The organism is Pseudomonas sp. Z2-11, from assembly GCF_054161305.1.
Genome location: NZ_CP096395.1, coordinates 750,001 through 865,343 on the forward strand (window position 1 = coordinate 750,001; position 115,343 = coordinate 865,343).

The window sequence follows — 115,343 nt, forward strand, 5'->3', positions numbered from 1 at the left end:
GAGACAGACACGTCGAGCAGGTACGAAAGTAGGTCTTAGTGATCCGGTGGTTCTGTATGGAAGGGCCATCGCTCAACGGATAAAAGGTACTCCGGGGATAACAGGCTGATACCGCCCAAGAGTTCATATCGACGGCGGTGTTTGGCACCTCGATGTCGGCTCATCACATCCTGGGGCTGAAGCCGGTCCCAAGGGTATGGCTGTTCGCCATTTAAAGTGGTACGCGAGCTGGGTTTAGAACGTCGTGAGACAGTTCGGTCCCTATCTGCCGTGGACGTTTGAGATTTGAGAGGGGCTGCTCCTAGTACGAGAGGACCGGAGTGGACGAACCTCTGGTGTTCCGGTTGTCACGCCAGTGGCATTGCCGGGTAGCTATGTTCGGAAAAGATAACCGCTGAAAGCATCTAAGCGGGAAACTTGCCTCAAGATGAGATCTCACTGGGACCTTGAGTCCCCTGAAGGGCCGTCGAAGACTACGACGTTGATAGGCAGGGTGTGTAAGCGCTGTGAGGCGTTGAGCTAACCTGTACTAATTGCCCGTGAGGCTTGACCATATAACACCCAAGCAATCTGTAGACTCGAAAGAGGCCAGATTGCGGTGTGTGAAGACGAAATGAACCGAAAGTTCGAGTCAAAACCCACAAACTATCACATACCCATTCGCTGGAACGTGACCGCAAGGTACGCGCTGGCTACCGAATTTCTTGACGACCATAGAGCATTGGAACCACCTGATCCCATCCCGAACTCAGAAGTGAAACGATGCATCGCCGATGGTAGTGTGGGGTTTCCCCATGTGAGAGTAGGTCATCGTCAAGATTAAATTCCGAAACCCCTATCTGCTGACGCAGGTAGGGGTTTTGTTTTGCCCGCAATAAAATTCTTACGACAAGCGCAGAAAGCTCCCGGCTGTCACGGCCCCGCGACAGTGCTAAGGTTCCGCCCTGGCTTTTGCATTTTTCAAGGACGCCTTTATGCCGGACGCTAAGTCCCTCAGCCCTGCTTTCATGGTGGTCCACGGGAACCGCCTTGATGAGCTGCGCAGCCTGGTGATAAGCCTCATGCGGCGCTATCCGCTGGCCCCTCTTGAAAATGAAATCGCGCTCGTACAAAGCAACGGCATCGCACAATGGCTGAAGCTGGCACTGGCTGAGGATCCCCTTGACGACGACATGGGCGGCTGCGGCATCGCGGCTGCGATTGATGTGCAGTTGCCCGGCAGTTTCATGTGGCAGCTCTATCGAATGGTGCTCGGGCGTGACGAGATTCCAGCCAAGTCCTTGCTGGACAAGGCCCCGCTTACATGGCGGCTGATGCGCCTCCTGCCGCAATTGATTGAACAGCCCCATTTCGAGCCCCTGCGGCGTTTTCTGACCCATGACACGGACTTGCGCAAGCGGTACCAGTTGTCTGAGCGCCTTGCAGATTTGTTCGACCAATATCAGGTGTACCGAGCCGATTGGCTCGAAGACTGGGCCCAGGGGCGCCATCAGACCCGCAACGTCCGGGGTGAAATCAAGCCGCTCGCGCCGGCGAATTGCTGGCAAGCGGAATTGTGGCGGGCGTTATTGCTGGATGTGGGAGAGCAGGGCATGGCTCAAAGTCGTGCGGGTGTTCATCAGCGCTACATCGAGCGCATCAATAGTCTGGAAGCCGCTCCAAAAGGTCTGCCTGCGCGGGTAATAGTCTTCGGTATTTCCTCACTGCCCGCCCAAGCGCTCGAAGCCCTGGCCGGGCTGTCACGGTTCAGTCAGGTTCTGCTGTGCGTCCATAACCCATGCCGTCACCATTGGGCAGATATCGTGGCCGACAAGGATCTGCTTCGCCACCAATACAAGCGGCAGGCACGCAAGAGCGGCATGCCGGACGTCCTGGACCCGCAAACCTTGCATCAGCATGCTCATCCATTGCTGGCTGCCTGGGGGAAGCAGGGGCGCGACTATATCAACTTGCTCGACAGCTATGACGAGCCAAACACCTATCGCTCGGTATTTCGCGAAGGGCGGATCGACCTGTTCAGCGAAGGCAATCCCACTACGCTCCTCAGCCAGTTGCAGGATGACATTCTTGAGCTGCGGCCGCTTAGCGAAACCCGGGAAAAGTGGCCCGCGGTCGATACCTCGCGAGACGGATCGATCCGTTTTCATATCGCCCACAGCGCCCAGCGTGAAGTCGAGATTCTTCACGATCAGTTGCTTGCCCATTTCAGCAATGACCCGGCTTTACGCCCTCGGGATATCATCGTCATGGTCCCGGACATCGACAGTTATGCGCCGCATATTCGCGCGGTATTCGGTCAACTCGACCGGGTCGATCCGCGTTTCATCCCATTCACACTGACGGACCAAGGTCAGCGTGGACGCGATCCGCTGCTGATTGCCGTCGAGCATTTGCTGAAACTTCCCGATAGCCGTTTCCCCGTCAGCGAAATCCTTGATTTGCTGGACGTCCCGGCATTGCGTGAGCGATTTGGCATTGATGAGGCCGATTTACCGACACTGCACCGTTGGATCGAGGGCGCAGGCATCCGTTGGGGGATAAGCGCCGAGCACCGAGCCGGGTTGGGCTTGCCCGCGGAGCTGGAGCAGAACAGTTGGCGTTTCGGCCTGCGTCGCATGTTGTTGGGGTATGCCGTTGGTGATTCGCAAGCCTATGAAGGCATAGAACCCTATGACGAAATCGGCGGTCTGGATGCCGCATTGATCGGTCCGTTGGTTGCATTGCTCGATGCCCTAGAGGTTGCTTACCAGGCGCTCAGTCAACCCGCCTCACCTCAGGACTGGGGGACGCGCCTGCATGATCTGATGCAGTTGTTCTTTCTGGCGAGCAACGAGCATGACGATTATCTGCTGGCCCAGCTCGAGGACTTGCGTGAAAACTGGTTGGAAACCTGCGAGTCGGTCGGCCTGCACGACGAGCTGCCGTTGACGGTTGTCAGAGAGGCCTGGCTGGCGGGGCTGGATCAAGGGCGACTGTCCCAGCGGTTCCTCGCCGGTGCGGTCAATTTTTGTACCCTGATGCCGATGCGGGCGATCCCCTTCAAGCTGGTCTGCCTGTTGGGCATGAACGATGGTGATTACCCGCGGGCCCAACCGCCATTGGATTTCGATCTCATGGGCAGTGATTATCGACCGGGGGATCGCTCTCGACGCGAGGACGATCGCTACCTGCTGTTGGAGGCGCTGCTTTCTGCGCGGGAAAAACTCTACATCAGTTGGGTCGGGCGCAGCATCCGCGACAACAGCGAGCGGCCTGCCTCAGTCCTGGTCGGACAGTTGCGCGATCATCTCGCAAATGGCTGGCAGTCGGCGGATGTCCATGGCGACCTTCTTGAAGCGCTGACCCAGGAGCACCCCCTGCAACCGTTCAGCGCTCGTTATTTCTACCAGGGCGATGAGCTGTTCAGCTATGCCAGCGAATGGCGAGGACTTCATGAGATTCATGAGCACGCTGGCAAGCCTGGGGCCTTGGAGCCCTACGTTCAGGAGGAACCCCTGGGGCTTGGTCAGTTGCAGGATTTCCTGCGTAATCCTGTCCGGCACTTTTTCAGCCAGCGACTCAAGGTGTTCTTCGAGCCTCTCGAAGCCCCATTGGCGGACGACGAACCTTTCATCCTGGATGCCTTGCAGCGCTATAGCCTGAGCGACAGCCTGCTTGAGGCTGCCCTTGTTCGCCTTGACCAAGCGGACCTTGCATTGGAAGCCCATGCCAGGAGGCTTCAGAACAGCGGCCTGTTACCCATGGCTGGCTTTGGCCAATGTATGCAGCGTGAATTGATCGAGCCGCTGCCTGATCTACTGCAACGCTACCAGCAACTTCTGGCGCTATGGCCGACTCCGCTGGCCAGTGCCGTGCCCGTCAGCCTGCAATTACACGGTGTGAACATTGAAGGTTGGCTCAGCGGTCTGCACCAGCGCTCCGATGGTGCGGTCCTCGCCATCACTGCCATTCCCAACAGTATCGGTTCTACCAGGACCCGGAAATGGCACCGCTTGATACGACCCTGGGTGAACCATCTCGTGGCTTGCGCCAACGGTCTGTCGATGACGACGGCATTGGTCGCCAGCGATGACAGCTTGCTGCTGAATCCTTTTGACGAGTCGGTAGCCCGCAAGCTGCTCGGCGATTTGTTGCAAGCCTGGCAGGCTGGCATGCGCCAACCGCTGCCAATCGCAGTGAAGACCGCCTTCGCCTGGCTCGGCCAGAGTGATCCGGACAAAGCCGAATCGGCCGCTCGAAAAGCCTACGAAGGCGATGGGCTGACGTCTGAAGGCGAGCGGCGCGAAAGCCCCGCCCTGGCTCGGCAATATGCCGACTTCGATGCGCTTATCGCTGACGAAACATTCCCCGACTGGTGTGACGCGCTCTATCGACCGCTTCTGGAAGCACCGTGGCGTTCGTTGGCGGGTGAGGAAGCGCATTCATGAGTCGACAAACACCCTTGGCGCTGGCTTTCCCACTACGCGGCAGTCAATTGATCGAAGCCAGCGCAGGAACTGGCAAGACCTTTACCATCTCGGCGTTGTACTTGCGCCTGGTGCTGGGACATGGCGGCTCAACGGCCGGCTTTGGCCGTGAGCTGCTTCCTCCGCAGATACTGGTGGTGACTTTCACCGACGCTGCCACCAAGGAATTGCGCGAACGCATCCGCACCCGCCTCGCGGAGGCGGCGCGTTTTTTTCGTGACGAGATTCCCGCTCCCGACGCGTTGATAAACGCATTGCGTGATGAGTTTGATAAAGGGCAATGGCCTGGCTGTGCGAATCGGCTGGATATCGCCGCGCAATGGATGGATGAAGCCGCCGTTTCGACGATCCACAGCTGGTGCCAGCGGATGCTTCGTGAGCATGCCTTTGACAGTGGCAGCCTGTTCACCCAGACCCTGGAAACCGACCACAGCGAATTGCTCGGCGAGGTGCTGCGCGATTATTGGCGATTGTTCTGCTACTCGATGGAGGGTGAGGCACTGGATTGGGTGCGAGCGCACTGGGGCGGTCCTGCTGCGTTGTTGCCACGGGTGAGGGGGTTGTTTGCCAACTCGCGAGGTGGTGACGATGGGCTTGAACCGACGGAACTCATCACCGCGTCCCTGCGCGAGCGCAGCGCAGCCTTGCTCGATCTCAAGGCGCCCTGGCGGCAGTGGGCGGTGGAGTTGCTGGAGATCTGCCAGCAAGGCGTAGCCAATAAAACCGTCGACGGGCGCAAGATGCAGGCTCGTTACTTCGAGCCATGGTTTCAGAAGCTATCTGCATGGGTTGAAGACGAGAGCCTGGAGTTGCTCGACATCGGCACCGGCTTCACGCGCTTGACGCCCGAAGGCATGGCCGAGGCCTGGAAGGGCGACGTGCCCAACCATCCAGGGCTGGACGCCATGGCAGGCCTGAAGGCCGGCCTGGATGCCTTGCCCACGCCTGACGCTGCGGTGCTGCAGCATGCTGCACAGTGGGTCGGGGCGCGCTTCGAGGCGGAGAAGCGGCGCCGGGCGGAAATGGGATTCGACGACATGCTGCTGCGCCTGGACGCAGCTTTGCAGGCTGAAGGTGGGGAGCGCCTGGCGAGCCTGATTCGCGAGCAGTTTCCGGTTGCGCTGATTGACGAGTTCCAGGACACCGACCCGGTCCAGTACCGCATCTTCGAGAGCATCTATCGCATTGGCGACAACGATCCTGAAACGGGGCTGTTCCTGATCGGGGATCCGAAACAGGCTATTTATGCGTTTCGCGGCGCCGACATCTACACCTATCTGCGCGCCCGCGAAGCCACTGCCGGCAGGTTGCATACACTGGGGACCAATTTCCGTTCCAGCCATGCCATGGTCGGCGCTGTGAACCATATTTTTCAGTACGCCGAATCGCGGCTGAATGGGCGCGGGGCTTTTCTGTTCCGCGAGCCATCGGGTGAGAATCCGGTGCCATTCCTGCCGGTCGACTCCCAAGGCCGCAAGGAGTCCTTGCAGCTTGCGGGGCGGACGGTCGCGGCCTTGAATATCTGGCATCTGGCCTCGGACCAGCCGCTCTCCGGAGCGGTGTACCGACAGCAAATGGCCGTGGCCTGCGCCAGTGAAATCACGGCGCTGCTCAATGGCGGCCAGTCAGGGCACGATGGTTTCGTTGGTGATGGGGAAATGTTACGGGGGCTTCGACCGGCGGATATCGCCATCCTGGTGCGTGATGGCAAGGAAGCGCAGGCCGTGCGAAACGAGTTGTCGGCACGGGGTGTGCGCAGCGTGTATCTATCCGATAAGGACTCGGTCTTCGCTTCGCAGGAGGCAAGGGATTTGCTGGCCTGGCTCAAGGCTTGCGCCGAGCCGGACGTCGAGCGGCCGCTGCGAGCTGCGCTGGCCAGCGTCACCCTGAATCTGCCGCTTGCAGAACTGGAACGCCTCAACCAGGACGAGTTGGCCTGGGAACGTCGAGTCATGCAGTTCCGTAGCTATTGGGTGGTCTGGCGCACCCAGGGCGTGCTGCCCATGCTGAGGCGCCTGCTGCATGACTTCAAGCTGCCCCAGGCCTTGATGATGCGTGGCGATGGCGAGCGGGTGCTGACCAACCTGTTGCATCTGTGCGAGCTGTTGCAGCAGGCCGCCGTCGAGCTGGATGGCGAGCAGGCCTTGATTCGCTATCTGTCCGAACACCTTGCATTGACCGGGCAGGCGGGAGAAGAACAGATCCTGCGCCTGGAAAGCGACGAGCAACTGGTCAAGGTGGTCACGATCCATAAATCCAAGGGGCTTGAGTATCCGTTGGTCTTCCTGCCGTTCATATGCTCGACGAAACCGGTGGACGGCACTCGATTGCCGTTGCATTACCACGATGAAGCCGGTCATGCGCAGATCAGTCTTACGCCCAGCCCCGAGTTGATCGCCAAGGCCGACGACGAGCGCCTGGCCGAGGATCTTCGGCTTCTATACGTGGCGCTCACCCGTGCGCAGCATGCCTGCTGGTTAGGTGTGGCCGATCTCAAGCGAGGCAGTAACAGCCGCTCGACCCTGCATCTGTCTGCGCTGGGGTATCTGTTGGGCAATGGTGCGCCGTTGACCGAGTCGGTGGCGTTGAGACGTTGGCTGGAAGATCTGCAGCAGGGTAGCGAGGCGGTGAGCTGCCAGGATATGCCGGAGGCCAACGATCAGCACTATCGACCCCCACGTAATGATGCGGTGTTGCTTGAACCCTTGCTTCCGGTACGTAAAGCCAGCGAGAACTGGTGGATCGCTTCGTACAGCGCGCTGCGCTTTGGAGAAAGTCTCAGCGCCGGCACCGATTCCGCGCCGGAAAACCCGCAGGCGCAAAAGATGTTCGACGACGAACGGCTTGATCCCGACGCTCCCAGGGAAGTCATCGCCGTCGGCGGTGATATCCATCGTTTCCCGCGCGGTCCCAACCCCGGTACGTTTCTCCATGGTCTCTTGGAATGGGCTGCCGGAGAAGGATTTACCGCCTCGCCAATGGCCATCGAAGATGCCATCGCGCGACGTTGCAACCGCCGCGGTTGGAAAGGCTGGATCAGCACCCTTGGAGACTGGTTGCAGCACCTGGTCACGACGCCCTTGCAGATTGGTGGCGGACAGCCTCCGGTGGTACTGGCTCGGTTGAGCCAATTTCAGGTCGAGATGGAGTTCTGGTTCTCCAGTCACAAGGTTGATGTGCTCAAGCTTGATGAGCTGGTTTGCCAGTCAACCCACGGTGGCGCGGCTCGTGTCGCCGCAGAACCGGCACTGCTCAACGGAATGTTCAAGGGCTTCATCGACCTGACCTTCGAGCATGACGGCCGGTATTACGTGGCTGACTACAAATCCAACTGGCTGGGCGCCGATGACATGGCCTATACCGCTCAAGCCATGGAGCAATCGATTCTGGATAATCGTTACGACCTGCAATACACGCTGTACCTGTTGGCCCTGCATCGCCAGCTCAAGGCGCGCCTGCCAGACTATGACTACGACCGGCATGTCGGTGGCGCGTTGTATCTTTTCCTGCGCGGCACACGTTCAGCCAGCCAGGGCGTGTTTTTCACCAAGCCCCCTCGGGCATTGATCGAACAGCTTGACCGCCTGTTCCAGGGAGCACCCGCGCCCAAGGCCGAGCCGGCATGGGTGCAAGGAGAATTGTTATGAGTCGCTCCTTTGCCGACCTGCTGCCTCAATCGCTCGATGACGAAGGGCTGGTCGACCTGGCGCCCCTGAGTCGTGCAGAGGACCTGCTGCTGTTGCTCACGCGCTGGGTGGAACGTGGCTGGTTGCGGGCCCTGGACAAGGCATTCGTGGTGTTCCTGCATGAATTGTCGCCTGGCGATGATCCGCTGGTATTGCTGGCGGCTGCGCTGACCAGCCACCAACTGGGCCATGGGCATGTTTGCCTGGACCTGTTCGAGACACTCAAGGAACCTGATTTCGCCCTGTCACTGCCCCCCGAGGGCGACCTGCAGACGGGCGTGATGCTGTTGCCTTCGCAGATCCTGAGAACGCTGGACGGTGCCCATTGGTGCAAGGTCCTGGCGTCCAGCCGCCTCGTGGCCCTGGCGGTCGATGACAGCGAAGAGGCGCAGCAGCGGCCACTGGTATTGTCCGGCAAACGGCTTTACCTGCGTCGTTACTGGGGCTATGAACGACGGATCGACGCGGCGTTGCGTCAACGCCTGGCCGAACAGGAAAGCGCCCCTGATGACCTGCGCGAGCGGCTGGACGGACTGTTCGGGCCGGCCAGCACGACCGGCCCGATCGACTGGCAGAAGCTGGCTTGCGCGCTGGCGACGCGGAGCGCTTTCAGCATCGTTACCGGCGGCCCGGGCACGGGTAAGACCACCACGGTCGTGCGCTTGCTTGCCTTGCTGCAGGCACCTGCCGTCGAGGCGGGGAAACCGCTGCGGATTCGCCTGGCCGCACCCACCGGCAAAGCCGCTGCGCGGCTGACCGAGTCGATCAGCCAGCAAGTCCGGACGCTGGATGTGATCGACTCCGTACGCGAGCGAATTCCCTGCGACGTCACCACGGTGCATCGCCTGCTCGGCAGTCGTCCCGGCACCAGACATTTTCGCCACCATCGTGGCAATCGATTGCCGTTGGATGTCCTGGTGGTCGATGAGGCGTCCATGATCGATCTGGAGATGATGGCCAATCTGCTGGACGCGCTGCCGTCCCATGCGCGGTTGATTCTGTTGGGCGACAAGGACCAGCTGGCTTCCGTGGAGGCCGGCGCGGTATTGGGGGATCTGTGTCGAGACGCCGAGGACGGCTGGTATAGCCCACAGACGCGCGCCTGGCTCGAGTCCGTCAGCGGCGAGAGCCTGGCGGCGAGCGATCTGAAACAGGACCTCGACGACACTCATCCCCTCGCGCAGCAAGTGGTGATGCTCAGGCATTCCCGGCGCTTTGGCGAAGGCAGCGGTATCGGCCAACTGGCCCGACGGGTCAATCGGCAACAGCCTGAAGAAGCCCGTCAATTGCTGGAGGAGGGCCAATATTCCGACCTGCTCTCCCTGGCGCTAAAGAGCCAGCACGACGGGACGCTTGAGCGCTGGTTGCTCGATGGTCGACCCGGTGGTCCGCAGGGCTATCGGCATTATCTGAGCCTGCTGCGACAGCGACGTCCGGACATTTCTCGCCCGCTGGAAGACAGTTGCTGGACTGATTGGGCGCGTGAGGTCTTGTCGGCCTTTGACGAGTTTCAATTGCTCTGTGCCGTACGCAAGGGGCCGTGGGGCGTCGAGGGCCTGAACCCGAGAATCACCGCCGCGCTGCTCAAGGCTCGCCTGATCGATAGCGATCACCAGTGGTACGAGGGGCGTCCGGTACTGATGACTCGCAACGACTACGGGCTGGGATTGATGAACGGTGATATCGGGATCGCCCTAAGGTTGCCCGAGCGTGACGGTCCTGACGTTGGCAAGCAGGTCCTGCGTGTCGCCTTTCCTCGTAACGATGGCCGGGGTGGTGTGCGTTTCGTCCTGCCCAGCCGCCTGAATGACGTGGAAACCGTTTACGCCATGACGGTGCACAAGTCCCAGGGGTCGGAATTCACCCACACGGCCCTGATTCTTCCGGATGCCTTGAACCCCGTTTTGACCAAGGAACTGGTGTATACCGCCATTACCCGAGGCAAGCAGTGGTTCAGCCTGATAGAGCCGCGCACGGGAATATTCGAAGAAGCGGTTCGGCGCAAGGTCAAGCGGTTGAGCGGGTTGATGCTGGAATTGGATGGAAACGACTGAAGCTCGGGTTTGCCTGTTTGTTCAAAGGTTATGATTAGTCTGTTTTCTGACGGAAATTTGCGTAGGACTCTGTCTCGCTGGCTTTTTGACACTGTGCTATCGTTTCGCACTTATCCACACCAAGAGATTCTCCATGGAAGCGGCGGTTCGGGGGGCGGCGCGCGGAAACGGCCGGAGGCATTATGTGCTCGCCGGTCTGCTGTGCTTGCTGTCGCCTGCAATTGCCGCCCAGGAGCCGACCTCTACCACTCGGGCCGAACAGCGAGCCGAAGCGGTCACCCAGGTCGTGTTGGGGATCCTCAGCTACGCTCGCTGGCCTGTTGAACCGACGCAATTGCAGCTGTGCATCGTCGGTCCGACCCAATACACCGACGACCTGGTCAAAGGCACGGCCCAGGCCACCGGCAGGCCTGTGACGGTACAGCGCTTGCTGGCCGACCATCCCGGCATCGCGAGCGATTGCAATGCCGTCTACATCGGCAGGCTGACCAACGACGAACGTTCCCGATTGTTTGCGTCCCTGATCGGCAAACCGGTGTTGAGCATCAGCGAAGGCGGCGACCAATGCACCGTGGGCAGCCTGTTCTGCCTGCGGGTCGGAGATGAACAGGTGTCGTTCGAGGTCAACCTCGACTCGGTGGCACGCAGCGGTGTACGCATCCATCCGAGCGTCCTCCAGCTGTCACGCCGTAGGCCCGCCGCGCCATGAATTCGTCCAGATCACGAATTCGTCCCACGTTGGGCTCGGTCATCGGTCGCGGTCACCTGATCGTTGCGCTGGTGGCGATCACCATGGCCAGCGTCTCCCTGACCTTGTTGGGCGTGCTTGCCTTACGGGTCTATGCCGATCACAACTTGCATCTTATTGCCCGTTCGATCAGCTACACCGTGGAGGCGGCCGTGGTCTTCGATGACGCTGCGGCGGCCACCGAAGCGCTGGCCCTTATTGCTTCCACTGAAGAAGTCGCCGATGCCCAGGTCTTCAATGAAAGTGGCCGTCTGTTGGCTCATTGGCGGCGACCGGAAACCGGTCTCCTGTCGGAGCTGGAAATGCACATCGCCAAGGCATTCCTGGAAAAGCCCATCAGCCTGCCAATCATCCACCAGGAACAGAACATTGGCAGGATCCTGCTGGCAGGACACGGCGGTAGCTTGTTGCGCTTTCTGCTCAGCGGCCTGGCCGGGATCATCCTGTGCACGGCGGTCAGTGCCTGGGTTGCCCTGTATCTGGCGCGCCGTCAGTTGCGGGCGATTACCGGACCTTTGCGTAGCCTTGCTGAAGTAGCCCATGCCGCCCGTTGCGAGCGCGCCCTGGATCGCCGAGTGCCACCGGCCGATATCGCTGAACTGGATAATCTGGGCAACGACTTTAACGCACTGCTTGCCGAGCTGGAATCCTGGCAGACCCATCTGCAAAGTGAAAACGAGACCCTGGCTCACCAGGCCAGCCACGATAGTCTGACCGGGCTGCCGAACCGGGCCTTTTTCGAAGGTCGGCTGATCCGTGCCTTGCGCAATGCCAACAAGCTCGACGAGCAAGTGGCCGTCCTCTACCTGGACAGCGATCGCTTCAAGGGCATCAACGACAACTTTGGTCATGCCGCCGGTGACGCGGTGTTGACCGCCGTGGCGACCCGGGTCCGGGCGCAGTTGCGTGAGGATGACTTGGTCGCGCGTCTGGGCGGTGACGAGTTTGCCGTGCTGCTGGCGCCGTTGCACAAGACCGAGGATGCCGAACGGATCGCTGAAAAAATCATCGCCAGCATGGAGATGCCGATTCAATTGCCCGGCAATGCCTCGGTCCTGACGTCCCTCAGCATCGGCATCGCCGTTTACCCCGATCATGGCGCCACGCCCGGCGCCTTGCTCAGCGCCGCCGATGCGGCGATGTACCAGGCCAAACGCCTCGCCCGAGGCGGCCAACACACGGCGGGGTCGGAGCACCCGGTCGCGGATCTTCAAACCAGGAGCTGATTTGCATGTTTTTCAATTCGCGTTTTTCTCTGCTGCGTTATGCAGCATTTTTGTTCATAGCCATTTTTGCCCTCAGCGGATGCCAGACGACGCCGCAAAAAGGACTGAGCCCAGCGCAGATCGCTGTTCTCAAGGAGCAGGGGTTCAAACTGACAGACGACGGCTGGGCCTTCGGACTTTCGGGCAAAGTGCTGTTTGGCAGTGACGTGGAAAGCCTCAACCCGGCCAGTACCGAGATCGTCGAGCGGATCGGCAAGGCACTGCTGGGTGCGGGAATCGAGCGGGTACGTATCGACGGTCACACCGATGCATCGGGCTCCCAGGCCTATAACGAACAACTGTCGATACGTCGGGCCGAAAGCGTTGGCAAAGTCTTGAGAGGCGTGGGCATGCGCGAAGAGAACGTCCAGTTGCGCGGCCTTGGCAGCAGCCAACCCGTCGCCCCCAACGACACCGCCAGCGGGCGCACCGAAAATCGTCGCGTGGCCATCGTGGTCATCGCCGACTAATCGGCAAACACCATCTCCCGGCTGTCGCCCATGAGTAGTGGCTGGTTCTGTTCGGTGACTTCGCGGATGTAATCCCACAACAACGTGATCCGCTTGAGCTTGCGCAGATCCTCCCGGCAGTACATCCAGAATTGCCGGGTGACCGTGATTTCCTCCGGCAGCACCGGCAGCAGGCGTGGGTCTTGGGCGGCCAAAAAGCACGGCAGGATCGCCAGTGACCGGCCTTGCTGCGCCGCGACGAATTGGGCGATCACGCTGGTGCTGCGCAGATGAGCGTGGGCGCCGGGCAATACGTTGGCCAGGTAGAGCAGCTCGGAACTGAACGCCAGGTCATCCACGTAGCTGATGAACGAGTGCTTGTTCAAGTCTGCCGGGCGGTGGATCGGTGGGTGATTGTCCAGGTATTGCCGGGTTGCATAAAGCTGCAACCGGTAGTCGCAGAGTTTGCAGCACACGTACGGTCCGTGTTCCGGGCGCTCGAGGGCGATGACGATATCGGCTTCGCGCTTGGAGAGGCTGATGAAGTGCGGCAGCGGCAGGATGTCCACCGAGATCGCCGGGTAGGCGTCGACGAAGTGGCTCAACTGCGGGGTGATGAAAAAGCTGCCGAAGCCTTCGGTGCAGCCCATGCGCACATGCCCGGACAGCGCGACGCCTGAGCCTGAAACCTGTTCGCAAGCCATGTGCAGCGTGCTTTCGATCGACTCGGCATAGCCCAGCAAACGTTGACCTTCAGCCGTCAGGACAAAACCGTTGGTCCGGGATTTTTCGAACAGTAGCGTACCCAAAGAAGCTTCCAGCGAGCTGATGCGTCGCGACACCGTGGTGTAGTCGACGGCCAGACGCTTGGCGGCCGTGCTGGCCTTGCGGGTGCGGGCCACTTCGAGGAAAAACTTGAGGTCGTCCCAATTCAGCGACCCGAGGGATGTAATGTTTTTTTGCATGATGGACCGGTTTTTATGTGCGTTCTTATTAGAAGTTTGCACATCTATACTCCAAAAACCGTCTCATCACCAAGGTGCCTGTTGACCTTGGTCGTTGCTGAACCAGCGCGCCCTTATAAGAACAATCCCGGAGGCCAGCATGAACGTTTCCCTTACGCCCAGCGACACAGCCCTGCAAACCGTCAGATTGCTGATCGATGGCGAGTGGGTCGAGTCCCAGTCCAGCGAATGGCACGACATCGTCAACCCGGCCACCCAACAAGTGTTGGCGAAGGTACCGTTTGCCACCGCGTCGGAAGTCGATGCCGCCATCGCTGCTGCCCAGCGTGCTTTCCAGACCTGGAAGCTGACACCGATTGGTGCGCGGATGCGCATCATGCTCAAGCTCCAGGCGCTGATCCGCGAGCATTCCAAGCGCATCGCCGCGGTGCTCAGTGCCGAACAGGGCAAGACCATCGCCGACGCCGAAGGCGATATTTTCCGCGGCCTGGAAGTGGTCGAGCACGCCTGTTCCATCGGCACCCTGCAAATGGGCGAGTTTGCCGAGAATGTCGCCGGTGGGGTGGATACCTATACCTTGCGCCAGCCGATTGGTGTGTGCGCGGGCATTACCCCGTTCAATTTTCCGGCGATGATCCCGCTGTGGATGTTCCCGATGGCCATCGCCTGCGGCAATACGTTCGTCCTCAAGCCGTCGGAGCAGGATCCACTGTCGACCATGCTGCTGGTGGAACTGGCCATCGAGGCCGGTGTTCCGCCGGGCGTGTTGAACGTGGTGCACGGCGGCAAGGATGTGGTGGATGCGCTTTGCACTCACAAGGACATCAAGGCCGTTTCCTTCGTCGGCTCAACGGCGGTCGGCACCCATGTGTATGACCTGGCGGGTCGCCATGGCAAACGCGTGCAATCGATGATGGGCGCCAAGAACCACGCCGTGGTGCTGCCCGACGCCAATCGCGAGCAAACCCTGAACGCCCTGGTCGGTGCCGGTTTCGGCGCGGCGGGCCAGCGTTGCATGGCGACTTCGGTGGTGGTGATGGTGGGCGCGGCCAGGCAATGGTTGCCGGAGCTGAAGGCGCTGGCGCAGAAACTCAAGGTCAATGCCGGCAGCGAGCCGGGCACGGATGTCGGCCCGGTGATTTCCAAGCGAGCCAAGGCGCGCATCCTTGAACTGATCGAGAGCGGCGTGCAGCAAGGCGCAAAACTTGAACTGGATGGCCGCGACATCAGCGTGCCGGGCTTCGAGCAGGGCAACTTCGTCGGTCCGACCCTGTTTTCCGGCGTAACCACCGACATGCGCATCTACACCGAGGAAATTTTCGGCCCGGTGCTGGTGGTGCTGGAGGTCGATACCCTCGATCAAGCGATCGCCCTGGTCAACGCCAATCCGTTTGGCAACGGCACTGGCCTGTTCACCCAGAGCGGTGCGGCGGCGCGCAAATTCCAGAGCGAAATCGACGTCGGCCAAGTCGGTATTAACATCCCGATCCCGGTGCCGGTGCCGTTTTTCAGCTTCACTGGCTCCCGCGGCTCGAAACTCGGCGACCTCGGCCCTTACGGCAAACAAGTGGTGCAGTTCTACACTCAGACCAAGACCGTCACCGCGCGCTGGTTCGACGATGACAGCGTCAACGACGGTGTGAACACCACCATCAACTTGCGTTAAGGAGCCGGACATGAACATCGCATTTATCGGCCTCGGCAACATGGGCGCCCCGATGGCGCGCAATCTGCTCAAGGCCGGCCATTCGTTGAACCTGTTCGACCTGAACCAGACGGTGCTGGCCGAACTGGCGGCGCTCGGCGGCACCATCAGCGCCTCGCCTCGCGATGCGGCCCAGGGCGCGGCGCTGGTGATCACCATGCTGCCGGCCGCTGCCCATGTGCGCAGTGTCTGGCTGGGCGAAGACGGCGTGCTGGCAGGTATCGCCGCCGGTACGCCGGCGGTGGATTGCAGCACCATCGATCCACAAACCGCCCGTGACGTGGCGGCTGCCGCTGCCAGGCAGGGAGTGGCAATGGCCGATGCGCCTGTCTCGGGCGGCACCGGCGGCGCGGCGGCGGGCACCCTGACCTTCATGGTCGGCGCCACGCCTGAGCTGTTCGCCACCTTGCAACCGGTACTGGCGCAAATGGGCCGCAACATCGTGCACTGCGGCGAAGTCGGCACCGGGCAGATCGCCAAGATCTGCAACAACCTGCTCTTGGGGATTTCCATGGTCGGCGTCAGCGAGGCCATGGCTTTGGGCGATGCCTTGGGGATCGACACTCAGGTCCTGGCCGGCATCATCAACAGTTCGACCGGCCGATGCTGGAGTTCCGATACCTACAACCCATGGCCCGGCGTGATCGAAACGGCTCCGGCGGCGCGTGGATATACCGGCGGGTTTGGCGCGGACCTGATGCTCAAGGATTTGGGCCTGGCCACCGAAGCCGCGCGGCAGGCCCGCCAGCCGGTGATACTGGGGGCGGTGGCGCAGCAGTTGTACCAGGCGATGAGCCAGCGGGGCGAGGGCGGCAAGGATTTCTCGGCGATTGTGAACAGCTATCGCAAGCCGCAGTGAACCTGTGATATCGAGAGGCTTTTGTGGCGAGGGAGCTTGCTCCCGCTTGGGTGCGAAGCGCCCATCAAAATTGGGGTTGCTGCGCAACCCAGCGGGAGCAAGCTCCCTCGCCACAGGTGGTCCCTCGGCTTTTTTGTTTCAGGCAAACACGAAATATTTACGCACGGTCTCGACCACTTCCCACGTGCCTTTCATGCCTGGCTCGACGACAAAAATATCACCGGCGCGCAGATGAATCGGCGCCATGCCGTCCGGGGTGATCACGCAGTAGCCTTCCTGGAAATGGCAGTATTCCCACTTCACGTAGTCCACCCGCCACTTGCCGGGCGTGCAGATCCAGGTCCCCATGATCTTGCTGCCATCCTCGCTGGTATAAGCGTTGAGGTTGACGGTGTGCGGGTCGCCTTCGAGTTTTTCCCATTTGCAGGCATCGAGTACGGGCAGCGGATGGGTATCGCGCAGGACGGTGATGGGGGCGGTCATGTGAGCTCCGAGGGGCAGAAAAGAACCTGCACCCTAGCGTGGAGAAAGGCCACGCGGATGCCTGAACTCGACACCGGGCTGCCCAGAAGCGCGCATTACTCGGCCAGATGGCGAGCCAGGGCCTTGGCATAGGCTGGTAAACGCTCGAAATTCCGCGCGCAAAGCAACAAGGCACGGTGTGCCCAGGCCTCCTGCAGCGGCACGTAGTGATATGAGGATTGGGATGGACGGCGTTCGATAGCGGCCTTCGGCACGACGGCAATACCCGCGCCATGGGCAACCATGCGGATCACCCCGTCAAAGCCCTCGGCGCGAATGCGAATCTGCATGCGCATACCGGTGTGCAGCGCCTGTTCCTCCAGGTAAATCGCCAGCGCGCTGGTGGCGTTCAGGCCGACATAGTCGTGGTTAAGGGTCTCGCTGAAACTCGGCGTGCGGCCGTCAGCCAAGGGATGCCCGGACGGTAGGACCAGGACCAGCGGATCGTCACGAAAAGGCCAGGTCTGAAGGCCAGCGGTGTCCACCGCGTCGGAAACGATACCCAGGTCTGCGGCGCCCTGGCGCAACGCATGGGTGATCCGTGAGCTGGGCAATTCCTGCTGGTCGATGTCCAGGTTGGGGTGGCTGTTGAGGAAACTGGCGAGTAATTCGGGCAGGTATTCGGTCATCGCGCTGGTGTTGCACAGCAGCCGCACCTGGCCTTTGACGCCTTTGGCGTATTCGGCCAGGTCCTGTTGCAGATGTTCGGCGTGCTGCAGCAAGACCCGGGCGTGCTGGGCCAAGGCTTTGCCGGCCGGCGTCGGAGTGACGCCGCGCCGCCCGCGTTCGAGCAGGTCGATGCCCAGGGACGCCTCCATGGCACGCACCCGGGCGCTTGCCGCTGCCAGGGAAAGATGGCTGCGAGCGGCGCCGGCGGTGATGTTGCCGGTGTCGAGGATGTTCAGGTAGAGGCGCAGGTCGGTGAGATCGAAGTGCATGGGCTGCTCTTGGGGGCTGCGGTGTCTGGTTTATTGCTTTCGCGAGCAGGCTCGCTCCCACAGGGTTCTGTATTTCGACTGTGGGAGCGAGCCTGCTCGCGAAAGCGGCAATGTAATTTTTTTGCCTATCGCCAGACAAGAGGCACCCTCAGTATATGGCACATTTTCAAACCCGGGCGCGGACCTTACGATAACCCCATGAACACACTCCTCGCCTTCTATCAAAACCTCGGCCTGGCCCTTTGCTTGCTGGTCATCGGTACCTTTCTGCTGGCCGGTACCATCAAGGGCGTCATAGGCCTCGGCCTGCCAACCATCTCGATGGGCCTTCTCGGCCTGGCTATGGCTCCGGCACAGGCTGCGGCACTGTTGCTGATTCCGGCCACGCTGACCAACGTCTGGCAACTGGCATCTGGTGGGCATCTTCAAGCATTGATCCGGCGCTTGTGGCCGCTGCTGCTGGCGATTTTCATCGGCACCGGCCTTGGCACTTTGTGGATCGGCATGGTGGGCGGCGCCTGGGCAGTACGGGCGCTCGGCGCGGCGCTGGTGTTGTATGCGCTGAGCGGGTTGTTGCTGCCGACGTTGCGAGTGAGCGCCCGGGATGAACACTGGCTCGCGCCACTCTGTGGCGTGTTGACCGGTGTGATCACCTCGGCCACAGGCGTGTTCGTCATCCCGGCGGTGCCTTATCTGCAAGCGCTGGGCTTAAGCAAGGATGAGTTGGTGCAGGCCCTCGGCCTGTCATTCACCGTCTCGACACTAGCGTTGGCGGCCGGCCTGCTGTGGCGCGGTGCGCTGGGGGGCGGTGAACTGAGCGCTTCGCTGCTGGCGCTGGTGCCGGCGCTGCTGGGGATGTGGCTGGGGCAATGGCTGCGCCAGCGGATCAGCGCCGTATTGTTCAAGCGGGTGTTTTTTATTGGCCTTGGCGTGCTCGGCGGCCACCTGTTGATCAGCGGCTAGCCGAGGATCGACTGAGCATGTCGACGCGGCGAATCTCGAAGTCGCGTTCCAGATAGTCCATGCGCTGCTCGAAGAACTGCTTCATGTGCGGCAGGTTCGAATGCACTTCCAGGTCAGCCTGGGATGCCCAGATCTCATAGAAGATGAACAACGTCGGGTCCTGCTGGTCGCGCAGCATGTGATATTCGATGCAGCCAGGCTCGGCACGACTCGGTTCGACGTAGGCGCGAAACAGCGTTTCGAAGGCTTCGGCTTTTTCCGGGCGGGTCTTGGCGTGCAGGATGAAACCGTGCAATTCACTCATCAGGTGGGCTCCTGGTCAAAGGGTCCGGCGAATTTTACGGCAACAATCCAGTTGCGATTCGTGCGTATAGGTCAAAACAGTTTTGTCGTTTCGCTGCTTATTCCGCGCGAAGCTCATCGGTACTCTGCCGCCATCATTTTCAATCTTTCCCTTCGGCGTCCGTCCAGCGGTCTACGCCGTGGAACCAATGAGGCTCCGATGAAAAAAATCCTGTTGCTCAATGGCGGTAAACAATTCGCTCACTCCGACGGTCGCTATAACGCAACCCTGCACGACACTGCTCTCAGCGTGCTCGATCGTGGCGGTCTGGATGTAAAAACCACGTTCATCGACGGCGGCTACGACATCAAGGAAGAAGTCGCGAAATTCCTTTGGGCCGACGTGATCATTTACCAGATGCCCGGCTGGTGGATGGGGGCGCCATGGACGGTAAAAAAATACATCGACGAGGTCTTCACCGAAGGCCACGGCAGCCTCTATGCCAGCGACGGCCGCACCCGTTCCGATGCTTCGCAGAAATATGGCAGCGGTGGCCTGGTGCAGGGCAAGCAGTACATGCTGTCGCTGACCTGGAACGCCCCGCAGCAAGCCTTCGACGACCCGACTGATTTCTTCGAAGCCAAGGGCGTGGACGCGGTGTATTTCCCGTTCCACAAGGCCAATCAGTTCCTCGGCATGGCCGGTCTGCCAACGTTTCTCTGCGTGGACGTGATGAAGCGTCCGAACATCGAAGAAGATGTGGCGCGGTATGAGCGGCATTTGATTGAGGTGTTCGGTCTTTCGCGGTAATCGGGCTAGTATCCGGCTGACTTGAAGCGAAGGTGTCGTGGCGAGGAGCTTGCTCCCGCTGAGGTGCGAAGCGCCTCCAAAAAGCGGTCGCTACGCGCCCAGCGGGAGCAAGCTCCCTCGCCACAAAGGCGATCGTTACATCGGTATATGCATTCCACGAGAGGATGTCTGTGAAAGCCAGATCCGACGAGTTGCAGATTTTTGTCTGCGTGATCGAATGCGGATCGATTTCCGCCGCCGCCGAGCAGGTCGGGCAGACGCCGTCGGCGGTCAGCCGGACGTTGTCGCGCCTGGAGGCCAAGCTCGACACCACGCTGATCAACCGCACCACGCGGCGCATGGACTTGACTGAAGAGGGCAAGTATTTTTTCGAGCAGGCCAAGGGCATTCTCGACCAGATGGACGAGCTGGAAGAGCGCCTGTCTTCCCGCCAGAAGAACCCCGCCGGGCGCTTGCGGATCAACGCCGCATCGCCGTTCATGCTGCACGCCATCGTTCCTCATATCGAAGAATTCCGTACGCTCTTCCCGGACATCCAGCTCGAGCTCAACAGCAACGACTTGATCATCGATCTGCTCGAGCAAAGCACAGACGTCGCCATCCGCATCGGCACCCTGACCGACTCGACGCTTCATGCACGGTCGCTCGGATGCAGTCCGTTGCACATCCTCGCCAGCCCGGCCTATCTCAAGCGACATGGCACACCTTCAAGCGTGGCCGAGTTGGCGGAGCATTCGCTGCTGGGGTTTGCCCAGAACGACGGGCTCAACCAATGGCCGCTGCGTCACATCCACGGTGATCGTTGGCCGATCCAGCCGGCCATCAGCGCGTCCAGCGGCGAAACGGTGCGTCACCTGGCGCTGCAAGGGCAGGGCATCGCTTGCCTGTCGGATTTCATGACGCGCGACGATATCAGCGCCGGTCGCCTCAAGTTGCTGCTGGCCGATGCCAACAGCGGCTACCGCCAGCCGATCAACGCGGTGTACTACCGCAACTCCCAGCTGGCGTTGCGGATCCAGTGTTTCCTGGACTTCATCCAAGGCAAGCTCGCCGGGTACGCCTCGCGCGAATTCAAGGGCTGATTCGTGACTTCAAGGCAAGAGTGATTTGGGCAATGTGGACTGTTTCGGCAAGGAACGCTCCTCGATACTCGTCCCATCACTTATTTCGCCAAGGAGTTACTCCATGAAAGTATTTGTTACCGGCGCTGCCGGCTTCATCGGCGGTTCCATTGCTACCGGTCTCGTGCGGGCCGGCCATCAGGTCACTGGCCTGGTGCGCAACGCCGAACAAGCCGACGAGTTGAGCGCGCTGGGCATCACGCCGGTGATCGGCACCCTTGAAGACAGCGCGCTGCTGATCAAACAGGCACGAGCCGCCGACGCGGTGATCAACGCCGCCAGCAGCGATCATCGTGGCGCGGCCGACGCGTTGGTCGAGGCGCTCAAGGGCTCGAACAAGGTGTTGCTGCATACCAGCGGCTCGAGCATCGTCGGCGACGCATCGGGCGGTCGTGCCAGCGATGACATCTACTACGAAGACTCCCTGCCGCAACCTACCGCCGACAAGGCGCCCCGTGTCGCGATCGACAACCTGATTCTCGACGCGGCAAAGCACGGCGTGAATTCGGCGGTGATCTGCAACACGCTGATCTACGGCCACAGCCTGGGCGTCAAGCGTGACAGCGTGCAACTGCCGCGCCTGCTCAAGCAGGCACACAAAAGCGGCGTGGTGCGGCATGTCGGACCGGGGCAGAACATCTGGTCCAATGTGCACATCGAGGACGTGGTCGAGTTGTACTCGCTGGCCCTGACCCGCAACCAGCCTGGCACGTTCTACTTTGTCGAAAGCGGTGAAGCTTCGTTCATCGAGATGACCACCGCGATGGCTCAGGCGCTGAACCTGGGCGAACCGCAGGATTGGCCGCTGGCGGATGCCGAAGCCGAGTGGGGTTATGAAATGGCCAATTACGGCCTGGGCTCCAACAGTCGCGTGCGCGGCAAGAATGCCCGCGAGCTGTTGGGGTGGACACCGAAGCGCACATCGGTGGTGGCTTGGATTCTTGATGAGATGGTGTGAGTCACGCCGGTCGAGCCGTAAGAGTAAACACCCTTGTGGGAGCGAGCCTGCTCGCGAAGGCGGTCTGTCAGTCGAAGCACATGTTGCCTGGTCTTCCGCATTCGCGAGCAGGCTCGCTCCCACAAGGCTCCATGTTGGCATTCGTCAGTCGTGATGCACACCCGCGCGCTTGAGCATCTGCTTGCAACGCTCGGACAGATGAAACACCCGCAGATGCTTGCCCGCCTTGCTGTAGCGCTCGCGCAGGGTCATCAGCGCGGCGATGGCCGAGTAGTCGACGAAGCTCAAGTGGCGGCAGTCCAGGGTCACCAGGTCGGGGTCGTTGGCCGTGTCGAACTGGTTGAGGAACGGCGTGGTCGAGGCGAAGAACAACGTGCCGTGCAGCCGATAAAGCTTGCTGCCATCGGCTTCCAGGTGCGTGTCGGCGTACAACTCCCGGGCCTGTTGCCAGGCGAAGTTGAGCGCCGCGACGATAATCCCGCAAAGGACCGCGACGGCCAGGTCGGTAAACACCGTGATGACGGTGACCGCGATGATTACCAGCACATCATTGGCCGGTACCTTGTTGATGACCCGCAACGAGGCCCAGGCAAAGGTCTGCTGAGCGACCACGAACATCACGCCCACCAGCGCGGCCAGCGGAATGCGCTCGATCAGTGGCGACAGGAACAGCACGAACAGCAACACCATCACCCCAGCCACCACTCCGGACAACCGGCCGCGCCCGCCGGAGCTTAGGTTGATCACCGTCTGGCCGATCATGGCGCAACCGCCCATGCCGCCTAACAGGCCGGACGCCATGTTTGCCGCGCCCAATGCCACGCACTCACGGTCCGGATAACCACGGCTCTCAGTAATTTCGTCGGTGAGGTTAAGGGTCAGCAGCGTTTCCAGCAGGCCGACCATCGCCATGACCACCGCATAGGGCGCGATTATCAGCAGGGTTTCCAGGTTCCAGGGGATATCTGGCAGGGTAAAGACCGGCAAGCCACCGGCGATGTGCGCCATGTCGCCCAGCGTCCGGGTCGGCAGGCCAAGCAAGTAGACCGCCAGGCCAATCCCGAGGATTGCCACCAGGGCCGGCGGTACGCTACGGGTCAGGCGCGGCAGCAGATAGACGATGGCCATGGTCAACGCCACGAGGCCGGCCATCAGGTACAGCGGGGCGCCGCTCAGCCAGGTTCCGTCGCTCTTGAAGTGCTCCAGTTGCGCCAACGCGATGACGATCGCCAGGCCGTTGACGAAACCGAGCATCACCGGGTGCGGCACCATCCGCACCAGCTTGCCCAGCCGCAGCAGCCCGAACGCCATCATGATCAATCCGCCCAGCAGCACCGTGGCCAGCAGGTACTGCACGCCGTGTTGCACCACCAGCGCGACGATCACCACCGCCATCGATCCCGCCGCCCCCGACACCATGCCCGGCCGCCCGCCGAACAGGGCGGTCAAGGTGCAGATGATGAAGGCGCCATACAGACCCATCAGCGGATTCAGATGCGCAACCAGGGCGAAGGCAATGCATTCCGGGAGCAAGGCGAAAGAGGTGGTGAGGCCGGCGAGGGCGTCGGCGCGAAGACGAGCTGGTTTCATGGTTTACCTGATTGGGCGCCGGTGAAGAGTCGGCTGCCGAAGAAGTGGTGCGAAAAGCAGGGGGAATGGTACGGAATCGAGGACCTTGGGGCCAGTGATTGGCTTTCCGGGGGCCTGCTTTGCAGGCCAGCGGGAGCAAGCTCCCTCGCCACGAAGGGCCTGTCTGGCGATGAAAATTCGGCTGTGGATTTTCATTGGGGCCTTGTCTTGATGTCCCTGCGCGACATTTTTTGTCTGTGGGCGAAAATTACTTTCAGCGGGTTTGTAGATTTCCTCTCGAAATGATTTATGAGTTTCATAAACAACGACGTGACCCCATTCGAGGAGTAACGCATGGCCCCTGATTTCGGTTATTGGCTGTTGGTCTACGCGGCGATCGCGATCATTGCGCTGATTGTCCTGATCGCCCGCTACCGTCTCAACCCGTTCATCGTGATTACCCTGGTTTCCATCGGCCTGGCGCTGTTGGCCGGGATGCCACCCTCCAGCGTCGTCGGCGCCTACGAGGCGGGCGTGGGCAAAACCCTGGGGCACATTGCGCTGGTGGTGGCCTTGGGCACCATGCTCGGCAAGATGATGGCCGAGTCCGGTGGCGCGGAGCGGATGGCGCAGACGCTGATCGAGCGCTTCGGCGAGCGCAACGCTCACTGGGCGATGGTGTGCATTGCGTTCCTGGTGGGGTTGCCGTTGTTTTTCGAGGTCGGCTTTGTGCTGCTGGTGCCTATCGCATTCACGATTGCCCGGCGTGTCGGGGTGTCGATCCTGATGGTCGGCCTGCCAATGGTGGCCGGGCTGTCGGTGGTCCACGCCCTGGTGCCACCGCATCCGGCGGCGATGCTGGCGGTGCAGGCATTCCAGGCTTCGGTGGGGCAGACCCTGCTGTATGCCATCCTGATCGGCATTCCCACCGCAATCATCGCCGGTCCCCTGTACGCCAGATTCATCGTGCCACGCATTCAGCTGCCGGCCGAGAACCCATTGGAGCGGCAATTTCTCGACCGCGAACCACGTGCCAACCTGCCGGGCTTCGGTATCACGTTGGGGACGATCCTATTGCCGGTGGTCCTGATGCTGATCGGTGGCTGGGCCAACCTGATTTCCACACCGGGAAGCGGTTTCAACCAGTTCCTGTTGTTTATCGGCAACTCGGTGATCGCCTTGCTCCTGGCGACCATTCTCAGCTTCTGGACCCTCGGCCTGGCCCAAGGCTTCAACCGCGAATCGATCCTCAAATTCACCAACGAGTGCCTGGCGCCTACGGCCAGCATCACTTTGCTGGTGGGCGCCGGCGGTGGTTTGAACCGGATTCTGGTGGACGCTGGCGTGACCCAGCAGATCGTGGGGCTGGCCCAGGAGTTCCAGTTGTCGCCGTTGGTCATGGGCTGGCTGTTCGCCGCGTTGATGCGCGTCGCCACCGGTTCGGCGACGGTGGCGATGACCACGGCTTCAGGCATTGTCGCGCCCGTGGCGATCGGCCTCGGTTATCCCCATCCTGAACTGTTGGTGCTGGCGACTGGCGCTGGTTCGGTGATCTTTTCCCACGTCAACGACGGCGGCTTCTGGTTGATCAAGGAATACTTCAATATGACCGTCACCCAAACCTTCAAGACCTGGACCGTGCTCGAAACGCTGATCTCCCTGGTCGCGTTCGGCCTGACCCTCGGGCTTGCGCGCGTGCTCTGATCGCGCTCCAACAGAGGTGCCGTCATGGACATCCTTTACCAGATCCGCTCCCGTCAGGATTTCTTCAGTGCAGGCGAAGGAAGAATCGCCCGACTGATGCTCGACGACGTAGGATTTGCCGCTTCCGCCAGCCTGGATGAACTGGCCCAACGCGCCGAAGTCAGCAGTGCCACGCTGTCGCGGTTTGCCCGGACTGTCGGTTGCCGCGATTTGCGCGATCTGCGCCTGCAACTGGCCCAGGCCAGTGGCGTCGGCAGCCGTTTCCTCGACCCCACGGGCGCGCCCGAGCAGTCGGCGTTCTATGGGCAGATCGTCGGCGATATCGAATCGACGCTGCGCCAGCACCTGTCGGCATTCGAAGAGTCACGTTTCGCCGACGCGGTTCGGATGATCGGCAAGGCGCGGATGATCCATGCGTTCGGGCTCGGTGGGTGGTCGGCGCTGTGTGGCGAAGAGTTGCAGGTTCGCCTGGTGCGTTTCGGCTACCCGATCGCCGCCTGCCGCGACCCGCTGATGATGCGTATCACCGCCACTTCGCTGAGCGATCAGCATCTGGTGATTGCCTGTTCACTGACCGGCATCACCCCGGAGCTGCTCGGCGCGGTCGAACTGGCGCGCAGCTACGGAGCACCGGTCCTGGCGATTACCCGCACCGACTCGCCACTGGCCCACCTGGCGGATGTGGTGCTGCCCCTGCAAGGCGCCGAAACCTCGTTCATCTTCAAACCCACGGCGGCGCGCTACGGCATGCTGTTGGCGATCGATGTGCTCGCTACCGAGTTGGCGCTGGCCCATCCGCAAGACAATCAAGAGCGCCTGCGGCGGGTCAAGCTCGCCCTGGACGATTACCGAGGCGGCGAGGACGACCTGCCGCTGGGAGACTGACATGCACTACGACACGCTCATTCGCAACGCGCTGATCATCGACGGCAGCGACAAGCCCGGCTACAGCGCCGACGTGGCGATCCGCGCCGGTCGTATCGAACACATCGGCGACCTCGGCGCCGCCTTGGCGACTGAAGAAGTCGACGCCGCCGGCCGGGTGTTGGCGCCGGGATTCATCGACGTGCATACCCACGACGACACGGTGGTCATCCGCCAACCGCAGATGCTGCCCAAACTCAGTCAGGGCGTCACCACGGTCATCGTCGGCAATTGCGGCATCAGCGCTGCGCCCGTCAGCCTGCGGGGCGATCCACCGGACCCGATGAACCTGCTCGGTGCTGCCCAGGCGTTCGCCTACCCACGCTTCGCTGATTATCGTGCGGCGGTGGAAGCCGCCACGCCGGCGGTCAATGTCGCGGCACTGGTCGGGCACACGGCGCTGCGCAGCAACCACCTGGACGATCTGCTGCGCACCGCCAGCGCAGGAGAAATCGCCGCCATGCGTCAGCAACTGCGCGAAAGCCTGGAGGACGGTGCGCTGGGTTTATCCACCGGCCTGGCCTACGCCAACGCGTTCTGTGCGTCGACCGATGAAGTCATGCAACTGAGCGAAGAGTTGGCAGCGTTCGGCGCGGTCTACACCACCCATTTGCGCAGCGAATTCGAACCGGTGCTGGAAGCGATGGACGAGGCCTTCCAGATCGGCCGTCATGCACGGAGCCCGGTAATCATTTCCCACCTCAAATGTGCGGGCGCCGGCAATTGGGGGCGTAGCCCACAGGTGCTCGCGGCGTTGGAAAGTGCCGCCAGAAGCCATCCCGTCGGTTGCGACTGTTATCCCTACGCGGCGAGCTCTTCGACGCTGGACCTCAAGCAAGTGACCGATGCCCATCGCATCACTATCACCTGGTCGACGCCGCACCCGCACATGAGCGGACGGGACTTGATCGACATCGCCGCCGAATGGGGCATGCCACTGCTGGAAGCCGCGCGCCGCCTGCAGCCGGCCGGCGCGGTGTACTACGGCATGGACGAAAGCGACGTAAGACGCATCCTCGCGCACCCGTTGTCGATGGTCGGCTCCGACGGTTTGCCCGAAGACCCGTTTCCCCATCCTCGGTTATGGGGTGCTTTCCCACGGGTGCTGGGACATTTCAGTCGAGACCTCGGGCTTTTTCCGTTACACACCGCCGTGCACAAGATGACCGGCCTTTCGGCTGCACGCTTTGGCCTGAAGGAACGGGGTGAAATCCGCGAAGGATATTGGGCCGACCTGGTGTTGTTCAATTCTCAAACCGTCCGCGACGTCGCCGATTTCAACCAGCCGCAACGGGCTGCCGAGGGCATCGATGGCGTATGGATCAACGGCGTCCTGAGTTATCGCGATGGCCAGGCAAACGGCCGCCGGGAAGGTCGATTCCTGGCGCGGGAAGGCAATCTTCGCCAGGGATTTCGGACTTTTAAAGGTGTGTAAGCGGCTGATATAACGTTAATTGACGCCACAATAATGGCACTACGACACTAAAGAAGCCGGCTGATAGGCCGAAGCATTGGGGTCAACCCATCTAAACTGGGTCATTTCAGCCAGGGAGCAACCCATGAGCTTCGGTAAGACCACCCCGATCCTGCGGATTTTCGATGAAACCAAGGCCTTGGCGTTCTATGTCGATTTCCTGGGCTTTACTGTCGACTGGCAACATCGCTTTGGTGACGACTATCCGCTGTACCTGCAATTATCGCGCGGTGATTGCGTACTGCACCTGTCCGAACACCACGGCGATTGCACACCGGGCTCGGCGCTGCGGATCGAGACCGATGAGTTGGAAGCGTTCCAGCAACAGTTGATGGCCAAGCAATACCGCTACGCCCACCCACAAATCCAGGCCATGCCATGGGGTAGCCAGGACATGACCATCAGTGATCCGTTCGGGAATCGGTTGGTGTTTACCAATGCGATCAGTGTGTAACGGCGGCTGGACAACTTGATGAGTCTTCGACTAGCCTGCAATCAATGATTTCATTGATTGCAGGGGCGTTATGGCCAGTATTACGATTCGAAATCTTGATGATCAAATCAAAGAACAGCTGCGTATTGCCGCAGCTCATAACGGTCATTCCATGGAGGAAGAGGCTCGTCTTATTTTGGGACGCGCGCTAGCGACGGTAAGCCCTGCGGGAGGACTTGGGAGCCGTATTCGAAACAGGTTCAGTGCTTTGGGGGGCGTTGAGCTGGATCTACCGTCCCGTGACGAAAAAGCCAAGGCGGTGGATTTCTCTGAATGATATTGCTCGATACCAATGTTATCTCCGAATTCATGCGCGCTGAGCCGGACACGAAGGTTCTAACTTGGGTCGATTTGCAGCCCGCAATGGATCTGGTTATCTGCGCTGTCACGGTAGCGGAAATTCTTCATGGCATAGCTCGGCTGCCTTTCGGCAAGCGAAAGCAGAAGCTCGAATCCCATGCCATGGCCATCTTCGAAGAGGATTTTGCCGGCAGGATCCTGTCTTTTGATGCCCATGCGGCTGTTGAGTACGCAACTCTTGTCGCTTCATGCGAGGCCAAGGGTAAGGCGGTTGGCATGGCCGATGCGCAAATCGCAGCGATTTGCCGAGCTCACGGTGCTGCGGTTGCTACGCGCAATATAAGAGATTTCGAGTTTCCAGGAGTCGAGGTAATCAATCCGTGGTGCGCATGAGCCGCATCGCTACGTAAAGCGCCCGCTTTCTGTTGGAAGCGGGCGCTTTTGTAATCAAACCCTGAAATGACTGACCATCTGCTGCAACTGACTGCCCAGCCGCGCCAGTTCAACACTGGACGCCGCGGTTTCTTCGCTGGCGGCGGCGGTCTGTTCGGACACGTCGCGTACGTTGATGATGCTGCGGCTGATCTCTTCGGCCACGGCGCTTTGCTGCTCGGCGGCGGCGGCGATCTGCTGGTTCATCGATTGGATGTTCGACACCGTACGGGTGATGTTCTCCAGTGATACGCCGGCCTTGCGGGTCAGGGCCACGCTGCTGTCGGTGAGGTTGCGGCTGTTGTTCATCACGGCGGCCACTTGCTGGGTGCCGTTCTGCAGGCCGGCCACCAGGCCTTCGATTTCCTCGGTGGATTTCTGGGTGCGTTGGGCCAGGCCACGGACTTCGTCGGCGACGACCGCAAAGCCACGACCGGCTTCACCGGCGCGGGCGGCTTCGATGGCGGCGTTGAGTGCCAGCAGGTTGGTCTGTTCGGCCACGGCCTTGATCACATCCATCACTGCGCCAATCTTGTCGCTTTCCTGTTGCAGCACGCTCATGGCGTCGGTGGAGCGCACCACTTCACTGGCCAGGCGTTCGATCTGGGCAATGGCTTCGCTGACCACCTGGTCGCCGGCACGGGCTTCGCCGTCGGCGGCGGCCGCTGCCTGGGAGGCTTCTTCGGCGTTGCGGGCAACTTCCTGCACCGTGGCGGTCATTTCGTGCATGGCGGTTGCGACCTGGTCGGTCTCGACTTTCTGGCTGTTGACCCCGGCACTGGTCTGTTCGGTGACCGCCGACAATTCTTCGGCGGCGCTGGCGATCTGAGTCACGCCATCACGGATGCCGCTGATGAGGTCGCGCAGGGTCACGCCCATGCGCGCGATGCCCTGTTGCAGTACGCCCAGCTCGTCGCGACGGGTGACGATCACATCCTGCGACAGGTCGCCACTGGCGATGCGTTCGACCACGGTCAGGGTTTCGCGCAGCGGACGGGTGATCTGGCGGGTGATGATGACGGCAGCAATGATGCCGACCAACAACGCCAGCAACGTGCTGACCAGTTGCAACGTACGCGCCTGGGCGCTTTCGGCGTCGCGACGGTCGAGTTGGATCTGGTACAGCTGTTCGCTCAGGGAAACGATGGTCGCGCCCTGGTCGGTCATTTCCTTGCGCGCCTGCACCACGTCGGCCGTGGCCGATTTGAAGGCCTGCACGGCGCTGCGGTATTGCACCAGGGTGGTTTCCAGCTGACGCAGTTCTTCCTGATGGACGCTGGCAAAATATTCGTTCAGCGGCTTGAGCGAAGCAACCGCCGCGTCCAGTTGGGCGAAGGCCTTGCGTTCGGTATCGGCGTTGGGGTTGGCGGTGTAGCCGCGCACTTCATAACGAGCGAGCATGAACGCCTGCTTGGCTTCAGTGATGGCCTGGAACTGGGCGAAGCGTTCATCGTTGAGGGCCATTTGCTTCACATCGGCGTCGATGGCCTCGATCAGCTTGTAGGCCGTTTCGGCGTTCGCCCCCATGACATCACGAGCGCTGTTGCCGGTGCGGTAAGCGCTGCGCATTTTGTTCAGTGATACCTGATAGGCGCTGATGGTCGCGCTCTGCTCTCTGAGCAGCTTGACGTTTTCCGGGCTCTTGAAGCTGTTGAGCAGCGCGTTCTGTTGCGCGACGAAACCGTCAAGGGTGGTTTGCACATTCTGTGCAGCGGTTTCGTCACCGTTGGCCAGCATGTATTGCAGGCGAGTCACGCGCAGTTTGGTCAGGCCAGCGTTGAGCTGGGTGATGTCGCTCATCCAGTTGCTGCGGTCGATCAGGCCGCCAAGGCTGGTCCAGCTGGTCAGGGCCAGCAGGCAGGTCAGGACCAGCACCAGGCCGAAGCCCAGGCCCAATTTCATGTTGACGCTAATGTTGCCAAACCAGCTATTCATCAAATTCCTCCAGGAACGTTGTGCTGCTTATCGTCGGTTGGCTGGAAGATTGTTGTTGTTAAGAGCCAGCAAAAACGTGTAACGGAGCTTTATCGGCGGAAACGGAGGGATCTGTAAGATTTTTTTCCACATTGGGAAAGGCAGGGGGCACAGCGGGCGACTCGGCCTGAAATTCAGGCAAAAAAAAGCCCGCGGGAGAGCGGGCTAAAAACCTTAGTTTCTTGAATGAGCGAGGCGATGTTAGCGAATCCCTCGAGGACGTGGGGTGAAGAAAAGTTCATGCAGGGGCTGGCCTCGTCGATTGGCTGATCGGCCGGCCGACACGGGCCTGTCAGTTCAATAGCGCATGCTCGGCACGTACCGAATTCATGAACGCCTGCATCGCCGATGACTGAATGCGATGGCGGCGGGTGATCAATCCGTACGGTGGCAACCGGGCTTCGAACTTGATCGGCAACACGGCGAGCAAGTCACGACCTGGATAATCCTCGACGACCGATATCGGGGTGACGCCGAGCATGTCGGTCTGCTGGACCAATGAGAGCAAGGTCATGATCGAGGTGGTTTCGACGATGCTGCTGGGGATATCGACCCGGGCGTTGTGAAACACCTGGTTGATGATTGCGCGCATCGGGCTTGGGTGTTGTTGCAACACCCAGGTCATGCTCTGTAGCTCGGCCCAGCCCAGTCGGGTCGCCTGCGCCAACGGATTCTGCGCGCCACAAATGACACACAGCGCCTCTTCCCCGAGGCTGTCGAAGAGCAACTCTTCGGCGCGGGCACCGGCGGGAATCCGGCCCAGGACGATGTCCAGTTGATCCTGCAACAGCGCTTGTACCAGCACGTCGCTGGTGTCGACCTGGATGCTCATGGACAACCGGGGATGGCTTTGTTTCAGGGTCGCGATGGTGCGCGTCAGCAGTCCCGAAGCCAGCGCCGGAATGGCGCCGACTGCCACCCGGCCGAGGTTGCCGGATTCGAGTGCCACCAGTTCTTCGCGCATGCCGCTGAGCTCGGCGAAGACCATACGCGCGTAATAAATGACGGTTTCCCCGAATGGGGTGGAGCGCATGCCACGGGGCAGGCGTTCGAACAGCTCGACGCCGAGCAAGTCCTCGGCTTCGTGCAGCATTTTGGTGGCAGCCGGTTGGGTCATGCCGATGTGGTCGGCTGCGCGGCGCAGAGAACCTAATTCCTGCAATGCCAGCATCAGCCGCAGTTGGCGCAGACGCAGTCGACTATGGATGACATTGGCAACAGGAATTCGGGTCATGGGCGGTGCTCGCTGGAAAGTCCGTGGCAAGCCTGACAATAAATGCCAGGCGTTACCAGCAGTGCCGAGTCACAGCAATGATTTCGCCTCGGCGACGTGGGGTTTACGCAGGCCCACCAGCAGGCCCAATGCCTTGGAGATCAGCGGCCAGAACAGCATCAGGAGCGCGGCGGTGGTCAGGCTGCCCACCAATGGGTTGGACCAGAAAATTCCCAGCTGCCCGTCAGAAAACAGCATCGACTGACGGAATGCGTCTTCGGCCTTATCCCCCAATACAGCCGCCAGCACCAGCGGCGCGATCGGGTAGCCGAGTTTCTTGAACAGGTAACCCAGCGCACCGAAGCCCAGCATCAGTACCACGTCGAAGAACGAGTTGTGCACCGAGTACGCACCGATGGCGCAGACCATGATGATGATCGGCGCGATGATCGAGAACGGAATGCGCAGGATCGACGCGAACAGCGGCACGGTGGCCAACACCACGATCAGGCTGACCACGTTGCCCAGGTACATGCTGGCGATCAGGCCCCAGACAAAGTCGTGTTGCTCGACGAACAGCGTTGGCCCAGGGTGCAGGCCCCAGATCATCAAGCCACCGAGCATCACCGCTGCCGTGGCGGAACCCGGAATGCCCAGCGTCAGCATCGGCAGCAGCGCGCTGGTACCGGCAGCGTGGTCGGCGGTTTCCGGCGCGATCACCCCTTCGATCTCGCCTTTGCCGAAGTTGTCGCGGTTTTTCGAGAAACGTCGCGCCAGGCTATAGCTCATGAACGATGCCGCCGTCGGGCCGCCGGGAGTAATGCCCATCCAGCAACCGACCAGTGTGCTGCGTACGATCGTCCACCAGTAACGCGGCAACCTGGCCCAGGTGCGCAAGATCACCATCGGTGTGATGCGCGCATGTTCGCCACGAAACACCAGGCCTTCCTCGACCGTGCAGAGGATTTCTACAATGCCGAACAGGCCGATCACCGCCACTTCAAAACTGATCCCGGTCATCAGGATCGGCTGGTCGAACGTCAGGCGCAGGTCGCCGGAAACCGTGTCCATGCCGACTGCCGCCATGGCGAAGCCGATCATCATCGCGACCACGGTTTTTAATGGCGGGTTCTTGCTCATGCCGATGAAGGTGCAGAACGCCAACAGGTACACCGCGAAGAACTCCGGCGAGCTGAAGGACATGGCGAACGCTGCGATTTTTGTCGACAGGAACGTCAGCAACAACACCCCGCACAACGCACCGATCAGCGCCGAGCTGAACGCGGCGGTCAACGCCTCGGCAGCCCGGCCTTCGCGGGCCATCGGGTAACCGTCGAAGGTGGTCGCCACCGATGAAGGCTCGCCAGGAATGTTGAACAGGATCGAGGTGATCGAGCCGCCAAACAGCGCGCCCCAATACATGCACGACAGCAGGATGATCGCCGACACCGGCGACATGGTGAAGGTCAAGGGCAGCAACAGCGCCACGCCATTGGGCGCGCCGAGACCGGGCAGCACACCGACCAGGATGCCCAGCAGAACGCCGATCACCATCAGACCGATGTGGCCCGGGGTCAGGATCAGGTTCATGCCCTGCAACAGGGAATCGAACTCGCTCATTTGAAGGTTCTCCCGGCCAGGGCAATCCAGTCGCCTATTGGGCCGGCATCCAGCGGGACCTTGAACCACAGCGCGAAAATCAGGTAGCTGGCGAGCGCCGCACCGAGGGCAACCGCACCGATCATCCACTTGCCGTAAGGCTTGGCGCGGACCTTGTCGCGCCACATGAACCAGGCAATGAAGCAGGCCGACGCGAGGTAGATGCCGGTGAAGGGCATCGCACCGACGAACAGGGCAATGGGCACAAAAACCGATAGCACTTGCTTGAACGCACTGCGGGTGAGGAATGCAACACTGAGGGCCTGCCAGCGCACCACCGTCAGCACGCCGTTGGCGACGCTTGCCGCACTCAGTATCAGGCCGATATAGAACGGGAAGTAACCCGGTTCAGGGCCGGCATCGCCCCAGCCGATGCCTTGTTCGACACTGCCGAACATCACCACGGCACCGAGCAGGGCGGTGAACAGCGTCAGGCCGAGCTCGACCCAACGGGTACCGACCAGCGCCGGTGAATCCGAAGAATGGGACATCAAACACCTCCAGTAGGTGACGACCGCCCTGGGGCGAGCGGCCCTGGCAACTTCAGTTTTTCAGCCAGCCGGCTTCCTTGAACACCGGGGTGACGCGGGCGACGTCCTTTTCGATGTAGGCGGTCAGGGGCTCGCCTTCGAGAAAAGTCGGCACCAGCGCGTTCTGTTTGACGTAGGCCTTGAACTCATCGGTCTGCGTGACTTTGCGCATCAGCTCGACATAAAAGGCCCGTTGTTCGGCACTGACATCGCCGGGCATGAACACCGTTCGCGGGAAGCGGTACTGATCGATGCCCAGGCCTTGTTCATGGCAGGTTGGAACATCGGCCCAGGCTTTGTTTCCGGCGACTTTCTCGGTGTAGCTCATGCGCTCCTTGCTGAATACGCAGAGCGGTTCGACTTGATCACCGCGCCATTGGCTGATGCTTTCACTGGGGTTGTTGACGTTGGCCGCGATGTGTTTGCCGGCCAGTTGGGTTGCGGCTTCACTGCCGCTCTTGAACGGGATGTACACCAGTTTGCTGTTGTTGGTCTGGTTGAGCAGCAGGGTGAGGGTCTGGTCGACGTCCTTGGACTGGCTGCCCCCCATGCGCAGCTTCGCCGGGTCGGTCTTGGCCGCTTCGTAGAAACCTTTCGCGTCTTTCCACGGCGCGCCCTTGTAGCTCCAGAGGATAAAGTCATCTTCGGCCACGGCGGCAATCGGGGTCAGTTCCTGCCATTGGTAGCCGAGCTTGGAAACCAGCGGCAACAGGTAAACGTTATTGGTGGCGATCACCAGTTTCTCTGCATCGCCCTTGTTCATCTTCATGTCGAGGAAGGCCTCGGCACCGTTGCCGCCACCCTTGTTGAGGACAATGGTGTTGACGTCGAGCAGCTTATGGGTGGTGATGATCGACTGGATCAGGCGACCGAGCTGGTCGGTTCCGCCACCCGGGCCGCCGGCGACGACGATTTCGACATTCTTGTCCGGTTGCCAGGCGGCGTGGGCAAGGGCGGGAAGGACGCCGACGGCAATCAGGGCGCCGCCTAGAAGAAGACGCGATGTGCGACGGACGAATGCATTTCGCATGATGGGCCTCGTTTTTGTCGTTGTTATGAGTGACTTGTCTGCGCGATGAAGCCGCAAGCCTGGCCTGAGTGTGGAAAGGTGCCGGCGCCGCGTCTAGTCAAAACAATACATACACCGATAGCCTGGGGTTATAGCTCGCGAAAAGGAGCGGGTGGACATCGTTCAGAGTCGAGGGCTGGGGCTTTTTTTGAAACAAGCAGAAATAGAACCCGAAGGCTGAAAGCGCGCTGTGCCATAACCCGAAGCTATCACCTGATTTCAAGTTTTGATTAGACGGTTATCGCCAGGCCTCCGATAGTGCTCGGCAACGTCTTCAGGCCGACGGCATTTCACAACAATAACAAACGGGGTACATGCCATGGCTCAGGACGAGAGCTTTGCGTCATGACCGGGCGTGGCATGGACCCTTGAGGAGTGAAGCATGAAAAAAACCACTATCGCCATGGTCCTGGGTGACCCGGCTGGCATTGGCCCGGAATTGATTGCACGCTTGCTCGCCGAGCCCGAGGTACGCAGCAAGGCCAACATCATTCTGATTGCTGACGAAGCGGAAATGCGTCGCGGCATGCGCATCGCCGGCAGCGAGTTTCCTTATCGCCGTGTGGAAACCCTGGACGCGTTGGAGTTCGTCGATGACACGCCGCTGTTCCATGACTTTCGCGGCGACACGGTCGGCGAGTTCCCCCGTAGCGAGGCCAGCGTGATTGGCGGTCGCTACAGCCTCGACACTCTGGAAAAGGCCCTGCGCCTGACCGAAGCCGGGACCACCGACGCGGTCCTGTTCGGGCCGCTGAACAAGACCTCGCTGCACATGGCGGGCATGGCCCACAGCGATGAACTGCACTGGTTTGCCGAGCTGCTGGATTTCCACGGACCGTTCTGCGAATTCAACGTGCTCGACAACCTTTGGACTTCACGCGTGACCTCCCATGTGGCCCTGTCCGCAGTGCCGGGCCTGCTCAGTGAGCAGCGGGTAGTGGAAGCGATTCAACTGATCGACACCGCCCTCAAGCGCAATGGCCTGGAGCAACCGCGAATCGGTGTTTGCGGCTTGAACCCGCACAACGGCGACAACGGTTCGTTCGGTCGCGAGGAGCTGGACATCATCGGTCCGGCCGTACGCTCGGCGCGGGCGCTGGGCATCGCGGCGCAAGGGCCGTATCCGGCAGACACGATCTTTCTCAAGGTCCAGGGCGATGCCAATGCCTTCGACGCTGTCGTGACCATGTATCACGACCAAGGCCAGATCGCGATCAAGTTGATGGGTTTCTCCCGTGGCGTGACGGTGCAGGGCGGCTTGCCGATCCCGATCACCACCCCGGCCCACGGCACCGCTTTTGATATCGCGGGGCAGGGTAAGGCCAACCTCGGCGCTACGCGTCAGGCCTTCGAAATCGCATGCCGGATGGGGCGCAACCGGCACTGATCCTGAAATCAACGCGGTCCGTTGTGGGAGCGAGCCTGCTCGCGATTACGGTAGTACAGCCACATTTCCAGTGGCTGATACACCGTTTTCGCGAGCAGGCTCGCTCCCACATTTGTTTGTGTATGGCTGATAACCCGATCTGCTCTCTTACTCGGATGTGCTATCACCTCAGGCTATCGGCGGATACGCATAAGTGATTATCCGCAGTCCTCGGACGCTGGCTAAAGTCGGCCCATCGGATGCCGGAGCCGCTTCCTGAAAAGGCTCTGCGCACACGACCGACAATGACAAGAAGCCGCAGCCCAAGGAACTGTATTTCATGAAAATCAAAGCGATCCGTACCCGCGTTTTCGAGTGGAAGGGCAAAGTCGTCCCGCCCCAGGCGCACTTCTGCACCAACGCCAGCGACATCCTGTTCGAGCGCGGCGACGCGATGGGCTCCTTCCGTTTTCACGGCTGGCTGGTGGTGGAAGTCGAGACCGACAACGGCCTCGTTGGCATCGGCAACTGCGCCCTGGCACCGCGTGTGGCCAAGGAAATCATCGACACCTACCTGGCACCGATCGCCATTGGCGAAGACCCTTTCGACAACGAATACATCTGGCAGAAAATGTACCGTCAGAGCCACGCCTGGGGCCGAAAAGGCATCGGCATGGCGGCGATCTCGGCGATCGACATCGCGATCTGGGACATCATGGGCAAGGCCGTCAACAAGCCGGTGTTCAAGTTGCTCGGCGGTCGCACCAAGGAAAAGATCTGGACCTACGCTTCCAAGCTCTACGCCAACGACAACCTCGATCTGTTTCTCGAAGAGGCCCAGGGCTATCTCAACCAGAGTTTCACCGCGCTGAAGATGCGCTTTGGCTACGGTCCGAAAGACGGTCCGGCGGGGATGCGCCGCAACATCGAACAAGTGCGCGCCCTGCGGGAATTGGCCGGCCCTGACGTCGATATCATGCTCGAATGCTACATGGGCTGGACCCTGGAATACGCGAGGCGCATGTTGCCGAAACTGGCCGAGTTCGAACCGCGCTGGCTGGAAGAGCCGGTGATCGCCGACGACATCGAAGGCTACATCGAACTGAAGAAGATGGGGATCATGCCGATCTCCGGCGGCGAGCACGAGTTCACCTCCTACGGCTTCAAAGACCTGTTGGAACGCCGCGCCGTCGACGTCATCCAGTACGACACCAACCGCGTCGGCGGCATCACTGCCGCGCGCAAGATCAACGCCATGGCCGAAGCCTGGTCGGTGCCGGTCATTCCCCATGCCGGGCAGATGCACAACTACCACTTGACGATGTCCACCACCGCCTCGCCGATGGCCGAGTTTTTCCCGGTGTTCGACGTCGAGGTTGGCAACGAACTCTTCTACTACGTGTTCAAGGGCGAGCCGCAACCGGTCAACGGGTACATCCAGCTCGACGACAACACTCCGGGCCTGGGCCTGGAAATCTCCGACGAATACCTGAGCGACTTCAACATCATCGAGTGACCTGGACGCGCCGTACATGAGCGTAATGCTGTTCACTCAAGAAAAGATGATGGATCTGTGGCGAGGGAGCTTGCTCCCGCTGGGCCGGGCTGGCGCTCCAGCGCGAAGCGGCCCCAAACCTACCGAATGCGGAGCATCAGGCACACCGCGCTCGCCGGTCTACGACTGCTTCGCAGTCGAGCGGGAGCAAGCTCCCTCGCCACGGGTTGGTCGATTGCCTTGAGTGAACAGTGTTACCTACATGAGCGGCGCCTACCCTGATTTCTGGAGGCAACCATGCGCCTGATTCAATTTGAAAACTCCGCCGGAGAGCGCCAGGTCGGCGTCGTCGATGGGGCACTTGTTCAAGTGCTCAAAGGAACCCGCAATACCCGTGAACTGGCGCTTGCAGCGATCCGCGGCAATCGCAGCCTGCATGAAGAAGTCGCTTCGCGCGGCACCGAGCCGGGCCCGGATTACGCAGCGCTGTTGCACCAAGGCAAGGTCCTGCCGCCGCTGGATCACGAAGATCCGGCCCATTGCCTGATCAGCGGCACCGGCCTGACACATCTGGGCAGCGCCTCGGCGCGGGACAAGATGCACCAGCATGACGGTGAGGTCGAGGCCGGCATGACCGACACCATGCGCATTTTCAAATGGGGGATCGAGGGCGGCAAGCCGGCGCCGGGGCAGGTCGGTGCGCAACCGGAATGGTTCTACAAGGGTGACGGCAGCATCGTCGTGCGCCCCGGCGCGGACTTCCCGGTGCCTCCGTTTGCCGAAGATGCCGGCGAAGAGCCGGAGCTGACCGGCCTCTATGTGATTGGCGACGATGGTCTGCCGTATCGCATCGGTTATGCATTGGGTAACGAGTTCTCCGACCACGTCATGGAGCGGCGCAATTACCTGTACCTCGCCCACTCGAAACTGCGCAGTTGCTCCTACGGCCCGGAGCTGCGCGTCGGTGAGTTGCCCAGGCATCTGGTCGGCACCAGTCGCATCGAGCGCAATGGCGAAACCCTCTGGGAGAAGGCTTTTCTCAGCGGCGAGGACAACATGTGCCACAGCCTGGCCAACCTGGAATTTCACCACTTCAAGTACGCGCAGTTCTTGCGGCCGGGTGATGTCCATGTGCATTACTTCGGCACCGCTACCCTGTCGTTCGCCGACGGTGTGAAGACACAGCCGGGGGATCGCTTTCGGATCAGCCTCGATGAGTTCGGTGCGCCGCTGGTCAACGGTATCGGCGAGAGTGCCCAGCCGCTGCCCATCGGCCAGGTGCGTGCGCTCTAAGCCTTCAACAGGAAAATGCCCTCATGACATTGCTACAGGGATACAACTACATCGGCGGCCGTCGCAGCGCCAACGGCACCCTGCAACTGCAAAGCTTCGATGCGAGCACCGGCGAGCCCTTGCCCGGCAACTTCTTCCAGGCATCCGAAGCCGAAGTGGATGCCGCCGCCAAGGCCGCTGCTGCGGTTTACCCGGATTACCGCAACCTGAGCGCGGAAAGACGCGCTTCGTTTCTCGATGCAATCGCCGATGAAATCGACGCGCTGGGCGATGACTTCATCGCTACCGTGTGCCGCGAAACCGCATTGCCTGCCGGGCGCATTCAAGGGGAGCGCGGTCGCACCAGCAGCCAGTTGCGTCTGTTTGCCAGCGTGCTGCGTCGTGGCGACTTCTACGGTGCGCGGATTGACCGCACATTGCCCGATCGCCAGCCACTGCCACGTCCGGATCTGCGTCAATACCGCATCGCCCTGGGGCCGGTGGCGGTGTTTGGCGCCAGCAACTTTCCGCTGGCCTTTTCCACGGCCGGCGGTGACACCGCTTCGGCGCTGGCAGCGGGGTGCCCGGTGGTGTTCAAGGCCCACAGTGGCCACATGGCGACTGCCGAGTGGGTGGCGGACGCGGTCATCCGTGCCGCTGAACGGACTGAAATGCCGGCCGGCGTGTTCAACATGATTTATGGCGGGGGTGTCGGTGAATGGCTGGTCAAGCATCCGGCCATCCAGGCGGTGGGCTTTACCGGTTCGCTTAAGGGTGGCAACGCCTTGAGCCACATGGCCGCCACCCGGCCACAGCCGATTCCGGTGTTCGCGGAAATGTCGAGCATCAATCCGGTGTTCCTGCTGCCCGAAGCGTTGGCGGTACGTGGCGAGCAGATCGCGGCGCAGTTGGCCGGTTCGGTGACGTTGGGATGCGGTCAGTTCTGTACGAATCCGGGTTTGGTCATTGGCCTGCGCTCGCCGCAGTTCAGCCTGTTTCTGGAACGCTTCTGCGCGAGCATGAACCAGCAACCGCCACAAACCATGCTCAACGCAGGCACCTTGGCCAGCTACAGCCGCAGCCTCGGTGAGCTGCACGAACATCCGGGCCTGACGCACCTGGCGGGCAAGCCGCAACAGGGCAACCAGGCACAGCAGCAGGTGTTCAAGGCCGATGTCAGCCTGTTGCTCAAGGGCGATGCATTGCTTCAGGAGGAAGTGTTCGGGCCGACCACCATCGTCATCGAAGTGGAGAATCGGACACAGTTGGCGGCGGCGCTGCACGGCCTGCGCGGACAATTGACGGCCACGTTGATCGGCGAGGCTGACGAATTACTGGAGTACCGTTGGCTGACAGAAGTACTGCAGGAAAAAGTCGGGCGGATCCTGCTCAACGGCTATCCGACCGGGGTGGAGGTGTGCGAGGCGATGGTGCACGGCGGACCGTATCCGGCGACATCCGATTCACGAGGAACGTCAGTGGGCACGTTGGCCATCGATCGTTTCCTGCGGCCGGTGTGTTTCCAGAATTACCCGGATGCGTTGTTGCCCCCGGCATTGCAGGACGGCAATCCGCTAGGGATTCGGCGGCTGGTGGATGGGGAGGTAACTGATCGAGCGCTGTGAGCGGCGCGATCGTTGAATCCGAAGTTTTTTTTCACATCGCTTTCACTGCCTGCCTACGTCGGCCTCGCTACTGTCGCGCCATCGAATCACTGGGTGGATGCCGTCGGGGCGGCTTGATGTGGAACTGAGACTGAGTCTTTTCGGCCTGACGCGCTCGATCGATAGGCGCCGGTTTGCCCGTTACCAAAACACCGTGGTCGTGCTCGCCTCGGCGCTGCTGGCTGTCCCGTTGGTCCTGTGGCTACTCAGCCCGGCAGCGGTGCCGGACCTGGCCCATGGCAACGTCGCCGGCGCCCGGGCCCTGGCCGATGGCTGGGCCAAGGGCGAAATGATCGTGCTGGTGCGCCATGTCGAGCGCTGCGACCACTCCAAGGCTGCTTGCCTGGGTGACCGCGAAGGCATCACCGACCGCGCCCGTGCCGTTGCGGTGGGGCTCGGGGCTCGGTTCGAACAACTGGGCCTGGACCACGTCGACCTTTACAACAGCCCACGGGTGCGCACCGCACAGACGGCGGGCTACATGTTCAACAAGGTGAGCGCCGGTGACGATTGGCTGTTCGACTGCCGACATGACCTGCTGCGCAATGCCCTGGCCCACAAAGTGGCCGGTCGCAACCTGATCCTGGTCACCCACAGCGAATGCATGCAGGCGATGGAAACCGCGCTCCAGCGCCCGACTTCCTCGTTCGGCTATGGGGCTTCGTTGTTCGTTTCCAGCGCTCAGCCACAAGCGCCACGAGTGCTCGGTTTTATCGAAGCCCCTGACTGGCGCTCGGTGACATTCCAGTAATTCTTCCCACGACCAGGACCGCTCATGCTGACGTCTGCCCGCGCCCGTTTCTACGGGCTCAACCTCGGAATTCCCTTGGCCTGTGCCGCCGTGGTGTTCCTATTGTTCGATCTGACCCGTATCGACATAACCATCAGCAATCTTTTCTACGACCCGTTGCACCAGGTCTTTCCGTTGGGGCATGTGCGGCTGTTCGAGCAAATCACGCACAAATGGGCCAGGGCCATTCCGAACTGGACTGGCGAGGCGGCCATAATCGGCGCCGTGCTGTCGTTTTTCTGGCCGCTGTTGAAACCGGAAAAGCGCCCTGGGCTACTTCGCGTACTGGACAGAACCCGGCTGGCGAAACCGCTACGTTTTGCCTACAAACACCGGCGCGATTTCCTCTACGTTGTCTTCGCCTTTTCGCTCAGTACCGGGGTTATCCATTACCTCAAGGGCCATACCAGCGTGTATTGCCCGGTGGAAACCAGCCAATACGCCGGCAAGATCGAGCACAAGGAATGGTTCCAGAATTTCGACCTGCTGAAAGTGGCCGGTGACGGCCGTTGCTGGCCGGGTGGTCACGCGTCCGGCGGCTTCACCCTGCTGGCGCTGTACTTCGTCGCCCGTCGTTATCGCTGGCGTCATTCCAAAGCGGTGATGTATGGGGCGTTGGCCTTGGGACTGGTTTACGGCACGACGCGGGTCCTGCAGGGTTGGCACTACATGTCCCATACCTTCTGGGCGGGAATCTTTGTCTGGTTGAGCTGTTGGCTGATGGCGTTGCTGTTTTATGGGCGCACGGCGTTGGAACAACCCTTGTTGAAGGCTGCGCCTTCCAACGTCGCGTCAGCTTTGCCTGAGCTGGGCGATGCGCGGGCTGCTCCATGATCGCAGGCAAAAAAAAGCCCGCGGGAGAGCGGGCTAAAACCTTAGTTTCTTGAATGAGCGAGGGCGCTGTATCGGATCCTGCAGGGGCGTGGGGTGAAGAAAAGTTCATGCGGCGCAGGCTCATCTGGCTCCGAAGTTTGGGAGCGATTTCTCAATTGGCGTGTTGTACTTTTGCCGTCGGACATTTGGCTGAAGGATGCCGCTACGAGTGAAACAGTCAGCACGCGCCTGCGCTAATAGGCATGTGAAAAACCGGGGCGCCCGCAAAGGCCGCCCGGTTCTCGATTATTCGGCAGCCTGAGCCCGCAACCGCCTGCCAATCACATCCATCACATCGCACCCGTCGCGCAGCGCTATCGTCAGCATTTTGCAGAAGTCGGAAAGCACCAGCGTGTCGGAACTGATCTCCGAACGGAACGCGATGTTTTCCAGCAGTTGGGTCACGGTTCGGATGCGGTAGTCAGCGGTTTCGAAGAGAACATCAAGCGGGGCTTCGGTGTCGATCAGCAGGGTAGCGGGAACGCAGTCGACGCCGGTGATGGGCATGTATCGAGTCATAAGTTGTAACCTCGTTATTAAGTGAGAGCTACCAACTAATCGTCGCCAAACGAATGGTGGCAGCCGTACGCAGGTTGGCGAACCGGAACGAGGTACCGGCAGACCCGGAGATCTCCCGCGTACAACTGCCATTGCGGTGGCAGTATCGCTGATGCGGGGGCGCCTGCAAACAAGCAGATCGCTCTCGCACCTCGTTGCCGGGTCGCCAAACCCGAGTCGCCATCGGGGCGACGAGGAACTATAGGCCGCCTAGCTCAAGCGCCACAAGACAGCGCTTTCCGTGCTTGATGTAGGAGCTTGGACTTTTAAGCTGCTGACTTTACCTACATCGCTTTGCGGCTATAAACGGGGTCGAGCCATTGTCCATTCGGCCTATTGTCATGCCTAGAGAGCAGACCGTGGCGAGGGAGCTTGCTCCCGCTCGGTTGCGCAGCGGCCGCAAAGACCCCCGGCCCCAGCGATGCCCAACCCAAGGGCATGTACGCCTCCGGCGAGGCGCAGATATTGGGCCCGTCGTTGATACGGGAAATCTACTACCAAATCCCTGACCTGCGAGCAGGGCGGCTCGATGCGTGCGGCGCTTGGCCGCCGAGGGCACTTCGGCAAGATCACCCGGGCGATACGCAAGATCCACAGTTGTTACCATTGGCTGCGAACCCGTTGGCAGGCGATGTGATTCCCGGCTGCGGTGGGTTGCGTAAGGTGTGCTGGTCTCGTGGTGGGGATGGGCAAGCGCGGCGGTACGCGGATCACTACTACAACGCGCTTTCTGAAGGCTGTATCTGGTTGCTGATCGCCTATGCCAAGGCGAAATTTGACAACCTGCCGACCGCCTTCCTGAATCAATTGAAAGAGGATATCTGTAATGGATCATGAGCTGGAGAATTTTCAGAACGACTTGTTGGCTTCCGTACGCCAAATGAAAGCTGGCAAAGCGGCACGTACAACCGAGGTGACCCTTTCGGCTGTGGCCCGGGCCAAAGTCGGTGTATCTCAAAGTGCATTTGCAGAGCTGCTGGGAGTCAGCCTGCGTACGTTACAGGATTGGGAGCAGGGTCGTCGTCGACCTGCCGGTGCAGCACAAACTCTACTAAGAGTTGCAAGCCAGCACCCAGAAGTACTGCGAGACCTTCAGGTCATCTGAAGCTGAGTTGCGTCGTTAATAGCGAGAGTTACCGATCAACGTATCGGAACGATTTTTCCGGAAGTATATGTTCCCCGTGGCCGCTGCAGAGGGGTGGTGGCTCTGGCGGCCTGGCAGCGCTAGCGTCTGACAGCTCAGCGGGGATTAGCATCAGACGGCCCGGTATACCATTTGAAATATCAAAACGAGCGGAACACAAAATTTTTCTACGGAAGCCAGCGGCTCTAAAGCCCTTGATTCCCTGAGTTCCAAGCACAAAAAAGACGTCCGTGGACGTCTTTAGTTGATCAATTGATGGAGCCGGGAGATTTGAACTCCCGTCCAACCATTGTGCAACGTGGCTTTCAGCCTTCAAGCTGCCATTTTGCTGTCATTAACCGAGGAGCTTCTTGATCTCGGAGATTTGTAGATCAGCTGGCTCATCTTTCTGAAGTTTGGAGACCACGAGCTCAACGATTTGGTACGCCTTGTCGGAGAGCTCTGTGGAGCTGAGCTGGTCGTACTCATAAATTTTTCCCGCGATTGCATGCGCAAGATTCACCGCACCGGAGCCTTTATACCCCCAAGCGAGGCCTCCGTCGTATTTATATAGGTCGCGCCTGGTAGGCAAGTTTTCGGCGGAGCCACCTGGCTTGTGCTGGTACAGAGCCACGCCAGCACCTTCCACCACTCGCAATAAAATTGATGCTTTAGCGTGGGCGTCATATGAATCATCCGATTGAGCTATTTGAACTTTACTGAAGTCCATATCTTCGAGCCCTGGGTTGTCCATGAAGCCGGTCTCCTTTGCATTTTTCTGAGGGGGCACTCTGCAGCAGTACCGACTTTAGCAGGCAGACCCGGAGCTGGACCACCTGCTTGCCATAGAGACTCCGCTCTACTGTTAGCCTCCGCATCTGCTGATAGCATCCAACGACCCTAAAACCTGGCAATCATTGTCCAGTCCGTATGCCCCGTCTGTTTTGCCACTCACATCGGATGCTCGCCTGCTGACAACATCATCGACGCATAGGTGTGTCTGGTCTGGTACCAGTACAGTTGCTGGAACAAGAACGACCCGAATATCCTACCTGAGCGGCGCCAAGCCGATTCCGCCGAAGCAGTTCGCCCAGGCCCAGCGGGCAGCCGATCGGGTGGTTCCCGGCGCCGAGCCTGACATTAACAACGGTGCGACCCAACACTACGCGCGGCCGTGGTGTTGATAATGGCGATCAGTGCGACGGGGAAGATGCAGGATTGGCGGTAAAGCGGGCAGCTTGCGAAGCAGGCCGGTTTGCACAAGGTCAACTTGGCAAAGATTGGGAGCGCGGCCGCACGCCAGGTTCAGGCAGAGCAGGGCAAGCGCCAGGCCCTGGAACATCAGCTGACCGCCAATGACCAAACCCACCACCGAGCACTTACCGATGCACAACGTGATCAATATCGCCTGCGCGAACGCCTTCGCCAGCACTGATTTACGGCTGTCTGTGCTCCTCGCCGAGGATCTAGCCAGTTGCAACGCAGTGCCTGCCACCGCCAGCGCCGGCGACCGGTTGATTGCGCTGCAGGCTCGTCAGGCGGATATCAGAGAAGTAAATCAACGGTAGGCCTGTTCATTTCGGATCGGGATGGCGCCCAATAAACAAAACGGCGCTGGGCCGGGTCACACAGCGAATAGAGTCGCACCATCAAGGCTTTCAATTGGACGCAGACATCTCCTTTCGACGATCATACTCACCACTTTAAGCACCTGATTGGTAAGGAAACCAAGGATGACCGAATTCATGGGCCAGCATTCTAAATTTCACCTTGTCTACGACGGTCCTGCGCTCGATGAGCATCGGATGGACGTTCGCGCGCTCGCACCAGCCTTACTTGCGATGGGCGACTTGGTAGAGCGCGCGAATATGATCCTGAACGGTGAGCAAGTAAAAGTTTCCGTGGACGTCCATGCATCCTTCAAGGCTGGCTCCTTTGGGATTGAAATGGAGCTGGCCCAAAGCCTTTGGCAAAAAGTGCTCGATCTGACCAGTGGGCAATCAGTGGTAGGCATTGCCACGATATGCACTCTGCTTGGATTTTCTGTGCGCGACAGCTGTAAAGGCGTCATACAGGTCATTAAGTGGCTTCGCGGGCGAGGGGTGACACGCATTGAGCCGCTGGAAAGTGGTGCGGTCCGACTCTTCGTTGGCGATGAGCATCTGGATACAGAAGAGCGCGTCCTTAAGCTGGTCCAAGACTACAAATTGCGAAAAGCGCTGGAGGGTGTAATCACCGAACCACTAGAGAGAGAAGGCATCACTTCCGTTTCCACTGTTGAGGGTGATCAGGTAATCATGCATGTGGAGCGAAGCGAATCCTACTATTTTAAGACTCCTGCTCCCCAGGACGAAACGCTGGGAGAAGATACATACATCGCCAACCTGCAAGTATTGAATCTGGCTTTCCAAGATGACAATAAATGGCGGTTTACCGAGGGCGGCGGTAATGTTTTCTATGCCACTGTTCTGGACTTGGAGTTTTTAAAGCGCGTCCAGCTCAACCTAGAACAGTTCGCCAAGGATGACATCATTCTTGCCAGCGTTCGCCGAACTCAAAGAATTACCAAGGATGGCTTAAGGGCGGAGTATGAAGTGCTGAAGGTCATGGAGCACCGCAGTGCAACCCCGAAGGTGCAGCTCAAGATGAATTTCGGCCCGGACGACAATTGACTGTCCGCAGCCTGAGCATAGTCATAGTCCTCGTCGCCGACGTCGTCAAAGTTGCTAACGTGCTTTGCCATAGGTTTTGAGTCCTAGGCCTGAAGCGTGGGGCAGCGTCCTCCAGCACTACTGCTAAAAGGATAAAAGACGGATATCGGCTAGCTATATAGCGAGCAAGGGCATTTGTTACACGCATAGGTGTATGCGCGCTTCCGAGATTAATGTTCGGTAGCGGCGGAGGTCGTTGTGGGCTACAGATAAACTAGGCCGTGAGGCTTCTAGGGGCAGAACGGAATGTGAGTGTGCTGACCAGGTACGCAAATCAACCAATGGCAGTTGATGCTGCCCGCTCAGCGGATGCGAACGAGGCGAAAGTTTTCAACGTCGTTGCCGGGGCGACGTGGCGGCCCGTTGCGGATCGATAGGGAACGCTTGGGACGGACACATTTAACATGAGAGTCCTGGGCTGGCAATCAGCAGGTGCTCTGCCTTGGTTGGAAAGGGGGGCCAACCAAGGCAGTAGTTGTCTGAGCGCTCAGCGTTTTATCGGACTCAACTAGTTATCTATAGCGATATCAAGTCTGGGCAGCGCCTTGACGATTTTCTGGGTTTCCAGGCTGACGGTAACCACGCGCTGAAACAGCTCTAGTGGGTACTTGGGGTTGCCCATGGTTTCACTGGCCCAGTCGTTGGCGTCGTTAACGATGCCGCTGGCCTTGTCGGTGCGCACAGCTTGCCGCTCCATCACCCAGTCCAGCGCGGCCTTGCCGTTGACCACGTAATCCCAGGCCTCTTCAGGAATGCCCTTGAGGGTGATGCGGTGGTTGTAGATAACAGTGGTTTTGTCGCCCTTCTTGGCGAACTTCATCTTCTCCACTCGGTAGTCCGCGGCGGAGAGCGTGCCCTTAGACTCTATGGTCAGTGGATATGGCTCGACAGTTTCGTAGTTAAGATGAAGGTCGGCTAAGGCGCGGCCCGCCTTACTGAATGTCCAGAAGTCGGCGCTTTTCTTAACTGCTGGAATGCGTGGCAGCTCCTTGCTCAGGTTGTCTGCGTAGCGCTCGCGGTAGTCAGGCGAATGTAGAATACCGTAGACGTAGTAGAACAGGTCTTCCTTGCTGATCAATTCGCCGGGGTAGGCCGTATGGAAGTGTGCAAGGCCTGCGTCCGTTATCGCATCGCGGCGGCGCAACCCACTTTCAACTGGTTCTGCAAAGAGGTCATTATCTGAGGCTTGGTCGGCTTCGTCGTAAAGGTAGAGGGGAAAGCATTGTGAGCCTTCAATATCAACGAAGTGAAGGCTCGGTACATGACGTGAAATCAACGCACTGAAGGCCACTTTTTCGCCAGAGGCTGAAACGCCGATCACCAAGTTTTCCGCGCTGGGATTGGGGAAGAGGCGCGGGATCTGTAGCACCATCTCGTTAAAAGCACGATTGAAATACATCCACTGTTTAGTGAATGGTCGATACAATCCTGTCACCAAGCATTCACTTTCAAACGTATACGTGCGCCCCTTTCCAAGGTTCTGCTTCAAAGCGCGAGACCAGCTAATATGTGCCGGGTCGACGCTAATAAAGTTGTTGACTTGTTCCTGTCTAGCTTTTGTGTCCAGCCCTTTATGCGCTGCATCAAAGCGAGCCACTTCAGCGTTATAGAAGTCGATCATACTGCTCATGTTGGCATCTAGCTTCATCCGGCTGGCGTTGTAGGCCCAAGCATCGCGCGCCGTTACAACGCCAAGAGAGAAACTGTCGAACAGCTTGATGTCACTATTCTTTTTGTCGCCGGTCGCGATGAACTGACCAAAACTGTTGTCGCGCTGCTTTAGCCAATCGCCATGCTCGTCCGGGATAATCCGCTGCCATTGCTCGATACCGGTCACGCTGGCGTAGTCTGCTATTTTTTCAAGCTTTTCATCTCGACTTAGATAATCGCCAATGTCGTGAAAAAAAATCTGGCCTTGAGCATGTGCGTTGGGATTCTTAACCAACAGCGAAATGGCGATAGGTGCCCGGCTACCACTGCCGAATATCTTGCCTCCTTCTTTGCGAGAGGTTTCGCCACTGGTGCGCTGGTTGCCGCGCAGGTGGAACACATAGAGGCTGGAAAACTCATCCGCCAAGCATTTGCGCATCCCGTCCTGCGAGGCGGCGTCCAAGAATCCAGCGTTGGTAACAAAGCCAATGATCCCAGCATTTCCGATACGGTCACTGGCCCAGCGAATAGAGCGTATGTAGCTATCGTAGAGACCCCTTGACAGAGTGGCCTCAGAAAGCGCTGCGTAAGTTTCCTCGATTCGCCGATCCAATGCGGGGTAGCTTACGTTTTGGTTGTTGTCGTTCTGGCTGCCTTGTCCTATGGAGTATGGTGGGTTTCCCACAATCACTCGAATGTCCAAGTTTTTCTGCCGTTTGCGTCGGGCGCTGTTGTCCTCAAGCAGTTCGTCTACCAGGTCTTCCTTCTCATACATCTGGAAGGTGTCGGTCAGGCAAATGCCTTCGAACGGTGTGTATTCGTCAATGACTTCACCGTGATAGGCAGCTTCGATATTAATGGCGGCGATGTAATAGGCCAGCAGTACCAGCTCGTTGGCATGGATCTCATGCTTGAACTTGTGCGACAGTTCTTCCGGCTTGATCAAGCCCGACTGGATCAACCGGGTGATAAAGGTACCGGTGCCAGTAAAGGGATCGATGATATGGACGCCCTTGCTGCCGAGAGTTTGGCCGAACTCCTGTTGAAGAAGGTGGTTGACACTATGGAGGATGAAGTCCACTACCTGAACCGGGGTGTAAACGATACCCAGCTTGTCACGCAGCTTAGGGAAAGCATTGGCAAAGAATTTTTCGTACAGCTCGACGATTATCTTCTGTTTGCCTTGGGCGTTATCGATGCCGACAGCACGCTGACGAACGCTGGCGTAGAACCTCTCCAAGGTATCGGCTTCTTTATCTAGCCGGTGCTCGTGGAGCGCATCCAGCACGCCTTGCATGGCCTTTGAAATAGGGTTTTGACTGGCAAAGTTGTATTCATCGAACAGCGCATCGAAAACTGGCTTTGTTACTAGGTGCTGGGCGAGCATTTCGACAATCTCGCCATCGCTGATGCTGTCATTGAGGTCATCGCGCAGCTCGGTGGCAAAGGCGTTAAAGGCCGCCTTTTCCTGTGTGTTCGCCGGGTTCTCCAAAATGCCCTGGATTCGATCTATATGGGTACGGGCGATCTTGGCAATATCGTTGGCCCAGTCTTCCCAGTGGTGGCGGTTGCCGCACTTGGAGACGATCTTGGCGTAGATGGCCTTCTCGATTTCCCCCACCTCATAGGCCAGCTCGGCCTGCTGGGTCATCTGGCCTTCGACATCGTACTTAGCGCGTTTCTCACCAATGCCGTACTGGCCTTTGCCCGTCTGAACGTTGCCGGTGCCGCTGGCTTTCCTGGCCTTTTTCTCGGCCTTGTCGGTGATGGCGATGACTTCCATCTTGCGCGGGTCAGAGCCGATCAGGTCGAGCTTGTTGACCATGGCGTCGAAGCTGTCGTCGTGCGAGCGCAGTGCCTGGAGCACCTGCCAGACCACTTTGTAGGTTTGGTTGTCATTGAGCGCTTCGTGAGGCTCCATGCCGGCCGGAATGACCACGGGCAGCACCACATATCCGCGTTTCTTGCCCGGTGCGTTGCGCATTACCCGACCAACGGATTGCACCACGTCCACCTGGGAGTTACGCGGGGTCAGGAAGAGCACAGCGTCAAGCGCCGGTACGTCCACACCTTCAGACAGGCAGCGTACGTTGCTGAGGATGCGGCAGGTATTGGCTGGCGGTTCTTCTTTGAGCCAGTTGAGCTTGGCTTCCTTGGCACTCGCATTCATGCCGCCATCAACGTGTGCGGCTTCGCAGATGATGCGTGAGTCCTCAACGATATTTTCGGAGTCTTGATAAGCTTCCACCACCGACTGGAACATGCTGGCGATGTTGATCGAGCTAACCTTGTGCTTGGTACCCTTGTAGTTGGGCGAGATGACCTGGCAGAAAGCTACAGCGCGTCTCATGGGCTGATCATCACCCACCAAGTTTTCGGCCAATCCCTGCTTGGCCAGTGCCTTCCAGCAACCGACTATCTTGGCGGCGTCGTCTACCTTAAGCTGGTTGTTCTCGTCCTTCAGCATTTCCTGAAGGCGGCGGCTGATGGTGCTCTCCTCGACGGTGAGTACCAGCACCTTGTAATCGGTGAGCAGGCCTCGCTGAACGGCCTCGGAGAAGTTGATGACGAACAGCTCTTTGCCGTAGAGCGCTTCGTCATCCATCGAGCACAGGGTGACTTCGCCGGACTCGGCCTTGAGCTTGGCGTTGTCACCGTAGATGCGCGGCGTGGCGGTCATGTACAGACGTTTGGTGGCGCGGATGTAGTCGGCATCATGAACGCGCACAAAGTTGCTTTCGTCATCGTCGCCAAAGGTGGCACCCGTGGTGCGGTGCGCTTCGTCGCAGATCACCAGATCGAAAGCGGCCAGGCCATGATCAGCCTGGGCGCGGCTGATCACATCGATGGAGTGATAGGTGGAGAACACCACGCTCATGTGTTCGGCATCGTGACGCTTGAGCATTTCTGCCGCGAGGCGATCTGCCTTGGTAGTGGCCGGGTATCGCAATTCATGGGTGAACACCTGAACCGCGTCATCCTCTGCTTTTCGCTTCTTGCCTACGTCACTGTCGGAGCAGACGGCAAAGCTGTGGAGCGGGGTGGCGCTTTCCTGCGTCCATTCGGTAAGGGTCTGCGATAGCAGCGACAGGCTGGGCACCAGGAACAGTACATGCTTACCCTTGCCGGCCTGCTGCTCGGCAATTTTCAGGCTGGTGAAGGTCTTGCCGGTGCCGCAGGCCATGATCAGCTTGCCGCGTCCGGCGTCCTTGAGGCCAGCGGCCACGGCATTCAACGCGGTTTGCTGGTGCTCGCGCAGCTGCTTTTTGGTCTTGAGCGCGACGGCTTGATGGGGCTGATACTTGGCCCAGTCTATCTGGCTGTCTTTCAGGGCTTGCAAGTCGATTTTACTGACCGGAGGCTGCTGGCCTTGCAACGCGTCCTCGGCGTGCTCGCTCCAGTTGTTGGTGGTGGCGACGATGACGCGGTGCGAGAACGGAGCCTTGCCCGAGGCGGTGAAGAAACTGTCTATGTCCTTCTTCTGGACCTTGTAGTCCTCGGCGTATAGCTTGCACTGGATCGCGTGGTACTCGCCGGTGCCTTGGGTGCGAGCCACTAAATCAATGCCCGCATCCTTGCCACTGAGGCTTTGTTCCGTCGCCCACTCCGCATACGTCCACACTTTGTCGTAAAGGTCGCGGTAAGTGGCTTCGTTGCGGAGGTAAGTGCAAATCAGCTCTTCGAAATAAGTACCTTTTTCGCGTTCGGTGACAGAAGCGCTGCGGTAGGTATTCAGCAAAGCTGATAAGGCTGACATCGGTAGGAATTCCTTTTGGACTGCGCCTGGCGCATTACAGGCGCCAAATCGGCGCAGTTTAGCAATTCAGCCAGTACTGGAGCGATAAGTAGTGCTCATCCTAGCTTCAAGGACTGGCGGGTATCTCGCTAAAGGTGGCTTACCACTTTGGCCCTGCCTATTTGCAGCGAAGGGGGCACTGGCAAGCTGAGCACGAGCATTATCATATTTGCGCCGGGCCTCCTGCAGGTTAGATTGATGAGCTTCATATGTCCCCGTCATCCATGGGATGCCTAGGATTAGGTGGGAAAACGCCGACAATAAAAAAAGCCGTAAAGCTTTGATTTCTCTAGGCTTTACGGCTTTTCTGGGTCTTCCTGGGAAGACTAAATGGTGGAGCCGGGGGGATTTGAACCCCCGTCCGCCAGTACTCCGCTGTCGGTACTACATGCGTAGCCGTGTCTATTAAGTTAACCCTCAGCGACCCGACGGGCAGGGTGCTTTGGGCGAGTTGTGTAAGTTTTAGCCGCTTCGTCCACAACGTACTGCACGGCGATTCCGTTCTATATGACAATCACTTTGGGTTTACGGACATCCCCTGGTGATTGCTGGACCCGAAGGTACCAGAAGGGAAGGGCTAAGGCTGCTTACGCAGCGAGAGCGTATTCCCCGTAGGTTTCGTCATTGGCAACTATAGGAAGTTGCAACAGTGGATTTACGAGTTCTGTTACCAACTCGGCATGCACCTAAAGTTTCGCAACCGGCGTCGAATCCTAAACGGCCCCGAACCTGGCGCTCTGTGAATCTGTAGAGCGACAGGCCTGCGTAGTGTACGCCAAAACGCATCAGGGGCCAACCCGAAGGTTGGCCCACTGCATTCAGGAGTTTTTACCGTCTTTGTTGGTCTTCTGCATCTCTTGGATGGTCTGGGTGGTTTCAGAGATGCATTTCTCGGTGCCTTCCTTGGTTTTCAAGGCTTGAGCGGCCTTCGCTTGCTGAAGGCTCGCCTCGATTTGGCCTTGCGAATCCGAGCCTTGGTACTGGGTCTTGGCATTCTCAATGGTTTTGATGTTGGTGGCGCAGAGACTGTCCGAATCGCCGGCAGCAAACGAGGGTGATGCCAGCATCGAAGCAGTGACAAACAGACCTAACAGCACAGAGCGTTTCATATGTCTCTCCTTGACCCAAGGGCAGCATTTGCTGGCCATCAGGGCGGCTACCTGTTGAGGAAGTCCCGCGTTTGCGGGACCTGATCAATGGACTGCCGTTGTTCGTCAGGGTTCTATTTTTTTCACATCGCCCTGGGCCGCGTCACTCGGTCGACCAGATAAACCAGCCCGTGGTAATCAATCGCACCGTGTTGCGTAAGACCGATCTCACAGGTCCGGCTGGTGGAGATTCCTTCGCTGCAATGCTCTACCGCGCCCTTCAGCGTGCGCAACGAGTGGGCGTTCAGTTCCGGCGTGGTGAAGCCTTTGTCCCCGGCAAACCCGCAGCAATGGATGCCTTCCGGGATGACCACGTTTTTGCTGCACCTGCGCGCCAGATCGATCAACGCCTGGCTCTCGCCAAGGTGCTGCGTGCTGCAGGTGACGTGCACCGCAATGGGCGCCTCTTGAGGCGTGAAGTCGAGGCGATCCATCAGGTGCGTGCGAATGAAACGCACCGGGTCGTACAGGTCCAGGCGTACGTCACCCAAGTCTTGAACCAGGCGCAGGGTACATGGGCTGGTATCGCAATAGATCGGGTCGAGCCCGCCGCGGCTGGCGTGCAGCAGCGCGCCGATCAGTTCCTGGCGCTTGTGCTCGGCCTGTTCGGCGTAGCCTTTGGATGCAAAGGGTTGGCCGCAGCAGAGGCTGTCTACGTTGTCCGGGAAAACGACTTGGTAACCGGCTTTTTCCAGCAGCCCGCGGGTCTTGTCGTGCAACGACGTCTGTTCTTTGTCCCCTGCCGCCGGGCCCATGACCCGCGACACGCAGGCCGCCAGATAAACCACCCTCGGTCGTTCGTCCGACACGCTGGGGCTGAACCGAATCGCCCTTTCCGGCTGCGGCATGGCGTTGGTCCACTGCGGGACCTGTCCTTTGGACAGCCGCGTCAGCCCGGCGGACAAGCGTGCCAGGCGCGGCGCTCCCAACATCATCCGCGCACCGTTGGCGACGTGCAGGGTAAAGCGCGCCCCTTGCAGCGCAGTGGCGAAATTGCCGGCAAGCCAATCGGCGGTTTTCGTACGCGTCGCGGTACGGCTGCGGAGTTTTTTCACCAGCTCGCCAGTATTGATGCCTACAGGGCAGCGTTGAGCGCACAGCCCGGTGGCGGCACAGGTATCGATGCCCTGGTATTGGTAGGCCGTTTCCAGCTCGGAGGTATCGATACCGGCGCGCTTTTTCGCTTGAATGTCGCGCCAGATCACGATGCGCTGGCGCGGGCTCAAGGTCAGGTCCTTGGAGGGACACACCGGCTCGCAGAAGCCGCACTCGATGCACTTGTCGACTATTTCATCGGCCGCCGGCAATGGCTTGAGGTGCTTGAGGTGGATCTGCGGGTCCTCGCTGAGCACCACGTCCGGGTTGAGGATGCCGTTGGGGTCGAGCAAGCGCTTGAGCTGCCACATCAATTGATACGCGTCAGTGCCCCATTCCAGCTCGACGAACGGTGCCATGTTGCGGCCGGTGCCGTGTTCGGCTTTCAGCGAGCCGCCGAATTCAACCGCCACCAGTTGCGCTACGTCATCCATGAACGCCTGGTAGCGTGCGACTTCTTCAGTGCTGTTGAAGCCTTGGGTGAAGACAAAGTGCAGATTGCCTTCCAGTGCGTGTCCGAAAAGGATCGCTTCGTCGTAGTGATGTTTGTCGAACAGGGCGATCAGGCGATTCACGCCAGCGGCCAGTTGCTCGACCGGGAAGGTCACGTCTTCGATGATGACCGTGGTTCCGGTCTTGCGTACCGCGCCCACCGCTGGGAAGGTGTCTTTGCGGATGGCCCACAGGCGGGCGTTTTCTCGCGGGTCCTCGGTGAAGTCGACTTGCCTTTCCACCGGGAAAGCCGTCAGAGAAGCCATGATCCGGGTCAGTTGTTCCTGTAGTAACGATGACGAAGCGGCGCGGGATTCGATCAGCAACGCGCAGGCATTGCTCGACAGGTGCTGTACGAAATCCGGCATGCCCGGCTTGTCCTGCACCGAGCGCAGGCTGCGGCGGTCCAGCAGTTCCACGGCTGAAACCGGCTGGCTTTTCAGTACGGTCACGGCGTTGCAGCAGGTCTCCACATCTGGAAACACGATCAGTGCCGAGGCTTTGTTCGGGTGGTCGATGACGGTGTTGTAGGTCACCGCGCTGATGAATCCCAAGGTGCCTTCAGAGCCCACCAGCAGATGGCTGAGGATATCCACCGGCTCGTCGAAATCCACCAGGGCATTGAGCGACAGGCCGGTGGTATTTTTCAGACGGTACTTGTGGCGAATTCGGGCGGCGAGCTCCGTGTTGGCGCGGGTCTCGCGACCAAGGGTTGCCAGTCGCTCCAGCAGTTCGCCGTGGCTCGCCCTGAATGCCGCCACGCTGGCGGCGTCTTCGGTGTCCAGGCGCGTGCCATCGGCGAGTACCAGGCGAATGCCGGCCAGGGTGTGATAGGTGTTCTGCGCTGTGCCGCAGCACATGCCGCTGGCGTTGTTGGCGACGATGCCGCCAATCTTGCAGGCATTGATCGACGCCGGATCCGGGCCGATCTTGCGCCCGAACGGGGCCAGCCAGGCGTTGGCCTGGGCGCCGATCACGCCGGGTTGCAAGCGGATCTGCGTGCCTTGCTCGCGAATTTCCCGGCCGTTCCAGTTGTCCCCGAGCACAATCAGCACTGAGTCGCTGATGGCTTGGCCGGACAGGCTGGTGCCGGCCGCACGGAAGGTCACCGGAACCCGGTCGCGCTGGGCCAGTTGCAGCAGGGCGATGACTTCGTCTTCGCTTTCGACGCGTACCACCAGTTTCGGAATCAGCCGATAGAAGCTCGCATCGGTGCCGAAGGCCAGGGTCGACAACGGGTCGTCGAAGCGTCGTTTTTGCGGGATCAGTTGGTGTACGTCGCGCAGGAAAGGGGCCGGAAGCGTCATTGGTCCTCCAGAATCAGCACCACCAGGTCCTTTGGACCATGGGCGCCGTAGGCCAGGACCTGCTCAATGTCGGCGGTCTTTGACGGGCCCGACACCAACAGGGCGTTGGTCGGCATGCCTTGGGCCCATTCGAATTCCTGTTGCACTTCATAGAAGTTGTCACGGATTTCGCTGGCCTTGAGCAAGGCGAAGTGCACCGGCGGGACGAGGCTCATCAGGCGCGGTTCTTCCCGCGTCGGCCAGAGAATCAGGCTGCCGGTCGCGGCGATGGCTCCGAGGGTGCCGGTCAGGCTGGCAGGCGTATCGTTGAACAGCTCGGCTTTCCATTCCTCCACCGGCCGATCGTAGGCCTTGAGCGCAGGAAGCCCCGGATTGTTCGCCCAGAACTGTACGATTTTTTGCCCGTGGGGCGTCGTCGGTGCGATCAGCAGGCTCGGCAGTTGTCGGTCGCGCAGCAGTTGCGCCAGCAGCGTCGGCCAGGCTTCGCCGGACGTCAGGTGAATTTCGGTGTGCACCGCTTCCATCAGCTTGCGCAGTTGTGGGATTCGCTCCTCGGGCGCGTAGCGGTAGGTCTGTGTCACCAGTTCGACGTCGTAGTTGTCGGCAACGGGCGTGGTGCCGGTCAGGCTTTTACGCAGCTTGGCGAGGATATTTTCCTTGGCGCTCATCGGCGGTCTCCCTGCGGGGTCAGGTGGTCGCGGGCCAGGTCGTGCAACGAGCGGGCGGCGGGTTTCGGGGCGCTGTGGTTCTGGGTCCAGGGGCCGACATTCTGCGGTGTCAGGCCGCGCAGGCGCGTGGCGAGGAAAGCGAACAGCCGGTACAGCCGTGGCGAGCTGTTGAGCCGGGCCCAGGCATTCCAGATGAAGCGCTCCTTGGCTGAATACTTGCTGCCCTGGCCGCGCATGACCGGGTTGGGGCTGTCCGGCGCCTTGACGTTTTCTTCTCGCAGCCGTCGCAGCAGGGCTGGGATCGGAATCTTCACCGGACACACTTCGCCGCAGGCACCGCACAGCGAAGACGCGCTCGGGTGATCCGGCACCTTGGCCAGGCCGACCATGTGCGGCGTGATGATTTTTCCGATAGGTCCCGGGTAAACCTCGCCGTAGGCATGACCACCAATTCGCGTGTAGACCGGGCAATGGTTCATACAGGCGCCGCAGCGAATGCAGTTCAGGGTCTGGCGCAGCTCACTGTCGGCAAACGCCTGGCTGCGACCGTTGTCGAGCAGGACCAGGTGAACTTCCTGCGGCCCGTCCAGTTCGTTTGCCTTGCGCGGGCCGGAGATCATGTTGACGTAGGTGGTGATCGGCTGGCCCAGCGCCGAGCGGGTCAGCAGCGAGAGCAGCGGCACGACGTCCCGCAGGTTCTCCACGACTTTTTCAATGCCGGTCACGGCAATGTGCACCGGCGGCACCGTGGTCGACATCCGCCCGTTGCCTTCGTTTTCCACCAGCAGCAGCGTGCCGGTTTCGGCGACGGCGAAGTTGACACCGGAAACGCCGACGTCGGCTTCGAAAAATTTCTGCCGCAAGACCTTGCGACCGATCTGAATGAGTTGGTCGACGTCCTTGGTGTACTCCACGCCAAGTTTGTCGTGGAACAAGGACGCGACCTGACCGGCATTCTTGTGGATTGCCGGCATGATTATGTGTGAAGGCTTCTCGTGGTCGAGCTGGACGATGTATTCCCCCATATCGGATTCGAGACATTCAATGTCCCGAGCCTCGAGGAAATGGTTCATCTCCATCTCTTCGCTGACCATCGATTTGCCCTTGATCACTTGCCGCGCCTCGTGAGCGCGGATGATCGACAGGACGATGCCATTGGCCTCGTCCACCGTTTCCGCCCAGTGCACATTCACACCGTTGCGGGTCAGGTTTGCTTCAAGTTGCTCGAGCAGGTCGGGCAGCTTGGATAACGCGCGGGCGCGGACAGCATTGCCCAGCACCCGCAGGTGTTCTCTTTCGTGGGCATCGCTGAAGGACGTTGCCCGTTTTGTCATCAGCGAATCCATCGCAGTGCGAAAGTTGTTTCGCAGTTGCGTGTCGTCCAGCGCCTTGTGGGCGCGGGCGCGAAAATCTTCCTGCACTGTAACGGTAGGAATCAGCGTCGGCGTGCTCATGCGGCACCTCCGGTTCGCTGCCAGAGGAAGCTCGCCAGATGCTGGCCGCGTAGCGCTTCGCGCTGTTTTTCCAGCGCCCCGTTGATGTTCATCAGGCAACCGCAGTCGGCGCTGACTACCTGATGCGCGCCGGATTCCTTCAGCGCGCGGGTCTTGTCGGCCACCATCGCGCCGGAAATATCCGGCATGCGAACGCTGAACGTCCCACCAAAACCGCAGCATTCACTTTCGTGACTGTGGTCGACCCGCTCCACGTTGCGCAGCTGTGCCAACAACGCACGGCCATGCAGGTGCGTATTCATTTCCCGTCGTGCCGAGCAGGACGTATGCAGCGCGACCTTTACCGGCGCGCCACCGTCGTTCAATTGCACCTTGCACACAAACAGCAGGAACTCGGCCAGCTCATAGGTCCTGGCCGCCAGGGCCTGGACCTGCTTGAGCATTTGCGGTTCGTCCTTGAACAGGTCGGCGTAATGTTCACGCAGCATGCCGGCACACGAGCCCGACGGCACGACCACCGGATAATCCCCGGCAAACAGGGCCAGTTGCGCCCGCGCCACCGTCCGCGCCTGCTCGGTATATCCCGAGGTGTAGGCCGGTTGCCCGCAGCACGTCTGGCCTTGCGGGTAGTCGACCTGGATGCCTTCGCGCTCAAGCAGATGAATCGCGTCCATCCCGGCTTCGGGGTAGAACAGATCCACCACGCAGGTTCCGAACAGATAGACCCGTCGGGGTTTCTCGCTGGGATACTGGCGCGGCTCAGGCAATGGCGGGGCGACTCGGGTCGCGTTCGGCACGGCGTTGTAAAAAAGCTCGCTCATCAGGCGTGTCTCCGGGTGGTCCCGGTTATCCGTCTGCTGAGGCTGCTGAATATAGAGAGGAAATCTTTCAGCAGCCTTGCAGACCCGGTGGTGAATAGCGGACGCCGAATCACGTTTCAGCGTCGGGTTTTTTAATGTTTCGTGTAGTACTCAGTGAACCAGCATGCCGGTGAACCAGTAGGCCTGGGCCAACGTGATCAAGCCGACGATCGTTGCAAAGAATAGGCTGTGTTTCAGGGTGAAACGGAACAGATCCGATTCCTTGCCCACCAGGCCGGTTGCCGCGCAGGCTACGGCGATCGATTGCGGCGAAATCATTTTGCCGGTGACGCCGCCACTGGTATTGGCTGCCACGAGCAATGTGTCGTTGACACCGATCTGGTGCGCGGTTGTCGCTTGCAGCGAGCCGAACAGCGCATTGGACGAGGTATCGGAGCCGGTCAGGAACACGCCCAGCCAACCGAGGAATGGCGAGAAGAACGGGAACGCGGCGCCAGTTCCGGCCAATACCAGGGCCATGGTTGATGACATGCCCGAGAAGTTGGTGACGAAGGCGAACGCCAGCACCATGCCGATGGACAGGATAGGCCAGCGCAGTTCGTAGAAGGTCTCCTTCAAAGTGGTAAGACCAGTTCTGAAGTTGATCTTCAAGACGATCATCGAGATGAGTGCCGAGAAGAAAATCGCCGTGCCGGTGGCCGAAATCGGATCGAGCTTGAACACCGCCGGAATCGCCGTGGGGTTGATCACGATAGGGGCGACCTTGATGACCAGTTGATCCAGGTGCGGGATCGCGAAGTTGAATACCCAGCCATACATCGAGCCACCGGCGGCGAACATCGCCTTGAAGGGCTTCAGGGTCCAGATGGTCACCAGCACGGTCAGGATCAGGAACGGTGACCAGGCCTTGATGATTTCCCCCAGGCTGTAGGGCGAAGCCACGGTGCTGCGCGGCTGGCCGAAACCGCCGACGCTGGCGGTGATCGCTGCGCTGGAGGTTGCACCGGCAATCTGGGCGCCGGCGGTACGCTTGGGCTGCCAGATTTTCAGGAACAGCGTCAGGGATACCAGGCTGGCCAGGGCCGACGTGATGTCCGGCAGTTCCGGGCCGATGAAGTTCGAAGTGAAATACTGGGTGATGGCGAAACTCAAGCCCGCCACCAGGGCGGCCGGCCAGGTTTCCCGCACACCGCGCAGCCCATCCATCATGAACACCAGCCAGAACGGCACGAACAGCGACAACAGCGGCAGCTGCCTGCCGGTCATGGCGCCGATTTTGAAAGCGTCGATCCCGGTGACCTGGCCCGCAACGATAATCGGAATGCCCAGTGCGCCGAAGGCTACCGGAGCGGTGTTGGCGATCAGGCACAGGCCGGCGGCGTAGAGCGGGTTGAAACCCAGGCCGACCAGCAGCGCGGCGGTAATCGCGACGGGAGCGCCGAAACCGGCGGCACCTTCCAGGAATGCGCCGAAGCAGAAGCCGATCAGCAACACTTGCAGGCGTTGGTCATCGGTAATCGACAGCACCGAGCTGCGGATGATTTCGAACTGGCCGCTCTTGACGGTCAGTTTGTAGAGAAACACGGCGGCGACGATGATCCAGGCAATCGGCCAAAGACCATAGGCAAAGCCATAGCCGGCGGCGGCAAACGCCATGTCGGCCGGCATCTGGAAAGCGAAGATCGCGACGGCAATCGCCAAGGCCAGGGTGATGCTGCCCGCCACGTGCCCCTTGAGGCGAAACACCGCCAGGGCGAGGAAGAAAAACACGATGGGAATGACGGCCGCGAGTGCGGACAAGCCTAGGCTGCCGAGCGGGCTGTAAAGCTGTTGCCAGGTTTGCATATTGGGTGAGCCCCTAATTGTTGTTGGTCAGGCACTGGTTAGCGGCTTGGATAATTGGTAATACCAATTTACAAGCGCTGTCGGCTAGGGTAAAAGCCTTGGTCGTCGTGTGTCAATTTGCCGCTTTGAAACTTTCGTCGAATAAGCGGTGCAGATGACATCTGATCTGCTGGCATTAATATTTTTTGTTGGGTGTGGACGAGGCCCGGATGGGCCAGAATAGAGAGCCCGGCGAGCCGTCGGGGACCGTGGAGAATCGAGTTATGGGGTTTGATCAGATTCGTCAGCGCCGTTTGTCTGACGATATTGTCGAGCGGCTTGAAGGCATGATCCTCGAGGGCACGTTGAAGTCCGGCGAGCGATTGCCGGCCGAACGGACCCTGGCCGAGCAGTTCGGTGTGTCACGCCCTTCGTTGCGTGAGGCGATCCAGAAGCTGACGGCCAAGGGTTTGCTGATCAGTCGTCAGGGCGGCGGCAACTATGTGGTGGAGTCGCTGGGCTCGACGTTCAGTGATCCGCTGCTGCAGCTCCTGGAAAGCAATCCCGAAGCACAGCGTGACCTATTGGAGTTCCGGCATACCTTGGAGGCGTCCTGCGCTTATTACGCAGCACTGCGGGCTACCGAGGTCGATCGCGAGCGGCTGACAGCGGCGTTCGATGAGTTGCAGGATTGTTACTCGCGTCACGAAGAGGTGAGTCGGGCGGAGGAGGGCGCGGCGGATGCGCGCTTTCATCTGGCGATCGCCGAGGCCAGTCATAACGCGGTTTTGCTGCACACCATTCGCGGCTTGTTCGATCTGCTCAAGCGCAACGTGGTGACCAATATCGGCGGCATGTACAAACAGCGCAGCGAGACCCGCGACATGCTGATCAGTCAGCATCGGGAGTTGTATCAAGCCATCATGGATGGTCACGCCGAGTTGGCGCGGGAGGTTTCCAGCCGACATATCCTGTATGTGCAGGAGGTGCTGGAAGAGGTGCGTCAGGAAGTGCAGCGGGTTGCCCGGGCGGAGCGGCGCAAGGGGATGTAGCCGGCGGTTTTTGGTGCTTCTGTGGGAGCGAGCCTGCTCGCGAAGCGGCCTATCCGACCCTTGACGCCGGATATGTCTCCGTCATCGCGAGCAGGCTCGCTCCCACAAGGGATCTTCCGAGGCTCTAATCTTCCTTGCCCTTGTTACGCACCGCGCGCTGCAACTCGCGCCCGGCATCGCGTTCGCGCTCGGTGTCGCGCTTGTCGTATTCCTTCTTGCCCTTGCCCAGTGCAATTTCGCACTTGATCAAATGCTTGCTCCAGTACAGCGAGGTACAGACGCAGGCATAACCCTTCTGCTGCACGGAGGCGAAGAGCTTCTCCAGCTCCCGCTTGTTGAGCAGCAGTTTGCGCGAGCGCACAGGATCGGCAATGACGTGGGTGCTGGCGGTGGTCAGCGGCGTGATGTGGCTGCCCAGCAGCCAGGCTTCGCCGTCCTTGAGCAGGACGTAACTGTCGACCAGTTGCGCCTTGCCGGCACGCAAGCTTTTTACTTCCCAGCCGGCCAGGACCATGCCAGCCTCGAAACGCTGTTCGATGAAGTAATCGTGTCGCGCCTTTTTGTTTTGCGCGATGGTCCCTGTGGGGTGTTTCTTCTGTTTAGCCATAGGGGCGGCATTATAGGCAGTTGCGTGCGTGTCGGCTACGGTGAAGCACCATGCTTGAGCAGGTTGAATGAATCCCGGACAATGCGGCCTCTTTTTTGAACGCTTGGGCGTGATCACGATGTCGACAGACAAGGTTTCTGTCCACGGCAGTTGGGCTAGCCGCTGGGTCTTCATATTCGCTGCCACCGGTTCGGCCGTGGGGCTGGGTAGTATCTGGAAGTTTCCGTACATGGTCGGCGTCTACGGCGGCGGTGCCTTCGTATTGATGTTCCTGGCATGCATCGCCCTGATCGGTGCGCCGGTCATGTTGGCCGAAACACTGATCGGTCGTCGCGCCCGGCAAAGCCCGGCCAATGCCTTGAAGGTGCTGGCGACGGAGGCGGGCCATTCGGCCAGGTGGTCGTGGGGCGCGTTCGCCGGAATGGTCACGGCACTGTTGATTCTTTCTTTCTACAGTGTGGTTGGCGGCTGGTCCCTGGATTACATCATCGATATGGGCCGGGGAGATTTCCAGGGGGCGACGCCCGATCAGGTCGGCGCCTACTTCGGCAATGTGATCGCCGACCCCTGGAGGCTGACACTTTGGCATACGCTTTTCATGGTGCTCTCTGCCGTAGTGATCGCCCGAGGCGTGGTCGCCGGGCTTGAGCGCAGCCTGCGGATCATGATGCCGCTGCTGTTCGTGATGATCCTGGTGCTGCTGGGCTACAGCATGACCACCGGACATTTCATGGAGGGCGTGCATTTCATGTTCGACTTCCAGCCGGAGAAGGTCTTGGACGGGCTGCTGCCGGCCATGGGGCATGCGTTTTTCTCCCTCAGCGTTGGGGTCGGCTCGATCATGATCTACGGCGCCTACATGCCCAAGAACGCCTCGCTGACCAGGACTGTCTTCGGCGTTGCGTTGCTGGATACCTTTGTATCGTTGCTCGCTGGGGTAGCGTTGTTCCCGATTGTCTTCGCCGCAGGCCTGAATCCCAGTGAAGGGCCGGGGCTGATGTTCGTCAGCCTGCCTTTCGCCTTCGGCAGCATGCCGTTCGGCCAGGTAATGGGCGTGGTGTTTTTTGTCCTGGTGGCAGTCGCTGCCTGGAGCTCGGCCATTTCCTTGCTCGAACCGATGGTCGCTTACCTGGTTGAACGAACCCGCCTGAGCCGCGCCTGGGTCACTTTCTGGCTGGCCTTCACCTGCTGGTTCGTGGGATTGGGTACGGTGTTTTCCTTCAATATATGGAAGCAGGCAAAGTTTTTCGTGAACGAAGGCGGTCTGTTTCACCTCTATCAGTGGGGAGCGACCGGAGGGCTGGATTTCTTCGGAGTGATTGATTTCTTCACGTCGCGGATCATGCTGCCTTTGGGTGGATTGTGTTTCGTGGTGTTTGCAGGGTGGATCATGGGGCGTGACGCGGTGCGTGATGAACTGTCGCTGCGCAGCCCGGTGGTGTTCGCCTTGAGTCTGTTCTTGATGCGCTATGTGGCGCCCATCGGCATCCTGGTAGTGTTTGCCGCCCAGCTGTGGAAGTGACGCTTACATGACGACACATATTCAACGCTCGGCCTTGCTGCCCTACCCGGCGCAGGCGCTGTACGACTTGGTCAACGATGTGGCGAGTTATCCGGAGTTCTTGCCCTGGTGCTCGTCCGCCGAGGTACTTGAAAGCTCCGAAACCCACATGCGCGCCAGTCTCAATGTGGCCAAGGGCGGATTGAGCCAGCACTTTGTCACGCGTAACACCTTGGTGCCGGGGCAGTCGATCGAAATGAACCTCGAAGAGGGACCGTTCAATCAGCTCCATGGTGTCTGGGTGTTCAAGCCGCTCGGGGAAAAGGCCTGCAAGATCAGTCTGGATCTGTCGTTCGACTACGCGGGGCCAATCGTGCGGGCGACCTTGGGGCCGCTGTTCAACCAGGCGGCCAATACGTTGGTCGATGCGTTCTGCCAACGCGCGAAGCAGAACGCCGAGCTCAAGCGTTGATCGAAATTGAAGTGGTGCATGCCAGCGTCGACCGCCAGGTCTTGCGCACATGTTTAGTGCCCGAAGGTACCAGTGTTCGCGCTGCGCTGTTGGCGTCGGGTATTGCCGAGGATTTTCCGGAGCTGGACTTGAGCGCGTGTCCGATCGGTATTTTTGGCAAGGTGGTCGCCGTTCCGGATCAGCAAGCGGTGCAAGCTTGTGATCGGCTCGAAATTTATCGACCGTTGCTGGCTGATCCGAAAGAAATTCGTCGTCTGCGAGCGGCCAAGGCTGCCCAGGCACGTCAGGCGGATCAGTAAGCAACGCCTAATTACAGGCAATAAAAAACCCGGCATCCCGGGTTTTTTGTTGTCGCAATTTATTGCGGCGAGGTGTCCAGAGGCTCGGGCGTCGGGACAGGTACGGTCTCGACGTTGTCCACATCCTTCTGGATCTGATCCAACAACGAACCTGGCTTGGCCGGTTTTTCCGGTTTCGGCTGTTCGGCATTCTGGGTCGGGTCGGTGACGGTCGTACCGCTGTCCTTGCCCATGATGGCCTCATCGCGGCTCACACCAGGCATGAAATCACCCGACAGGCTGACAAGTTGGTCATTGGCATTGAAGATAACGCTGATGCGTTCCTGTTGCCGTTCACCACCGCCTGGCTGCAGGCTGTACAGGTAATCCCAGCGATCGGCATGGAACGTGTCGGTCAGCAGGGGGTTGCCCATGATAAACCGTACTTGCCGACGGGTCATTCCCGGGCGTAACTGGTCTATCATGTCCTGCGTGACGACATTGCCCTGCTGGATGTCGATTTTGTAAACCCCGGGGAATGAACAACCGGCGAGTGCGAGCAGTCCCACGAAGGTGAAACTGGTTAGCAAGAGCTTGGTGTTTTGCATCGGTGGGCGACTTCCACTATCTTGGCTGGGACAACGTAAACGCCGATCATACCCGCATTAAGAGAAGCTGCGAAGCAGCATCGCGAGAAAGCTGACCATGGTTGAAAATAGCGAACTACGCAAAGCCGGCCTCAAAGTGACCCTGCCAAGGGTCAAGATTCTGCAAATGCTCGATTCCGCCGAGCAACGCCACATGAGTGCCGAAGACGTCTACAAGGCGCTCATGGAAGCTGGCGAGGACGTCGGTCTGGCCACGGTTTACCGTGTATTGACCCAATTCGAGGCGGCGGGACTGGTGGCTCGTCATAATTTTGATGGCGGTCATGCTGTCTTCGAATTGGCGGACGGGGAGCACCATGACCACATGGTGGATGTAGAGACTCGCGAGGTAATCGAGTTCGTCAGTCCTGAAATCGAAAAGCTGCAAAAGGCGATTGCTGACGAGTATGGCTTCGATTTGATCGATCACCATCTCGTCTTGCATGTCCGCAAGCGCAAGTAAGTTCGTCACGTAGGCGAAAGCCCGCAAAACGAAAGAAGGCGACCCTCGGGTCGCCTTCTTGCTTTACAGCGCTTTCAGCTTTTTGCCGCAACCACCATTTTTTTGGCATGGGCCAGGGATTCCTTGGTCAGGTCGATGCCTCCCAGCATCCGTGCCACTTCTTCCACGCGCTCGTTCTTGTCGAGCTTGGAGACGGCGGTGCGAGTCGCGTCTTCGCCACGCACCTTGTGCACGAACAAATGCTGATGGCCTTGGGCTGCGACCTGAGGCAGGTGAGTCACCGTCAATACCTGCCCGCGCTCACCCAGCCTGCGCAGCAATTGACCGACGATCTCCGCTGTCGGGCCGCCAATGCCCACGTCGACTTCGTCGAAGACCAATGTCGGTACACGGGATGTCTGCGCCGTGATGACCTGGATGGCCAGGCTGATGCGCGACAACTCACCGCCGGACGCCACTTTTGCCAGCGCCTTGAGCGGTTGCCCGGGGTTGGCACTGACCAGTAGCTCCACTTGTTCCAAGCCATTGGGTTGAAGCTCGTCGCCGGCGTTGGGGCGCAGTTCGATGGTAAATCGGCCGCCTGGCATGCCAAGGCGCTGGATTTCCTGCTCCACGGCACCGGCCAGGCCGGTGGCGGCCTTGCGGCGCAGTTCGCTGAGTTCCCTGGCCTTTTCCTGGTAATGCCGCGCGTAGGAAGCCAGCTCATCTGCGAGTCGCTCGATGGATTCGTCGTTGGCGTTCAGGGTCTCCAGTTCCTCCAGCAGCCGTTGCTGCAGTTCGACGACTTCGGTTGGCTGGACGCGGTGCTTGCGTGCAAGCGTATAGATAGTGTCCAGGCGTTCTTCCAGGTATTGCAGGCGCGCGGGGTCGGCATCGAAATGATCCAGGAACCGGTTCAGTTCCCCGACGGCTTCCTCGACCTGGATCTGTGCGCTGGTCAGCAGGTTGCTGGCCTCGCTCAGGGCGCCTACCGAATTGCTGACGCTGGAGAGCCGGTTCAGGCTCGCCGTCAATGCGCTGAGCACATTGCCCGAGTCGCTTTCGCTGCATTGTTCGACTACCTGGCGGCAGACGCCCAGCAGTGCTTCGGCGTTGGTCAGGTTCTTGTGTTCCTGTTCCAGCTCCTCCAGTTCGTTTTCACCCAGGGCCAGGTTCTCCAGCTCTTCGAGCTGGTAGCTCAAGAGTTGGTGGCGGGCGCGTTGCTCGTCGCCGGAATTGGCTAGTCGGTCCAGCTCCTGCCGGGTCTGGCGCCAGCGTTGAGCTGCCAGGTGAACCTGACGGGCCAGGTCGGTGGCTCCGGCGTATTCGTCGAGCAGGCGGCGATGGGTATCGGTCTTGAGCAGGGACTGGTGTTCATGCTGGCTGTGAATATCGATCAGCAGTTCGCCGAGTGCTTTCAGATCACCCAGTGGGCAAGGGGCGCCATTGATATAGCCTCGGGAGCGGCCTTCGGCGGTGATGACCCGGCGCAGGATGCACAGGCTGTCGGTGTCCAGGTCCCGTTCGGCCAGCCATGCGCTGGCTTCGGGAATGTCGACCAGGTCGAAAGTTGCCAGGATGTCGGCCTTGTCTGCGCCGGGGCGCACCACGCCGCTGTCGGCACGATCACCCAGGGTCAGCCCGAGGGCATCGAGCATGATCGATTTGCCAGCGCCGGTTTCGCCGGTAATCACGCTCATGCCCCGGTCGAGTTCGAGGTCGAGATGTTCGACGATGGCGTAGTTGTGTACGGACAGGTGCACCAGCATAAGGCCGCTCCCAGGCATTAGGTCTGGTTATTTATACAGTGTTTTGTCGCGAACTGACAATGCCTGGTCTTAGCTCGATTTGCTTGGATTGCGTGGTTTTTTAGCGCGGCTGGGAATGATATGCAGCTGTTTTTTGTAAGGTTAATTCGTCGCGCGGCCCTTGAAGCTGAAAAACGTGGCCCCATATACCGGGGCAGAAGCGCGAGTCGAGCTCGCGGACGAAGTTGAAAGGAGAAATCTATGGCTGACGAACAGACGCAGGATACGCAAAATCTAGACGCCAATCAGGCTCCCCAGGATTCGGGCGAAGACCTGTCGGCTCGTGTACAAGTGCTCGAAGAGCAACTGGCCGGTGCTCAGGATCAGGCGTTGCGCGTAGCAGCCGACCTGCAGAATGTCCGCCGCCGCGCCGAGCAAGACGTGGAAAAGGCCCACAAATTTGCCCTGGAGCGTTTCGCCGGCGACCTGCTGCCGATCATCGACAGCCTGGAGCGCGGCCTGGAGCTGTCCAACCCGGACGACGAGAACATCCGTCCGATGCGTGAAGGCATCGAGCTGACGCTGAAAATGTTCCAGGACACCCTCAAGCGTTATCAGCTTGAAGCGATCGATCCCCACGGTGAACCCTTCAACGCCGAGCATCACCAGGCCATGGCGATGCAGGAAAGTGCCGACGTCGAGCCGAACAGCGTGCTGAAAGTGTTCCAGAAGGGCTACCTGCTCAACGGCCGCTTGCTGCGCCCGGCCATGGTTGTGGTCAGCAAGGCGCCGGCGCCGGTTTCGCCTTCTATCGATGAGCAGGCTTGAAATCGGGCGCAACGGCCCCATTAAGAAGTCAAGCGTTTAAGTACTACCGCAGTTAGCCACCACTGCTGCGGCAAAAAAATTCAAGTTCCGGGAGAGTTAACATGGGCAAGATTATCGGTATCGACCTGGGGACCACCAACTCGTGCGTCTCCGTGCTGGAAAACGGCAAGGCCAAAGTCATCGAGAATGCTGAAGGCGCGCGTACCACGCCGTCGATCATCGCTTACGCCAACGATGGCGAGATTCTGGTGGGCCAGTCCGCCAAGCGTCAGGCTGTGACCAATCCGCATAACACCCTGTACGCGGTGAAGCGTCTGATCGGTCGCAAGTTCGACGAAGAAGTCGTGCAGAAAGACATCAAGATGGTGCCTTACAAAATCGCCAAGGCTGACAACGGCGACGCGTGGGTTGAAGTGAACGGCCAGAAAATGGCGCCGCCACAGATCTCGGCTGAAATCCTGAAGAAAATGAAGAAGACCGCCGAAGACTACCTCGGCGAGCCAGTGACTGAAGCGGTCATTACCGTTCCTGCGTACTTCAACGACAGCCAGCGCCAGGCGACCAAAGACGCCGGCCGCATCGCTGGCCTGGACGTGAAACGTATCATCAACGAACCAACCGCAGCCGCTCTGGCCTACGGTATGGACAAGGCCAAAGGCGATCACACCGTGATCGTTTATGACCTGGGTGGCGGTACCTTCGACGTTTCCGTGATCGAAATCGCCGAAGTCGATGGCGAGCACCAGTTCGAAGTATTGGCAACCAACGGCGATACATTCCTGGGTGGTGAAGACTTCGACATCCGCCTGATCGACTACCTCGTCGATGAGTTCAAGAAAGAAAGCGGCATGAACCTCAAGGGTGACCCGCTGGCCATGCAGCGTCTGAAAGAGGCCGCTGAGAAAGCCAAGATCGAACTGTCCTCGAGCCAGTCGACCGACGTGAACCTGCCGTACATCACCGCAGACGCTACCGGTCCGAAGCACCTGAACGTGAAAATCTCCCGCGCCAAGCTCGAAGCGCTGGTAGAAGACCTGGTTCAGCGCACCATCGAACCTTGCCGCATTGCGATGAAGGACGCCGGTATCGACGTTGGCTCGATCAACGACGTGATCCTGGTCGGCGGCCAGACCCGTATGCCGCTGGTTCAGAAGCTGGTAACCGATTTCTTCGGCAAGGAAGCACGCAAGGACGTGAACCCGGACGAAGCCGTTGCCATGGGTGCTGCCATCCAGGGTGCCGTTCTGGCCGGCGACGTGAAAGACGTTCTGCTGCTCGACGTCAGCCCGCTGACCCTGGGTATCGAAACCATGGGCGGCGTGATGACCGCGCTGATCGAGAAAAACACCACGATTCCTACCAAGAAATCCCAGGTGTTCTCGACGGCCGACGACAACCAGAGCGCCGTGACCATCCACGTGCTGCAAGGTGAGCGTAAGCAAGCGGCCCAGAACAAGTCCCTGGGCAAGTTCGACCTGGCCGAGATTCCACCTGCGCCACGCGGTGTGCCACAAATCGAAGTGACCTTCGACATCGACGCCAACGGCATCCTGCATGTCGGCGCGAAAGACAAGGCCACCGGCAAGACCCAGTCAATCGTGATCAAGGCCAACTCCGGCCTGTCCGAGGAAGAAATTCAGCAGATGGTTCGCGACGCTGAAGTCAACGCCGAGGAAGACCGCAAGTTCGAAGAGCTGGCCAGCGCTCGTAACCAGGGCGACGCCTTGGTTCACTCGACCCGCAAGATGGTTGCCGATGCTGGTGACAAAGTGACCGCTGAAGAGAAGACCGCGATCGAAGCCGCCGTGGTTGCCCTTGAAGCTGCCGTCAAAGGCGACGACAAGGCTGCCATCGAAGCGAAGATCGAAGAGCTGTCGAAAGTCTCCGCGCCAGTGGCCCAGAAGATGTATGCCGAGCAGGCCCAGCCAGCTGAAGGTGCTGCGCAGCAAGGCGAATCGGCCGAGAAAGCCGATGACGTGGTCGACGCTGAGTTCGAAGAAGTGAAAGACAACAAGTAATCGCTTGTTGGTCGGCCGGTTGACTGCGTTTGTGCGGTGGCTGGTAGGATGTCGCCGCGCGGGAGCTTGCTCCCGCGTTGGCGTGTCTGGAGTCAGTGAATTTTTACAGCATGCGACAGCGTTCGGGTGCTGGCGGTGTGTTCGGGAATGCTCCTGCTTTCCGGGCGATATGCGCCGAGACCAGGATCGTTGAATCGACGTGAGTTGGGTCCGGGCCTGTATTGGGGCTCAACGAGTTTGGCAAGGTTCAGGAGAGGTTTGCCGGACGTCCTATAAGAGTGCAAAGACTAATGGCGAAGCGTGATTTTTACGAAGTATTGGGTGTCGAGCGGGGAGCCAGCGAGGCAGAGCTGAAAAAGGCTTACCGTCGCCTGGCGATGAAGCACCACCCAGACCGTAATCCCGGCGATAAAGCGTCGGAAGAGATGTTCAAGGAAGCCAACGAGGCTTACGAAGTTCTGTCCGATTCCAGCAAGCGCGCGGCCTACGACCAATACGGGCATGCCGGTGTCGACCCGAGCATGGGTGGCGGCGGTGCCGGTTTTGGCGGCCAGAACTTCTCCGATATTTTCGGCGATGTGTTCAGTGATTTTTTTGGCGGCGGTCGCGGCGGCGCCCGTGGTGGTGCCCAGCGTGGCAGCGATTTGCGCTACACGCTGGAGCTGAACCTGGAAGAAGCGGTGCGTGGTACCACGGTCAATATCCGGGTGCCGACGCTGGTCAATTGCAAGCCGTGCGACGGTTCGGGCGCCAAGAAGGGCTCTTCGCCGGTCACCTGCCCGACTTGCGGCGGCATCGGCCAGGTTCGCATGCAGCAGGGCTTCTTCTCGGTCCAGCAGACCTGCCCGCGTTGCCATGGCCAGGGCAAGATCATTTCTGATCCGTGCGACTCCTGCCACGGCGAAGGGCGTGTCGAAGAGTACAAGACGCTGTCGGTCAAAGTACCGGCCGGTGTCGATACCGGCGACCGCATTCGTCTGTCCGGCGAAGGCGAGGCGGGTGCCCAGGGCGGCCCGACCGGCGATCTGTATGTGGTGATCAACGTGCGCGAGCACGCGATCTTCCAGCGTGATGGCAAGCATCTGTTCTGCGAAGTGCCGATCAGTTTTGTTGATGCGGCCTTGGGCGGTGAGCTTGAAATCCCGACCCTTGATGGTCGCGTCAAGCTGAAGATTCCCGAAGGGACGCAAACCGGCAAGCAGTTCCGCATTCGCGGCAAGGGCGTGGCTCCGGTGCGTGGCGGCGGTGCGGGCGACTTGATGTGCCGCGTCGCGGTAGAGACACCGGTCAACCTGAGCCGGCGCCAGCGGGAGCTGCTCGAAGAGTTCCGCAGTTCCCTGGCGGATGACAATAGCCACTCGCCGAAAACCACCGGTTGGTTCGAAGGTGTGAAGCGCTTCTTCGGCGATCTGTAAGGAGTGGGCATGCGACGTATAGCTGTGATGGGCGCCGCGGGGCGTATGGGCAAGGCGCTGGTCGAGGCGGTGCAGCAGCGCTCGCCGCTCTCTGGCCTGACGGCTGCCATCGTCCGGCCCGACAGTACGCTGGTGGGCGCCGATGCTGGCGAGCTGGCCTCGATCGGACGTATCGGCGTGCCAATGTCCGGTGGGCTGGAAAAGGTACTCGATGAATTTGACGTCCTGATCGACTTCACCCTGCCGGAAGTCATGCTGAAAAACCTCGCCACCTGCCGCAAGGCCGGCAAGGCCATGGTCATCGGCACGACCGGCCTGGACGCCGCGCAGAAGCAATTGTTGGCCGATGCCGGCAAGGACATACCGATCGTGTTCGCGGCGAACTTCAGCGTGGGCGTGAATCTCTCGCTCAAGCTGCTGGACCTGACGGCGCGGGTGTTGGGGGATGATGCGGATATCGAAATCATCGAGGCGCATCACCGTCACAAGATCGATGCGCCTTCGGGAACAGCCTTGCGCATGGGGGAAGTGATTGCCGATGCGCTGGGTCGTGACCTGCAGGAAGTGGCCGTGTATGGGCGCCAGGGTCACACCGGTGCGCGTGAGCGAGACACCATCGGTTTCGCGACCGTACGTGGTGGCGACGTGGTAGGTGATCACACGGTGCTGTTCGCCACCGAGGGTGAGCGCCTGGAGATTACGCACAAGGCGTCGAGTCGGATGACTTTCGCCAAGGGCGCCGTGCGTGCCGCGCTGTGGCTGGATGGTCGCGAGCCCGGCTTGTACGACATGCAGGACGTTCTCGACCTGCGTTGATGCCTTCAAGGCGGGGTTCAGGTTACACTGAGCCCCGTTTTACACCGCTTCGCGACGGCCTGTCGCATTCCCCTGCCTTTAAGGCTCATTAGCGGTGGACCAAAAAAGCCTTTTTCTGTAAGCTACAGCTTTAGTGTGTCCACTAAAAGCGCGCAGAATAATTCAGTGAACAAGCGGGGTGACGTGTCCATACGTCACTCCGCTTTTTTACAACCTGCGATCGCCCTTTCAGGCTTTATTTACGGGAGGTCTTCTTGACTAAGCCAGCCATACTCGCCCTTGCTGATGGCAGCATTTTTCGCGGCGAAGCCATTGGAGCCGACGGTCAGACCGTTGGTGAGGTGGTGTTTAACACCGCAATGACCGGCTATCAGGAAATTCTTACCGATCCTTCCTACGCCCAGCAAATCGTTACCCTGACTTACCCGCACATCGGCAACACCGGCACCACGCCGGAAGATGCCGAGTCCGATCGTGTCTGGTCCGCTGGCCTGGTCATCCGCGACCTGCCGCTGGTAGCGAGCAACTGGCGTAACAAGATGTCCCTGTCCGACTACCTGAAAGCCAACAACGTCGTGGCGATCGCCGGTATCGACACCCGCCGCCTGACCCGCATCCTGCGGGAAAAAGGCGCGCAGAACGGCTGCATCATGGCCGGTGACAATATTTCCGACGAGGCCGCCATTGCCGCTGCCCAGGGTTTCCCAGGCCTCAAGGGCATGGACCTGGCGAAAGTCGTCAGCACTCAGAAACAGTACGAATGGCGCTCCTCGGTCTGGGATCTGAAAACCGATAGCCACGCGATGATCGAGGCTTCCGAACTGCCGTATCACGTGGTCGCCTACGATTACGGCGTCAAGCTGAACATCCTGCGCATGCTGGTCGCGCGCGGTTGCCGCGTCACCGTAGTGCCGGCCCAGACCCCGGCGGCTGACGTCCTGGCCCTCAAGCCCGACGGCGTGTTCCTGTCCAACGGTCCGGGTGACCCGGAGCCATGCGACTACGCGATCCAGGCGATCAAGGACGTGCTGGAAACCGAGATACCGGTATTCGGTATCTGCCTGGGGCACCAGTTGCTGGCCCTGGCTTCGGGCGCCAAGACCCTGAAAATGGGCCACGGCCACCACGGTGCCAACCACCCGGTCCAGGACCTGGATACCGGTGTCGTCATGATCACCAGCCAGAACCACGGTTTTGCGGTTGACGAGGCGACCCTGCCGGCCAACGTACGGGCCATCCATAAGTCGCTGTTCGACGGCACGCTGCAAGGCATCGAGCGTACCGACAAGAGCGCATTCAGCTTCCAGGGCCACCCTGAGGCGAGCCCGGGCCCGAACGATGTGGCGCCGCTGTTCGATCGCTTCATCAATGAGATGGCCAAGCGACGCTGACCGCGTGAAACCCGAGGGCGGCCCCGAAAACGGCGGCCCCCGCGGGCGCTTCAAAGATTGTTCGACGGCCTAGCCGACTGACCTGCGGATTTGAGTGACAAACCCATGCCAAAACGTACAGACATAAAAAGCATCCTGATTCTCGGCGCTGGCCCGATCGTGATCGGCCAGGCCTGCGAATTCGACTACTCCGGCGCCCAGGCTTGCAAGGCCCTGCGCGAGGAGGGTTATCGCGTCATCCTGGTGAACTCCAACCCGGCCACCATCATGACCGACCCGTCGATGGCCGACGCCACTTACATCGAACCGATCAAATGGCAGACCGTTGCCAAGATCATCGAGAAGGAGCGCCCGGACGCATTGCTGCCGACCATGGGTGGCCAGACCGCACTGAATTGCGCTCTGGACCTGGAGCGCGAAGGCGTCCTGGAGAAGTTCGGTGTGGAAATGATCGGCGCCAATGCCGACACCATCGACAAGGCCGAAGATCGTTCGCGCTTCGACAAGGCGATGAAATCCATCGGCCTGGACTGCCCACGCTCGGGCATCGCCCACAGCATGGAAGAAGCCAACGCCGTGCTGGAACGCCTCGGCTTCCCTTGCATCATCCGTCCGTCCTTCACCATGGGCGGCACGGGTGGTGGCATCGCCTACAACCGTGAAGAATTCGAAGAAATCTGCGCCCGTGGCCTGGACCTGTCGCCAACCAAGGAACTGCTGATCGACGAGTCCCTGATCGGTTGGAAAGAATACGAAATGGAAGTTGTCCGCGACAAAAAGGACAACTGCATCATCGTTTGCTCCATCGAAAACTTCGACCCGATGGGCGTGCACACCGGCGACTCGATCACCGTTGCGCCGGCCCAGACCCTGACCGACAAGGAATACCAGATCCTGCGTAACGCCTCCCTGGCGGTACTGCGCGAGATCGGCGTGGAAACCGGTGGCTCCAACGTCCAGTTCGGCATCTGCCCGAACACTGGCCGCATGGTGGTCATCGAGATGAACCCGCGCGTATCCCGTTCGTCGGCCCTGGCCTCGAAGGCCACTGGTTTCCCGATCGCCAAGGTCGCCGCCAAGCTGGCCGTCGGCTACACCCTGGACGAACTGTCGAACGACATCACCGGCGGCAAGACTCCGGCGTCCTTCGAGCCGTCCATCGACTACGTGGTGACCAAGCTGCCGCGTTTCGCCTTCGAGAAATTCGCCAAGGCTGACGCACGCCTGACCACCCAGATGAAATCGGTGGGTGAAGTCATGGCCATCGGCCGGACTTTCCAGGAATCCCTGCAAAAAGCCCTTCGTGGCCTGGAAGTGGGTGTCTGCGGCCTCGATCCGAAGCTGGACCTGAGCAAGCCGGAAAGCATGAGCGAGCTCAAGCGCGAGCTGACCGTGCCGGGCGCCGAGCGTATCTGGTACGTGGCGGATGCCTTCCGCGCCGGCATGACTGTCGAGCAGATTTTCGACATGAACATGATCGACCCTTGGTTCCTGGTGCAGATCGAAGATCTGATCAAGGAAGAAGAGAAGGTCAAGACCATGGGCATGTCCAGCATCGATCGCAACACGATGCTGGGTCTCAAGCGCAAGGGCTTCTCCGACATGCGCCTGGCCAAGCTGCTGGGTGTGACCGAAAAGAGCCTGCGCACTCACCGCCACAAGCTGGAAGTCTTCCCGGTCTACAAGCGCGTCGACACCTGCGCGGCCGAGTTCGCCACCGACACTGCCTACCTGTACTCCACGTACGAAGAAGAGTGCGAAGCCGCGCCTTCGACCCGGGACAAGATCATGATCCTGGGCGGCGGTCCGAACCGGATCGGCCAGGGCATCGAGTTCGACTACTGCTGCGTGCACGCTGCACTGGCGCTGCGCGACGATGGTTACGAAACCATCATGGTCAACTGCAACCCGGAGACCGTTTCCACCGACTACGACACCTCTGATCGCCTGTACTTCGAGCCAGTGACCCTGGAGGACGTGCTGGAAATCGTCCGTGTCGAGAAGCCAAAAGGCGTGATCGTCCAGTACGGCGGGCAGACCCCTCTGAAACTGGCTCGCGCCCTCGAAGCCGCCGGCGTGCCGATCATCGGCACCAGCCCGGATGCTATCGACCGCGCCGAAGACCGCGAGCGCTTCCAGCAGATGGTCGAGCGCCTGAACCTGCGCCAGCCACCAAACGCCACCGTGCGCAGCGAAGACGAAGCGATTCGTGCGGCGGCGAAGATCGGTTATCCGCTGGTGGTGCGCCCGTCCTACGTACTGGGCGGCCGTGCGATGGAAATCGTTTACCAGGAAGACGAACTCAAGCGCTACCTGCGCGAAGCGGTCCAGGTGTCCAATGACAGCCCGGTTCTGCTCGACCACTTCCTCAACTGCGCCATCGAAATGGACGTGGACGCGGTCTGCGACGGCAAGGATGTCGTGATCGGCGCAATCATGCAGCACATCGAGCAGGCAGGCGTTCACTCCGGTGACTCCGCCTGTTCGCTGCCGCCGTATTCGTTGCCGGCCCACATCCAGGACGAGATGCGTGAGCAGGTCAAGAAAATGGCCCTGGAGCTCGGGGTTGTCGGCCTGATGAACGTGCAGCTGGCGCTTCAGGGCGAAGACATCTATGTCATCGAAGTCAACCCGCGCGCCTCCCGGACCGTACCGTTCGTGTCCAAGTGCATCGGTGTTTCCCTGGCGATGATCGCTGCTCGCGTGATGGCCGGTAAAACCTTGGCAGAGCTGAACTTCACCAAGGAAATCATCCCGAACTTCTACAGCGTGAAAGAGGCGGTGTTCCCCTTCGCCAAATTCCCTGGCGTTGACCCGATCCTCGGCCCGGAAATGAAATCCACCGGTGAAGTGATGGGCGTTGGCGACACCTTCGGCGAAGCCTTTGCCAAGGCCCAGATGGGCGCCAGCGAAGTCCTGCCAACGGGCGGCACGGCGTTCATCAGCGTGCGTGATGACGACAAGCCACTGGTTGCGGGCGTGGCCCGTGATCTGATCAACTTGGGTTTCGAAGTGGTCGCCACTGCCGGTACCGCCAAGCTGATCGAGGCGGCGGGCCTGAAAGTGCGCCGCGTGAACAAGGTGACCGAGGGTCGTCCGCACGTGGTCGACATGATCAAGAATGACGAAGTCACGCTGATCATCAACACCACCGAAGGCCGTCAGTCGATCGCCGATTCCTATTCCATTCGTCGCAATGCGCTGCAGCATAAGATCTACTGCACCACGACTATTGCTGCCGGCGAGGCGATCTGCGAAGCGCTCAAGTTCGGACCCGAGAAGACCGTACGTCGCTTGCAGGATCTACATGCAGGATTGAAGGCATGAGCATAACCAAGTACCCGATGACTGTTCAGGGCGCGAAGGCCCTGGAGGAAGAGCACGCTTTCCTGACCAAGGTCGAGCGTCCGCGCTTGAGCCAGGCGATCGGTGAAGCCCGTGAACTGGGCGACCTGAAGGAAAACGCCGAATACCACGCTGCCCGAGAGGAGCAGGGCATGGTCGAGGCGCGTGTCCGTGACATCGAAGGCCGCATGCAGAATGCGGTGATCATCGACGTCACGACGATTCCGCACACTGGCAAAGTGATTTTCGGCACTACCGTGGAAATCGCCAACGTCGAGACTGATGAAAGCGTCACTTACCAGATCGTTGGCGAGGACGAGGCGGACATCAAGCTCGGCAAGATTTCAGTCGGCTCGCCTATCGCCCGCGCCTTGATTGCCAAGGAAGAGGGTGATGTGGTTGCCGTGAAGACACCTGGCGGTGTCATTGAGTACGAGATTGTCGAAGTCCGTCATATCTGAACGAAGGCACCCGCTGCGTGCGGGTGCCATGATCTGGCAGCTCACCCAGATGTTATGGGTGGGCGGCGTCTGGTTGTTGCATATCGGTCTGCTGCCGGTGCTGGGTCAGATTGGCCTGGCACCGCTGCTCATCAATGAAATCGCAGGTATGCTGACGGCGCTGCTGGTGGGTTTTTCGGCAGTGTGCGTGATATTCCAGGCTTTGGTGCTGGTTCAGGCCGAGGGCCTTGGCAGTCTATGGCGCGACATCCGTGGGCAATTGCTGCTCATGGCCTTGTACGCTTGCGGGATGTTCCTGGCGGTGCGTCTCGGCTGGCCGGATGCGAGCCAATGGCAGGTATTCAGCTACCTGGTGCTGGGTTTTTCCGGCCTGGTGCTGGTGTTGCAGCCTGTTCCCGGATGGAGCGGCAGGGTGCGCGAAGCACACCCTTGACCCTTTGCATCATTTGAAGCGGTGAACGTTCGACAGTTGCTTGTTGACGCTGAAGTTCTTGCGATAAATCAGCGCCATCTTGCCGATGACCTGGACCAGGTCAGCCTTGCCGACCTTGCACAGCTCGGCAACGGCAGCCAGGCGGGCTTCGCGGTCGAGGATGTTGAGCTTGATCTTGATCAGCTCGTGATCGCCGAGGGCGCGTTCCAGTTCAGCGAGGACACCTTCAGTCAAACCGTTGTCAGCCACAGTCAAAACCGGTTTCAGATGGTGGCCGATGGATTTGTATTGTTTCTTCTGCTCTTGAGTGAGCGGCATAATCTGACCCCTGCGTCTGATCTTGTAAAAAGCGGCGGCCAGTTTACCCGAGCGAGTCCGGGACCGCCCACTTAATCACGACCCGATTTATTTTTCAGAGGTGGCCCGTGGCCCGTTCCAAGACTAGCCAGAACTGGCTCAGAGAGCATTTCAACGATCCGTACGTCAAAATGGCGCAAAAAGACGGTTATCGCTCGCGCGCCAGCTATAAATTGCTGGAGATCCAGGAGAAGGATCGCCTGATTCGTCCTGGCATGACCGTGATCGACCTCGGCGCAGCGCCGGGTGGCTGGTCGCAGGTGACCAGTCGTCTGATTGGCGGCCAGGGGCGATTGATCGCTTCGGACATCCTGGAAATGGACAGCATCCCTGACGTGACCTTTATCCAGGGTGACTTCACCGAGGACGCCGTATTGGCGCAAATCCTCGAGGCCGTCGGAAATACGCAAGTCGACCTTGTGATTTCCGATATGGCCCCCAATATGAGTGGATTGGCGGCTGTCGACATGCCTCGTGCAATGTTCCTCAGCGAGCTGGCCCTGGATCTGGCGGGGCGGGTTCTGCGTCCGGGTGGTGATTTCCTGATCAAGGTCTTCCAGGGTGAAGGCTTCGATGAATACCACAAGGGCATGCGCAAATTGTTCGACAAGGTGCAGATGCGCAAGCCTTTGTCGTCCCGCGACCGCTCTCGCGAGCAGTATCTGCTGGCGCGAGGGTTTCGCGGAATTGAAGGCGCTTCCAGTGATGAGCGGCTTTGAAACAAGCCGATAGTTTTTTTTGTATCGCATTGCGGGCGTCGCGTAACGAAAATTGCGCGAGTCAAAGTTTCACAAAGGGTTACAGACGGCGCCTGCCAGAGTCGCAGGTAATGTAGTAAGTTAGGCCGGTGAATATCATGCGAAGCGCGCGCCAGTAGCGGAGCTTGCTTCAGAGGGTAGTTAATTGAACGATATGGCAAAGAATTTGATCCTGTGGTTGATCATCGCCGCTGTCCTTGTGACCGTGATGAACAACTTCTCCAGCCCTAACGAGCCGCAGACCCTCAACTATTCCGATTTCCTCCAGCAGGTCAAGGAAGGCAAGGTCGAGCGCGTAGCCGTTGATGGTTATGTGATTACCGGCAAGCGCAGCGATGGCGACAGCTTCAAGACCATTCGTCCGGCGATCCAGGACAATGGTCTGATTGGCGACCTGGTGGACAATCATGTCGTGATCGAAGGCAAGCAGCCTGAGCAGCAAAGTATCTGGACCCAGCTCCTCGTCGCGAGCTTCCCGATCCTGGTGATCATCGCGGTGTTCATGTTCTTCATGCGCCAGATGCAGGGCGGGGCTGGAGGGAAGGGCGGGCCGATGAGTTTCGGCAAGAGCAAGGCCCGACTATTGTCCGAAGATCAGGTCAAGACCACCCTGGCTGACGTCGCCGGTTGCGATGAAGCCAAGGAAGAGGTCGGCGAGCTGGTTGAATTCCTGCGCGATCCGGGCAAGTTCCAGCGCCTGGGCGGACGTATTCCCCGCGGCGTGCTGATGGTGGGGCCACCTGGTACCGGTAAAACCTTGCTCGCCAAGGCAATCGCCGGCGAAGCCAAGGTTCCGTTCTTCACCATTTCCGGTTCCGACTTCGTCGAGATGTTCGTCGGCGTCGGTGCCAGCCGCGTCCGCGATATGTTTGAGCAGGCGAAGAAGCACGCACCATGCATCATCTTCATCGACGAAATCGACGCCGTTGGTCGCCACCGTGGTGCCGGCATGGGCGGCGGTCATGATGAGCGCGAGCAGACCCTCAACCAGTTGCTGGTCGAGATGGACGGTTTCGAGATGAATGACGGCATCATCGTGATTGCCGCTACCAACCGTCCGGATGTGCTCGACCCTGCGCTGCTGCGTCCAGGTCGTTTTGACCGCCAGGTCGTGGTGGGGCTGCCGGACATTCGTGGTCGCGAGCAGATCCTGAAGGTTCACATGCGCAAGGTGCCAATGGGAGATGACGTTGCTCCGGCGGTCATCGCTCGCGGCACACCGGGTTTCTCCGGTGCTGACCTGGCGAACCTGGTAAACGAAGCGTCACTGTTTGCTGCTCGTTCCGGCAAGCGTGTCGTGGAGATGAAGGAATTCGAACTCGCCAAGGACAAGATCATGATGGGCGCCGAGCGCAAATCCATGGTCATGTCGGAAAAGGAAAAGCAGAACACCGCTTACCACGAGGCAGGACATGCCATCGTCGGTCGTGTCGTGCCTGAGCATGATCCGGTGTACAAGGTTTCGATCATTCCGCGCGGTCGTGCGCTGGGTGTGACGATGTTCCTGCCGGAAGAGGACCGTTACAGCCTGTCCAAGCGCGCGCTGATCAGCCAGATCTGTTCGCTGTACGGTGGCCGTATCGCCGAGGAAATGACGTTGGGCTTTGACGGCGTGACGACGGGTGCCTCCAACGACATCATGCGCGCAAGCCAGATTGCCCGGAACATGGTTACCAAGTGGGGCTTGTCCGAAAAGCTTGGTCCGTTGATGTATGCCGAGGAAGAGGGCGAAGTGTTCCTGGGTCGCGGCGGCGGTGGCCAGCATGCAAGCTTCTCTGGTGAGACGGCCAAGCTGATCGACTCGGAAGTTCGCAGCATCATTGACCAGTGCTACGGCACGGCCAAGCAGATCCTTACGGACAACCGCGACAAACTGGACGCGATGGCTGACGCACTGATGAAATATGAAACCATCGATGCCGAGCAGATCGACGACATCATGGCCGGCCGCACACCTCGTGAGCCTCGTGACTGGTCCGGTGGTGGCACGGGTACCTCCGGTACGCCGCCAGCGGTACAGGGTGAGCGTCCCGAGACGCCCATCGGTGGTCCGGCCGCCGACGTCTAAGGCTTGAAATGACTTCTGTTCAGTCCTCTAACCGGTTGCCTTGCGGCAACCGGTTTCTTGATTTGGCCCGTGCGCACGTCATGGGCATTCTTAATGTCACTCCCGATTCCTTCTCCGATGGCGGAAGATTCTGCCAGCTCGACGCTGCATTGCGGCATGCCGAGGCCATGGTGGCGGCGGGCGCAACGCTGATCGATGTTGGTGGTGAATCGACCCGTCCCGGTGCGCGGGCGGTGTCACCTACCGAAGAGCTGGAGCGAGTGGCGCCGATTGTCGAGCGTATACACCGCGAGCTTGATGTCATCATTTCGGCTGATACCTCTACGCCAGCGGTCATGCGCGAGGCAGCGCGACTGGGGGCGGGGCTGATCAATGATGTCCGGTCCTTGCGGCGCGACGGTGCGCTGGACGCCGCGGCGGCAACCGGTTTGCCGGTGTGCCTGATGCATATGCTCGGCGAGCCGGGGACCATGCAGGACGATCCGCACTATGATGATGTGACCAGGGAAGTGGCCGGGTTCCTCGCGGAGCGCCTGGACCAGTGTGCTGCCGTGGGCATCCCTGCCGAGCGGATCATCCTTGATCCCGGGTTCGGCTTTGCCAAGACCCTGGCTCACAACCTGAGCCTGTTCAAACATATGGAAGCCTTGCATGCCCTGGGGCGGCCCCTGTTGGTTGGCGTCTCGCGAAAGAGCATGATAGGCAATGCCTTGGGCCGCCCGGTGGGAGAGCGCCTGTATGGCGGTCTCGCCCTGGCTGCATTGGCCCTTACCAAAGGTGCGCGCATTTTGCGCGTGCATGATGTAGCCGAAACGATGGATGTCGTGCGGATGATCGACGCTGTGGATTCAGCCGAATAAGAATGACGGAGCACTTATGAGCAAGAAATATTTTGGCACCGACGGTATTCGTGGTCGGGTCGGCGAATACCCTATTACCCCTGATTTCATGCTCAAGCTCGGCTGGGCCGCTGGCATGGCGTTCCGCAAGATGGGCGCATGCAAGGTGCTGGTCGGCAAGGACACGCGAATTTCCGGCTACATGTTCGAATCGGCTCTTGAGGCCGGTCTTACGTCGGCGGGCGCCGATGTGATGTTGCTGGGCCCGATGCCGACGCCGGCCATTGCCTACCTGACTCGTACATTCCAGGCCCAGGCGGGCATTGTGATCAGTGCTTCGCACAATCCTCATGATGACAACGGCATCAAGTTTTTTTCTGGCAAGGGCACCAAGCTGCCGGACGAAATCGAGCTGATGATCGAAGAGCTGCTGGATGCGCCGATGACGGTGGTCGAGTCGAGCAAGATCGGCAAGGTGTCGCGGATCAACGATGCATCGGGTCGTTATATCGAGTTCTGCAAAGGCAGTGTTCCGACCGGTACGAGCTTTTCCGGTCTGAAAATCGTTGTCGATTGCGCGCATGGCGCAACCTATAAGGTCGCTCCCAGCGTTTTTCGCGAATTGGGCGCCGAGGTGGTGGTGCTCTCTGCCCAACCCAACGGGTTGAACATCAACCACAATTGCGGCTCGACCCATACCGAGGCATTGCAGGCTGCGGTCCTGGCCGAACATGCCGATCTAGGGATCGCTTTCGACGGTGACGGTGACCGGGTGTTGATGGTCGACCATACCGGTACGGTCGTTGATGGTGATGAGTTGCTGTTCATCATCGCGCGCGATCTGCATGGTCGCGGCAAGCTGCAGGGCGGTGTGGTTGGTACGTTGATGAGCAACCTCGGGCTTGAATTGGCCTTGGCGGATCTGGATATCCCGTTCGTACGGGCCAATGTCGGCGATCGCTACGTGATCTCTGAATTGCTGGAGCGCAACTGGGTGATCGGTGGCGAGAACTCCGGCCACATCGTCTGTTTTGACCATACCACCACCGGTGATGCGATCATCGCTGCCCTGCAAGTGTTGATGGCGCTCAAGGCGCGTAACGAGGGGCTTGCGCAGTCGCGCCAGGCGTTGCGTAAATGTCCGCAAGTGTTGATCAATGTGCGTTTCGGCGGAGGTGTCAATCCTCTCGAGCACACGACGGTCAAGCAGGCCAGCGAGCGCGTAACGCAAGCAATGGCTGGCCGTGGCCGGGTGTTGTTGCGCAAGTCTGGCACGGAGCCTTTGGTGCGTGTCATGGTCGAAGGCGAGGATGAAGCACAGGTCCGCGGTTATGCCGAAGAGCTGGCGAAGCTGGTTACTGAAGTTTCTGCCTGAATTCGGCTTGCCAGTCATGAATCGGTTGGGTAACATCTGCGCCCACTTTGACCGACGAGGTACAGCATGCGTCGCACTATGGTAGCTGGTAACTGGAAGATGCACGGTACCCGCGCCAGCGTCGCTGAGCTGATCAAGGGCCTTCGTAACCTGGCCTTGCCAAGCGGTGTTGATGTAGCGGTGTTCCCGCCTTGCCTGTATATCAACCAAGTGGTTGATGGCTTGAAAGGTAAGTCGATTTCGGTGGGTGCACAAAACTCTGCAGTGGAATCCATGCAGGGTGCGTTGACCGGTGAAATCGCGCCGAGTCAGCTGGTGGACGCAGGATGTTCACTTGTCCTGGTCGGTCATTCCGAGCGTCGCCTGATCATGGGCGAGCAGGACAAGACCCTGATTCGCAAATTTGCCGCGGCACAGGCTTGTGGTCTGATCCCGGTGTTGTGCGTAGGGGAGACCCTCGAGCAGCGTGAGGCAGGCAAGACTCTCGAAGTTGTTGCTCGCCAGTTGGGCAGCATCATCGAGGACCTGGGTGTCGGTGCGTTTGCAAAGGCAGTCATCGCTTACGAGCCGGTCTGGGCCATTGGCACCGGGCTGACTGCTTCGCCTCAACAAGCGCAGGATGTGCACGCCGCCATCCGCGCGCAGTTGGCGCAAGAAAATTCTGAAGTGGCACGAGGTGTGCGGCTTCTATACGGCGGCAGCGTGAAGGCGGCCAATGCGGTCGAACTGTTCGGCATGCCGGATATCGATGGGGGGCTCATTGGTGGAGCGTCCCTGAATGCAGATGAGTTCGGTGCGATCTGTCGCGCCGCGGGAAACTGAAAAAATGCTGGAAACAGTCGTAGTCGTTTTTCATCTGCTGGGCGCACTGGGTGTAGTTGCTCTCGTATTGCTGCAGCAGGGTAAAGGTGCGGATGCTGGTGCGTCTTTCGGTGCAGGTGCTTCAAATACTGTATTCGGAAGCCAAGGTTCCTCTACCTTTCTTAGTAAGTTTACTGCTATACTCGCCGCCGGTTTCTTCATAACCAGCTTGGGGTTAGGTTACTTTGCTAAAGAGAAGGCTCATGAGCTGACTCAAGTAGGTTTGCCAAACCCAGCGGTGTTGGAAGCGCCAAAGCAACAACCGGCTTCTGATGATGTCCCGGTGCTTCAAGAGCAAAAGTCGGCCAATCCGGCGACTGACGTACCTCCAGCTCAAGAGCAGAAGTAAGAAGGTTTCAAACGCTGTATTGCCGAGGTGGTGGAATTGGTAGACACGCAACCTTGAGGTGGTTGTGCCCATAGGGTGTAGGGGTTCGAGTCCCCTTCTCGGTACCAATTATCAGGAGAGCCCGCAATTGCGGGCTTTCTTGTAGGTGGAAGCGTTACATTGACCCTGTAAGGGATCGGTCGTATACTTCCGCCCCAGCTTTGTCGCGGGATGGAGCAGCCTGGTAGCTCGTCGGGCTCATAACCCGAAGGTCGTCGGTTCAAATCCGGCTCCCGCAACCAGTTTCAGGGCCCCTTCCAAGGGGCTTTTTGTTAGCTGGACATTTACAACGCCGCTGTTCGACGGCGTTTCAGGGATGGGCGATTCGCCCATTTTTTTTTATTTGCATGGCATGCACATACATGCACGAGGGGGTTCAGGTGTCGAGCAAGCTAGAACAGTTGCAGGCCTTGTTGGCCCCGGTGGTCGTGGCCCTTGGCTATGAATGCTGGGGTATTGAGTTTTCGGCTCAAGGTCGCCACTCACTGTTGCGCGTTTATATCGATAAGGAAGGCGGCGTGTTGGTGGATGATTGCGCCATCGTCAGCCGTCAGATCAGTGGTGTGCTGGATGTTGAAGATCCCATCACCTCCGAATACACCCTTGAAGTTTCCTCGCCTGGCATGGAACGCCCTCTGTTCACTCTTGAACAGTTCGCTTTGTTTGCCGGTGAACAAGTGAAGATCAAGCTGCGCTCGCCCTTTGAAGGCCGACGCAACTTCCAAGGCCTTCTACGCGGTGTGGAAGAACAGGATGTCGTGGTGCAGGTAGATGACCATGAGTTCCTGTTGCCGATCGATATGATCGACAAGGCCAACATTATTCCCAGTTTTGACTGATACGTGCCAGATACTGCGGATCCCGCGGATCCAATGGCTTGCGAAAGGCGAGGCGTACGATGAGCAAAGAAGTACTGCTGGTTGTTGAGTCGGTATCCAATGAAAAGGGCGTACCGGCTAACGTTATTTTTGAAGCACTGGAGCTGGCCCTGGCCACTGCTACCAAGAAGCGCTTCGAAGACGAAGTTGATTTGCGTGTGGAGATTAATCGCCACACTGGTGCCTACGAGACTTTCCGTCGCTGGACGGTAGTCGAGGAAGCCGACCTGGATGATCCGGCTATCGAAACCTGGCCGAGCAAGGTTGCAGAAACGCATCCTGGCGCCAAGGTGGGTGATGTCGTCGAAGAAAAGATCGAGTCCATCGAATTTGGCCGCATTGCTGCACAGACTGCCAAGCAGGTCATTGTGCAGAAAGTTCGCGAAGCCGAGCGCGCGCAAGTCGTCGATGCCTATCGCGAGCGCCTGGGAGAGATCATCTCCGGCACCGTTAAAAAAGTCACCCGCGACAACGTGATCGTTGATCTGGGCAACAATGCCGAAGCATTGCTGGCCCGTGAAGACATCATTTCTCGCGAAACTTTCCGTGTTGGCGTGCGGTTGCGTGCGCTGCTCAAGGAAATCCGCACCGAGAACCGCGGCCCGCAGCTGATCCTGTCGCGTACCGCGCCGGAAATGCTGATCGAGTTGTTCCGCATCGAAGTGCCGGAAATTGCTGAAGGCCTGATCGAAGTAATGGCCGCCTCCCGTGATCCGGGTTCGCGGGCCAAGATCGCGGTCCGCTCCAAGGACAAGCGCATTGACCCGCAAGGTGCCTGCATCGGCATGCGTGGTTCGCGCGTCCAGGCCGTATCCGGCGAGTTGGGCGGCGAGCGTGTGGATATCGTCCTGTGGGACGATAACCCGGCTCAGTTCGTGATCAATGCCATGTCGCCCGCTGAAGTGGCGGCAATTATCGTCGACGAGGATGCCCATGCCATGGACATCGCCGTTGGCGCAGACAATCTCGCTCAGGCCATCGGTCGCGGTGGTCAGAACGTGCGTCTGGCTAGCCAATTGACTGGCTGGACCCTGAACGTGATGACCGAATCGGACATCCAGGCCAAGCAGCAAGCTGAAACCGGCGACATCCTGCGCAACTTCATCGAAGAGCTTGAAGTCGATGAAGAGCTGGCGCAGGTGCTGGTGGATGAAGGCTTTACCAGCCTGGAAGAGATTGCCTACGTACCGGTGGAGGAAATGCTCAACATCGACGGCTTTGACGAGGACATCGTCAACGAGCTTCGCGCTCGTGCCAAGGATCGCTTGTTGACCAAAGCCATCGCTACTGAGGAAAAGCTGGCAGACGCCCATCCGGCCGAAGACCTGCTCTCGCTTGAGGGCATGGACAAGGATTTGGCGATGGAACTGGCGGTGCGCGGCGTAATTACCCGCGAAGACCTGGCCGAGCAGTCTATTGACGATCTGCTCGACATCGACGGCATTGACGATGATCGTGCCGGCAAGTTGATCATGGCCGCCCGAGCCCACTGGTTCGAGTAATTAGGCGCGGCCTGAGGAGAGAAGTGCATGACGCAAGTCACGGTGAAACAACTGGCCGATGAGGTCAAAACACCGGTAGAGCGCCTGTTGCAGCAGATGCGTGAGGCAGGTCTGCCGCACACCGCCGCCGAGGAACATGTGACCGACAGTGAGAAGCAGTCCCTGCTCACTCACTTGAAGAGCAGTCACAAGGCGAAAGTGGAAGAACCGCGCAAGATCACTCTGCAGCGTAAAACCACCAGCACCCTGCGTGTTGCCGGTAGCAAAAGCATCAGCGTTGAAGTACGCAAGAAGAAAGTCTTCGTACAGCGCAGCCCGGAAGAAATCGAAGCCGAGCGCAAACGCGAACTGGAAGAACGTCGCGCGGCAGAAAATGCTGCACGTCAGAAGGCTGAAGAAGAAGCCAAGCGTCGCGCCGAAGAAGAAGCGCGTCGCCAGCCTGCTGCTGCGCAATCTGCTCCAGCCGAAGTGGTCGAGACACCTGCGGCGGCAGCTGAGCCAGTGCGTGAGAGCGCTCCTGTCCTGGCAGCTGCTCCGGCGCCGGCGGACACCCGCAAGCGCGACGAACAGCGTCGTCCGGACAAACCACGTGCCGACGATAACCGTCGTGGCAGTGGCGATGGCGAGCGCAAAAACGCTCCTCATCGTGCTTCGGTCAAGGAAAAGGCGCCTGCGCCGCGTGTTGCGCCACGTACCACCGACGAAGAAAGCGATGGCTTCCGTCGCGGCGGTCGCGGCAAGGCCAAGCTGAAGAAACGCAACGCCCACGGTTTCCAGAGCCCTACCGGCCCTGTCGTGCGTGAAGTGAAGATCGGCGAGACCATCACTGTGGGCGATCTGGCCCAGCAGATGTCGGTCAAGGCTGCTGAAATCATCAAGTTCATGTTCAAGCTGGGCACGCCAGCCACCATCAACCAGGTACTGGACCAGGAAACTGCCCAACTGGTCGCCGAAGAGCTGGGCCACAAAGTGACCCTGGTCAGCGACACCGCCCTGGAAGACTCCCTGGCCGAGTCCCTAAAATTTGAAGGTGAAGCTGTTTCCCGTGCGCCGGTCGTGACCGTCATGGGTCACGTTGACCACGGTAAAACCTCGCTGCTCGACTACATCCGTCGTGCCAAGGTAGCCGCTGGCGAAGCCGGTGGTATCACCCAGCACATCGGTGCGTACCACGTTGAAACCGACCGTGGCATGGTGACGTTCCTCGATACCCCGGGCCACGCCGCGTTTACCGCGATGCGTGCCCGTGGTGCCAAGGCGACCGACATCGTGATCCTGGTGGTTGCAGCGGACGACGGCGTGATGCCGCAAACCATCGAAGCCGTTCAGCATGCCAAGGCTGCTGGCGTGCCGCTGGTGGTTGCGGTGAACAAGATCGACAAGCCGGGCGCCGATCTCGATCGCATCCGCAGCGAACTGTCGGTCCACGGCGTGACCTCCGAAGAGTGGGGTGGCGACACTCCTTTCGTTCCGGTCTCGGCGAAGATGGGTACCGGCGTTGACGAACTGCTCGAAGCCGTTCTGTTGCAAGCCGAGGTTCTGGAATTGACCGCTACTCCTTCGGCTCCTGGCCGTGGCGTGGTCGTTGAATCGCGTCTCGACAAGGGCCGTGGTCCGGTCGCGACCGTCCTGGTTCAGGACGGTACCCTGCGTCAGGGCGACATGGTGCTGGTCGGTTCGAACTATGGCCGCGTGCGCGCCATGCTCGACGAGAACGGTAAGCCAATCAAGGAAGCCGGTCCGGCTATCCCGGTCGAGATCCTCGGCCTGGACGGTACCCCGGATGCTGGCGACGAGATGAGCGTTGTGGCTGACGAGAAGAAAGCCCGTGAAGTGGCTCTGTTCCGTCAAGGCAAGTTCCGCGAAGTAAAACTGGCTCGAGCTCACGCCGGCAAGCTGGAAAACATCTTCGAGAACATGGGCCAGGAAGAGAAGAAGACGCTCAACATCGTCCTCAAATCCGACGTCCGTGGTTCGCTCGAAGCGTTGAACGGCGCCTTGAATGGCCTGGGTAACGACGAAGTGCAAGTGCGCGTTGTCGGTGGCGGTGTCGGTGGTATCACCGAATCCGACGCCAACCTGGCACTCGCTTCCAACGCTGTACTGTTCGGCTTCAACGTGCGTGCCGATGCCGGCGCGCGCAAGATCGTCGAGCAGGAAGGCCTGGATATGCGTTACTACAACGTGATCTACGACATCATCGAAGACGTCAAGAAAGCCTTGACCGGTATGCTCGGCAGCGACGTTCGCGAGAACATCCTGGGCGTGGCCGAAGTGCGCGATGTGTTCCGTTCGCCGAAGTTCGGCGCGATCGCCGGTTGCATGGTGATCGAAGGTGTCGTTCACCGTAACCGTCCGATCCGCGTATTGCGTGAAGACATCGTGATCTTCGAAGGCGAGCTGGAATCCCTGCGCCGCTTCAAGGATGACGCTTCCGAAGTACGTGCCGGCATGGAATGCGGTATCGGCGTCAAGAGCTACAACGACGTCAAGGTCGGCGACAAGATCGAAGTCTTCGAGAAGGTCCAGGTTGCTCGCAGCCTCTGACTCGCGTACTTCAAGAGCCGTATCGGGCAGCCGCATGAATATGCGCTGCCTGGCTGGCGGACTCTAAACGCAACGCCCGGTCTGGCTTTTGCCAGGCCGGGCGTTTGCCGCTTTCAGACCTCACGGGTTTGACCGTGGGGCAGTAACAGGTAACAAGACATGGCAAAAGAATATAGCCGTACCCAACGAATCGGCGATCAGATGCAGCGCGAGCTGGCCCAACTGATCCGCCGCGAAGTCAAAGACCCGCGCGTCGGCCTGGTGACCATTACCGCTGTTGAAGTCAGCCGTGACGTCGGTCACGCCAAGATCTTCATCACGGTGATGGGTCAGGACAGCGCCGAAGAAATTGCCCAGAGCATCAAGGTGCTCAACTCGGCAGCCGGTTTCCTGCGCATGCAACTGGCGCGGGAAATGAAGCTGCGCAGCGTTCCACAGCTGCACTTCCACTACGACGAAAGCGTCGTGCGGGGCGCGCATCTGTCGGCGCTGATCGAGCGTGCCGTGGCTGAAGACAGTCAGCATCCGGCTGCCGCTGAACCCGAAGACACCAAGGAGTAATCGGTGGCTCAGGTCAAACGTATCCGTCGTAACGTCAGCGGCATCATCCTGCTCGACAAGCCGTTGGGATTTACCTCCAACGCGGCGTTGCAGAAGGTTCGCTGGCTGCTCAATGCTGAAAAGGCCGGGCACACCGGCAGCCTCGATCCACTGGCTACCGGCGTGCTGCCGCTGTGCTTCGGCGAGGCGACCAAGTTTTCCCAATACCTGCTCGATTCCGACAAGGGTTATGAAACCCTGGCGCAACTGGGCAAGACCACCACCACGGCGGATGCCGAAGGTGAGGTTTTGCTGGAGCGTCCGGTGACCGTTGGTCAGGCGGATATCGAGGCGGTGTTGCCGAAATTTCGTGGGCAAATCAGTCAGATACCGCCGATGTACTCCGCGCTCAAGCGTGATGGGCAGCCGTTGTACAAACTGGCCCGTGCAGGCGAAGTAGTGGAGCGCGAACCGCGTTCTGTTACTATTGCGCGCTTGGAATTGCTGGCCTTTGGCGGTAATACTGCACGGCTCGCCGTGGATTGCAGCAAAGGCACCTATATCCGTACCCTGGTGGAGGATATCGGCGAGCAGCTCGGCTGTGGCGCGTACGTGGCGGAATTGCGACGGACCCAGGCCGGGCCTTTCACCCTGGCCCAGACGGTCACGCTGGAAGAGCTCGAAGCGGTACACGCCGAAGGCGGCAACGAAGCGGTCGACCGTTTCCTCATGCCTTCGGACAGCGGTTTGCTCGATTGGCCGCTGCTGCAGTTCTCCGAACACAGTGCGTTCTACTGGCTCAACGGCCAGCCGGTGCGCGCTCCGGATGCGCCGAAGTTCGGCATGGTCCGGGTGCAGGATCACAATGGTCGCTTCATCGGTATCGGTGAAGTGAGCGAAGACGGGCGTATCGCGCCGCGTCGATTGATTCGGTCGGAATGACCGGAACCAGCCTGTGTAACAACAGGCTGGCGAGTGTGGCTGTTAACAGGCACGGTCACTACTCATTTATAGATACAGGGATTTGTCCCTGGCCTGTTGAAGCTGTTTCCTCGGAACAGTTTCCTGACTAAAAGGATTGCCTCATGGCTCTCGACGTTCAAGAAAAAGCTCAAATCGTAGCTGACTACCAGCAAGCTGTTGGTGACACTGGTTCGCCAGAAGTGCAAGTTGCACTGCTGACCGCCAACATCAACAAACTGCAAGGTCACTTCAAGGCCAACGGTAAGGATCACCACTCCCGTCGTGGTCTGATCCGCATGGTAAACCAGCGTCGCAAGCTGCTGGACTACCTGAAAGGCAAGGACGTGAGCCGTTACAGCGCTCTGATCGCTCGCCTGGGTCTGCGTCGCTAATCAGCGATTGCGCTAGAGGTTGGTGGTCTGTCGTACGTCAGTGGGTTTCCCGCTGGCGCGTGGCAGGCTCCCAGCCTCAAGTTTTATCTGGATACACGTTTTACCCTGGACAGGCGTCGGGCCGATTCCCGTCATTGCCCAAGAATTTCGCAAGAAGACAAGTTCCCCAAGAGCCACAAAGAAGGTAGGACACCGTGAACCCGGTAATCAAAAAATTCCAGTTCGGTCAGTCGACCGTTACCCTCGAGACTGGCCGTATCGCCCGTCAGGCCTCCGGCGCAGTGCTGGTCACCGTTGACGACGACGTCAGCGTATTGGTGACCGTCGTCGGTGCCAAGCAGGCCGATCCAGGCAAGGGTTTCTTCCCTCTGTCTGTGCACTACCAGGAAAAGACCTACGCCGCGGGCAAGATCCCTGGCGGTTTCTTCAAGCGTGAAGGCCGTCCTTCCGAGAAAGAAACCCTGACTTCCCGACTGATCGACCGTCCGATCCGTCCGCTTTTCCCTGAAGGTTTCATGAACGAAGTGCAGGTTGTCTGCACCGTCGTTTCCACCAGCAAGAAGACCGATCCGGACATCGCTGCGATGATCGGTACCTCGGCTGCGCTGGCGATCTCCGGCATTCCTTTCGATGGCCCGATCGGCGCTGCCCGCGTTGCGTTCCACGAAAGCACCGGCTACCTGCTGAACCCGACCTACGAGCAACAGAAGGCATCGAGCCTGGACATGGTCGTGGCGGGTACTTCCGAAGCCGTGCTGATGGTTGAATCCGAAGCCAAGGAACTGACCGAAGACCAGATGCTGGGCGCCGTGCTGTTCGCCCACGACGAGTTCCAGGTGGTCATCAACGCCGTCAAGGAACTGGCTGCCGAAGCCGCCAAGCCAACCTGGACCTGGGCTCCTCAGCCAGAAGCCACCGAGCTGCTGGGCGCGATCCGTGCCGAGTTCGGCGAAGCGATCTCCCAGGCCTACACCATCACCATCAAGGCCGACCGCTATGCGCGTCTGGGCGAGCTGCGTGACCAGGTCGTTGCCAAGTTCTCCGGCGAAGAAGGCCAGCCATCGGCCAGCGACGTCAAGGCGGCTTTCGGTGAAATCGAATACCGCACCGTTCGCGAAAACATCGTCAACGGCAAGCCGCGTATCGACGGTCGCGACACTCGCACCGTGCGTCCGCTGAACATCGAAGTCGGCGTTCTGCCAAAGACCCACGGTTCGGCGCTGTTCACCCGTGGTGAAACCCAGGCGCTGGTCGTTGCGACACTGGGCACCGCCCGTGACGCGCAACTGCTCGACACCTTGGAAGGCGAAAAGAAAGACCCGTTCATGCTGCACTACAACTTCCCTCCGTTCTCGGTGGGCGAGTGTGGTCGCATGGGTGGCGCCGGTCGTCGCGAAATCGGTCACGGCCGTCTGGCCCGTCGTTCGGTCCAGGCCATGCTGCCGGCCGCTGACGTGTTCCCGTACACCATTCGCGTGGTATCGGAAATCACCGAGTCCAACGGTTCGAGCTCGATGGCTTCGGTCTGCGGCGCTTCCCTGGCCCTGATGGACGCTGGTGTGCCGATGAAGGCGCCGGTGGCCGGTATCGCCATGGGTCTGGTCAAGGAAGGCGAGAAATTCGCCGTCCTGACCGACATCCTGGGTGACGAAGACCACCTGGGCGACATGGACTTCAAAGTGGCCGGTACCGCCAAGGGCGTCACCGCACTGCAGATGGACATCAAGATCAAGGGCATCACCGAAGAGATCATGGAAATCGCCCTGGGCCAAGCCCTGGAAGCGCGCCTGAACATCCTCGGTCAGATGAACCAGATCATCGGTCAGTCCCGTACCGAACTGTCGGAAAATGCTCCGACCATGATCGCGATGAAAATCGACACCGACAAAATCCGTGATGTCATCGGTAAAGGCGGCGCGACTATCCGTGCGATCTGTGAAGAAACCAAGGCTTCGATCGACATCGAAGACGACGGTTCGATCAAGATCTTCGGCGAAACCAAGGAAGCGGCAGAAGCAGCACGCCAGCGCGTCCTGGGCATCACCGCAGAGGCCGAGATCGGCAAGATCTACGTCGGCAAGGTTGAACGCATCGTCGACTTCGGTGCGTTCGTCAACATCCTGCCTGGCAAGGACGGTCTGGTTCACATCTCCATGCTGAGCGATGCTCGCGTCGAGAAAGTGACCGACATCCTGAAAGAAGGCCAGGAAGTGGAAGTGCTGGTACTGGACGTGGACAACCGCGGCCGTATCAAGCTGTCCATCAAGGACGTTGCAGCAGCCAAGGCGTCGGGCGTTTAATCACTCCCTCGCTTGACCGCTGAACAAGCAAACGCCCCGACTGGTTCGGGGCGTTTTGCTGTGTGCTGAAAATCCCTTCAGGGCAGGTTGCCTGTCCCCCGGGGACGATGCTAGGTTTAGCCACCGCCCGTGTAGCTCAGTCGGTAGAGCAGCGCACTCGTAACGCGAAGGTCGCAGGTTCGATTCCTGTCTCGGGCACCAATCCCCCCTGGTTATTTCACCTTCCTGCTCAGTTCCTCGACCGTGCGTTTGAGCTGTGTCAGCTCGTTGTCCTGATCGCTGAGCTCCCGTTTCAGGGACGAAATTTCGCTGCTGCTCGAACTTGAGCTGGAACCGCTGTTGCGCTTGAGTTCTTCCACTTGCTTGCCAAGGTCGTTCAGATCGCGTTCCTGTTCCTTGATGATGCGCTTGAGATCGTCTATCTCCTTGCTGCTGGAGGTGGAGCTGGAGCCACTGTTGCGTTTGAGTTCTTCGATTTGTCGGGCCTGCTCGCCAAGGGTGCGCTTCTGACTGTCCAGCTCGGCGGTGTTGTCCTTGACTGCTTCTGGTAATTTTTCCAGGTCACCCACGTTGATATTGGTCTTGATCAGAACATCCTTGTCGAATGAGTTGCGAAGCAGCGGGATCGTGTCAGACGGCAGAGGGGGGCCGGAGGAAACTTCGACAGCCGCTTGAACGGCACCGATCAAGCTCAGGCTGCCGAGCAGGAGGGACGTGGTAGCAAACCGGGTCGACGAGCGTTTCGCAAGACTGCGCATCATTGGGTTCCTGAAGAAGTGCCGATATGGCACATCGCTACGACTGGTTGCCATGACAAATGTTCCTGGGCACCTTGCCGTCAGGCATGAGATTTTTTCTGCGGTGGATGTAAAGAGCCGTGTAAATCCTTGGCAAAACATCCTATATTCGTCACTGCATGAGCATCGCCCAGCAGTTTTCAGATGATCCACGAATGGTTCTGAAGGCCAGGAAAACCGAGCTTCCAACGGCTTCCTGCGTCAGAGAGATCCTTGATGATCCAGATCCATCTTCCATTCCCAGATCAGCGAGAACGCCATGACCGTTAAAGAGTTGTCCCAAGAAGCCAGGCACGAAGAAGCCCTGGAAAAGTACCTCGAAGAAACGCCGCAGTTGCGCGATGAGATCAAGGACTTGTCCGCCGATGATCAGAAAGACCAGGTCCAGTGGGCGTTCGAGGATGAGGCCGAAGCCCAGGGCCTGCAGCCTTGGGAGCTGACGCTCAAGTACACCAGTACGCCGGAAGAGTTCGAGGCGCAGCGCCTTGTCTTGCACAAGGAGGCGGCCGAGGTGTTGGGTGTGGATTGGGATGAGTACTGCGAGATGAATAATCTGGTGGTCTGAAAAAAACGCCAGCCTCTTCAAGGCTGGCGTTTTTTTTTTGTCAGAGGCTCAAGCGCATCGACAGGTCCACGGCTTTTACGTCCTTGGTCATCGCACCGATGGAGATATAGTCCACGCCGGTCTCGGCAATCGGGCGCAACGTGCTTTCGTTGATGCCGCCGCTGGCTTCCAGTTTCGCCTTGCCGCCGTTCAGGCGCACGGCTTCGCGCATGTCGTCCAGGCTCAGCTCGTCGAGCATGATGATGTCGGCATCGGCCGCCAGCGCTTCTTTCAATTCCGCCAGGCTTTCCACTTCGATCTCCACCAGCTTGCCCGGTGCGATCTTGTGGGCGGCGCTGATGGCCTGGGCAATGCCACCGCAGGCGGCGATATGGTTTTCCTTGATCAGAAAGGCATCGTAAAGGCCGATGCGATGGTTATGGCAGCCGCCGCAGGTGACCGCGTACTTCTGGGCCAGGCGCAGCCCGGGCAGGGTCTTGCGGGTATCCAGCAGCTTGACCTGGGTGTCGGCAACAAAGTCCGCCAAATAGCGGGCCCGGGTGGCAACGCCCGAGAGCATCTGCAGGAAGTTCAGCGCGCTGCGTTCGCCCGTCAGCAGTGAGCGGGCCGGGCCTTCGAGGTGGAACAGGGCCTGGTCGGGGCTTGCCCGGTCGCCGTCGCGCACTTGCCAATGCACCGCGACGCGGGGATCCAGTTGTCTGAACACCGCATCGACCCAGGCCGTGCCGCTGATGGTCGCGGCTTCGCGGGTGATGATGGTGGCCTTGGCCAGGCGTTCGGCGGGGATCAGTTGTGCGGTGATGTCGCCGCTGCCGATGTCTTCGAGCAACGCACGGCGCACGTTGGCTTCGATTTCGGCGGTCAGATCGGCGAGGCGTAGATTCGGCATGACGGGCTCCACAAACAAAGTGGCCGGATTATAGGGCCAGGCCGCAGGCGAACCCAAGGCGCCACTTGCGCGCTGCCGGATGAAACCTGCATTTGGTCGCATGCCCGCAACATTTTCCCGATTGTCCTGTCAGTTGTTCCGAGTATTTCGAGCTGGTTCACAAGTGTCCACTGGTGCGACAGGGTTCTTTACCCGATAATCCGCCTTTCGATTGACGCCATGACTTTGACGTCGCGAACCGAAGAATGCCCTTTCAGGAGGCCAGGATGCACAACGACGGGAATGTAGTGCCTTTGCACAAGGCGTCTACCGATCAGGCGAGTCGCTCGCCGCTCGCCCGCCTGCCTGTGATTCTGCTTCAGGTTCGCGACAAGGCTGCGCAGCAGTTGCGCCTTGGCTTGCAGGAATTGTTCGATAACGCTGACGATACCTTGTTCGAAATGGCCGACCGGGCGCGTAACGATGTCGAGCAGAACCTCTACTTCGAAGCCATGCGAGACCTGCGGCTGAAACGCAAGAGCATCGAGCGTGAATTCCTCGAACAGTTTTTCGAGGCGTTCGTCAATCTTGCCCAATACGATCTGACCCAGGCCACCCTCGCGCCCGTATTGGGCGCCATACCGGCCCAGCGAAACCATGATGACCTCGAACGCCGGCTGGCGGTGGAAACCATGGTCACTCGGGTGCTCAGTCGCGATGGCCTGTCTCTCGATCAACTCACGGCGCGACTCGGCGCGTTACTGTCGCGGCCCCTGGCGAACCAGCACAACCCCTTGAGCCCGGCCCTGCTGTGTGAGAATTTTCTCCAGGCCGGGCGTAACCTGGGCGTAGGCATCAAGGTCAAGCTGATCCTGCTCAAGCTCTTCGAGCGGTATGTGCTCAGCGAATGCGATAACCTTTATTCCGAGGCAAATCAGCTATTGGCGGCAACCGGGATCTTGCCGGATTTGAAGGTTTCTCCGTCGCGGCGGGCCTCGGACCGTGTCGAAGAGCCTGCTCGACCCAGCACTGCCGGGCCTGCCAGGCCAAGGGTCGACGATGTCGATGACAGCGTGCACGAAGTCTTCGCCGCTTTGCAGAAGTTGTTGGTCCAGGTGCGCGGCAGTGTCGCGCCGACCCTTGAGCCCAGTGCACCGGCCCAGCCAATCACGACCCGTGACCTTTTGCGCTTGTTGTCTCATTTGCAGCAATACGTGCCGGCCCCCTCGGTTCAGGATGACTTCGACCTGCGCAGCCAGCTTGAACAGCTGTTGACCCGGGTCAGTGTCAAGAGCGGCAAATCCCGCGTGGTCGAAGGCGCGGACGAAGACGTGATCAACCTGATCGCGATGATGTTCGAATTCATCCTTGATGACCGTAACCTGCCGGACTCCCTCAAGGCCTTGATCGGCCGGCTGCAGATCCCGATGCTCAAGGTCGCGGTGCAGGACAAGAGCTTTTTCAGTCGCAATAATCATCCGGCGCGCCGGTTGCTCAATGAAATCGCAGCGGCGGCGATGGGTTGGGGCGATTGCGATGATCATCAGCGCGACAGCCTCTATCTGCGCATCGAGCAGGTGGTGCAGCGCCTGTTGAACGACTTCGTCGACGATCCGGCGATATTTTCCGAAGTACTGGCCGATTTCCTGGCGTTCACCAGCGACGAGCGCCGCCGTTGTGAATTGCTTGAGCAGCGCATCCGTGACGCCGAAGAGGGAAGGGCAAAGGCCGACCTGGCCCGACAGCGGGTCGAAGGGGCACTGAACCAGGTCATGCTGGGCAAAGTCCTGCCCCAGGCCGTAGTGGATTTCGTGCAGCAGGCCTGGAGCCAGGTGCTGCTGCTGACCGGCTTCAAGCATGGCGAGCATTCAGCCGAATGGCGGGCCGACGTGCTGACCCTGGAACAATTGGTCTGGAGTGTCCAGCATCACGAAGAGTCCGATGCGGGCCTGCGTTTGCTGGCGATGGTGCCGGAGCTGCTCAAGGCCCTGCGCGAGGGGCTGAGTCGCTCGGCGTTCGATCCGTTCGCCACCAGCGAATTTTTCAGCGAGCTGGAATTGCTTCATGTCCAGGCCCTGCAGCGGCTGGGTCAGGCAACGGAGGCTGGCGAGCCGGCGGATCTGCCGGTCATGGTCGAAGTGGCGGAGCCCATCGTCCTTCGCACTGCGCCACAGACGCCCGCGCAAGAGCCGACCGTGCGCTTGCCGGCTGATGATGCAGGCCTGCTTCAGGTCGATCAATTGCGCCTGGGATGCTGGGTAGAGTTCCAGGAAGACGAAGACAACAGCCTGCGTTGCAAGCTGGCGGCGATCATCCAGGCCACCGGCAAGTTCGTTTTCGTCAACCGCACCGGCCTCAAGGTCCTGGAGCACAGCCGCACCAGCCTCGCCCTGGAGTTCCGCCGGGGAGCGGCACGTCTGCTGGACGACACCCTGCTGTTCGACCGGGCACTGGAGTCTGTTCTCGGCAACCTGCGTCAGCTCAATCGCGGCAAGTGATCGCGCAGCCGACGTAGATCGCGGCATACTGGCGGCACTCACCGTCGTCATCGAAGGAACCCGTATGCAGTTGGACCCCGTGAGCGGTTGGTGCGATGGCGTGCGTCATTGCCCTTCGCCCAATTTCAATGCGCGCCCCGAAGGCGAGATCTCCCTGCTGGTGATCCACAACATCAGCCTGCCGCCGGCACAGTTCGCCACTGGCAAGGTGCAGGAATTTTTCCAGAATCGTCTGGATGTCACGGAACATCCCTACTTTGCCGGTATTGCCGACCTGCGTGTCTCTGCGCATTTTCTTATCGAACGTGACGGCGCGGTGACGCAGTTTGTCTCTTGTCTGGAGCGTGCGTGGCACGCGGGGGTTTCGTGCTTCGAAGGGCGGGAGACGTGTAACGATTTTTCCATAGGCATCGAGCTTGAAGGCACCGATGATCTGCCGTTCACCGACGCGCAATATGTCGCCCTGGTGGACCTGACCCGGCAGTTGCGCGCGGCGTTTACGGCGATCACGGTGCAGCGCATCTGTGGGCACAGCGACATTGCCCCGGGGCGCAAGACCGATCCGGGACCGGCATTCGACTGGGCGCGCTATCGCGCGGCCCTGACAGAAGGGGAAGGACAATGAGTTTTCTGGTGTTGCTGCTGGCAGTCTGGATCGAGAAATTCTCGGCCCTGCGCCAGCGGGTCCAGCGTGACGGCGGTTGGCTGGGCGAGCTGAACAAGCTCGAAGCGAGCCCACGCTGGGTCAATCGGCCCTGGCTGGTGCTGATGGTGATGGTGCTGTTGCCGGTGGCGCTGCTGGCATTGCTGTTATGGGTGCTGGAGCCGGTGGCCTATGGTCTGCTGGCACTGCCGGTGCACCTGTTGGTGGTGATCTACAGCCTGGGGCGCGGCGATCTGTTGGCTGAACTCGGGCCGTTTCGCGACGCTTGGCGCCGTGAAGATCTGCAGGCAGCGAATCATGTGGCCAAGCGCGACCTGAACATCGATGCCGATGGCGGCGAGCAGTTGCTGGAGCGGGTCCAGGGGCACTTGCTGTGGCAGGCGTACCAGAGTTTTTTTGCGGTCATCTTCTGGTATTTCCTGCTGGGCCCGGTGGCTGCCCTGAGCTATCGATTGCTCGCCCTTGCCGCCGAACACAGCCACAACCCCGGCGTGGCCGAGCGTGCGGCGCAGCTGCGCCACGCGTTTGATTGGGTACCGGTGCGGTTGTTGGCGGCGAGCTTCGCCCTGGTGGGCAACTTCGTGGCGGTCAGCCGGGTGATGCTGCACGAACTGCTGAACTGGAACATCAGCGCGGCCGACCTGATCAACAAGGTCGGCCTGGTGGCCGGCGAGATCCCGACTCCCGTCGCCGGGCCGGACGGCATCAACAGCCTGGATCGGCTGTGGGAACTGCTGTTGCGCGCGGCAGTACTCTGGTATGCCGGGTTTGCGTTGTGGACGGTGTTGGCCTGATAGAACGGATCTTGTGGCCAACAGCTTTTGTGGCGAGGGAGCTTGCTCCCGCTCGGCTGCGCAGCAGCCGCAACCCGGCCAAAGAAATCTGCTTGAAAAAACGCAGCGGCCTGCTTTGCAGGCCAGCGGGAGCAAGCTCCCTCGCCACGGTGGGCTGCGCTCATTCCTCTCGTTAACCTTAAGTTACAAATCTCCCCGCCGATTTAAGCTATACAGAAGCAGCGTCCGCATAGTGGCCTTCTGCTGCCTGCCCGCGCGCCTATAAAAATAAAAATTATCGGGAGACTTCCTTGTGAAGAGTTTGCTCTGGCCCGCCGTCGCCCTGATGAACCGCCTGAGCTTCGGCATGAAGTTCAGCCTGATCAGCGTGTTGTTCCTGCTGCCGATGCTGGTGACCAACTTCTTTCTGGTACGCGATTCCTACCGGGAGTTTCAGGGCACCCAAGTCGAGTTGCAAAGCCTCGACTTGCTGGGCAGCAGCCTGACTCTGCGCCGCGACCTGGAGACCTTGAACAACCTGGTGCAGATCAATGCCAGCCTGGGCCAGTCCGGCAAGGCGGGCGACGTGGAAAGCCGGATCAGCACCCTGGAGCAACAGATTCTCGCGCGCCTCCAGGGCATGCAGGCGATGGCCGCAGAGCCCGAGCACGTCAGCGCCTTCGATGCCAAGCGCGACGAAATGATTGCCGCCTTCAAGGCCCAGCAGGCCGAAAGCTCACTGCAAAGCAAAAGCGCGTTGATCGGCAGGTTGCTCAACAATGCGCAAATATTTGGCCAGGTCATCGCCAGCCAGGCGGGCCTGAGCCGCGACAACCAGGGCGACATCCGCCAACTCAGCGAACTGATGGCCGGCGTGACTCCCAAGGTCACCCAGATCCTGGGCGAAGGGCGTGCGCTGGGGGCTTCGTCGTTGGGCTTGGGGTTCCTCAATTCTGCTTCGAGCACCCGGTTTGACGAGTTGCTGGTACAGGTCGAAAAACTCCAGGGCGAATATGATCTTAAATTGCAGGACGCCCTTGGCTCCAGCAAGGCGGCCGGGCAGGCGCTTGCCGAGCAGGCCGGCGCCAGCAAGGATTCTCTCAAGCAGGCCGCCGAACTGATCGAGGAACAGGTGGTGATGGCTGATACGCTGGACGCCCCCTGGTCGGCGTTTTACCAGCAGGTCAGCGGCCTGATGGAACAGACCTATCGGCTGAACGAAGTGACCCTGGGCTTTCTCGGTGTCCAGTTGCAGCACCGCCTGGAGCAGAACCGCAGCCACATGGTGCTGCAAGCGGTGGCACTGGCGGTGGTGTTCCTGTTGATTTTTTACCTGTACGCCGGTTTTTATGCCTCGACTCGCACCACGCTCAAGCATTTGGGCGCAATGATGGACAAGGTCGCGGCCGGCGACATGACGGTCAATTTCGTGGCTCGCAGCAAGGATGAGTTGGGCGAGCTGGGTGAAGTGTTCAACGGCACCGTGGCGAAAATCCATGACCTGATCGAGCAGGTCGGTCGCACGGTTGCCGAGGTCGAGCGCCAGGCCGGTCAGGTGCAAGCCGTGTCTGCCCAGAGCAACCAGGCCGTGGCCGGGCAGCGCAGCCAGATCGAGCTGGTCGCCACGGCGATGAACCAGATGTCGGCCACCGCCCAGGAAGTCGCCAGCAGTGCCGCCGCGGCGGTCAGCAGCGCCCATAGCGTGAACGATGAAACCCTCAGCGGGCGCGGCCTGGTTGAGTCACAGCAAAGCAGCATCGCCCGGCTGGCCAGTGAAATCGATCAGTCGGTGCAAGTGATCAATCAACTGGCCACCGACAGCCAGGCCATCAGCCGTGTACTGGACGTGATCAAGAGCATCGCCGAGCAGACCAACCTGCTGGCGCTCAATGCCGCGATCGAAGCGGCCCGGGCCGGCGAGCAGGGGCGTGGGTTCGCGGTGGTGGCCGATGAGGTCCGTACCCTCGCCAAGCGAACCCAGCAATCGACCGAGGAAATCGAAGCGATGATCAGCCGGCTGCACAGCGGCGTGGGCGCCGCCGTCAAGGCCATGGGCAGCAGTCATGAGATGGCCAGCGGCACCGTCGGCCAATCGGAAAGGGTTCAGCAGGCCCTGGAAAATATCCTCGGCGCCGTTGGCATGATCGTCGACCAGAACCAGCAGATCGCCGCTGCCGCAGAGCAACAGACGGCGGTTGCCCATGACATCGACCAGAACATCGTCGAGATCAACCGCGCCGGCGAGCGCACCGCCGAGGGCGCGCACCAGACCGAAGACGCCAGCCGCGAGCTGTCCGCGCAGGTGGTGCAGCTCAAGCAATTAATCAATGCGTTTCGGGTTTGATTCCTGTGTCCACACAGTTCCAATGTGGGAGCGAGCCTGCTCGCGAAAGCGGCATATCACTCGCAGACAGGGTGTCTGGTACACCGCATTCGCGAGCAGGCTCGCTCCCACAGGTTGTCACCAATTGAACAGTTGGCGGGCGTTGGCCGTGCTGGCCTCGGCCAGTCGCTCCGGACTGATCCCCATGATCTGCGCCAACGCCGCGCAAATCGCCGGCAAATGCGCCGGGCTGTTGCGCTGGCCGGGGAACATCGCCGGGGCCATGTCCGGTGAATCGGTCTCCAGCACCACCGCGTCCAGCGGCAGTTTTGGCAGCACCCGGTGCATGCGCAAAGCCTGCGGCCATGTCGCAGCGCCGCCGAGGCCGAGCTTGTAACCGAGCCTGATGTATTCGCGGGCCTCTTCGAAGCTGCCGGCGAAGGCGTGGATGATGCCGGTGCGGGCGGGGCGGATACGCTTCAGGGTCGCGATCACCGCGGCGTGGCTGCGGCGCACATGGATCAGTGCCGGCAGTTCGAACTCCACGGCCAGGCCCAGTTGTGCCTCGAACAATGCCTGCTGGCGATCACGGTCCAGGGTCTCGATGTAATAGTCCAGGCCGATTTCCCCCACCGCACACAACTGCCGATGCCCGGCCAGGCGGGCCAGCCAGTCACGCAATTGCTGAATATCTTCGCCACGATGCTGGTCGAGGTACACCGGGTGCAGGCCCAGCGCGGCGTGCAGGTCGGGGTCGCTTTGCACGAAGTCCCAGACCCGTTGCCAGTTGTCCCGAGATACCCCCAGCAAGACCATTTGCCGAACGCCCAGGGCGCGGCTTTCGGCCAGCAGCGCCGAGCGATCCGCGTCGAAATCCGGGAAGTCCAGGTGGGTGTGGGTGTCGATCAGCTCCATGGTTCGATCCGGGAAAATCTTCAGCCTTGGTGGATACGCTGTTTGAACGTGCGGGCAATCGCCTGGACACCAGGCTGGTAGTCATCGTTCTCGATGGCTGCCAGCGCCAGTTCCAGCGCCTTGGCGGCGATCAGTTGATGCTGTTGGGACATGGCATTGACCGGCAGCGGCAGGAAATCCAGCAGTTGCGTGTCACCAAACGTGCCCAGGCGCAACGGCCGCGACTTGAGCGGAAAATCATGCAGGGCGTCGAACACGCCTTGCAGCAGTACATAGGACGTAGTGATCAGCGCATCGGGCAAATGCCCCAGGCGCGCGAGCATCTCGTCCATCAGTTGGCGACCGCATTCACGGCTGAACGACTCGCCGTGTTCGATCAACACCTGGCCGTCGAACCCGGCCAGCGCCTCGCGAAACCCCGCGGCCCGCTCCTGGCTGATGCTCAGTTCGGGACGGGCACTGATCAGCGCGATCTGCCGCGGGTGGGTGTCCAGCAGGCTGCGGGTCAGTTGCAGGCTGGCCTGGCGGTCATCGCTGATCACCGAGCAGAAGTGCGCCGGTTCCATCACCCGGTCGATGGCGATGATCGGAATACCCTTGGCCTGGAGCTGACGGTAACTGTCGTCCTCGGCCGGCAGGCAACTGGCGACGATCAGCGCATCGCAGCGCCGGGCGCGGAACAGTTGCAGCAATTGGCGCTCGCTGTCAGGCGCGTCGTCGGAACTGGCTATTAACAGTTGATAGCCCCGGGCGCGGGCGCCTTGCTCCAGGAGTTTGGCAATACGGGCATAGCTGGGGTTTTCCAGGTCCGGCAGGATGAAACCCAACGTCCGCGTGTGCCGGCTGCGCAGCCCGGCGGCCTGGGGGTTAGGCGTGAAGCCATGTTCTTCGACCACCGCCCGCACCCGTTCGACGGTCGCGTTGCTGATGCGTTGCTGTTCGGCCTTGCCGTTGATGACGTAGCTGGCGGTGGTGACGGACACACCGGCAAGCTGGGCGATATCACTGAGTTTCAACCCGGTTTTCCTTGTTTTTTCGAGTGTGCCGCGACATTGAAGGCCCATCCTACCCGATTCGGCACGATGGTCACCCCCGAGGCGCTTTCGACAAGTTGCACTTCAAGGATGAGAGATTATCGAGTAACGTGCCAATCTTTCTAGATTAAACGTTTCAGCAGGCGTATTTTCAGGCTCTTGGGATTTTTCTGGCCGCACTGCCGCGATACCGCCGGAAGCTGTCCCACACGCTAAGCTGATTCATTCAAAACAATACCTGGCGCCCACCGGACGCCAAAAAGGAGAAAGCATGCTCGAGCTCACTCTAGAGCAGATATCCATGGCCCAGGTGGCTGTGGATAAAGACGCCGCGCTGCAATTGCTCGCCGACAAACTGGTGGCCGATGGCCTGGTCGCCGAAGGTTACCTCGCCGGTTTACAGGCCCGCGAGGCCCAGGGCTCGACATTTCTTGGCCAAGGTATTGCCATTCCCCACGGTACCCCGCAGACCCGCGACCTGGTGTATGCCACCGGCGTGCGCCTGCTGCAATTCCCGGACGGCGTGGATTGGGGCGATGGCCAGATCGTCTACCTGGCGATTGGCATCGCGGCCAAATCCGACGAGCACCTGCGCCTGTTGCAACTGCTGACCCGCGCCCTCGGCGAGACGGACCTGGGCCAGGCCCTGCGCCGCGCCGGGTCTGCCGAGGCGCTGTTGAAACTGCTGCAAGGCGCGCCGCAGGAACTGGCGCTGGATGCGCAGATGATCGGCCTCGGCGTGTCGGCCGACGATTTCGAAGAACTGGTGTGGCGCGGCGCTCGTCTGTTGCGCCAGGCCGACTGCGTGAGCAACGGCTTCGCCGGTGTGTTGCAGCAGGTCGAGGCGCTGCCGTTGGGCGACGGCCTGTGGTGGCTGCACAGTGAACAGACCGTCAAGCGCCCTGGCCTGGCTTTCGTCACGCCGGACAAGCCCATCCGCTACCTCGGCCAGCCCCTGAGCGGACTGTTCTGCCTGGCCAGCCTCGGCGAGGCCCATCAGGCCTTGCTGGAAAGACTCTGCGCGCTGCTGATCGAAGGTCGCGGCCACGAACTGGGCCGCGCCACCAGCAGTCGCAAGGTCCTCGAAGTGCTGGGCGGCGAGCTGCCCGCCGACTGGCCCAGCGCCCGTATCGGCCTGGCCAATGCCCATGGCCTGCATGCGCGCCCGGCGAAAATTCTCGCGCAGTTGGCGAAAAACTTCGAAGGCGAGATCCGCGTGCGCATCGTCGACGGCCAGGACAGCGCCGTGTCGGCCAAGAGCCTGAGCAAACTGTTGAGCCTGGGCGCCCGTCGCGGCCAGGTCCTGGAGTTCATCGCCGAGCCGAGCATTGCCGCCGATGCGCTGCCGGCCTTGCTGGCCGCCGTCGAAGAGGGGCTCGGCGAAGAGGTCGAACCGCTGCCGCCACCGAGCGCGCCACGGGAAACCACCATCGCCGAAGTCGCCAGCGTGATGCTCGCGCCCGAATCCGGCAGCCTGCTCCAGGCGGTCGCCGCCGCACCGGGCATCGCCATCGGCCCGGCGCATATTCAAGTGCTGCAAGACATCGACTATCCGTTGCGCGGCGAGTCACCGGCCATCGAGCGCGAGCGCCTGCAAAAGGCGTTGAGCCAGGTGCGCCGCGACATCGAAGGCTTGATCGAGCGCGCGAAGGCCAAGGCCATCCGCGAAATTTTCATCACTCACCAGGAAATGCTCGACGACCCGGAGCTGACCGACGAGGTCGACACCCGCTTGAAGCTGGGCGAGAGCGCGCAAGCGGCGTGGATGGGCGTGATCGAAGCCGCCGCGAAAGAACAGGAAGCCCTGCAGGATGCCTTGCTTGCCGAACGTGCCGCCGACTTGCGGGACGTCGGCCGGCGGGTGCTGGCGCAGCTGTGTGGCGTGGAAACGCCGGCAGAGCCAGATCAACCGTACATTCTGGTGATGGACGAAGTCGGCCCCTCCGACGTGGCCCGCCTGGATCCGGCTCGGGTGGCGGGGATTCTTACCGCCCGGGGCGGCGCCACCGCCCACAGCGCGATTGTTGCCCGGGCCCTGGGCATTCCCGCCCTGGTCGGCGCCGGGGCGGCGGTATTGCTGCTGGCGCCGGGCACCTCCTTGCTGCTGGACGGCCAGCGCGGTCGGCTGCATGTCGACCCGGACGCCGCCACACTGCAACGCGCCGCCGAAGAACGCGACACCCGCGAGCAGCGCCTCAAGGCCGCCGCCGAGCAGCGTCACCAACCGGCGCAGACCCGCGACGGTCACGCCGTGGAAGTGTTCGCCAACATCGGCGAAAGCGCCGGCGTCACCAGCGCGGTGGAGCAGGGCGCGGAAGGCATCGGCCTGCTGCGCACCGAATTGATTTTCATGGCTCACAACGAGGCCCCGGACGAAGCGACCCAGGAAGCCGAATACCGCAAGGTGCTCGATGGCCTGGCCGGTCGGCCGCTGGTGGTGCGCACCCTTGATGTGGGCGGCGACAAACCGCTGCCGTACTGGCCGATCGCGAAGGAAGAAAACCCCTTCCTCGGGGTGCGCGGCATCCGCCTGACCTTGCAGCGTCCGCAGGTGATGGAAGCGCAGTTGCGCGCCTTGTTGCGCTCGGCGGACAACCGTCCGCTGCGGATCATGTTCCCCATGGTTGGCAGCGTCGACGAGTGGCGCCAGGCCCGCGACATGACCGAGCGCCTGCGCCGGGAAATTCCGGTGGCGGACCTGCAACTGGGGATCATGATCGAAGTGCCGTCCGCCGCGTTGCTGGCGCCGGTGCTCGCCAAGGAGGTCGACTTCTTCAGCGTCGGCACCAATGACCTGACCCAATACACCCTGGCGATCGACCGGGGCCACCCGACTCTGTCGGCCCAGGCCGACGGCCTGCATCCAGCGGTATTGCAGCTGATCGACATCACCGTGCGCGCGGCCCATGCCCATGGCAAATGGGTCGGCGTGTGCGGCGAGCTGGCGGCCGATCCGCTGGCGGTGCCGGTGCTGGTGGGCCTGGGCGTCGACGAATTGAGCGTTTCGGCCCGCAGCATCGCCGAGGTCAAGGCGCGGGTTCGCGAATTGAGCCTGGCGCAAGTACAAACCCTGGCCCAAGAGGCCTTGGCCGTGGGCAGCGCCGACGACGTGCGCGCATTAGTGGAGGCGCTGTAATGGCGAAGATTCTTACCCTGACCCTCAACCCGGCGCTCGACCTCACGGTGGAGTTGGCGCGCCTGGAACCGGGCCAGGTCAACCGCAGCGATGCCATGCACGCCCACGCCGCCGGTAAAGGCGTGAACGTGGCCCAGGTGTTGGCCGATCTCGGCCACACGCTGACGGTCAGTGGATTTCTCGGCGAGGACAACGCCCAGGTGTTCGAGACGTTGTTCGCCCAGCGTGGCTTCGTCGACGCGTTTATCCGCGTTCCGGGCGAAACCCGCAGCAACATCAAGCTGGCCGAGCAGGACGGCCGCATCACCGATCTCAACGGCCCGGGCCCAATGGTCGACGAAGCCGCTCAGCAGGCGTTGCTGGCGCGCCTTGAGCAAATCGCCCCAGGCCATGATGTGGTGGTCGTGGCCGGCAGCTTGCCCCGTGGCGTCAGTGCGCAATGGCTGCGGGCGCTGATCACGCGCCTGAAACAACTTGGCTTGAACGTGGCCCTCGACACCAGCGGCGAAGCCTTGCGCGTCGCCCTGGCGGCGGGGCCGTGGCTGATCAAGCCGAACACCGAAGAGCTGGCCGATGCGCTGGGCTGCGCCGTGGTCAGCGAATTGGCCCAGGCGCAAGCGGCGCAGCGCCTGCATGCCGAGGGTATCGAGCACGTGGTGATTTCCCATGGCGCCGACGGCGTGAACTGGTTCAGCGTCGGTTCGGCGCTGCATGCTTCGCCGCCCAAGGTGACGGTTGCGAGTACCGTGGGTGCCGGTGATTCGCTGTTGGCCGGCATGCTGCACGGCTTGCTCGGTGCGCACACGCCGGAGCAGACCCTGCGCAGCGCCACGGCCATCGCCGCCATGGCGGTCACGCAGATCGGTTTTGGCATCCACGACACCGCGTTGCTGGCGTCGCTTGAACAGGGCGTGCGCGTGCGCCCCCTGACAGAACAATAAGAGGGTTCGCAAGATGAAATTAGCCATTGTGACGGCCTGCCCGAACGGCATGGTCACCAGTGTGTTGTGCGCCCGTCTGCTGGACGCGGCGGCCCAGCGCCAGGGCTGGAGCACCAGCGTTGAAGTGCATGACCCGGCGCACCCCGAGCGCCAGTTGTCGGCCGCCACGCTTGAGGCGGCCGAGTGGGTGCTGCTGGTTGCCAGCGGCCCGGTGGACCTGTCGCGATTTGTCGGCAAGCGGGTATTTCGCAGCACCCCGGCCCAGGCCCTGCAAGACGTTGATACGGTGCTGCGGCGTGGCGCCGAAGAAGCCGAGGTAATGGCCGAGGCCGACGTGCTCGCCGAAGCACCACAGGCCTCCACCGAGCGCGCCCCGCGCCTGGTGGCCATCACCGCGTGCCCGACCGGCGTTGCCCACACCTTCATGGCCGCCGAAGCCTTGCAGCAGGCAGCGGCGCGTTTGGGCTACGACTTGCAGATCGAAACCCAGGGCTCGGTGGGCGCGCGTAATCCGCTGAGTCCCGAAGCGATTGCCGAGGCCGACGTGGTGCTGCTGGCGACCGACATTGAAGTCGCCACCGAGCGTTTCGCCGGCAAGAAAATCTACCGCTGCGGCACCGGCATCGCGTTGAAGCAGGCCGAAGCCACGCTGAACAAGGCTTTGGCCGAAGGTCGGCAGGAAAGCGTCGCCAGCGACAATTCCGGCGGTCCGGCGAAAGCGGAAAAAAGCGGCGTCTACAAACACTTGCTGACCGGTGTTTCGTTCATGCTGCCGATGGTGGTGGCGGGTGGCTTGATGATCGCCTTGTCGTTCGTGTTCGGCATCGAGGCCTTCAAGGAGCCTGGCACCCTGGCGGCGGCACTGATGCAGATCGGCGGCGATACCGCATTCAAATTGATGGTGCCGCTGCTGGCGGGCTACATCGCTTATTCCATCGCCGACCGGCCGGGCCTGGCGCCAGGCATGATCGGCGGGATGCTGGCGAGCACCTTGGGCGCCGGGTTCATCGGCGGGATCATCGCGGGCTTTCTAGCCGGCTATGCTGCCAAGGCGATCAACCGCTACGCGCGGCTGCCCCAGAGCCTGGAAGCGCTCAAGCCGATCCTGATCATTCCGCTGTTGGCGAGCCTGTTCACCGGCCTGGTGATGATCTACATCGTCGGCAAACCAGTGGCGGGCATGCTCGAAGGCCTGACGCATTTCCTCGACAGCATGGGCACCACCAATGCGCTGCTGCTGGGCGTGCTGCTGGGGGCGATGATGTGCGTCGACCTCGGTGGGCCGATCAACAAGGCCGCCTATGCGTTTTCGGTGGGGCTGCTGGCTTCGCAGAGTTATGCACCCATGGCCGCGACCATGGCCGCCGGCATGGTCCCGCCGATTGGCCTGGGCATCGCTACGTTCATCGCCCGGCGCAAATTCGCCAAGACCGAGCGCGAGGCCGGTAAAGCGGCATTGGTGCTGGGGCTGTGCTTCATTTCCGAAGGCGCGATTCCGTTCGCGGCCAAGGATCCGCTGCGGGTGATCCCGTCAAGTGTTGCCGGTGGTGCGCTGACCGGTGCGCTGTCGATGTATTTCGGCTGCAAACTCATGGCCCCTCACGGCGGCCTGTTCGTGATGCTGATCCCCAACGCCATCAATCATGCGCTGCTGTACCTGCTGGCAATCGTCGCGGGCAGCCTGCTGACGGCGGTGACCTATGCGCTGCTCAAGCGGCCTGAGGCGGTGGAGATGGCGCTGGAGCCGGCGAAGGCCTGACCTTTTGTGATTTCCCCTGGTGGGAGCGAGCCTGCTCGCGAAGACGGTGTGTCAGTTGGCAAATTTGTTGCCTGACACACTGCTTTCGCGAGCAGGCTCGCTCCCACAAGGGTTATTGATGTTCATGAATCACCTGTCACACCCACTTCACACAGCCATGCTTAAGTTTTCCCATTTCAAGGGGGAACACCATGAGCGAATTCGACCTGGGCCGTCGCCGTGTAATGCAAGCCGTTGGTGCCGGTTTGTTGCTGCCGGGTCTGGCGCCGGTGGTGATTGCTTCGGTCAAGGACCGGCCGGTGCTGACCGAAGGCGTGCAATCGGGCGACTTGCAGGGCGACCGGGCGATGATCTGGAGTCGCAGCGACCGTCCGGCGCGGATGGTGGTGGAGTGGGACACCCGCAGCCAGTTCTCCAACCCTCGGCGCTTTGTCTCGGCGCTGGCCGACAGCCGCAGCGATTTCACCGCCCGGGTCGAACTCACCGGCCTGCCGCCCGACCAGGCGATTTTCTACCGCGTGCATTTCGAAGACGCCCGCAGCGGTGTCGCCAGCGAGCCCTGGCTCGGCCATTTGCGCAGCGTGCCGCAGTTCAAGCGCAACATCCGGTTTGTCTGGAGCGGCGATACCGTCGGCCAGGGCTTCGGCATCAACCCGGACATTGGCGGCATGCGCATCTACGAAGCCATGCGCCTGCGCCTGCCGGACTTTTTTATCCACAGCGGCGACACCATCTACGCCGACGGCCCGGTGCCGGCGCAGGTCACCACCGAGGGCGGGCGCATCTGGCGCAACCTGACCACCGAAGCCAAGAGCAAGGTTGCCGAGACCCTGGACGAATATCGCGGCAACTACCGCTACAACCTGATGGATGAAAACGTTCGTCGTTTCAATGCCGAGGTGCCGCAGATCTGGCAATGGGACGACCACGAGGTGGTCAACAACTGGTCGCCGGGCAAGCAACTGGACGAGCGCTACCAGACCAAGAATATCCACAGCCTGGTAAGCCGTGCGCGACAGGCCTGGCTGGAATATGCGCCGATGCGCCTGCAGAAGGCCGACCATGGTGGCAGGATCTATCGCAAGCTCGGCTACGGACCGATGCTCGATGTGTTCGTGCTGGACATGCGCAGCTACCGCGAAGCCAATGACGCCAACCTCGGCGCGGCGAAACCGTTCCTGGGGCGTGAGCAACTGAACTGGCTCAAGCGCGAACTGAAGCAATCCCGGGCGCAGTGGAAAGTCATCGCCGCCGACATGCCCATTGGCCTCGGCGTACCCGACGGCGAAGTCAGCCCCGGTGTGCCGCGCTGGGAAGCGGTCGCCAACGGTGACCCGGGCGAGGCCCAGGGGCGTGAAGTGGAAATTGCCGAACTGCTCGGTTATCTGCGCAAGCATCAGGTGCGCAACTACGTCTGGCTGACTGCCGATGTGCACTATTGCGCCGCCCACCATTACCATCCTGAACAGGCCGCGTTCCAGGACTTCGAACCGTTCTGGGAGTTTGTCGCCGGGCCGCTGAATGCCGGCAGCTTCGGGCCCAATGCACTGGACAAGACCTTCGGTCCCGAAGTGGTATTCCAGAAAGCGCCCCCTGCGCAGAACACCTCGCCGTTTGCCGGTTATCAGTTCTTTGGCGAGGTGAACATCGACGGGCAGAGCGGGGAGATGAGCGTGGTGTTGCGCGATCTTGAAGGCGTGGCGGTGTTCGAGAAGAAGTTGCAGCCGGTTTGAATCCAAGGCTCACCACAAAACCAATGTGGGAGCGAGCCTGCTCGCGAAAACGGTGTGTCAGGCAACACAAGTGCAAACTGACACACCGCCTTCGCGAGCAGGCTCGCTCCCACAGGGTTGATGTCGGGTGGCCAGGATTAGTAAACATCCCGCCGATACCGACCCTGCTCGATTAGCTTTTCCACTTCCTCGCGGCCCAGCACCAGATTGAGCGCGTGGTCCACGCCTGACGCCATCCCCTGCAAGCTGCCGCAGACATAGATCACCGCACCGTCGGACAACCATTGCTTGAGCAACGCGGCCGATTCCAGCAGGCGGTCCTGGACGTAGATTTTCTTTTCCTGATCCCGGGAGAACGCCAGGTCCAGGCGTTCCAGGTCGCCGGAGGTCACCCATTCCTGCAGTTCGTCGCGGCAATGGAAATCATGCTCGCGGTTGCGCTCGCCAAACAGCAGCCAGTTACGCTGCATGCCCTGGGCAACACGGGCCTTGAGCAAACTGCGCAAGCCGGCCAGGCCGGTGCCGTTACCCAGCAGAATCATCGGCACGCCCTGGGGCGGCAGATGGAAACTGCTGTTGCGACGGACGCGCAGGCTGATGGGGCTGCCCAGCGGCGCATGCTCGGTCAGCCAGCCGGAACCGATGCCCAGGCTGCCATCGGCGTGACGTTCCTGGCGTACGATCAGTTCCAGTACACCGTCGGCGGGGATCGAGGCGATGGAATATTCACGCATTCCCAGCGGTGCCAACGCCTCCACCAGCGCCTGGGCGTGCAGACCCACCAGGTGGGCGCGGTTTTCCGGCAGTTGACGCGTGGCGAGGGCTTGTTCGAGCGTCTGCTGCAAGCCATCGACCTGCACCCGAGCGATACCGGCGATACCCAGGCCATCGAGGAAGTGTTCGATAGCCCACGGGTCATTGCGCGGCAGGATTTCCACCAGGTCACCGGCCAGCCAGCTGCTCGGGCCGGGGGCGCTGAGGCCGAGCAGGTACACGCCCGAACCGCTGCTGTCGGGGTTGAGCAGGGTGCGTTGGCTCAAGGTCCAGTGTTCAAAGCTCGGCGCTTGCCACGCATCCGCCGGAGGCTGGCCGGTCAGCTCGGCCAGTTGCTGTTGCCAGTGCCGCAAGGCGTACGGGTCGCCGCTGTCCACTTCCACCGGCGCGAACAGCGTCTTGCCGCCGTGCTCCGCCAGCCAGGCGTGCAGGCGGCGGGCGAAACCGCAGAAATTGTCATATTGCCGGTCACCGAGGCCGAGGACCGAGTACTGCAGGCGTTCCAGGCTCATGGCCCGGCTGAGCACCTTGCGCTCGAAACCGCGAGCGCTGTCCGGTCCTTCACCGTCGCCAAAGGTGCTGACGACAAACAGCGCGCGGGTGGCGCTGTTCAAATCCTTTTCGCTGACGCCGGCCAACGGCTGGACCTTCACCGGTAGCCCGGCGGCCTGGAGCTGGCCGGCGGTCTGCCAGGCCAGTTGCTCGGCAAAACCGCTCTGGCTGGCAAAGCCGATCAGCCACGCCGGGGCATCGCCAGGGTTGCCGGCAAGCGCTTGGCGAGCCTGGCGGACCTGACGTTTTTTGCGTCGGCGGTCCAGGTAGAGCAGCCAGCCGGTGATGAAAAACAGCGGCATGGCCAATGCGGCGGCGGTCACCAGGATCCGCCCGACCAGGCCGAAGTAACTGCCGACATGCAGGGCATAGATGCTGGTGAGCAATTGCGCCTTGAGGCTCTTGTCGGTGTAGCGGCTGTGACGGCTGATGACGCCGGTGCTCGGGTCGAGCATGAGTTGGTTCAGGGCGCGGTCATGGGGGGCGTCCTTGAGCAGGTAGAACACCGTCGCCGGTTGCCCGGCCACCGGTGGCATGCGCACGTTGTAGGCGGACAGGCCGGGGCCGGCGGCGCTGTAGATGCTGCTCCACATGGCCCGGTAATCGGCGATCGGCGCCGGGCCGCTCGGTGCCGGGCCACGGCTGCGCACGCGCTCATCCTTGGGCGAATCGGAAAGCAGGCGGGTCAGGCCTTTGTTGTACCACTCATAGGACCAGGTCAGCCCGGTCAGGGCGGCCAAAAGATAGAACAGCAGGCACCAGGTGCCCGCGACGGAGTGCAGGTCCCAATTGAAGCTGCGGCCCTTTTTCGCCCAGTCGAGGGTCAGCCAGGCGCGCCAGTTTTTCCACTGGCGTGGCCAGCGCAGGTAGAGGCCGGACAAGCAGAAGAACACCAGGATCAGCGTGCAGGCGCCGGTAATCTGCCGGCCCACGTCGTCCAGGGTCAGGACGCGGTGCAGCCTGAGCATCAGGCCGAAGAAATCCTGGCCCACCACATCGCCGAGAAACTGCGCGTTGTAGGGGTTGAAGTAGCGCATCGGCCCGCGTTTCTCTCCCGGCGGGGCGGTGAAGATCGCCCGCGCGGCGTTGCCACTGTCGGTCTCGACCCAGAGCATGGCGACGGTCTTGCCGGAGGCGGCTTCGATCTGTTCCACCAGTTCGGCGGGCGGCAGGACGCCGGCCGGTTGTTTTTCAACCGTCAGCACCTCGGGGTTCAATGCCCGCAGGATCTCGTCCTGGAAAGACACCACCGCACCGGTAACGCCCATCAATGCCAGGACCAGCCCGGCACTGATGCCGAAAAACCAGTGCAACTGGAACAGGGTTTTCTTCAACACGTCGCCCGCCTTGTTCATTCAATACTGTTTGTCACGGCGTGCATTATGCCGTGTGTTATCGAGAAGCATTCATAAACACACATAAAAGCCCCATTCATTTGCATGAACGGGGCTTTGCCCGGTGCCGGTCAGTAATGGGCGGTGGTTAGATCCTGTGGGAGCGAGCCTGCTCGCGAAGACGTCGTGTCAGTCACGCATTTATCAACTGACAC

Annotated in this window: 90 protein-coding genes, 3 tRNA genes, 2 rRNA genes, 1 other RNA gene and 4 pseudogenes (1 of these 100 running past the window's edge); 69 read left to right on the forward strand and 31 right to left on the reverse strand. The window is 60.3% G+C overall.

The window, feature by feature from the left end:
- The 8 genes from M1E16_RS03230 to M1E16_RS03265 form a co-directional block, all read left to right on the forward strand.
- Positions 1–554 (forward strand): 23S ribosomal RNA (locus tag M1E16_RS03230) (it extends 2,338 nt beyond the left edge of the window).
- Positions 555–703: 149 nt separating this feature from the next.
- A 5S ribosomal RNA gene (gene rrf, locus M1E16_RS03235) occupies positions 704–819 on the forward strand.
- Between the two features lie 155 nt (positions 820–974).
- Positions 975–4,427 carry an exodeoxyribonuclease V subunit gamma gene (gene recC / locus M1E16_RS03240; protein WP_458129194.1) on the forward strand — a complete coding sequence of 1,151 codons (3,453 nt, stop codon included), beginning with the start codon at positions 975–977 and terminating at the stop codon, positions 4,425–4,427.
- Positions 4,424–8,113, forward strand: a complete 3,690-nt coding sequence (recB, locus tag M1E16_RS03245) for an exodeoxyribonuclease V subunit beta (RefSeq protein WP_458129195.1) — start codon at positions 4,424–4,426, stop codon at positions 8,111–8,113. The genes recC and recB overlap by 4 nt, the downstream gene beginning before the upstream one ends.
- A complete protein-coding gene (gene recD, locus M1E16_RS03250; RefSeq protein ID WP_458129196.1) occupies positions 8,110–10,206 on the forward strand; it encodes an exodeoxyribonuclease V subunit alpha in 2,097 nt (698 codons plus the stop codon). The genes recB and recD overlap by 4 nt, the downstream gene beginning before the upstream one ends.
- A 133-nt stretch (positions 10,207–10,339) precedes the next feature.
- Positions 10,340–10,915, forward strand: a complete 576-nt coding sequence (locus M1E16_RS03255) for a YfiR family protein (RefSeq protein WP_458129197.1) — start codon at positions 10,340–10,342, stop codon at positions 10,913–10,915.
- Complete coding sequence (locus M1E16_RS03260) at positions 10,912–12,180, forward strand: diguanylate cyclase domain-containing protein (protein ID WP_305497012.1); 1,269 nt, start codon at positions 10,912–10,914, stop codon at positions 12,178–12,180. Before M1E16_RS03255 ends, M1E16_RS03260 begins: the two co-directional genes overlap by 4 nt.
- A 5-nt stretch (positions 12,181–12,185) precedes the next feature.
- Positions 12,186–12,689 (forward strand): OmpA family protein, encoded by a 504-nt coding sequence (locus M1E16_RS03265; protein ID WP_458129198.1) that lies wholly within the window; start codon positions 12,186–12,188, stop codon positions 12,687–12,689.
- Here M1E16_RS03265 and M1E16_RS03270 read toward each other — a convergent pair.
- Positions 12,686–13,633 (reverse strand): LysR family transcriptional regulator, encoded by a 948-nt coding sequence (locus M1E16_RS03270; protein WP_434569900.1) that lies wholly within the window; start codon positions 13,631–13,633, stop codon positions 12,686–12,688. The two genes, M1E16_RS03265 and M1E16_RS03270, sit on opposite strands and share 4 nt — an antisense overlap.
- A 139-nt stretch (positions 13,634–13,772) precedes the next feature.
- On the opposite strand from M1E16_RS03270, the gene M1E16_RS03275 reads away from it, so the two are divergent.
- Both M1E16_RS03275 and mmsB read left to right on the forward strand, forming a co-directional pair.
- The gene (locus M1E16_RS03275; RefSeq protein WP_434569899.1) at positions 13,773–15,299 is read left to right on the forward strand and encodes a CoA-acylating methylmalonate-semialdehyde dehydrogenase; all 1,527 of its coding nucleotides are present in this window, start codon (positions 13,773–13,775) and stop codon (positions 15,297–15,299) included.
- Between the two features lie 10 nt (positions 15,300–15,309).
- Positions 15,310–16,197 (forward strand): 3-hydroxyisobutyrate dehydrogenase, encoded by an 888-nt coding sequence (gene mmsB / locus M1E16_RS03280; protein ID WP_434569898.1) that lies wholly within the window; start codon positions 15,310–15,312, stop codon positions 16,195–16,197.
- 138 nt (positions 16,198–16,335) lie between these two features.
- Here the strand turns inward: mmsB and M1E16_RS03285 are convergent, their stop codons facing one another.
- Both M1E16_RS03285 and M1E16_RS03290 read right to left on the reverse strand, forming a co-directional pair.
- The gene (locus M1E16_RS03285; protein WP_003177747.1) at positions 16,336–16,680 is read right to left on the reverse strand and encodes a cupin domain-containing protein; all 345 of its coding nucleotides are present in this window, start codon (positions 16,678–16,680) and stop codon (positions 16,336–16,338) included.
- 95 nt (positions 16,681–16,775) lie between these two features.
- Complete coding sequence (locus tag M1E16_RS03290; protein WP_434626275.1) at positions 16,776–17,657, reverse strand: LysR substrate-binding domain-containing protein; 882 nt, start codon at positions 17,655–17,657, stop codon at positions 16,776–16,778.
- 198 nt (positions 17,658–17,855) lie between these two features.
- Here M1E16_RS03290 and M1E16_RS03295 point away from each other — a divergent pair, with 198 nt between their 5' ends.
- Positions 17,856–18,620 carry a sulfite exporter TauE/SafE family protein gene (locus tag M1E16_RS03295; RefSeq protein WP_458129199.1) on the forward strand — a complete coding sequence of 255 codons (765 nt, stop codon included), beginning with the start codon at positions 17,856–17,858 and terminating at the stop codon, positions 18,618–18,620.
- Here the strand turns inward: M1E16_RS03295 and M1E16_RS03300 are convergent.
- Complete coding sequence (locus M1E16_RS03300) at positions 18,610–18,924, reverse strand: putative quinol monooxygenase (protein ID WP_434626273.1); 315 nt, start codon at positions 18,922–18,924, stop codon at positions 18,610–18,612. The genes M1E16_RS03295 and M1E16_RS03300 overlap by 11 nt on opposite strands.
- A 198-nt stretch (positions 18,925–19,122) precedes the next feature.
- Between M1E16_RS03300 and M1E16_RS03305 the strand changes: the two genes are divergently transcribed.
- From M1E16_RS03305 to M1E16_RS03315, 3 genes are all read left to right on the forward strand, one after another.
- Positions 19,123–19,713: an NAD(P)H-dependent oxidoreductase gene (locus tag M1E16_RS03305; RefSeq protein WP_458129200.1), complete on the forward strand. Its 591-nt coding sequence runs from the start codon at positions 19,123–19,125 to the stop codon at positions 19,711–19,713.
- Between the two features lie 170 nt (positions 19,714–19,883).
- A complete protein-coding gene (locus M1E16_RS03310; protein WP_458129201.1) occupies positions 19,884–20,795 on the forward strand; it encodes a LysR substrate-binding domain-containing protein in 912 nt (303 codons plus the stop codon).
- A 103-nt stretch (positions 20,796–20,898) separates the two neighbouring features.
- A complete protein-coding gene (locus M1E16_RS03315; RefSeq protein WP_458129202.1) occupies positions 20,899–21,792 on the forward strand; it encodes an NAD-dependent epimerase/dehydratase family protein in 894 nt (297 codons plus the stop codon).
- 144 nt (positions 21,793–21,936) lie between these two features.
- Here M1E16_RS03315 and M1E16_RS03320 read toward each other — a convergent pair whose 3' ends face one another.
- A complete protein-coding gene (locus M1E16_RS03320) occupies positions 21,937–23,382 on the reverse strand; it encodes a SulP family inorganic anion transporter (RefSeq protein ID WP_458129203.1) in 1,446 nt (481 codons plus the stop codon).
- A 333-nt stretch (positions 23,383–23,715) separates the two neighbouring features.
- On the opposite strand from M1E16_RS03320, the gene M1E16_RS03325 reads away from it, so the two are divergent.
- The 6 genes from M1E16_RS03325 (at position 23,716) to M1E16_RS03350 (ending at position 28,649) form a co-directional block, all read left to right on the forward strand.
- Positions 23,716–25,065, forward strand: a complete 1,350-nt coding sequence (locus tag M1E16_RS03325) for a GntT/GntP/DsdX family permease (RefSeq protein ID WP_434602741.1) — start codon at positions 23,716–23,718, stop codon at positions 25,063–25,065.
- 24 nt (positions 25,066–25,089) lie between these two features.
- Positions 25,090–25,950 carry a MurR/RpiR family transcriptional regulator gene (locus tag M1E16_RS03330; RefSeq protein ID WP_458129204.1) on the forward strand — a complete coding sequence of 287 codons (861 nt, stop codon included), beginning with the start codon at positions 25,090–25,092 and terminating at the stop codon, positions 25,948–25,950.
- A 1-nt stretch (position 25,951) separates the two neighbouring features.
- Positions 25,952–27,424, forward strand: coding sequence for an N-acyl-D-amino-acid deacylase family protein (locus M1E16_RS03335; protein ID WP_458129205.1), 1,473 nt, complete (start codon positions 25,952–25,954; stop codon positions 27,422–27,424).
- Positions 27,425–27,548: 124 nt separating this feature from the next.
- The gene (locus tag M1E16_RS03340; RefSeq protein WP_458129206.1) at positions 27,549–27,917 is read left to right on the forward strand and encodes a glyoxalase superfamily protein; all 369 of its coding nucleotides are present in this window, start codon (positions 27,549–27,551) and stop codon (positions 27,915–27,917) included.
- 70 nt (positions 27,918–27,987) lie between these two features.
- Positions 27,988–28,233, forward strand: coding sequence for a FitA-like ribbon-helix-helix domain-containing protein (locus tag M1E16_RS03345; protein ID WP_305496991.1), 246 nt, complete (start codon positions 27,988–27,990; stop codon positions 28,231–28,233).
- A complete protein-coding gene (locus M1E16_RS03350; RefSeq protein WP_305496990.1) occupies positions 28,230–28,649 on the forward strand; it encodes a type II toxin-antitoxin system VapC family toxin in 420 nt (139 codons plus the stop codon). The genes M1E16_RS03345 and M1E16_RS03350 overlap by 4 nt, the downstream gene beginning before the upstream one ends.
- 54 nt (positions 28,650–28,703) lie before the next feature.
- Here the strand turns inward: M1E16_RS03350 and M1E16_RS03355 are convergent, their stop codons facing one another.
- The 6 genes and pseudogenes from M1E16_RS03355 to M1E16_RS03380 all read right to left on the reverse strand — a co-directional run bounded on the left by M1E16_RS03355 (position 28,704) and on the right by M1E16_RS03380 (position 35,094).
- Complete coding sequence (locus M1E16_RS03355) at positions 28,704–29,567, reverse strand: methyl-accepting chemotaxis protein (RefSeq protein WP_434604984.1); 864 nt, start codon at positions 29,565–29,567, stop codon at positions 28,704–28,706.
- A 42-nt stretch (positions 29,568–29,609) separates the two neighbouring features.
- Positions 29,610–30,488: pseudogene (locus tag M1E16_RS03360) on the reverse strand (methyl-accepting chemotaxis protein); the annotation flags it as partial.
- Between the two features lie 466 nt (positions 30,489–30,954).
- Positions 30,955–31,896, reverse strand: a complete 942-nt coding sequence (locus M1E16_RS03365; RefSeq protein WP_434569885.1) for a LysR family transcriptional regulator — start codon at positions 31,894–31,896, stop codon at positions 30,955–30,957.
- Positions 31,897–31,965: 69 nt separating this feature from the next.
- Positions 31,966–33,495 (reverse strand): tripartite tricarboxylate transporter permease, encoded by a 1,530-nt coding sequence (locus M1E16_RS03370; protein WP_458129207.1) that lies wholly within the window; start codon positions 33,493–33,495, stop codon positions 31,966–31,968.
- Positions 33,492–34,025 (reverse strand): tripartite tricarboxylate transporter TctB family protein, encoded by a 534-nt coding sequence (locus M1E16_RS03375; RefSeq protein WP_458129208.1) that lies wholly within the window; start codon positions 34,023–34,025, stop codon positions 33,492–33,494. Before M1E16_RS03375 ends, M1E16_RS03370 begins: the two co-directional genes overlap by 4 nt.
- 52 nt (positions 34,026–34,077) lie before the next feature.
- Positions 34,078–35,094, reverse strand: coding sequence for a Bug family tripartite tricarboxylate transporter substrate binding protein (locus tag M1E16_RS03380; protein ID WP_434626263.1), 1,017 nt, complete (start codon positions 35,092–35,094; stop codon positions 34,078–34,080).
- A gap of 421 nt (positions 35,095–35,515) precedes the next feature.
- Here M1E16_RS03380 and M1E16_RS03385 point away from each other — a divergent pair, with 421 nt between their 5' ends.
- From M1E16_RS03385 to M1E16_RS03410, 6 genes are all read left to right on the forward strand, one after another.
- Positions 35,516–36,520 (forward strand): 4-hydroxythreonine-4-phosphate dehydrogenase PdxA, encoded by a 1,005-nt coding sequence (locus M1E16_RS03385; RefSeq protein WP_458129209.1) that lies wholly within the window; start codon positions 35,516–35,518, stop codon positions 36,518–36,520.
- Positions 36,521–36,839: 319 nt separating this feature from the next.
- Positions 36,840–38,015: an L-rhamnonate dehydratase gene (locus M1E16_RS03390; RefSeq protein ID WP_458129210.1), complete on the forward strand. Its 1,176-nt coding sequence runs from the start codon at positions 36,840–36,842 to the stop codon at positions 38,013–38,015.
- Between the two features lie 276 nt (positions 38,016–38,291).
- Positions 38,292–39,287, forward strand: coding sequence for an AraD1 family protein (gene araD1, locus M1E16_RS03395; protein WP_434602749.1), 996 nt, complete (start codon positions 38,292–38,294; stop codon positions 39,285–39,287).
- A gap of 23 nt (positions 39,288–39,310) precedes the next feature.
- The gene (locus M1E16_RS03400; RefSeq protein ID WP_458129211.1) at positions 39,311–40,891 is read left to right on the forward strand and encodes an aldehyde dehydrogenase (NADP(+)); all 1,581 of its coding nucleotides are present in this window, start codon (positions 39,311–39,313) and stop codon (positions 40,889–40,891) included.
- Positions 40,892–41,009: 118 nt separating this feature from the next.
- Entirely contained in the window at positions 41,010–41,681 is a 672-nt protein-coding gene (gene pmrG / locus M1E16_RS03405; protein ID WP_458129212.1) for a lipopolysaccharide core heptose(II)-phosphate phosphatase PmrG, read from the forward strand.
- A gap of 24 nt (positions 41,682–41,705) precedes the next feature.
- Complete coding sequence (locus tag M1E16_RS03410; protein WP_458129213.1) at positions 41,706–42,554, forward strand: phosphatase PAP2 family protein; 849 nt, start codon at positions 41,706–41,708, stop codon at positions 42,552–42,554.
- 285 nt (positions 42,555–42,839) lie between these two features.
- Here the strand turns inward: M1E16_RS03410 and M1E16_RS03415 are convergent, their stop codons facing one another.
- Entirely contained in the window at positions 42,840–43,112 is a 273-nt protein-coding gene (locus M1E16_RS03415) for a hypothetical protein (protein ID WP_458129214.1), read from the reverse strand.
- 450 nt (positions 43,113–43,562) lie between these two features.
- Here M1E16_RS03415 and M1E16_RS03420 point away from each other — a divergent pair.
- The 3 genes and pseudogenes from M1E16_RS03420 to M1E16_RS03430 form a co-directional block, all read left to right on the forward strand.
- Positions 43,563–43,755: pseudogene (locus M1E16_RS03420) on the forward strand (AraC family transcriptional regulator); the annotation flags it as partial.
- A 2-nt stretch (positions 43,756–43,757) separates the two neighbouring features.
- Positions 43,758–43,988: pseudogene (locus M1E16_RS03425) on the forward strand (transcriptional regulator); the annotation flags it as partial.
- Positions 43,978–44,256: a helix-turn-helix domain-containing protein gene (locus M1E16_RS03430; RefSeq protein ID WP_458129215.1), complete on the forward strand. Its 279-nt coding sequence runs from the start codon at positions 43,978–43,980 to the stop codon at positions 44,254–44,256. The pseudogene M1E16_RS03425 and the gene M1E16_RS03430, both read left to right, overlap by 11 nt.
- A 373-nt stretch (positions 44,257–44,629) precedes the next feature.
- Here the strand turns inward: M1E16_RS03430 and M1E16_RS03435 are convergent, their stop codons facing one another.
- Both M1E16_RS03435 and M1E16_RS03440 read right to left on the reverse strand, forming a co-directional pair.
- On the reverse strand, positions 44,630–45,028 hold the full coding sequence (locus M1E16_RS03435) for a DUF6166 domain-containing protein (protein WP_458129216.1): 399 nt from the start codon (positions 45,026–45,028) through the stop codon (positions 44,630–44,632).
- Between the two features lie 83 nt (positions 45,029–45,111).
- Positions 45,112–45,285: pseudogene (locus M1E16_RS03440) on the reverse strand (site-specific integrase); the annotation flags it as partial.
- A gap of 344 nt (positions 45,286–45,629) precedes the next feature.
- Here M1E16_RS03440 and M1E16_RS03445 point away from each other — a divergent pair.
- On the forward strand, positions 45,630–45,842 hold the full coding sequence (locus M1E16_RS03445; RefSeq protein WP_458129217.1) for a hypothetical protein: 213 nt from the start codon (positions 45,630–45,632) through the stop codon (positions 45,840–45,842).
- Between the two features lie 165 nt (positions 45,843–46,007).
- The gene (locus M1E16_RS03450; protein WP_458129218.1) at positions 46,008–46,946 is read left to right on the forward strand and encodes a hypothetical protein; all 939 of its coding nucleotides are present in this window, start codon (positions 46,008–46,010) and stop codon (positions 46,944–46,946) included.
- Positions 46,947–47,493: 547 nt separating this feature from the next.
- Here M1E16_RS03450 and M1E16_RS03455 read toward each other — a convergent pair.
- The 8 genes from M1E16_RS03455 to M1E16_RS03490 form a co-directional block, all read right to left on the reverse strand.
- Positions 47,494–52,392 (reverse strand): DEAD/DEAH box helicase, encoded by a 4,899-nt coding sequence (locus M1E16_RS03455; RefSeq protein ID WP_458129219.1) that lies wholly within the window; start codon positions 52,390–52,392, stop codon positions 47,494–47,496.
- A 370-nt stretch (positions 52,393–52,762) separates the two neighbouring features.
- Positions 52,763–53,156: a transfer-messenger RNA gene (ssrA, locus tag M1E16_RS03460) on the reverse strand.
- A 93-nt stretch (positions 53,157–53,249) separates the two neighbouring features.
- The gene (locus M1E16_RS03465; protein ID WP_458129220.1) at positions 53,250–53,540 is read right to left on the reverse strand and encodes a hypothetical protein; all 291 of its coding nucleotides are present in this window, start codon (positions 53,538–53,540) and stop codon (positions 53,250–53,252) included.
- Positions 53,541–53,662: 122 nt separating this feature from the next.
- On the reverse strand, positions 53,663–56,473 hold the full coding sequence (locus M1E16_RS03470; protein WP_458129221.1) for an FAD-binding and (Fe-S)-binding domain-containing protein: 2,811 nt from the start codon (positions 56,471–56,473) through the stop codon (positions 53,663–53,665).
- Entirely contained in the window at positions 56,470–57,141 is a 672-nt protein-coding gene (locus M1E16_RS03475; RefSeq protein WP_434653721.1) for a LutC/YkgG family protein, read from the reverse strand. The genes M1E16_RS03470 and M1E16_RS03475 overlap by 4 nt, the downstream gene beginning before the upstream one ends.
- Positions 57,138–58,595, reverse strand: coding sequence for a LutB/LldF family L-lactate oxidation iron-sulfur protein (locus M1E16_RS03480; RefSeq protein ID WP_458129222.1), 1,458 nt, complete (start codon positions 58,593–58,595; stop codon positions 57,138–57,140). Before M1E16_RS03480 ends, M1E16_RS03475 begins: the two co-directional genes overlap by 4 nt.
- Entirely contained in the window at positions 58,592–59,416 is an 825-nt protein-coding gene (locus M1E16_RS03485) for a (Fe-S)-binding protein (protein ID WP_458129223.1), read from the reverse strand. The genes M1E16_RS03480 and M1E16_RS03485 overlap by 4 nt, the downstream gene beginning before the upstream one ends.
- Before the next feature lie 150 nt (positions 59,417–59,566).
- The gene (locus M1E16_RS03490; RefSeq protein ID WP_458129224.1) at positions 59,567–61,261 is read right to left on the reverse strand and encodes a lactate permease LctP family transporter; all 1,695 of its coding nucleotides are present in this window, start codon (positions 61,259–61,261) and stop codon (positions 59,567–59,569) included.
- A 263-nt stretch (positions 61,262–61,524) separates the two neighbouring features.
- Here M1E16_RS03490 and M1E16_RS03495 point away from each other — a divergent pair, with 263 nt between their 5' ends.
- Complete coding sequence (locus M1E16_RS03495; RefSeq protein WP_434653717.1) at positions 61,525–62,292, forward strand: GntR family transcriptional regulator; 768 nt, start codon at positions 61,525–61,527, stop codon at positions 62,290–62,292.
- 124 nt (positions 62,293–62,416) lie between these two features.
- On the opposite strand, the gene smpB is transcribed toward M1E16_RS03495, so the two are convergent.
- Positions 62,417–62,899, reverse strand: a complete 483-nt coding sequence (gene smpB / locus M1E16_RS03500; RefSeq protein WP_030139770.1) for an SsrA-binding protein SmpB — start codon at positions 62,897–62,899, stop codon at positions 62,417–62,419.
- 118 nt (positions 62,900–63,017) lie between these two features.
- Between smpB and M1E16_RS03505 the strand changes: the two genes are divergently transcribed.
- The 3 genes from M1E16_RS03505 to M1E16_RS03515 are packed head-to-tail and all read left to right on the forward strand — an operon-like array spanning position 63,018 to position 65,171.
- Positions 63,018–64,421 (forward strand): sodium-dependent transporter, encoded by a 1,404-nt coding sequence (locus M1E16_RS03505; protein WP_458129225.1) that lies wholly within the window; start codon positions 63,018–63,020, stop codon positions 64,419–64,421.
- 7 nt (positions 64,422–64,428) lie between these two features.
- Complete coding sequence (locus M1E16_RS03510) at positions 64,429–64,872, forward strand: type II toxin-antitoxin system RatA family toxin (protein WP_305496926.1); 444 nt, start codon at positions 64,429–64,431, stop codon at positions 64,870–64,872.
- The gene (locus tag M1E16_RS03515) at positions 64,869–65,171 is read left to right on the forward strand and encodes an RnfH family protein (RefSeq protein WP_458129226.1); all 303 of its coding nucleotides are present in this window, start codon (positions 64,869–64,871) and stop codon (positions 65,169–65,171) included. The genes M1E16_RS03510 and M1E16_RS03515 overlap by 4 nt, the downstream gene beginning before the upstream one ends.
- A gap of 59 nt (positions 65,172–65,230) precedes the next feature.
- Here M1E16_RS03515 and bamE read toward each other — a convergent pair whose 3' ends face one another.
- The gene (gene bamE / locus M1E16_RS03520) at positions 65,231–65,758 is read right to left on the reverse strand and encodes an outer membrane protein assembly factor BamE (RefSeq protein WP_305496923.1); all 528 of its coding nucleotides are present in this window, start codon (positions 65,756–65,758) and stop codon (positions 65,231–65,233) included.
- A gap of 97 nt (positions 65,759–65,855) precedes the next feature.
- Between bamE and fur the strand changes: the two genes are divergently transcribed.
- Positions 65,856–66,260: a ferric iron uptake transcriptional regulator gene (gene fur / locus M1E16_RS03525; RefSeq protein WP_305496921.1), complete on the forward strand. Its 405-nt coding sequence runs from the start codon at positions 65,856–65,858 to the stop codon at positions 66,258–66,260.
- A 74-nt stretch (positions 66,261–66,334) separates the two neighbouring features.
- Here fur and recN read toward each other — a convergent pair whose 3' ends face one another.
- The gene (gene recN, locus M1E16_RS03530) at positions 66,335–68,008 is read right to left on the reverse strand and encodes a DNA repair protein RecN (protein ID WP_458129227.1); all 1,674 of its coding nucleotides are present in this window, start codon (positions 68,006–68,008) and stop codon (positions 66,335–66,337) included.
- A 240-nt stretch (positions 68,009–68,248) separates the two neighbouring features.
- Between recN and grpE the strand changes: the two genes are divergently transcribed.
- The 8 genes from grpE (at position 68,249) to M1E16_RS03570 (ending at position 78,694) form a co-directional block, all read left to right on the forward strand.
- Complete coding sequence (gene grpE, locus M1E16_RS03535) at positions 68,249–68,815, forward strand: nucleotide exchange factor GrpE (protein WP_181287537.1); 567 nt, start codon at positions 68,249–68,251, stop codon at positions 68,813–68,815.
- Positions 68,816–68,916: 101 nt separating this feature from the next.
- Entirely contained in the window at positions 68,917–70,833 is a 1,917-nt protein-coding gene (gene dnaK / locus M1E16_RS03540; RefSeq protein ID WP_434602781.1) for a molecular chaperone DnaK, read from the forward strand.
- A 290-nt stretch (positions 70,834–71,123) separates the two neighbouring features.
- The gene (dnaJ, locus tag M1E16_RS03545) at positions 71,124–72,248 is read left to right on the forward strand and encodes a molecular chaperone DnaJ (protein ID WP_030139779.1); all 1,125 of its coding nucleotides are present in this window, start codon (positions 71,124–71,126) and stop codon (positions 72,246–72,248) included.
- Between the two features lie 9 nt (positions 72,249–72,257).
- Entirely contained in the window at positions 72,258–73,064 is an 807-nt protein-coding gene (gene dapB, locus M1E16_RS03550) for a 4-hydroxy-tetrahydrodipicolinate reductase (protein ID WP_305496916.1), read from the forward strand.
- Between the two features lie 254 nt (positions 73,065–73,318).
- The gene (gene carA, locus M1E16_RS03555) at positions 73,319–74,455 is read left to right on the forward strand and encodes a glutamine-hydrolyzing carbamoyl-phosphate synthase small subunit (RefSeq protein WP_458129228.1); all 1,137 of its coding nucleotides are present in this window, start codon (positions 73,319–73,321) and stop codon (positions 74,453–74,455) included.
- A 105-nt stretch (positions 74,456–74,560) separates the two neighbouring features.
- Positions 74,561–77,782, forward strand: a complete 3,222-nt coding sequence (carB, locus tag M1E16_RS03560) for a carbamoyl-phosphate synthase large subunit (protein ID WP_434602783.1) — start codon at positions 74,561–74,563, stop codon at positions 77,780–77,782.
- A gap of 2 nt (positions 77,783–77,784) precedes the next feature.
- Positions 77,785–78,261 (forward strand): transcription elongation factor GreA, encoded by a 477-nt coding sequence (greA, locus tag M1E16_RS03565; protein ID WP_030139783.1) that lies wholly within the window; start codon positions 77,785–77,787, stop codon positions 78,259–78,261.
- Positions 78,262–78,289: 28 nt separating this feature from the next.
- Positions 78,290–78,694, forward strand: coding sequence for an MFS transporter (locus M1E16_RS03570; protein WP_458129229.1), 405 nt, complete (start codon positions 78,290–78,292; stop codon positions 78,692–78,694).
- A gap of 9 nt (positions 78,695–78,703) precedes the next feature.
- Here the strand turns inward: M1E16_RS03570 and M1E16_RS03575 are convergent, their stop codons facing one another.
- Entirely contained in the window at positions 78,704–79,012 is a 309-nt protein-coding gene (locus tag M1E16_RS03575; protein ID WP_181287543.1) for a YhbY family RNA-binding protein, read from the reverse strand.
- Between the two features lie 107 nt (positions 79,013–79,119).
- Between M1E16_RS03575 and rlmE the strand changes: the two genes are divergently transcribed.
- From rlmE to M1E16_RS03655, 16 genes are all read left to right on the forward strand, one after another.
- The gene (rlmE, locus tag M1E16_RS03580; protein ID WP_305496908.1) at positions 79,120–79,770 is read left to right on the forward strand and encodes a 23S rRNA (uridine(2552)-2'-O)-methyltransferase RlmE; all 651 of its coding nucleotides are present in this window, start codon (positions 79,120–79,122) and stop codon (positions 79,768–79,770) included.
- A gap of 193 nt (positions 79,771–79,963) precedes the next feature.
- Positions 79,964–81,877, forward strand: a complete 1,914-nt coding sequence (gene ftsH, locus M1E16_RS03585) for an ATP-dependent zinc metalloprotease FtsH (protein WP_305496907.1) — start codon at positions 79,964–79,966, stop codon at positions 81,875–81,877.
- Between the two features lie 8 nt (positions 81,878–81,885).
- Complete coding sequence (folP, locus tag M1E16_RS03590; RefSeq protein ID WP_458129230.1) at positions 81,886–82,737, forward strand: dihydropteroate synthase; 852 nt, start codon at positions 81,886–81,888, stop codon at positions 82,735–82,737.
- A gap of 16 nt (positions 82,738–82,753) precedes the next feature.
- Positions 82,754–84,091, forward strand: coding sequence for a phosphoglucosamine mutase (glmM, locus tag M1E16_RS03595; RefSeq protein ID WP_434602785.1), 1,338 nt, complete (start codon positions 82,754–82,756; stop codon positions 84,089–84,091).
- A 66-nt stretch (positions 84,092–84,157) separates the two neighbouring features.
- The gene (gene tpiA, locus M1E16_RS03600; RefSeq protein WP_458129231.1) at positions 84,158–84,913 is read left to right on the forward strand and encodes a triose-phosphate isomerase; all 756 of its coding nucleotides are present in this window, start codon (positions 84,158–84,160) and stop codon (positions 84,911–84,913) included.
- A gap of 4 nt (positions 84,914–84,917) precedes the next feature.
- Positions 84,918–85,301, forward strand: a complete 384-nt coding sequence (gene secG, locus M1E16_RS03605; protein ID WP_025211789.1) for a preprotein translocase subunit SecG — start codon at positions 84,918–84,920, stop codon at positions 85,299–85,301.
- Positions 85,302–85,322: 21 nt separating this feature from the next.
- Positions 85,323–85,408 (forward strand) — tRNA-Leu (locus M1E16_RS03610).
- A 97-nt stretch (positions 85,409–85,505) separates the two neighbouring features.
- Positions 85,506–85,582, forward strand: a tRNA-Met gene (locus M1E16_RS03615).
- A 138-nt stretch (positions 85,583–85,720) separates the two neighbouring features.
- Positions 85,721–86,179, forward strand: a complete 459-nt coding sequence (rimP, locus tag M1E16_RS03620; RefSeq protein WP_053118762.1) for a ribosome maturation factor RimP — start codon at positions 85,721–85,723, stop codon at positions 86,177–86,179.
- Between the two features lie 59 nt (positions 86,180–86,238).
- The gene (gene nusA / locus M1E16_RS03625) at positions 86,239–87,720 is read left to right on the forward strand and encodes a transcription termination factor NusA (protein ID WP_047229054.1); all 1,482 of its coding nucleotides are present in this window, start codon (positions 86,239–86,241) and stop codon (positions 87,718–87,720) included.
- A gap of 27 nt (positions 87,721–87,747) precedes the next feature.
- Complete coding sequence (gene infB / locus M1E16_RS03630; RefSeq protein ID WP_434626165.1) at positions 87,748–90,267, forward strand: translation initiation factor IF-2; 2,520 nt, start codon at positions 87,748–87,750, stop codon at positions 90,265–90,267.
- Positions 90,268–90,426: 159 nt separating this feature from the next.
- Positions 90,427–90,828 (forward strand): 30S ribosome-binding factor RbfA, encoded by a 402-nt coding sequence (gene rbfA, locus M1E16_RS03635; RefSeq protein ID WP_181287552.1) that lies wholly within the window; start codon positions 90,427–90,429, stop codon positions 90,826–90,828.
- A gap of 3 nt (positions 90,829–90,831) precedes the next feature.
- Positions 90,832–91,749: a tRNA pseudouridine(55) synthase TruB gene (truB, locus tag M1E16_RS03640; RefSeq protein WP_434626164.1), complete on the forward strand. Its 918-nt coding sequence runs from the start codon at positions 90,832–90,834 to the stop codon at positions 91,747–91,749.
- A 143-nt stretch (positions 91,750–91,892) separates the two neighbouring features.
- Complete coding sequence (rpsO, locus tag M1E16_RS03645; RefSeq protein WP_011332409.1) at positions 91,893–92,162, forward strand: 30S ribosomal protein S15; 270 nt, start codon at positions 91,893–91,895, stop codon at positions 92,160–92,162.
- A 194-nt stretch (positions 92,163–92,356) separates the two neighbouring features.
- Positions 92,357–94,462 (forward strand): polyribonucleotide nucleotidyltransferase, encoded by a 2,106-nt coding sequence (pnp, locus tag M1E16_RS03650; protein ID WP_305496899.1) that lies wholly within the window; start codon positions 92,357–92,359, stop codon positions 94,460–94,462.
- Between the two features lie 125 nt (positions 94,463–94,587).
- Positions 94,588–94,663: transfer RNA gene (locus M1E16_RS03655), tRNA-Thr, on the forward strand.
- An 11-nt stretch (positions 94,664–94,674) separates the two neighbouring features.
- Here the strand turns inward: M1E16_RS03655 and M1E16_RS03660 are convergent.
- On the reverse strand, positions 94,675–95,220 hold the full coding sequence (locus M1E16_RS03660) for a hypothetical protein (RefSeq protein WP_434658321.1): 546 nt from the start codon (positions 95,218–95,220) through the stop codon (positions 94,675–94,677).
- A gap of 298 nt (positions 95,221–95,518) precedes the next feature.
- On the opposite strand from M1E16_RS03660, the gene M1E16_RS03665 reads away from it, so the two are divergent.
- Positions 95,519–95,824, forward strand: a complete 306-nt coding sequence (locus M1E16_RS03665) for a DUF6388 family protein (protein ID WP_458129232.1) — start codon at positions 95,519–95,521, stop codon at positions 95,822–95,824.
- A 40-nt stretch (positions 95,825–95,864) separates the two neighbouring features.
- On the opposite strand, the gene nadC is transcribed toward M1E16_RS03665, so the two are convergent.
- A complete protein-coding gene (nadC, locus tag M1E16_RS03670; RefSeq protein ID WP_434626163.1) occupies positions 95,865–96,713 on the reverse strand; it encodes a carboxylating nicotinate-nucleotide diphosphorylase in 849 nt (282 codons plus the stop codon).
- A gap of 266 nt (positions 96,714–96,979) precedes the next feature.
- On the opposite strand from nadC, the gene M1E16_RS03675 reads away from it, so the two are divergent.
- From M1E16_RS03675 to M1E16_RS03690, 4 genes are all read left to right on the forward strand, one after another.
- Complete coding sequence (locus tag M1E16_RS03675) at positions 96,980–99,190, forward strand: DUF1631 domain-containing protein (protein WP_458129233.1); 2,211 nt, start codon at positions 96,980–96,982, stop codon at positions 99,188–99,190.
- 64 nt (positions 99,191–99,254) lie between these two features.
- Entirely contained in the window at positions 99,255–99,815 is a 561-nt protein-coding gene (gene ampD, locus M1E16_RS03680) for a 1,6-anhydro-N-acetylmuramyl-L-alanine amidase AmpD (RefSeq protein WP_434569850.1), read from the forward strand.
- Positions 99,812–100,648, forward strand: a complete 837-nt coding sequence (ampE, locus tag M1E16_RS03685) for a regulatory signaling modulator protein AmpE (protein WP_305496891.1) — start codon at positions 99,812–99,814, stop codon at positions 100,646–100,648. The genes ampD and ampE overlap by 4 nt, the downstream gene beginning before the upstream one ends.
- A 1,618-nt stretch (positions 100,649–102,266) precedes the next feature.
- Positions 102,267–102,971: a methyl-accepting chemotaxis protein gene (locus M1E16_RS03690; RefSeq protein WP_434674501.1), complete on the forward strand. Its 705-nt coding sequence runs from the start codon at positions 102,267–102,269 to the stop codon at positions 102,969–102,971.
- A 117-nt stretch (positions 102,972–103,088) separates the two neighbouring features.
- On the opposite strand, the gene M1E16_RS03695 is transcribed toward M1E16_RS03690, so the two are convergent.
- Together M1E16_RS03695 and cra are read right to left on the reverse strand one after the other, a co-directional pair.
- On the reverse strand, positions 103,089–103,865 hold the full coding sequence (locus tag M1E16_RS03695; protein ID WP_458129234.1) for a TatD family hydrolase: 777 nt from the start codon (positions 103,863–103,865) through the stop codon (positions 103,089–103,091).
- 20 nt (positions 103,866–103,885) lie between these two features.
- Positions 103,886–104,881, reverse strand: a complete 996-nt coding sequence (gene cra / locus M1E16_RS03700) for a catabolite repressor/activator (protein WP_305496884.1) — start codon at positions 104,879–104,881, stop codon at positions 103,886–103,888.
- Positions 104,882–105,170: 289 nt separating this feature from the next.
- Here cra and ptsP point away from each other — a divergent pair, with 289 nt between their 5' ends.
- From ptsP to M1E16_RS03720, 4 genes are all read left to right on the forward strand, one after another.
- Positions 105,171–108,035 carry a phosphoenolpyruvate--protein phosphotransferase gene (ptsP, locus tag M1E16_RS03705; protein ID WP_434626157.1) on the forward strand — a complete coding sequence of 955 codons (2,865 nt, stop codon included), beginning with the start codon at positions 105,171–105,173 and terminating at the stop codon, positions 108,033–108,035.
- Entirely contained in the window at positions 108,035–108,976 is a 942-nt protein-coding gene (gene pfkB, locus M1E16_RS03710; RefSeq protein WP_434695892.1) for a 1-phosphofructokinase, read from the forward strand. Before ptsP ends, pfkB begins: the two co-directional genes overlap by 1 nt.
- Before the next feature lie 13 nt (positions 108,977–108,989).
- The gene (locus M1E16_RS03715) at positions 108,990–110,735 is read left to right on the forward strand and encodes a PTS fructose-like transporter subunit IIB (protein WP_458129235.1); all 1,746 of its coding nucleotides are present in this window, start codon (positions 108,990–108,992) and stop codon (positions 110,733–110,735) included.
- A gap of 191 nt (positions 110,736–110,926) precedes the next feature.
- Positions 110,927–112,468, forward strand: a complete 1,542-nt coding sequence (locus M1E16_RS03720) for an alkaline phosphatase D family protein (protein WP_458129236.1) — start codon at positions 110,927–110,929, stop codon at positions 112,466–112,468.
- Positions 112,469–112,605: 137 nt separating this feature from the next.
- Here M1E16_RS03720 and M1E16_RS03725 read toward each other — a convergent pair whose 3' ends face one another.
- Positions 112,606–115,131, reverse strand: a complete 2,526-nt coding sequence (locus tag M1E16_RS03725) for a PepSY domain-containing protein (RefSeq protein WP_458129237.1) — start codon at positions 115,129–115,131, stop codon at positions 112,606–112,608.
- Positions 115,132–115,343: the final 212 nt, after the last annotated feature.

Coding starts and splice junctions, on each gene's coding strand:
- M1E16_RS03695 (WP_458129234.1), bottom strand. CDS start 103,865: ATGGAGCTGATCGACACCCACACCCACCTGGACTTCCCGGATTTCGAC.
- M1E16_RS03385 (WP_458129209.1), top strand. CDS start 35,516: ATGAAAAAAACCACTATCGCCATGGTCCTGGGTGACCCGGCTGGCATT.
- M1E16_RS03325 (WP_434602741.1), top strand. CDS start 23,716: ATGGCCCCTGATTTCGGTTATTGGCTGTTGGTCTACGCGGCGATCGCG.
- infB (WP_434626165.1), top strand. CDS start 87,748: ATGACGCAAGTCACGGTGAAACAACTGGCCGATGAGGTCAAAACACCG.
- M1E16_RS03345 (WP_305496991.1), top strand. CDS start 27,988: ATGGCCAGTATTACGATTCGAAATCTTGATGATCAAATCAAAGAACAG.
- M1E16_RS03455 (WP_458129219.1), bottom strand. CDS start 52,392: ATGTCAGCCTTATCAGCTTTGCTGAATACCTACCGCAGCGCTTCTGTC.
- M1E16_RS03510 (WP_305496926.1), top strand. CDS start 64,429: ATGACGACACATATTCAACGCTCGGCCTTGCTGCCCTACCCGGCGCAG.
- M1E16_RS03480 (WP_458129222.1), bottom strand. CDS start 58,595: ATGAGCACGCCGACGCTGATTCCTACCGTTACAGTGCAGGAAGATTTT.
- M1E16_RS03435 (WP_458129216.1), bottom strand. CDS start 45,028: ATGGACAACCCAGGGCTCGAAGATATGGACTTCAGTAAAGTTCAAATA.
- M1E16_RS03290 (WP_434626275.1), bottom strand. CDS start 17,657: ATGCACTTCGATCTCACCGACCTGCGCCTCTACCTGAACATCCTCGAC.
- M1E16_RS03430 (WP_458129215.1), top strand. CDS start 43,978: ATGGATCATGAGCTGGAGAATTTTCAGAACGACTTGTTGGCTTCCGTA.
- M1E16_RS03265 (WP_458129198.1), top strand. CDS start 12,186: ATGTTTTTCAATTCGCGTTTTTCTCTGCTGCGTTATGCAGCATTTTTG.
- M1E16_RS03380 (WP_434626263.1), bottom strand. CDS start 35,094: ATGCGAAATGCATTCGTCCGTCGCACATCGCGTCTTCTTCTAGGCGGC.
- ptsP (WP_434626157.1), top strand. CDS start 105,171: ATGCTCGAGCTCACTCTAGAGCAGATATCCATGGCCCAGGTGGCTGTG.
- fur (WP_305496921.1), top strand. CDS start 65,856: ATGGTTGAAAATAGCGAACTACGCAAAGCCGGCCTCAAAGTGACCCTG.
- dnaK (WP_434602781.1), top strand. CDS start 68,917: ATGGGCAAGATTATCGGTATCGACCTGGGGACCACCAACTCGTGCGTC.
- M1E16_RS03720 (WP_458129236.1), top strand. CDS start 110,927: ATGAGCGAATTCGACCTGGGCCGTCGCCGTGTAATGCAAGCCGTTGGT.
- M1E16_RS03690 (WP_434674501.1), top strand. CDS start 102,267: ATGTCGGCCACCGCCCAGGAAGTCGCCAGCAGTGCCGCCGCGGCGGTC.
- bamE (WP_305496923.1), bottom strand. CDS start 65,758: ATGCAAAACACCAAGCTCTTGCTAACCAGTTTCACCTTCGTGGGACTG.
- smpB (WP_030139770.1), bottom strand. CDS start 62,899: ATGGCTAAACAGAAGAAACACCCCACAGGGACCATCGCGCAAAACAAA.
- M1E16_RS03505 (WP_458129225.1), top strand. CDS start 63,018: ATGTCGACAGACAAGGTTTCTGTCCACGGCAGTTGGGCTAGCCGCTGG.
- M1E16_RS03575 (WP_181287543.1), bottom strand. CDS start 79,012: ATGCCGCTCACTCAAGAGCAGAAGAAACAATACAAATCCATCGGCCAC.
- M1E16_RS03370 (WP_458129207.1), bottom strand. CDS start 33,495: ATGAGCGAGTTCGATTCCCTGTTGCAGGGCATGAACCTGATCCTGACC.
- tpiA (WP_458129231.1), top strand. CDS start 84,158: ATGCGTCGCACTATGGTAGCTGGTAACTGGAAGATGCACGGTACCCGC.
- M1E16_RS03450 (WP_458129218.1), top strand. CDS start 46,008: ATGACCGAATTCATGGGCCAGCATTCTAAATTTCACCTTGTCTACGAC.
- recC (WP_458129194.1), top strand. CDS start 975: ATGCCGGACGCTAAGTCCCTCAGCCCTGCTTTCATGGTGGTCCACGGG.
- M1E16_RS03275 (WP_434569899.1), top strand. CDS start 13,773: ATGAACGTTTCCCTTACGCCCAGCGACACAGCCCTGCAAACCGTCAGA.
- M1E16_RS03390 (WP_458129210.1), top strand. CDS start 36,840: ATGAAAATCAAAGCGATCCGTACCCGCGTTTTCGAGTGGAAGGGCAAA.
- M1E16_RS03465 (WP_458129220.1), bottom strand. CDS start 53,540: ATGAAACGCTCTGTGCTGTTAGGTCTGTTTGTCACTGCTTCGATGCTG.
- M1E16_RS03375 (WP_458129208.1), bottom strand. CDS start 34,025: ATGTCCCATTCTTCGGATTCACCGGCGCTGGTCGGTACCCGTTGGGTC.
- pfkB (WP_434695892.1), top strand. CDS start 108,035: ATGGCGAAGATTCTTACCCTGACCCTCAACCCGGCGCTCGACCTCACG.
- nadC (WP_434626163.1), bottom strand. CDS start 96,713: ATGCCGAATCTACGCCTCGCCGATCTGACCGCCGAAATCGAAGCCAAC.
- M1E16_RS03570 (WP_458129229.1), top strand. CDS start 78,290: ATGATCTGGCAGCTCACCCAGATGTTATGGGTGGGCGGCGTCTGGTTG.
- M1E16_RS03495 (WP_434653717.1), top strand. CDS start 61,525: ATGGGGTTTGATCAGATTCGTCAGCGCCGTTTGTCTGACGATATTGTC.
- glmM (WP_434602785.1), top strand. CDS start 82,754: ATGAGCAAGAAATATTTTGGCACCGACGGTATTCGTGGTCGGGTCGGC.
- M1E16_RS03285 (WP_003177747.1), bottom strand. CDS start 16,680: ATGACCGCCCCCATCACCGTCCTGCGCGATACCCATCCGCTGCCCGTA.
- M1E16_RS03335 (WP_458129205.1), top strand. CDS start 25,952: ATGCACTACGACACGCTCATTCGCAACGCGCTGATCATCGACGGCAGC.
- M1E16_RS03410 (WP_458129213.1), top strand. CDS start 41,706: ATGCTGACGTCTGCCCGCGCCCGTTTCTACGGGCTCAACCTCGGAATT.
- M1E16_RS03490 (WP_458129224.1), bottom strand. CDS start 61,261: ATGCAAACCTGGCAACAGCTTTACAGCCCGCTCGGCAGCCTAGGCTTG.
- rpsO (WP_011332409.1), top strand. CDS start 91,893: ATGGCTCTCGACGTTCAAGAAAAAGCTCAAATCGTAGCTGACTACCAG.
- M1E16_RS03665 (WP_458129232.1), top strand. CDS start 95,519: ATGACCGTTAAAGAGTTGTCCCAAGAAGCCAGGCACGAAGAAGCCCTG.
- recN (WP_458129227.1), bottom strand. CDS start 68,008: ATGCTGGTGCACCTGTCCGTACACAACTACGCCATCGTCGAACATCTC.
- M1E16_RS03365 (WP_434569885.1), bottom strand. CDS start 31,896: ATGACCCGAATTCCTGTTGCCAATGTCATCCATAGTCGACTGCGTCTG.
- M1E16_RS03300 (WP_434626273.1), bottom strand. CDS start 18,924: ATGAGTGAATTGCACGGTTTCATCCTGCACGCCAAGACCCGCCCGGAA.
- grpE (WP_181287537.1), top strand. CDS start 68,249: ATGGCTGACGAACAGACGCAGGATACGCAAAATCTAGACGCCAATCAG.
- M1E16_RS03320 (WP_458129203.1), bottom strand. CDS start 23,382: ATGAAACCAGCTCGTCTTCGCGCCGACGCCCTCGCCGGCCTCACCACC.
- ampE (WP_305496891.1), top strand. CDS start 99,812: ATGAGTTTTCTGGTGTTGCTGCTGGCAGTCTGGATCGAGAAATTCTCG.
- M1E16_RS03295 (WP_458129199.1), top strand. CDS start 17,856: ATGAACACACTCCTCGCCTTCTATCAAAACCTCGGCCTGGCCCTTTGC.
- ftsH (WP_305496907.1), top strand. CDS start 79,964: ATGGCAAAGAATTTGATCCTGTGGTTGATCATCGCCGCTGTCCTTGTG.
- M1E16_RS03255 (WP_458129197.1), top strand. CDS start 10,340: ATGGAAGCGGCGGTTCGGGGGGCGGCGCGCGGAAACGGCCGGAGGCAT.
- recD (WP_458129196.1), top strand. CDS start 8,110: ATGAGTCGCTCCTTTGCCGACCTGCTGCCTCAATCGCTCGATGACGAA.
- araD1 (WP_434602749.1), top strand. CDS start 38,292: ATGCGCCTGATTCAATTTGAAAACTCCGCCGGAGAGCGCCAGGTCGGC.
- mmsB (WP_434569898.1), top strand. CDS start 15,310: ATGAACATCGCATTTATCGGCCTCGGCAACATGGGCGCCCCGATGGCG.
- M1E16_RS03355 (WP_434604984.1), bottom strand. CDS start 29,567: ATGGGCGTGACCCTGCGCGACCTCATCAGCGGCATCCGTGATGGCGTG.
- M1E16_RS03485 (WP_458129223.1), bottom strand. CDS start 59,416: ATGAGCGAGCTTTTTTACAACGCCGTGCCGAACGCGACCCGAGTCGCC.
- M1E16_RS03340 (WP_458129206.1), top strand. CDS start 27,549: ATGAGCTTCGGTAAGACCACCCCGATCCTGCGGATTTTCGATGAAACC.
- ampD (WP_434569850.1), top strand. CDS start 99,255: ATGCAGTTGGACCCCGTGAGCGGTTGGTGCGATGGCGTGCGTCATTGC.
- M1E16_RS03400 (WP_458129211.1), top strand. CDS start 39,311: ATGACATTGCTACAGGGATACAACTACATCGGCGGCCGTCGCAGCGCC.
- M1E16_RS03315 (WP_458129202.1), top strand. CDS start 20,899: ATGAAAGTATTTGTTACCGGCGCTGCCGGCTTCATCGGCGGTTCCATT.
- M1E16_RS03675 (WP_458129233.1), top strand. CDS start 96,980: ATGCACAACGACGGGAATGTAGTGCCTTTGCACAAGGCGTCTACCGAT.
- rbfA (WP_181287552.1), top strand. CDS start 90,427: ATGGCAAAAGAATATAGCCGTACCCAACGAATCGGCGATCAGATGCAG.
- M1E16_RS03305 (WP_458129200.1), top strand. CDS start 19,123: ATGAAAAAAATCCTGTTGCTCAATGGCGGTAAACAATTCGCTCACTCC.
- nusA (WP_047229054.1), top strand. CDS start 86,239: ATGAGCAAAGAAGTACTGCTGGTTGTTGAGTCGGTATCCAATGAAAAG.
- M1E16_RS03270 (WP_434569900.1), bottom strand. CDS start 13,633: ATGCAAAAAAACATTACATCCCTCGGGTCGCTGAATTGGGACGACCTC.
- M1E16_RS03715 (WP_458129235.1), top strand. CDS start 108,990: ATGAAATTAGCCATTGTGACGGCCTGCCCGAACGGCATGGTCACCAGT.
- dnaJ (WP_030139779.1), top strand. CDS start 71,124: ATGGCGAAGCGTGATTTTTACGAAGTATTGGGTGTCGAGCGGGGAGCC.
- M1E16_RS03445 (WP_458129217.1), top strand. CDS start 45,630: ATGACCAAACCCACCACCGAGCACTTACCGATGCACAACGTGATCAAT.
- secG (WP_025211789.1), top strand. CDS start 84,918: ATGCTGGAAACAGTCGTAGTCGTTTTTCATCTGCTGGGCGCACTGGGT.
- carB (WP_434602783.1), top strand. CDS start 74,561: ATGCCAAAACGTACAGACATAAAAAGCATCCTGATTCTCGGCGCTGGC.
- M1E16_RS03330 (WP_458129204.1), top strand. CDS start 25,090: ATGGACATCCTTTACCAGATCCGCTCCCGTCAGGATTTCTTCAGTGCA.
- M1E16_RS03415 (WP_458129214.1), bottom strand. CDS start 43,112: ATGACTCGATACATGCCCATCACCGGCGTCGACTGCGTTCCCGCTACC.
- M1E16_RS03260 (WP_305497012.1), top strand. CDS start 10,912: ATGAATTCGTCCAGATCACGAATTCGTCCCACGTTGGGCTCGGTCATC.
- dapB (WP_305496916.1), top strand. CDS start 72,258: ATGCGACGTATAGCTGTGATGGGCGCCGCGGGGCGTATGGGCAAGGCG.
- M1E16_RS03660 (WP_434658321.1), bottom strand. CDS start 95,220: ATGCGCAGTCTTGCGAAACGCTCGTCGACCCGGTTTGCTACCACGTCC.
- recB (WP_458129195.1), top strand. CDS start 4,424: ATGAGTCGACAAACACCCTTGGCGCTGGCTTTCCCACTACGCGGCAGT.
- M1E16_RS03350 (WP_305496990.1), top strand. CDS start 28,230: ATGATATTGCTCGATACCAATGTTATCTCCGAATTCATGCGCGCTGAG.
- M1E16_RS03475 (WP_434653721.1), bottom strand. CDS start 57,141: ATGAGCGCCAAGGAAAATATCCTCGCCAAGCTGCGTAAAAGCCTGACC.
- folP (WP_458129230.1), top strand. CDS start 81,886: ATGACTTCTGTTCAGTCCTCTAACCGGTTGCCTTGCGGCAACCGGTTT.
- M1E16_RS03470 (WP_458129221.1), bottom strand. CDS start 56,473: ATGACGCTTCCGGCCCCTTTCCTGCGCGACGTACACCAACTGATCCCG.